The following is a 115343-nucleotide window of genomic DNA, read 5'->3' as shown; positions in this document are numbered from 1 at the left end:
TTCTGGAGCAGATTCTAAATCAGGGTAAATCGACATAAACGCTTTACTCGGTTCCGGTAACTCCTGAGTTTTCTGATAGTGATGGTGAATGCTTTGAACTTCTTCATTAATCAAGCGTTCAAAAAAGGCATCTTCAATTGAATAAATAAATAAGAAATTATGAAGACTAAATACCAGCGAAATAAATATCGCAGAAAAACTAAATCCAAAAACGATACGTTTGCGAATGCTCACAGAACTTTTTTTCATTCATCAGGCTCCAGTGAAAAACCGACGCCATGCACAGTCTTAATCATTGGTTTTTCGAAAGGTTTATCCAGGTTCTGTCGTAGTTGATAGATATGTGACCGCAACGAATCTGACTCAGTTAAATCGTCTCCCCAGATCCGTTGGCATAATTCACTGCGGCTTACCACTCGAGGATAAGCCTCGGCCAAAGTTAATAATATCGAATAAGGTATTTGATTGAGATTAATTAAATTGTCGCCACGTTTAACTTTTTGACTCTTGCGATCAATTTGCAAACTACCGATCTGAATGACGTGCTCGGTTTGCAATTGATTACGCCTGGACAACGCCAGACAACGTACTAGTAACTCTTCTAAGGCGAAAGGTTTCGTCAGGTAATCATCAGCGCCTAATTCAAAACCTTTCACTTTGTCAGTTAAACTATCACGAGCCGTTAACATTAAAATTGGAACATGACGCGAAGAAGCCTGCCGGATTTCCCGACAAACTTCCCAACCATCCATACCAGGTAACATTAAATCAAGCACAATCACGTCGTAGAAGTTCGATAAAGCCAGACTCAACCCTCGCTTACCATCGTCCGCAAAATCAAGTATATGACCCTTCGCTTCCATAAAATCAGCGATGTTTTTTGCGATAGTTGTCTGATCTTCTATCACTAGTATATTGAGTGCTAAACTTTTCATCTGTTCTCGTTTTAAAACGCTTCTATACTCTGCTTTTAAATGTCCTGTTGAAAGCTCTTAACCATGACTGACATTGTTATGTCTCAGCGTAATTTTTCAAACCAGCTTTCTACATGGCATCCAGCATTTTTTGAGCAGCATCCATTTCCGGGTGCTCTTTTAACAATGCCACTAGCTTACTCTTGGCCTTATCATTTTCGCCTAGCTTCTTATATCCTTGCGCAATCGCTAATGATAAACGTGGATTTTTCATATATGGCACAGACATTTCCATTAACTCTACCGCTTGAGATAACTCGCGATTATTTTGTGCGAATTGCAGTCGATAATAACCGTACATCGCTATCAATTCAGGTTGATACTTTTCTGCCTGCTTTGCAAACGAAGCTTTAGCGTGCTTTTTACCATCAAGTATTTCTGCAACTAGCTCGATGGTTCGATCATCTTTGAACATCTCTCGCTTAACCGGTTTGACTCCCAGTGATCGCACCAAAGCTTCTGCTGTCGCCGCGGTAGAAAACGGATTTTGTCCGGTAATTAATCGCTCATCTTCTGCAACATGTTTTAACATCATTGCTGAACTTTCAAATTTCGCGCCGCGCTCTTTTAATCGATCTTCTAATAAAAACTCAAACTTAGGCAACCACTTTTTCCCGAATGCTTTTTCTTCAACATTGGTGAAACCGTTGACGCTTTTTCCGGAAACCAGGTAAGTACCATCGGAAAGCTTAACATCGGTCAATGCAGCTGGTCCATGACAAACTGCAGAGATGCTGCCGTTGTTTTCATAAACCGTCGCAATGATTTTTTGTAATGCGCTATCTTTCGGTAAATCAAACATCGCCCCCTTTCCTCCGACAATAAATACACCATCGTAATCCGACGCTTTTACTGATTGAGTCGATAAAGTATTTGAGAGTTTTTTCATTGCAACAGAATCAACAACAACCCGGCTATTATATTCTTTTTCCGGGTTATATTTATCGGCGACTACTTTACCGCCATTGGGGCTAGCCACATCGACATCGATCCCGTTAGCCTTAAATACTAGGTAGGCTTTCGCAAATTCATCAAACTCAAAACCAGGCTGAGTTTCGCCTTCATCAACGCCATATCCTGAAACAACAACCAGAACTTTTGGCGAGGTTTGACCACCGGCATATAAGTTCATCGATAAAAAAGCCATGATGGCAAAAAATAACGCGGAAACACTTTTTGTGACTCCGCGATTAATTAAAGAATATTTTGTTTTCACAGTATTTCTCCTCTGGGGTTTTAAACAAGTGTGACAAAACCAGTGTGAAACGGCTGTGAAATGAATTTTTTTGTTCAGAATTACTTGAACATACTAAGAATAAAACAAACTGAATTTTTATCTCAATATGATTATGTATACAGAAAACACTATTCTGTATACTGACTCCGCTCAAATTTTGGCCAATGTATTTCCGAGCAAGTGATACCCATCCAATAACTAAATAGCATTGAGTATTGAGGCTTTGAACTAGCCACAAAAACTCAAATGCTATACAACAAATGGAAACACTATGAACCAATCAAGCTCAGAAATTTTATCGTTATCGCGACGAAAAAAAATCTTTAAGATTCTCATTGCAGCACTGGTAACCTTAGGCATTTTTTTCGTTATCCAACCACAAAATGAAAATACCTCAAGCAAAGCCATTAAACTGGTTGGCCCGGAAAAACCGGGTATGCACCAAGCTTTGATGAGGATGTCGGGCGGCAATTACACGCCAGAAGCCGTCAAGCAAGCCCGGCAACAGCACCGCCAACAAGTTGCCATTCAATCACGTTCATTATTGCGAAACCCAATGAATGTTCCCCAGTGGCAACTTCGTGGTCCAACCAACTTTATGGGACGAGTCACAGCGGTAGTCGCTGACCCACAAAACCCGAATAAAGTTTATGTTGGCGCCGCATTGGGCGGTGTGTGGAAAAGTACTAATGGCGGTAGTAATTTTTCGCAAGTTTTTGACGGTGCTGGTAGCCCTTCCATTGGTGCACTGGCCCTGGATCCAACAAACTCAGATATCATTTATGTCGGCACCGGCGAAGCCAATCCTGGTGGTGGATCAGTCACTCATCTGGGTGACGGTTTATGGAAAAGTTCAGACGGTGGACAAACCTGGCAACAATTAGGCCTGGAAAACAGTACCAGGATTGGCAGTATCGTTATCAACCCAAACAATACCAGCGAAATCTTTGTCGCTGCAGTGGGCAGTTTATTTGTATCCTCCAGTGAGAACCGTGGTGTCTTTAGAAGCCAGGATGGCGGCCAAACCTGGACGAAAGTGCTTGCTGGTCGAAACGGCTTCACCGGCGCAATTGACGTAAAGATGGACCCTTCTAACCCTGAGCGCTTATACGCTGTTCTATGGGAACATTATCGCGCACCGAATACCAGAGACTATGGCGGGCTGGGTAGCGGAATCTGGAAATCCACAGATGGTGGTGATAACTGGTCGCAACTCAACAATGGACTCCCCTCCACCAATAATCAGTATGGCCGAATTGCGATTGGAGTGGCACCTTCAGATCCATCGAGGTTATACGCGTCATATTCCAACGATGACGGTACTTTCAGAAGCTTCCATCGCTCTGACAATTATGGCCAAAGTTGGACGACAACAAGCGGTTCGTACAACTGCTCGACTTATTGCTGGTGGTTTGGCGTGTTAACTGTCAGCCCCACCAATAAAGATCATGTTTTCGCGAATTCCATCCAGCTCCATCGCTCTACCAATGGTGGTAACAGTTTTGGCTCGTACAACAAAGGATTCCACGTGGACCATCAGGCGATGTGGATCTCACCCAACGGAAACACGATTTATGAGGGCAATGACGGTGGCATTTATCGTTCGACTAATAGTGGAAGCACTTACACTCACTTGCCCCTACCCATCTCACAATTTTACGCCATCGAAGTAGACCCAACTAACCACAGTAAGTTGCTCGGTGGGCTTCAAGACAATGGCTCAGGTTACACTACTAACGGTTCGTCATGGAATAATTTAAACGGTGGCGATGGCTTCACAGTGCTGGTGGACAATCAAGATAGTAACTGTATCTATTCAGAATCGCAGTACGGCAATATTTATACAACTTGCGGCGGAAGCGTGAATATCAGTGGTAGAAAACCCTGGCATACACAAATGATGTTTGACGAAAGTAACAACCGGTATGTTTATTACGGATCACAATATCTCTATCGAACCTATCGCACCGGAAATAGCATCAGCTCCCCCGAGAAAGTATCGCCAATTGATTTTTCAAATGGCCCACATAGTGGCAGTTTTAATGGCAGTTACGGCACCATCAGTTCCATTCACGTACCGATTAGTGGTAACGGGAATATCATCTACCTGGGGACCGATGACGGCAATGTCTGGGTCAGTACAAACCGAGGCAGCAACTGGACACAAATTGATACTGGATTACCTGAACGCTGGGTAACTCGCGTGACCGCTGACCCACAAAATGATGCCATCGCTTACGTCAGTTTTTCTGGTTTTAGAAACGGTGAATCAGCAGCTAATCTCTACCGAACTGACAATTATGGCCAAAGCTGGACTAATATTTCAGGCAATCTGCCGAACTCCCCGGTTTCAGATATTCTGGTTGACCCAACTTACTCTTCAACCTTATACGCAGCCAATGATTACGCCGTTTATGTTTCATACGACACGGGTTCAACCTGGCAAGTTTTAGGTACAGGTCTTCCAGTGGTGCTCCATGCTGATCTAAAACTGGTTGTCGATGGCGCTGACATCGTTCTTCACTCAGGCACTTATGGACGAGCAATTTACTCTGTCAGGTTAAATGACGAGCAACGCGGTGGCGACGGAACAACACCACCCGACGTAATAGAGTTGGTTAACGGCCAAGAAACAGCAGTGCCTAACCTGGCAACCCGGGAAGCCAAAATGTTTAAACTCGAAGTGCCTGCCGAGGCTACCGATGTCGTATTTGAAATAACGGGGAATAACGGTGATGCCGATCTCTACGTCAGGTTTGGTGAACAACCCACAAATGAAGTAAATGATTGCAAATCAACTAGCTCCAATAGTAATGAAAGCTGTTCCTTATCAGCCCAGGCTGGAACTTATTATGCGCGAGTTTATGCCTATGCAGGTTTCACTAATCTTAAAATTACCGCGACCTACACAACCGGTAATTCCGGCGATACGGAGTTAGTCAAAGACGTTACGCAAAATGTACCCAACCTGGCAAAAAATGATTCGACTTATTATCAATTTACCGTTCCAGAAGGCGTATCAAATGTCAAAGTAAGCACCAATGGAAGTAACGGCGACCTTGACCTTTATGTCAAAAAAGGAGCCAGACCTGACAATAATGATTACGACTGCCGCTCAATCTCGTCCAACAGCATTGAAAGTTGTAGTCCGGGTGATACGGCTGGCGTTTATTACGTCAAAGTGTTTGCTTACTCAGCATTTACTAACGCAACGATTGTGATGACATACAATGAAGGCGGTAACGATAATGAACTGGTTAACCACCAGTGGAAAAGTGTCCCTGCTAGCCCAAGAAATGCGCTGTTGGAATACTTCTATGATGTATCCGCTGGAACCAGCTCATTGTCATTTTCTACACAGGGAGTCAGCGGTGATGCAGATCTTTATGTCAAATTTGGTTCCGTTGCCGATACCAACAATTATGATTGCAAGTCAACCTCCTCCAACAGTAGCGAAACTTGCACCATCAATAATATTCAAGCGGGGCGTTATCATGTCACAGTTCATGCCTGGAACAGCATTTCGGGAACTGAGGTTAAAGCTGATTCGAATTAATTTTCATTCCTTTTGACCTCGTTAATATCGCTAGAGTCGCTCTGATTTCAACTTTTCGGAGCGACTTTAATTGAGTCATTGCGTGTTTATTTCCTTCTTCTTATTTCTATGGCTATCTCTTTTTTTCCGTGGCACATCACATTGAAAAAATCTCTAAATCATAATGTTTTTTTATTTCTCACCTGGTGACTGTCTGGACTCGAAAGCCAAGTTTTTGCAACAAAAAAAGCTCGATAAAAAAGTCCTAAATCAAGTGTAAAAATACCACAAAATTTTCACAGCATTTAATTGCCAAGCAGGGTGTAAAATTGATAAAATTGCCTACGCAAAAACAAGGAAAAAATAGCTCAATTTATTTTGCTATTAGCGTTAAGTTAGTTCGGTATTTTTTGATATTAATGTTTTATTGTACTTATTAATAACTTTAAAATTTCCGTTACTAATACTCTAAATTTTCAAATCACTTTTATGTCGAGGGATCGCTAGTGAATTCAAATTACCTGCTTAATATTTGTACTTACTTTCAATTTCCGATAACGATTAAGTTTAGTCGCGCCTGATTAAAAATCAGGTTATCTGGAATAGCCTTTGTTCCGGCTACCTGTTTTTTAATATTTTTTGCAAAACAAAATAAAGTTAATAAAACAAGGAGAAATCTAACAGTGTCATTTTTTAAATATTTAACCCAAGCTTCGCTTTTACTTTGTTGTTCAATAGCGAATGCCGAGATTACACCAATCACCAGCGAAAACCGAGTTAATCCAGATACCGCTGGGCACCAGAACTTTCCGATTGTCGCCAGCGACAACCAGGGAAATTATGTGATTGCTTATAATGAGTCGGTCAACAAAACCTATAGCACCTATGTTAACTTTTACCGTCAAGATGGATCTCTAATCAGGTCTAATCGATATAATGGAGGCTCTACAAAAATTACCCAACAACAAGTAGCAATGAATGAGTTCGGCGTTTCAGCAGCGGTATTCACTGCCAACTCTAACTCCTACCTGCAAATTTATGATGCTCAAGGTCTGCCAAAATTTTCGGGATTTGTTCGATTAAACAGTAACCAGAACCTGAGTTACTCTTCTCAAGGTATCGCGATTAATAGTAACGGTGAAATAGCTATTACCTGGCTTGGTTGTGGCTCGTCACCTTATCGTTGCGATGTGTACACTCGTCAATTGCATGCAGATGGATACTGGTTAAGTAACGAGATAAAAATTAGCAGCGGTTCTTCAAGTACTTCGTCAACTTACGGCTCAAGTATTGGTATTGATCCTTGGGGCGATTTTGTTGTGGCCTGGATTGAAAGCAAGAGTCGTCGGGCTTACAGTAAACACTTCTATAAAGGAGGCAATGTTAAGCGCAATACAGCCAGTGTATTTACCACAATACTTAGAAACCAGGGATATCCAAAAGTGGCGGTGAATCAGTCGAATGGCGAACATATGATCTATTGGTCGAGCATGCCGAAAAATTATGGTGCCGGAAATTACTGGAATGTTTACGCCCGAAAGTACGATTCTAACGGTAGAAAAGATGGTGCGGTATTTCAAATTAATCAGCAGTCGAGTATGTGGGAACCTACCGCTCGTGCAATCTTCGACGACTATGGTTTTTTAGTGGCATGGAATCGAGATGAAGGCGACGATCGCGAAGTCTATGCGGCAAGTTTTTCGGCCGATGGAACAAACCAGTCAGCTAAAACTCGCTTGAATGCTTACACTACTGGACAACAAAAAAGCGTGTCAATTTCTCGCTTAACTGGTGGAGAATTTATCGCAGCCTGGACGAGCTATCAACAAGATGGTGATGGATTAGGCATTTATTCTCGGAAATTCACTGAATAGAAATTCACTGAATAATAATCAACAGTTTTCGAAGCATTAAAAATTAACCTCCCCGTACTGCTCTCTTCTTTACAAAAGAAGGGCTGGGGAGGATTTATTTCTCTCCAGAGATCAAGCTCGCAAAACCAAACTACTTAATTTAACCTGAGGTTCGGATAAGGGAATTCAACATACTTCCCAAAAGACTATTATTTCAATCATTTAAAATAATTTTTGATGAATTGATTAACTCAATGTTGGCCAGTGCCACTATTTTTGTGGCTATCAAGGCAAGGCTGTGAAGCAATAGCAAGCTATTGAAAACAGACTTAACATAGAGAGCCGCAAAAATAGGGGCGCACGGGAATTTCCTTATCCGAATCTCAGGTTAATTAACACGCTCACGCCTTAGGAAAAAATTTTCAATCAAACCAAACAAACCAATGCCTTACACAGATTTAGCTTTTGTTTTTCGTTGGAAATTAAAACTTTATTGATAACCTTTCACATCCATCAATCGGTTCTTACTTCTGACAAAAATTCCGTTTCCTCTGCCAATTTCTTGTCCTTTACCATTGTAAACAACTGATTCAGCAATAAACTGAGTTCGATTTTTATTAACCACTCTACCAACCGCACGCATCTTCCCACTAGAAACAGGTTTGGTTAGATAAGTCGTAAACGATGTGGTTAAAACAAACACTTCAGTTTCTAGTGAATTGGCAGCAAAAAAAGCGGCGTCATCCAGCATTTTGAAATAAACCGAACCATGTACAGCCATTCCTGCATGAAAATACTTCTCTTCAATATCGATAGAAATTTCTGCCTGTCCCTCACTAACCTGCATTACTGGCGTGTAGAAATCATTGAGTGGTGCCGCCTGGTACATACTTTCCAGCCGGCGATAGTGCAGCTCATTAGTCATCGTAATCAGTGTTCACTAACAAAATCTGGGCTTAACCACCCAGATTTAATAATCAAAATTAAAAGATCTAGTATAATTTCTGTTAATCAAAAAAAGCTGTTCTAGCTTCTACAGAAATTTCATTGCCACTTAAATTAGCTCGTTGAAGTAGCTGCCAGTAATATCGATAAGTCGCCCGGTCATGCAACTCACCTTTATACTGGATAGGTCCCCAGTCAGCCGCTTGTGCTGCTAATAAAATCCCTTGTGCATCTTCTACTTCTGAATAATCAGGTTTCATTGCGTCAACGATGGCTCGTATTTGAGTTGGGTAAATGCTCCACATGCGAAGAAAACCAAATTCATTTCGCGCGCGCGACGCATCACTTTGAGTTTGTTCTGAATTTTTTAGATCAAGAGTTACATTGTGTGCAGGAACAACACCGTTGGCCAAGGCTGCCGCCACCATTTCAGTTTTGGCTCTTGCCAACAAAGGATGCTCGAATTGACCAGGGCTGCGCATGCAAGCCGCAGGGATTGCACCGTTATGACCACTCACAAAATCCATCATGCCGAAATCTAGTACTTGAATCCAATCAACTTCCGCTATTTTCCATACGTCTCTCAACGCGCCATGAGTTTCAATTAAAACGTGAATAGGTATTTCGCGAGTAATACCATTTTCTTCTGAAACTTTCTTGATATAAGCAACCATCTCTTCGATTTGCGCAGCGTTGGTTGATTTTGGCAAAGTCACATAAGCCACTTTATCGCCTATTTTAGGAATAAGAATATCAACATCAGCGCGCCAATGAGGGTGGGTATAGTCGTGAATTCTTACCCCCATCATGTGATGAATATTGTTATCACTACCAATAACTCTAGCGACCATTTCCGCGTGCTCTGCTTCTTTTCCAGCAGCGGCGCCATCTTCGCAATCACAGGTAATATCAAATACAGGCCCCATTTTTTGCTGTAACTCAAGGGCTTTAAGAATGAGCTTTTCACTACCCGCAAAGTGTTCACAACTGGGAACGACTGGAAAAGGTTTTTCCTCGTCAAAGAGTGCCTCATTTGGATGAACGCTAACCGACATGTCTTACTCCTTTAGTTATTTACAATTTGTGTTTTATTGGGTGACTAGCACTATTTCAAATAGCACGACACCGTTTGTATTTAGTATGAATTTAATAGTAGCGCTAAACTGACACGCAAAACCCTTTAATAATTATGAATAACGCGTTCAGATAGCATACTACCTTCCAAGCCGCAAATGCTCGCCTATACTTTAGTCGTAACTTCAGTCTTAACAACCGGTTGGCCTTAGCCATGAGTAACAAGTTTATGTATATTAACCTTGGCTTGTTGGCCCTTTCCAGATTTATTTAAACAATTGTTTGAAATCTAGATTTAAATCGGTATGATTGAAGCACAGCTTAAGTCATCCGACCAGTTGTCGTAAAGTAAAAAATTCGAATAAGCGACAATTTTGGGGTCAATGACAAACACGACTAAAAAACTTTAAGGACTGACGATAATGATTTATCACAACGAATTCTTAGAGCAGGTCAATGAACAGGATGTTCTCGGTGGTTATTGGCCAGGTATTCAACTTTATTATCCTCCGGTTAAGTATTCTCCAGCGCAAGGAGAATATGAGACCATGGAACAAGCAGTCGACAGACTAAGGCGGCACGCTCATAACTGCCCTGCCCATACCCTACTCTTTGACCTTGAAGATGGATGCCGGCAAAAGGAAATGAGCAGAGAATTGTTGCGAAAAGAGCTTCCACAGTTTCCTGAACGTCAATTTCAAATTGCCGTGAGAATTAACCCTTTCAGAACCGACGAATATGAAAAAGACCTGGAAATGATCCAGGAGGTCGCCCAATATATCGATGTCATCATATTAGCTAAAGCAGGCGAAATGTACGGTCCGGCAGAGATTCGGGATTTATCAGCCTGGCTAGTTGGCGTCAATCCAAACATAGAAATTCAGCCTATTATCGAGCATCCTCGCTCATTGAAAATTGCACCTGACTTAATGCAGTTTTCAACGGTGAAACACGTCGTATTCGGTATTCATGATTTTTCTAAAGCCATGGCTATCCATCTGACCCCCGAAGGCTGGATTGATGAATTAAAAACCTACTTACGTAACCTCTTACTAGAAGCCCGAATATCTGGCACAGGTGTCATTGGTGGGGTTGAAGTGCTAATAAATGACACCCCGATGCCTGAGAAAAACATCGAGCCTCATGACGTAAGACGCTGGCTGGACTTACACGGTGACCATGAAAGCCATGTGGTCCATCGACACGCGACCGTTGAAGCTCAGATGGGATTAACCGGAAAACAAGTCATTCATCCCTATCATATCCATCTGTGCAAGGTCGCTTTTACGCCTTCTCCACTTATCATTCAGCGCAACGTCAGTATTCTGAAAGCTGCGATTGACGCCGATGCACTGCTTGGCGGCGCAATTAAGTTTGAAGGTGAAATGCTGGATCCCCCCATGTTCGGAAAGGCACTACAAACATTGCTCAGAGCCTATGCGCTAAAATCACTAGAGCCTAAAGATAAGGAGTTCGCCATGGATGTACTCAAAAAACTCCCTATTCACGTTATTCGAGAAAACTGGCCTTACGGAAGAATCTAAGATGAAATTCCAATTTGAAGATTTTTTAACCCGCGAAAATGATCAATGGCATTGGCAGTTGCCGGAAAAGTTTAATATTGCCCACGCTTGCGTCACCCAACACGTAGAGAGTGGCAATGGAGAAAATATTGCACTAATTGTTGAAGATCATCTGCTCGGCACCAAGCAATTAAGTTACCATGCGCTGGAAGAACAGAGCGCCCGGTTAGCCAGTGTGTTTTCTAGCCAGAAAATTGACGAAGGTGATCGCGTTCTAATTCGACTACCTAACTCAACAGATTATCCGGTCAGCTTCTTTGGCTGCTTGCGATATGGCGCTATCGCGGTTCCAACTTCAACCTTACTCGCTGCCAGTGAGGTTGCCTATCTGGCGAAAGACTCTGGTGCCAAAGTGCTGATTACGGCGAAAAGCATGTGGCAGGAACTACACTCATTAATTCATGAGCAAACGCAATTAAAAGCCGTTTATCTAGCCGGGCCGGGAGAGATGCCCGAACAACCGGAAAATAGCGACATTCGGTTGCTAGATTTTGACTCGCTGCTAAACGAAGCAGAACCTTCTACAGAGATAAACCCAAGTTCACCAAATGATCCGGCCTACCTGGTATACACATCTGGTACCACCGGGTATCCCAAAGGCGTTTTACATGGCCACAGGGCCTTAATTGGTCGTCTACCTGCCAGTCGCTATTGGTTTGACTTTAAACCCGGCGACCGCATTATGCACTCTGGAAAGTTTAACTGGACTTATGTTTTAGGCTCAGCTTTGATGGACCCTCTGTTTCATGGACATACAGTTATCGTGCATGAAGGCCCAAATGATGCCAGCACCTGGCCTAAATTAATTAAAAAACACGACTGCACCGTTTTTATCGGTGTACCGACCATTTATCGTCAAATCATTCAAAAAACAGAATTTAGTGCGAGCGATGTCCCTTCTCTTCGCCATTGTATGAGCGCTGGAGAGCATTTGTCCGATGAAATGCTAATCGCCTGGCGTAATCGATTTGCTATGGATGTGTATGAAGCAATCGGAATGTCTGAATTTTCCTATTACATTTCTCAGCATAAAGAAGCTGCGATTAAGCCAGGCGCCGCAGGCTTTCCGCAGCCCGGTCATAATGTACAGCTACTCGACGGTGAGGGAAATCCTGCCGCAGTAAACGATGAAGGTATGATCGCGATACCAGAAAATGACCCCGGCCTATTTCTGAGCTATTGGCAATTGCCGGAAGAAACCGAAAAAGCCCGTCACAGTGGCTACTTTTTTACCGGTGACTATGCCCGAGTCGATGAACAAGGCTACATCTGGTTTCTTGGAAGAAAAGACGACATTATTAATACCTTCGGTTACCGCGTTTCTCCACACGAAATTGAACGAGTCATTAAAACTCACCCCGCGGTCGCAGACTGCGTTGCTTTGGGTGAAGACATCGGCAAAGATAAAACGCTAGTCAGTATTTGTATTATCCTGGCAGCTAATCAAAAGGCGACGGAACAAGAACTGCTCGACTTTGGCGTCGCCAACCTGGCCAAATACAAAGCGCCGAAAATCGTCCACTTTTACTCTGATTTTCCCCGTACCAAAAATGGCAAGGTGTTAAGAAAGCAGCTTGTCGCAGAACTTGAACAAAAAAGACTTAGTCAAAAACTACATGGAGAAGCCTCATGAGTTTTCAATACCGACCTCGTCGTAGCGTATTATATACACCGGCTCACGAACCTCGGCATATCGAAAAAGCTCGTCACCTGCCAGTCGATACAATTGTTTTTGATTTACAAGAGTCAGTGCCGCCGCAACATAAACCGGACGGTCGCGCACTCTTGCTGAAAGCACTCGAAAACAATGATTTTGGCTACTCAGAAAAAGTCATTCGTATTAACTCCCTCGACTCTGAGTGGGGTATGGACGATCTCAGGGCCGCGGTTAGTCTGGATATTGATGCAATTCTTTTTCCCAATGTAGAAAGTGGCGGCCAACTAAAAGCATCTATTGCGACGCTAGACGAAGCTGGCGGCTCTCATCTCGCGGTAATGGCTAATATTGAAAGCCCAAAAGGCGTTTTGAGGAGCGAAGAAATTGCTGCAACGAGCGACCGGCTGACAGCAATGGTGCTTGGTACTACCGATCTGGCAAACGCATTACGAATCAACTTAACCGCTGATCGATTAGGTTTACTAACCAGCCTTTCGATGACCATTCTCGCCGCGCGTGCGCATAATAAGTGCATCATTGATGGACCTCACTTTGATTTGAAAAATATTGAAGCCTGTGAATTTTCCTGCCGTCAGGCACGAGATTTGGGTTTTGACGGAAAAGCCGTCATTCACCCAGTTCAGCTTGCCTACACTAACGATGCTTTCACGCCAAAAGGTGAAGACGTGAAGCGGGCGAAAAAAATTATCGATGCTATTGCAGAAGCCCATGAAATTGGTCGCAGTATTGCCGTCATTAATGACAGACTAATCGAGCCTTCGCTAGAGCTTTGGGCGAGGCGAGTTATTGCACTTTACAACCAGGTTCATGAGTTAGGTCAGACCGAGTTAATCGGTCCTGAAAAATAAACGGCAACTGAATTGGCTTACATCAGTGTTTTAGTTCGACAAAACGGTAGTCCGTTTAAGCCGACAGTCCGATTAAGCCGGAAGTCCGATAAAAATAAAACCTATTGGAAAAAGAGACGTATCAGATAATGCGACAACTTGAGACACCACAAGGTAACTATTTCGAAGATTTTTCTCTCGGCCAGGTATTTCATCATGGGGTGCCAAGAACCATTACTGAAGCAGACGCGACGCTTTATACAGCACTCACCGGCAGTCGCTATGTTTTACATTGCGCCGACACGATTGCAAAAGAATGTGGCTTTCAGTCAATGCCTCTGGACAATTTCCTGGTATTTCACATTGCATTTGGTAAAACAGTTAATGATATTTCTCTAAATGCAGTAGCCAATCTGGGTTATGCTGAAGTCGACTTTAAACAGGCGTGTTTCGCGGGAGACACCCTCGCCGTCACAAGTGAGGTCATCGGCCTCAAAGAAAACTCCAACGGCAAAAACGGCGTTGTCTTTGTCCGTTCTACTGCAGTCAATCAAAAGGATTTAACCGTGGTAAGTTGGATCCGCTGGGTCATGGTTGAGAAAAAAATACCTCATCCACCCAGCATGACGCCCGTTATTCCTGATTACCTCGGAAATCTTAATGCCGAAAATCTGGCGATTCCACCGAATGCTCACTTTAGTGATTGGCGTGATCATTACAGCGATAATCAATACCGATTTGACGATATCGAAATCGGTGACAATATTTTTCACCGCGATGGACTCACTATTAATCAATCAGATCATTCGCTTGCCACCCGACTTTACCAAAACAACGCCCGCGTTCATTTTGACCAGCATGCAATGAACACCAGTCGTCATGGAAAGCGGCTGGTTTATGGTGGACATATTATTTCATTGTGTCGTGCACTCAGCTACAACGGTCTTGGAAACGCTGTTTGGTTATGTGCCATTAACGGCGGCACCCATGCCAACCCGAGTTTTGCCGGTGACACGATTTATTGTCAAAGTGAAATTATTGATAAGCGAGTCATACCATCGCGTGATGACGTCGCGATGGTTCGGGTTAGAATGTTAGGGGTCAAGAATGACTCACCTGACAATATGGAATTTCTCTACCGACAAGATGCTGGGCGAACAACTTATCATACTAACCTGGTTTTAGATCTGGACTACTGGGTTATGATGTTGCGGTAAACCAGGCCAGACGAAACACGCCCTAAACTTGCCGGTTTCCCTGCAAGCCTCCGGTGTGAATTAACAACACTCGGCTACCTGACGGAAAGTACCCTTTCTCAATCAGATCCAAGGTAGCAAAAAAGGATTTACCATTATAAACATGATCCAGGGGAATAGCGTGGCTGTCCTCAAACTGTTGGATAAAACTCATTAGTTCATCAGTTTTTTTGGCGTAACCCCCAAATTCGTAACCTCTGACAATCTCAATTTGTGTCCGTGCCTGGATAAGCTGCTCAACATTCGCAGCGATCTCGTTACCGTTATTTAACACAGCAACACCCAGCACTTTGGTCTTAGAATCAAAAGTCTGAAAACCTAGCTGAATGACACCTCGACAGTATCCAGCAAGACTGGTCCCCGTTGCTGCGGCAGTGACCAGGTAATCATAAGTTCGAGGCACTTCCATTAATGATTCGACGGAACCTTTTAATGCAAGCTGATCATAACCACCTTCACTGATCCAGAATACATCGTCGCTTAATTCTGGAGGATTATGACGCAGCTTCCTGAAACCTTCCCTTGTCACATAGGTAATATTAGCGCCCCATTTTGCGGCATCGTGCAACATAGGCGTCTTTTGTTGTTCAGGGTGACCTCGAACATACAGCTCAAGTTCCCAGTTAAGAAGCTTGCAGATATAGCTGAGTGAGTGGAGAAAATTTGAATATTGCCCTCCCATAGTCGCGACACGGCAATAGCCACGCGACTCAATTTCAAGCAGCACATGTTTAAGTTTACGCCATTTATTACCCGATATAATCGGGTGAAGAAGATCATCTCTTTTTATATCAAGCTGAATATTACAAGCACGAAGTTGTTGATTTGAAATGTTTTGAATAGGCGCATTATTAATTAATGCAAACAGATGAGATACTTTTTTAACACGCATAAAAAATCGACCATAAACATCAGGTCGATATTATGATAAATCTAGATTCAGATAGCCAGCTGGATAACTGGGCACCCACTCGACGAATCGCTATTGATTAACAACTCGCTTCGAAGTAAGTAACCACGATGTATCCTTTCTTCGTCGGTCAACTCTTAGTCTTCTATCAAGACCAAAATTACGAAGAAGGGTTTCTATCCTTTCATTTTGCTTTCGACGGCGCCTTTCAGCTCTGCGCTCAGGGCCAACGTAGATTCGCTCGCCGTCGATAACCGTAAAATTCACATCACTTGATGAATTTTTATCCATTACTGGATCCTCGTTTTCAAGTTTACGTCCAAGTCTCGGTACTTCGGTAATGCAGGCCAATCCTTATAAAGCTTGAGCACATCCAACCGGTCTCACCCCAGACAGTCTCCCTATTTTAGTAAGAATTGGTCAAAATTCAAACTCTGAGCGGATAATTGGATCGTATTCACCGATTAAACGGCTAATTTTCACCTGATTTTCTCTCTATGAGATTAATTATTTAGTTAACGTATTCAATTCATTGTCACAATTGTCATGTAAAAACCGGTAAATTTCTCACTTTTCGGCTATATTGCCCCCTAACTAGGTATTTTTGTCATATTTCTGTCAAATTCAGGCAATAGAATGCCCTGCGTTAACATTTGTAATATTTATTCTATCGGAGAAATAAAAATGAAAATCAAGACTTTTGCCCTATCTAGTCTAGCTTTAGCTTGTTTCGCGGCAACTAGCCCTGCAGTTGCAGATGATGAATGGGTCGACGTATACGGCAAAATTATCCTGACATTGGATAAAATTGATGAAGACAATGGCGATGACCAATGGGAAGTAAACAGCAACGCATCTCGTTTTGGTATCAAAGGTAAAGGCTCTGCCGGCGAAGGATTAGAAGCTTTCTATCAACTCGAGTGGGAAGTCGACATCGCAGATAGTTCTAAAAGCTCTTCTGATCACATTAAAGCGCGTAACCAGATTGTTGGTGTTCGCGGTGGATTCGGTGAAGTTTTTGCGGGTCGTCATGATACTCCGACTAAAAAGCTACAAAAGAAAATCGATTTATTCAGTGACTTATCAGGTGATATTAAATATACATTTAATGGAGAAAAACGCGCTGATAATATCGCACAGTACTCTACGCCTAAAATGGGCGGTTTCAAGGCGAAGCTTGCTGTTATCCCTGGTGAAGACACGCCTACAAACGACGGTTTAGCTGACGGTACCTCTATCGCCCTTGAGTACAAAACAGGCAAATTAAACTTAGGTGCATCATTCGATGCAGACGTTGATGGCGACGGCATCGATACAACGCGTTTAATGGCTCAATACAAACTTGATAGCTGGCAGTTCGGTTTCATGTATCAAGATACAGACAACAATGGTGTTGACGGTGACGGCATCATGGCTAGTGCGAAATACTCTAGCGGTGACAACGCTTTTAAAATTCAGGTTATAGAGTCTGATTCTTGGGAAGCCGGCGTTAGCACAAAAGTTAAGTACACTTCTCAAACTTCTTTGGGTTGGGACCGTAAATTAGGTAAGAAAACGACTTTCTTCACTTATGTTACGCTAAGCGAAGAAGGGTTAACCGGAGATGAAGACAGCATTTTCGGGCTTGGTCTGGTACAAAAATTCTAATTTGAAATCAAATTAGAGTTTTGCAAAAAAGGCACATTACGTGCCTTTTTTTATACTACTTTCAAGTATTTCTCTATTCGCTTAAGCCGCTTAGGTTCGCAATAAAAATAACCTTGCGCACCACATATTTCCAACTCACTTAAATAATTAGCATCATCTTCTTTTTCAACCCCTTCAACAAATATATCAATCTTCTTTGATTTCAAGCTAATCACCAGCGCTTTAAGCAGTAATTGTTGATCTCTATCTTGGTGAATATTGTTGATTATTCTTCTATCGACCTTAACCATCGCAATCGGCAGCAGTTCAAGATAGCCCAGGTTTTCTTCGGGAGAACCAAATTTTTCTACACACCACTTGACGCCAAGTTCAGCCAGTTGTCTCATAACTAATCGAAGAGTCGAAAGATTCTGATTAATATGGGCTTCTTTAATCTCAAAAATAAATTGCTGACATAGCTCGGGGTAACTGGAAAGTTTCCCAACCAACCAACCGACAAATCGTTCATCCATCAAACTGGAAATAAATAAGTTAATGGAAAAAACCTTTTGTTGCTTGTTTTGTTCACGATACAAACAATGTTTTATTACGCCGTCAACCACCTGACGATCAAACTCTGCAGCTAATCCACATTGGTTAGCCATCGGCAAAAATGTATCTGCAGTCAGTAACTCTTTACCATCTTCAATTCGAACAAAAATTTCCTGATGGAAAAATTCGCGCTCCGAATAATAATGGATTGGCTGGCCAAACAGTTGGATATTTCTCTTATCTAAAACGCGCTGCAAAAAACTCCGCCATCTTAAGTGTCCTCTGACTTTATCAGCCGCTAATGCCTCGCCGAACATAAACCAATTATTGCCGCCCTGTAATTGAGAGTTTCTCAATGCCATATCCGCTTCTGAGAGCACTTTGTAGTAATCAAATCCCTGCTTATAGGCAGAAATTCCAATGTCGATAAAGTGTTCTTTAATTTGCGTTCTATCGAATACCGCTTTATCTAACTGCTCTATAATTGTTTTGCAAAGTTTATCAGTATTCGTTCTGGTTTGATTAGGAAGCAACAACACAAAGTCATTATCCTTGAGCCGAGCGACCAATGCATTTGGAATGTCATGGATAAAGTTTCTTAAAAAATTTGCGATATTTTTTAATTTCCGTTCTGTGAGCACCAATTCATCGTCATAGTCGAACTCAACAAAACTCAATATCATCAATAAGCCACTCTCTGCTTCATCATGATTGTGAAGCCTTACTTCAAATTCTGCTTTAAAAAACAGTTGGTTACCCAGCTCCGTCACTTCATCAACATACGATATTTTTCGAATCTGCTCTATCAACTCAAGCCGTTCCTTCATTAATTTACTATTATTCAGGATTAACTGATTGATCGACTGGCTAATAGGATTTGACTGTCGTCTTAGCTCCGTCTCACGTACCTGCTCACTATTGGTCAGCAAATATTGTGAGTATTTCTCAATATCATAAAGCCATTTAAATCGGTAAAAACCTAAGACGCTGATAATTCCGATTAATACCAGGGCTGCGATTAATTCGGTGAAGCTGAGCATGGCAGCGTTTTCTCTAACCTGATTAATATTTAACTTCAAAGTCAACAGTTTCTCGCCAGCCGACTTAAAGTAAAGGTTATGTTCAAAAGTGTTGCCGTTTTGTCGACTCTGTTTTTCGCTTAACACCTGGTTATTGCCATCAATGAGTTGCCAGGAAATCACTTCAGCAATGTTGTCTATTTGCTGAAGAAAATCCGAAAGTCCCTGTCTTGAACTGATATCAGTGTTATTCAATAAGAGGCTGACCCGTGACAGTGTAATTGATTGGTGTGTAGATTCATTATTGAGATGAAGAGTGTGTTCAGCACCACCCAGCTGCTTTAATACCCAAGCAAAAACCAGCACTAACGCTGTTATCAGGAAAGTAAACTGCTTGACATTTTTTTTAATCATAATGAACGTCCAGCTAGTACTCTGCATTTTGCCAATTTCCGGTTAATTGTGCCGGACTTATTGACATTCTCAACAAACAAAAATGACGGCTATTCCGTTGACGAAAATACAGCTTCGGGAGATATTTATTATCTTCGATACAGCAGGTTGATGTTCTTATTTCAACTAGCCATTTTAACTCAAACCTACTCTAATATTAGTACAGATGGCAAGGAATTGGCTCCAATATTCCCCCACTTAAAACAAAGATTATTAACAATTAACAAGCCGCCAAACCTACCAGTCCGTCGCCTGGCTAATCAAAATAGATGGTTTGCGAGAGGAAATGCAAAGGCCTTTTATTAACATTCGTTTTATCAGTATTTTTTTTTAGCTTTTTTAAGGATATAACCCGAACAATTTAAAATCGACTGCGCTGGCCGCCGATACCCCACGCTTTTATTGCCTTAATTCTCGTATTTTTTCCTAATAGCATCAGGAATATTGCAACCGATTAATCTAAGTGTTTAAATGCAATTCAATGCCCATTAACTGGAATAGTCAAATGTCTAAAAAATCAACAACACGATTCTTGACATCGACCTTATTGTTAACATCTTTCTTTTTGAGTTTTAGCGCGAGTGCTAATTCGAATGTTTGGGAAGGAACACCTTTTCTATCTTTTAGCCTGGCCGATCAAACAGGCAAGATACGCACTAATCAAGAGTTCTCAGGTAAATGGTTGGTGGTCTATTTTTATCCCAAAGATAAAACCCCCGGTTGTACAATAGAAGCGCAAAACTTCACCGATGATTATGCCAAATATCAAGCGCTAGGTGTTGAAATCGTTGGCGTAAGCTATGACGACATAGCCGCCCACAAAGACTTCGCAGAAACTTATGAACTTCCTTTTACATTGCTCGCCGATACCGAAGCACAGTTGAGCAAAGCAATGAAGGTCGACAGACTATTGCCATGGCCTCATGCTAGTCGACAAACATTTTTGGTTAACCCTCAGGGGATAATTGTTCAGCATTTTAAGAAAGTAAAACCCAAAGAACACTCGGCAGAACTATTAAAATCAATTCGCCGCCATCAGGAAAATAAGAGTTAAAAAGCGAACCAATATTGCATCACTCTTAATCATCAAAAGGGTTATTCAACTTCAAATAACGGCGTCGGCTTTTCGATGCCGTAACCTTGTGCAAAATCAACACCGATGCTCGTTAACTTATTAATGATATCATCGTTTTCGACAAACTCCGCAATGCATTTTAATCCCATCATTCGACCAAGATAGTTAATTGAACTCACCATCGCGAAATCGGTTTCATTGCCGACAATTTCTTTGACAAACTGACCATCGATTTTAATATAATCAATCGGTAAATTTTTAAGGTAACCAAATGAAGACATTCCACTGCCAAAATCATCTAACGCAAAGCAAAAGCCAAGCTCTTTAAAGTGCTCAATAAATTTTTTCGCTCTGCCCAAATTTGAAATTGCGGCAGTTTCAGTAATCTCAAAATGCATTTGACTGGGCAATACTCCTTCAGTCTGAATTAAGTCATCCAGAAACTTAAGAAACATCTCGTCGATAATTGATGCACCAGATAAATTGATCGCGAACGAAAAAGATTGCTCTCGATTTTTGTTCATATCAATGTATTTTGCCACCTTAGAAATCACATAACGATCCACCGCCTGCATTAATCCGAACTGTTCTGCTGCAGGAATAAACTCATTGGGTGGAATGATAGCGCCTTCATCACCAAGCATACGAATGAGTATTTCATAATGATGCAATTTTCGCTGCTTGTTAGAGATCTCTACGATGGGTTGTTTATAGAGAACAAAGCGCTCATTTGAAATAGCCTCACTGATTTTGCTAGCTCGATTAATATTTGCCTGGTACTCTGTTTCCTCTTCGCTTTCACCAAAAACATGAACGCGGCTTCTACCAGATTTTTTCGCGGAATAGCAGGCTGCATCAGCTCGCTCAATAACTTTCGAAGGTGACTTATCATCACGATGAATGAGTGTTAAACCAATACTCACGCCGACCGTAAAGACCCTGTCTTGCCAGGGGAATGGACAATGTTCAATGGCAATACATAAATTTCGCGCCAGTTCGCGCGCTTTTTCGAAAGGACAATCAGTAAGCAAAATCGCAAACTCATCGCCTCCAAGCCTCGCGACCAGGTCATCGTCACGAAAATGTTCAGTAAATACTTCTGCCACGCGTTTTAGCAACTCGTCACCCACAGCATGACCCGCGGTATCATTCACCAGCTTAAAACGATCGAGATCTAAAAATAGCAATACTGCATTACGAGAGTTTTTGATGACAGACTCTAATTCTTCATTAAATGCTTTTCGATTTGATAACCCGGTTAGTGTGTCATGGGATGCTTCCCACGATAACTTAGTCGATAACCTTCGGGATTCTTTGACATCTCGAAATACCAGAACCGCACCGGTCACTTTGTTTCGCTCATCAAAAATAGGCGAAGCCGTCGCCATGATTGGCAACAAACTTTTGTTCCGCCCTGCGCGTAATACCGAATTACCAGGAGCAGAAATAGTAATTGCCTGTTTAATACATCTTATAACCAGGTCATCTTGCACTTCCAAAGTATCGTCGTAAAGTAACTCAAACACACCGGCAATCGGTAGTCCTTTCAACTGGGCTCGCCTTCTCTTTAGAAGACTCGCAGCAATGGGATTTGCTGACTCAATAATTCCTTCACGATTAGTTGTTACGACACCATCGGCAATCGACTCTAATGCAGTTTGCGCCAATCGTTCACTGCGAAAAAACGCTTCCCGCATCGCCTGTTGCTCACTAATATCTCTCAAGGTAACGACAAATATTTGTTCGTTGTCGGCGAGTTTGTTACTGGTTATTTCAAGAAGCAAATCGTGATCGCTCGCCGTTTTAGCGGCAAAGAGTTGCTGGGCAAAATAATCGTCAATTTTCTTAATGTTATACTCGGGTACAAAACTTGAGATAGATTTGCCTTTTAGAAGCTCGCTTTCTGCCTGAAAAATTTTGCTAGCAGAATAGTTATTGTCCAAAATCATCCCTTCGAGTGAAAGCGTTAAAATCGCGTCAGTCGAGCTATTAAGAATATTCTGTAAATGTTTTTTCTGGTTGATATTTTGATCATAAAGAACCTTCATATCATGGGTTCTTTGTTTTAATATCTTTTCTTTTTCCACCGAAGCCGTAACATTCTTAATCTCAATTAACGCAAAACGCTCACCGTCACATTCAAATGGCTTGATATTGATCTGTTGACGCATTCGCCGACCTAATTCGCGCGAACTGAAATCAGCAAATAGTGGTAATGGATGTTTATTAAACATCTGAGAAAGGACAGCAGACATACCTTTTTCCAATGCGTTGCTCAGAGCATTGGAAAGCCTTGGGCTATCGAGTTCAGGAAAAATGTCCTCTAATGTTTTTCCCAACGCAGATTGATCACTAATACCAGAGTAATTAGCCAGCCAGTCGTTCCAAAGGAAAACCCTGTAGGCAGAATCGATAACAATAATACCTAAATCTTGCAGCTTAAAAGCTTTTAAAGCAATTTCGTAAGACTGTAGCATGTCAGGTTTTTTAATAGATGCTTCGACAATTGAAGCGTCTAATACGAGATTATTTTCATGAGTAGTCTGCATAACACTTGTGTATCAATGCCTCGTGGGCCTTAAACCTTTTCTGGCCGATAATTTTTAACAATAGTCCTAACCAAAATCTCAAACAAAACTTTACTCATCTAGTTAAATAATTAACTAAATATATTAGCTAAATAGGAATCAACTTTCGCCTTAAATGTTTCCATCGATGCCACATCCATAGCAAAAACAACGAAACCTTTTGTCTTGCTTGAAGCCAGAGAAAAATCAACCTGAAGCAACATTACCTGTACTGTTTCATCATTAATTTCGTTGATATTTTGTTCTAGTATTTTTTCGGCATTCGCTCTGATATATGTCGGCAAATCACCATCAAGCTGGGTTGATAACAATTCAGCTAACAGACCAAAACAAGCATTCAGAATGATATTGCCAATTTCCGCAAGCGCTTCTTCCTCCAGATCACTTATCTGATCATCAGAAACGGTATCACGTAACATCAAATTGACTAAAGTGGCGCCACTTTTTCGCGGAAAGATAAGTAAGGCGTTCCCGCTAAAATCACCGCTAAATCGTTGGGCAACAACTGACGGTTCACAATCATCTATCTCTCTTAGATGTTCTACTAAGTTTTTGTACTGAATAAATTTTACACTGGGAACTGCAACATGAACTTCTTCAGACACTATCTGCGCCAATGCATCTGCAGCTCTGCCAATTCCCAGATTAATCAGCTCAATAATCGAGTCTCTCTGCAGTTCGTTAAACTCAACTCCATTCATTCACTCATATCCTACAAAATCGAGCACCCCTTCCTCTGTAACAGGCTTAGCAACAAAAGCTAATCCTATGTCGGTGGCTTTTTGTTTAGTGGCCGATTGAATGTTGGCAGTCAGTAATGCAATTTTCGCGTCTTTCTGAGTGGCGATTATCTCAGGAGCGGCATCCAATCCATTTTTTCCAGGCATATTTAAGTCTAACGTAATAAAGTCGAACTGCTTTACTTGGCAAGCCTCTAACGCTTTATCTGCCGAGGCGGCCTGGCTGCACTCCCAGTCTGGATGCCTGGACATTACGATTTCTTTGATCATCATTCGTGAAACCAGGCTATCGTCAACGATGAGTATTTTTTTTGACATGCAAAAACCTTCCCTAATACAACAAAATTTAGAAACATTACTAAGTATAGGCCGCTATTTTTAAAATATTACGAATTATTCAATATTCACATATTAGAAATTTTCAATAAAATTTAGTAACTGATTGGTGACAAGAAAAAAATATATAAAAACAATGTATTAGCCGGTTCTCACATTTAATTATCTCAAATAGTTAAGCAGCCAACGCTAAATCGTTAGTATTCTGAGTTCCCATAACAACACAACATTATCAACTACAAATGAATAAGTAAGCTTTTACCAAGTTAGTAAAAGGTCCAAATACACAAACTTGTGTAAGGCTGAATTATCATCGAATAATTGAGTTAGGATATTTCTATTTTTATTGATTTTAAGTTTTTCATAGGATTTTGTTACGCTTGTCTGGCATTGTTTCTTTTTGAGTAACAATACAAAAGTGAATTCCGGAGAACGACAAATGAAACGCAGAACCCTGATAAAGAATTCGGTACTTGGTACGGTGGCGACGATTATTGCCACCAACTCTCACGCCCAGATGAGCACTCCAAGGGAAGTCGAAGGTCCCTTCTACCCGATAACCCCACAGAAAGATCAGGATGCCGATCTAACTCAGGTTAAAGGTAAAACAGGACGTGCTCGCGGCCAGATAATCGAAGTCACAGGTCAGGTATTCGACCAGAACATGAATCCTGTTGAAGATGTGACAATTGATTTATGGCAGGCCAACAGTTATGGAAAATATCATCATCCTCACGATAATAGTGAAGCACCAATCGATGAAAACTTTCAAGCCTGGGCGATTATCCAGAGCGGAGTCAAAGGTCGGTTCAAATTTAAAACAGTCATTCCCGGTGCTTATCCCCTCAATAGTAGCCAGCAAAGAACGCCTCACATTCATTTCAAGATCAGCAAACTCGGCTATGACTCTCTGTTAACCCAAATGTATTTTCCTGATCACCCACTGAATAAAAAAGATGGTCTTTTCAAACGAAAATCCAAAGAAGAGCAAGTAATGATGACAGCTAAAAAGCTGGGCGATAACAATCAGTATCGGTACGATATTATTATCGAGAAAGTTTAACGTTCAATAACGATAGACTTTCTGCAACAAGAAGGATGCTTTCCACCTCTCCCTTATCTGCAAACTGGGATCGCTCTTTCCAAGGGTATTTAGCCCCTTCTTCCTCTGGGCGATAAAGCATTCCGGGAGAGGGAAAACTGTTTAGAATTTGTATTCAATATCGAGTATGTTTTCCCTCCCTCTAGCTCCCTCCCATAGGGAGGGAGAACACAATCCTTATTTTGTTCCTACCTTATCTTCATCTGACCCACATTCTTATTTATCCAACCTAAACAATATCATTTTCAAAAAAACATAATAAAAACAATAATCTACACCACCAAGCAAGCACTTATTTTTTCTATAATTTTTCTATTTGAATCGAAATAAGCAAGAAAAATAGAATTATTGTAAGACGCAACAAGCACAATTTTTTTATCGTGGCGTTTTTTCAACACAAGGAAATTCTATGAGAGATTTTACTTCAAAATTATTAGTCTCAGTATTCGCCAGCACGATAGTAACGACTTTTTCAATAAACGCTGCACAGCCAGAATTTATCGAGCCACCAACTGTCAGTATTCCCGCAGGAGAGTTTTACATGGGAAGCGATAGAGGAGAAAAGAATGAACAGCCTGTTCGCAAAGTCTCGATTTCTGCTTTTCAAATGGGCAAGTATGAAGTCACTGTGGCGGAATTTAAAAAGTTTATTGAAGCTACCGGTTATAAAATGCCCGACAATTGTTATCAATATGTGCTCGGTGGACCCAGAACAGAACTAGCCAGTTGGGACAGCACTGTCTATAAATTTAGTGATTACCATCCTGTCGTATGTTTACCCCAACAAGCAGCTGTCGATTACGCAAAATGGCTATCCAAAGAAACCGGCAAAAACTATCGGCTACCTACCGAAGCTGAATGGGAATATACACTTCGCGCCGGAACAAACTCCAGGCATTTTTTCGGCGAAGAACAAGACTCATCAAAGGCGTGTCAGTTCGCCAATATTTCCGATTGGTACGCTGCGGATATGTCTGCAAAAATATTCCCTGGCGCCCACGTGCGTGACATTGAGCAATGTAGTGATAATGAAGCCACACTGGCGATAGTCGGTCTATATGAACCCAACCCCTTTGGTGTTTATGACATGGTAGGCAACATCATGGAATATTTGGCCGATTGCTATGTCGATAACTATGAAAATGCACCAGTAGACGGCAGTGCAGTCAGTAAAGAAAATTGTGACACTTATGTGGTTCGTGGCGGAAGTTGGCACTGGTTCCCCTGGCACTCGAGTGAACGTGGTCGTATATCGAATGACTTTTTAGGGGCGCTGGAGGGATTCAGGCTAGTCCTGGATACCGATGGTAAATCATTACCTCCACAAAAAGGCAGCGCCGCATTTTCGAAAAACTTAGCGATAGCTCAACAAAAAGCGAAAAAGAAACATAAAGAAAATCCAGCTTATCCGAACAAACCTCAAGGACTCAAAGTGATTGAGTCGAGTCCTGCAAAAGTCGTTTTGAGTTGGCAGAAAAATCACCAACCATTCTTATCTGGCTATAAAGTATATCGACAAGATCTTTTAACTAATCAAAAAGTCTCAATCTCTAAGCTGATTAAAGAATCCTATTTTGTCGATACTTCACCGCTCGCTCATAATGCAAGATATTCTGTTGTCGCACTTAATGGAAAAACAGAAAGTGTTTACAGTGACCCGGTTGATAGTGGGCAGACAACTATTCATACCTTGCCAACAAAAATTCAAGGTGAAGCCTTTAGTTATTCTGTCGGTAATGAAGTTAAGTTCTCTGTACTGGAGCCTGAAAACGACAAGATCATCAACTCAATGGATGACAAACCTTCGACCTATTTAATTAAAGTCGCTCGCGGCGGCAAGTTTAAAATTGATGCTCGCGTATTTTATCCAGGTCGTGGTGAAAATTTTGAAATTTGGCTGGGCGATATGAAAATTGCAGCGCCAAAACTAGACGGTGAAAGAGGCTGGAAAACAATTAACAATATCAATATTGACTTACCCAAAGGCACTTTTGCCCTGACCATAAAAGGTGGGGAGACAATGTTTGCCGTTAACTGGCTCGATATCAAAAAGATTTAATCGCTATCAAAGATTGAGTGTAGCCAATTTTGACTCATTAACACGCCGCCAGTTCTTGGTGGCGTTTTCTTTGATAAATTGCGAATAAATAGCATCATCTAACTGTTTATTGGGTGTACTACATATCAGCAAAGCGACATCCAGGCTCATGTCCTTCACGCCTGCCAATTGCGCTTGCTCGAATGTTCGTTGTGCATGATGTACAAATGCGTCTATATCTTGTTCGGCTTTTGCCAATAGCGTTTTAAGATAAGAATTTTCCGCATTATCACTAGTCGCTCGCTCCAGCAATGCCCGGGCATCAGTAAGCCGGTTTTGCGCGATATAATAATTCATTAGCTGGCTGCGGCTAGATTGTGCAACCCAATGGTCGGGCGTTAAAGCGGTATACTCCAGAACCCGAATTAAATGAGGTTCTTTCGCCGAAGGCGTTTTCGCGTAAATAGCATGATGAAAAGGAATTTTTGCAAACCGGTACGTCGGCAACTCATAGGCTCTCATTTTATTCTCAGCCTGAATTAAATAGCGATATTTGTCTTCTTCTTGCTTTCCTTTATGTGCCAATACAGATAAATAAGTCAACGCATGTAACTCTCTCTCGATATCATTAGCCTCAAGCGCTAACTGCGCCGACTTAAGTAAACTCGCCTTAACACCAGCATAGTCATTTTTGACATAAGCCAACCAGGACTTCTGACTCAAAGCATCGGCGTGGCGTTTTAAATCACCCGCTATCTGAAACTGCTCTATCGCTAAATCTAACTTTTGTGTACTCAATTCAATAAGATCTTTTCGGTTCGCGATTATACCTTGCGTTAAAAAAGCATTACCGAGCTGCTGAGCATTATTTTCACCTTGTGCCGTCTGTGCAAGTTTTTCAGCCATAACCATGGCTTTATCAAACTCACCAACCGAATAGTAACTTTGAGTAAGTTCGCCCAGAATAATCAAATCACCAGGTGCATTTTGATGGGCAATAGTCAATTTAGCCTGTTTAACCTCCGGCCCTTGAACGTTATTTAGCAGGTCAAAAATAATTGGTTGTTTCAAATGGGTTTGCAGTTGATTAATAACCACTTCATTTGACTTGCCTGAGAGTTGCCCTTGCCAATCACCATAAGGACCTTTTAATAAGAAATCTAATCGTACTTTTTGATTGTAGGTGCGGATTTCTCCGACTAAAACGAGCGGGGATTCTGCCGCCAACTTAGGGTATTCAAGTTCAGCCGACGCCATAAACTGCGCATAACTCAAGTGACTTATTTGATTAAACTTAAACTCAGTACTGTCTTCTAGCAAAATAGTTTGCTGCTCTGCTCTATGCTTGATAGGGATATAAGCAATTTCAATCGACGAACTTTCACTTTCTTGAGCTGATTCATTTTGATTGAGAAAGACAGCCAATAACGTCACAACCATAATTGTAAACACGGCAATCAGCGGAAACTTTCGATTTTTTGGCAGGTTGGCAGATGACTGTATAATTGGCTGTTTGGATAAACCAGATTCATCTTGCGGCGTCTGTTTATTCAAAACCGCCTGCTCAGTTTCAAGTTGCCACTGATAGCCTCGCTTAGGAAAAGTCTTGATAGCGTCATTTCCAAATAGATTTCTTAGATGGCTAATGTTCTGGAAGACAGCTTGCTCAGAGACCACTTTATCCTGCCAAATGTGAGACAAAATATCCTCTTTGCTTAACACCTTATCCGCACGTTCTAGTAATAACGCTAACACTTTCGCTTCATTGTGACGAATAGCCAAAGCGTCACCATTTTTGGTCAATACTAAACTAGCACTATCAAATTCAAAATCTTTAAATCTATAAAGCATGTTTTCGTTGCATTAATTAGGAAGCTAAACCGCGTCGCTTGTATTTTCGTTTAAGGGTACAAAAAGCCCGCAAATTCTGCATTTTAATTTGCGGGCTTTTAAGTAGGAGATTGTATAATTAACTCAAACAAATTAAAACATGCTGGAGATTTACCGAGCTAAATAACGACAAAGGTACCCACATTGTGGGAGCTGCAATCATATATCGGAATTTTTCGTTTTGTGTTTCGGCTATTTCTGCAGTCCTAACGAATAGTTGTCCATAGTCTTTTTTCTGCTTAACTATTTGTCAAAGTTCAGATAAATCAGCAAAAACCAGATAGTCTGTAATCATGTTACCCTCAAAAACTAAGAACGTAGAAAAATAGGCAGAGTATTGGCTACCGTCGAGTCTGACATAATTCACCTCGCCGTGGCAGATGATTGTGTCCCCTATATTCCACGCGCCTGTGATGGTGTGATGCATCGATGTGATACTGACAAAGAAACCAGCGTTGGCTGCGAGAACGGCGTCTTTGCCAACAATACCTTCACCATTACCGAGCCTGAATCTAACATTTTCACCAAGTGTTTTATCTAGAAAATTAATGTTTTTTTGATCAATATTTTTATAGAGATCGGCAATAAACTGATTTGCGTTTTGAATAGTCATGTTTTTATCCTCTGCTGTTAGTCATGCTGTAGCGTTGCCAGCACTATTAAAATGATGGTTTGATTGAAATTAAAAACGGAGCAATTCGCCAGACTCACCTCCATACATATTCCGTTCTGATGGGATATTGCTGAAGTATTGAATAAACTCAAACTGAATACCGGCAGGGTCAAGGAAGTAAACGGTTTTACGATATGGATGCGCCCTACCGATAATATCGATGGGGTATCCTGCTTTAACGAGCCGAGCAACCAGTTGGTCAAGATCGTCTACTTCGAAGCCCAAGTGAGCCAAGCCACATTCATCACTTTGCAGATCACGGATAGTACCGTCACCATTATCGTTTAAAGTGATGTAATAATTGTCATCTCCAACGTGAAGCCAATTCCGCGTTCCATCTTTCCAGGGCATTTTCCCTCGCCCTCTTATTTGCCATCCGGGGAAAGCGGTTAAAATAAAATTCAACGTAGGTTCCAGGGCATTAACCACCAAATTGCTGTGTTCAAGTCGAACCATTTCTCTTTGCCTCTTCAATTAACCATGAACTCAGTTTATTATGTTTCCATAAAGTTGATAATAAGCAATTTGATAAACATATAGTTTCCAAATAATCAACAGTGACTAGCTAAGAGACTTCACACATAAGGCATAAACCATGAAAAGCCTCAATGATCTCCCTATCTTCGTCGCCGTCGCTGAAAGCGGTGGTTTTTCTTCAGCGGCCAGAGTTCTGGACTTAAGCAAATCAGCCGTAAGTAAGAGAATTACCCAATTGGAACAACATCTAGGTGCCCGGTTATTTCATCGAACAACGCGGCATTTGTCTCTCACAGAGGCAGGAGTGAGTTTCTATGATTCCGCGGCTGCCGCAGTACGTTGCGCTCAAGATGCTGAAGATGCGGTCAGCGCGCTCCTGGGTGAGCCGCGAGGACATCTAAAGATCGCAGTACCCTTGTCATTCGGGCAGTTGCATGTATCGCGAATGATTCCCGAGTTTTTAAACCGTTATCCACTGATTACAATCGATTTGGTTATGGAAGACGGGCCAATCAATCTGTTAGATTCTCATGTGGACGTGGCTTTGCTTACGGGAAAATTACCTGACTCAAGCCTCATCGCCAGGAGACTTCTACCTCTAAGAAGCATTACCGTTGTGTCTCCAACCTACACGGCGAAGACCTCGCTGAGTTGTCCAAAGGATCTACTAGAAGAAAATTGTATTACACGTAGCACTTCTTCCAATAAAAATGTCTGGTCGTTCATTTCAAAGCAGCACAGCTATGAATTGAACGTGACAGGTAACTATTCAGTCAACAATAGCGAAGCACTTAAGGAGGCAGCGCTAAATGGTGTCGGGATTGCGAGATTGCCAACATTTGTCGTTGGCGAATACATTGCCAATAAGAAGTTGGTACACTTGTTTCCGGACTTTGCGATGCCTGAGTTAGATTTACACCTTGTCTATCCCGAACGAAATTATCTGCCTCAAAAAGTAAAGGTGTTTAACGACTTTGCCAGAGAGTTTTTCGGCGGCGACACGCCCTATTGGGAGAAAGGTTTATTGTCGTAGTGAATGCAAAACTCACTACGTGCCAAACAGAAACCCTGAAATGAGCCTTTTTAATTTAAATAGTTAATATTCAAATCTAAAAACCAACACCGCTACCGCTACATTGCCAATTTACTTTGTTCCCAAGCATTAGAATGAACCACAATTTTTGGAGTGTCCGATTTTACTTACTCATAATCATATCTGCAATTTGACAATTCCAAAACAAGCTGAATCTACTATTTGGTTTTATGGTCTCTCATGCAAAAACCATAAGTCTCTTTTCATTAATGCAAAAGTTAGATCTCTAAGCGAAGCACCAGGTAGCGCAGTAGTACAAGGCGCAAATGATTCTTGTTCTTTGGCCAGATTAAATGCATCAAGAATTGAGCTTGGCCTGTTCCTTGTTTTTAAGTGAAGCATGGTTCCATAATGAGCCACCAGTTCGGCGCCATAAGCCTCATTCCAATGACGCAACATAGCAATGGACGCCTCAGTAGATAAGTTTTCCGCGCCAAACCAGTGGATGTATGCCAAAACATCATATGAAAACTGTATCGGTAATAAAATTAGAGCCTCGACCTGCCCTTCAGGATTAAACCAGTCCAAATATGAATCATTATCTTCATTTTGTTTTAGACCACGCTCTTCTTTTATTTGCCACTTTAGAATCCACCCCTCAAACTCGAAATAACTTTTAATGTCACCCTTTGACATAAGCTCTAAAATTTCTTTTTCCGAAGGCGACTTACCGAATGTTTCTTGCAGAGAATCAAGCACAAATTCCATGTGATCAACGAGGTCTTCCGAATAGATCGCATTATGTTCATCAAGCAAGGCAGAATAGCTTGAGGTCTTAGATCTTTCGATGATAGCTTTAGGCGAAATATCTAAAGTGTCGTCTTCCCCCTCATATGGGAACCGCATGAACAAATCTTCTTCTTTCAATGCATCCAGCCAACTACCCGAAGAAGCTCCCCAAAATGTCGTTACTACAGGCGTAAATCCCGTTTTCGACTTTATGTGATTAAAATGCTCCCATAACTCATACTTGTTCGACTTATCCACTTCAATAGCATAGGCCGACTCTTTCGACTCCTCTATAGGTAACTCAACGAGTTGAGATCCTTTAAGGCCAAACTCAATTAATTCTTTTCGAATAACATCCATAGACTCTCTGTAATTAAATACATAGTCGACTCAAACTAATGCTTCCGCAAGCTAAAACGAAGAAAGCCGCTAATCTAGCGGCTTTCAGACAATATCTTAACATTTAACTCTAAGGCATTTGTCTAAAACGGAATATCATCATCAAACGAATCATTAAAACCACTATCCATCGGCGCAGACTGCTGCGGTGCTTGTTGTTGTGGTTGATATTGCTGATTTTGTTGTTGATAGTTTTGCTGCTGACCGGATTGTTGCATTGGTGCTGACTGTCGCTGCCCGCCGCCCATTGATGAACCTTCATTTCGGCCACCCAACATCTGCATCACACCGTTAAATCCATCTACGACAACCTCAGTGGTGTAGCGATCCTGGCCTTGCTTATCTTGCCATTTTCTAGTTTGCAATTTACCTTCAATATAAACTTGAGAACCTTTACGCAGGTACTCACCGGCAATTTCAGCCAACTTCCCAAACAATGAGATTCGATGCCACTCAGTTTTTTCCTGCATTTGACCCGTGTTTTTATCTTTCCAGCTCTCACTGGTCGCCAGGCTAATTGATGTGACTGCGCTGCCGTTTGGGGTATAACGAACTTCGGGGTCCTGTCCTAGATTCCCGACCAAAATAACTTTATTGATGCCACGACTGGCCATTAACTGTTACTCCTGATTAAAAAAATCAAAACTGATACCCTAACGACTCGGGTACATTACTCACTGCTTACTATATTTCTCAAGGCTTCTGGGATCAAGCGTCTTTTTATCAACCTTAAGGTATACTGCGCCTGCTTCTGGCAAGGCAACGGCCTCTGAAACGCCCTCAATCGCCTTAATCTCCTCAACTAAAGACGGAAACGAATCGGCAGACACACTAGGCATGGTTAAGGTGTAAGCGGTTACCGCAGAAGGATTTTTCAGCCCTAACAACAAAACCGCCCAAATTAATGCCATCACCGAACCGAGAATATAAACACCATCCATCCCGTTATATTGCATGATGATACCGGCGATTGGGCCGCCCAGAAAAGCACCGGCAAATTGGCTGGTGGAATACACGCCTAACGCGGTGCCTTTTCCCGAAAGTGGCGCTATTCTCGATATCATTGACGGCAACAAAGCCTCCAACAGATTAAAACCGGCGAAATAAACGACCATGGCTAACGCCACCACCACCAAAGAGAATTGGAACAGACCGAAAAATAGTTGAACCAGCGCAATTAAACAAACGCCAAGCAGCATGACCTGTGCGTGCCTGCGATTTTTCTCAGCAAAAATAATCATCGGTAACATCACTATTACCGCACCAACCATAGTTGCCAGATAAACCCAGCTATGCTGTGCTAAATCAACGTTCAACTGGCTGAGACGAATTGGAAACACCACAAAAAATGACGTCAGCAAAAAATGTAAGATAAATATGCCAATATTCAATCGCATCAATTGAGCATTTTTTAAAATATCAACAAACTGACCGCGGCTGGCAATGGCGTCTCTTTGAACAAACTGGTTTTGCGGATTCGGTGTGAGAAAATAAATAACTGCCATAGCAACAATGGCTAACCCAGAAATACCGAGAAAAATACCGCTGAGTCCAAGCCATTGGGTCAGCGTCGGACCTAATATCATGGCTAGCGCAAAAGCCGCCCCGATACTCATACCGATACTCGCCATAATTTTAGTACGTTGTTCATCTCGGGACAGGTCAGCGGCCAACGCCATGATCGCACTCGCTATGGCACCACAGCCCTGTAAAAGTCGACCAACGATCACACCATAAATATGGTCACTAAGCGCAGCCACCACACTGCCGATAGCAAATAATAATAAACCGACTAAAATCACAGGCTTACGTCCGAAACGATCCGATAGCCAGCCAAAAGGTATTTGAAAAATTGCCTGAGTTAAACCATAAGCACCAATGGCAAAACCAATTAAAGCTGGTGTATAGCCCTGCAATTGTTGGCCGGCAATGCTGAATACCGGCAACAACATAAACAGCCCCAACATACGCAACGCAAAAACGCTACTTAATGTGAGTGCGGCTTTTTTTTCTGTTGAATTCATCCCCGAATGATTATTCATTTTGCTCTTAACTACTTGATTAGTTATTATGCCGAGTTCAATTTTTAAAGGCGGCATTATACAAGATAGCTCATGGATCACATAGAAGTTCGCGGCGCAAAAACTCACAATCTGAAGAATATTGATGTCACACTGCCACGTGACAAGTTAATTGTCATTACCGGTCTTTCCGGTTCAGGTAAATCTTCACTAGCATTCGATACATTATACGCCGAAGGTCAAAGGCGTTATGTTGAGTCACTATCAGCTTATGCGCGTCAATTTTTGTCCTTAATGGAAAAACCCGACGTGGAGCACATCGAAGGTCTTTCGCCTGCAATATCCATTGAACAAAAGTCAACTTCACACAATCCTCGCTCAACAGTCGGGACCATCACTGAAATTTACGATTACCTTCGACTGTTATTCGCCCGAGTCGGCACACCTTACTGCCCTGAACATCAGCTTGCATTAGAAGCGCAAACCGTTAGTCAGATGGTCGATCACACTTTATCCTTGCCTGCCGGTACCAAGCTTTTGCTGCTCGCTCCTGTAGTGAGAAATCGTAAAGGTGAACATGTTCAGCTATTTGAAGAACTCCAGGCAAAGGGTTTTATCCGCGCCCGCATCAATGGAAAAACTTACGAATTGAGCGAAGCGCCAAAACTCGAACTACACAAAAAACACACCATTGAAGTGGTTGTTGATCGCTTTAAAGTTCGTAAAGATCTGAAACAACGTCTCGCTGAATCATTTGAAACTGCCATAGAACTCACCGATGGGCTAGCAACGATTGCACCAATGGATGATGATTCCGATCTGGAAGAAATTCTTTTTTCAGCTAAATTCGCTTGCCCTGAATGTGGCCATAGCCTTTCCGAATTAGAACCACGACTCTTTTCGTTTAATAACCCTGCTGGTGCCTGCACAACTTGTGATGGATTGGGTGTCGATCAGTTCTTTGACCCAGACCGAATTATTGTTAATCCAGAGCTGTCGTTAGCCGGTGGTGCCATTCGCGGCTGGGATCGTCGCAATATTTATTACTTTCATATGCTGAATTCCCTGGCTGATCACTATGACTTTGATATTGAAAAGCCTTACCAGAAACTCTCTAAGAAACACAAAAACATTATCTTAAACGGCAGTGGTAAAACCAAAGTCGAATTTACCTACGCCAACGACCGTGGTGATGTGATGACGCGCTATCATAAGTTTGAAGGTGTTATCCCTAACATGCAAAGACGCTATCGCGAGACTGAGTCGATGGCGGTGCGCGAAGAACTGCAAAAATATATGACCACTCAAGCCTGTCCTTCGTGTGATGGCAGCCGGTTAAGAGTCGAAGCGCGTAATGTTCTAATAAAAAAGAATAACCTGCCTAGTATTGCCACCATGCCAATCGATGAGGCGTTAACCTTTTTTAAAAAACTAAAACTCCCTGGTAAACGCGGGAAAATAGCCGAAAAAATACTGAGAGAAATTTGTTCACGTCTGGAGTTTCTGGTGAACGTAGGGCTGGAGTATCTGTCAATGGAACGAAGTGCAGATACACTTTCCGGCGGAGAAGCACAACGTATTCGACTAGCCAGTCAAATCGGTGCAGGTCTTGTCGGTGTTATGTATGTTTTGGATGAACCTTCCATTGGATTACATCAAAGAGATAATGAGCGATTGCTCAAGACCCTCACCCATTTACGAGACCTGGGCAACACGGTTGTCGTGGTCGAACACGATGAAGATGCCATTCGCACTGCAGACCATGTGTTAGATATTGGACCCGGCGCAGGTGTTCACGGTGGTGAAGTGGTTGCAGAAGGAAAACTCAAAGATATTTTAAAAAACAAAAAGTCTTTGACTGGACAATACCTTGCCGGCAAACAGAAAATCGAAATACCTAAAAAGAGACGACCGGCCGTTGACGATCAACATTTGGTTCTGAGTGGTGCAACGGGTAATAACCTGCAAAGCGTTGCGCTTAAATTACCTGTCGGCGTTTTTACTTGTGTCACAGGTGTTTCCGGTTCGGGTAAGTCAACACTGGTTAACGACACTTTATACCCAATTGCCGCAACCGAATTAAACAAAGCATCAACCTTAACCGCTTCACCCTATGAAAGCTGTGAGGGCATGGATTTTTTCGACAAAGTCGTCGATATCGATCAAAGTCCGATCGGGCGAACGCCTCGTTCTAACCCAGCCACTTATACTGGTATTTTTACCCCCATTCGTGAACTATTTTCCGGTACTCAAGAGGCGCGTTCTCGCGGTTATAAACCCGGCCGATTTAGTTTTAATGTTAAAGGTGGTCGCTGCGAAGCTTGTCAGGGCGATGGCGTAATTAAAGTAGAAATGCACTTCTTACCAGACATATACGTTCCCTGCGACGTTTGTAAAAGTAAACGCTATAACCGTGAAACGCTGGAAATAACTTACAAAGGAAAAAATATTCACGAAGTACTGGAAATGACCGTCGAAGATGCCCGCCAGTTCTTCGACGCAATTCCAGTTATCTCGAGAAAACTACAGACGCTGATTGACGTGGGGCTCTCTTACATTCGGCTAGGACAGGCCGCAACCACCCTTTCAGGTGGTGAAGCGCAGCGAGTTAAATTGTCGCGAGAATTAAGCAAGAGAGATACCGGGAAAACGCTTTACATTCTGGATGAACCAACAACCGGGCTGCATTTCCACGATGTAAAACAGCTACTCGCAGTTCTCCACAGATTGCGCGACCATGGTAATACTATCTTAGTGATTGAACACAACCTTGATGTCATTAAAACCGCGGACTGGATTATTGATTTAGGTCCGGAAGGCGGTAACAAAGGTGGGCAAATCATTGCAGAAGGCACACCGGAGCAAGTGGCTAAAGTTAAAAAATCTTATACAGGGAAGTTTCTTAAAGATTTGCTTTTACCAAAACAGAAAACTTAGACCTTGCAATCATCAAAACAGCCAATATAATGACTATTTAAGGATAAACTAGCAAAATAAGTCAATATAATGACCGTTTACTTGGATGATTTAGGTAAAAACCTGGCTCAGATCAGAAAGAAAAAGTTTCCATTTGATACGATGGCAGCTTTCGCAACGCGGTGTGAAATTGGATTATCAACTTATAAAAAAATGGAAAAAGGCGATCTTTCAGTTGGTATGTACCAATACTACAAAGCCTCAAGTGTATTAGGAATTGAATCCGAGTTTGATAACTTATTTAAGATAGAAGACGACTGGTTTAATGACTAGACGAAGCGAAAAATACACGGTCACTCTCAATACACCTGCAACCGGAAAGATAAATTGTGGGACTTTAGTTGTCAGAGAATTCGGCGGAAATACCGATGGTGTAGGATTTAAATACAGTGCAGAATATTTAAACCATCCGGCTGCATTTTCTATCGACCCCATCGCACTCAAACTCACTGATTCAGCCTACCAATTTTCAATTAATAACAATCTTCCTGGTTTTCTAGATGACTATCTGCCGGATCGCTGGGGAAGAAAAGTGATCACTCGCGCCGCGACTATTTCAAAAAAGGAAAACTTTAACGCTAACAGCGTCATTGATATTTTGTCCCTGGTAAGTAAAAGTAATATTGGCGCAATCTCTATTGACTCTGAAAGTGAGAAGCCTACTTTTGATCTTGGACTTGAATTTCAAGAACTGATTAATGCCGAAAATGCCGCTCAGCTGATCGACAATCCTAAATTAAAAATTCAATTGGAAGCTGCAAAATTAATTCATTTGTGGCGAGACGGATCTGGTGGTGTTGGTGGTGCTCGCCCCAAAAGCCTAATTCACAAAAACAACATTGGATATCTGGCAAAATTTAACAGTCGGAGAGATGAATTTAATTATGCTAAAGTCGAACTAGCTTGTTTGTTGATGGCGAAAGACGCAGGTATTCATATTAACGGCGGTTTCATTCAGACCGACGTCAACGGAAGAGACGTTTTATTACTACAAAGATTCGATCTTTTACCTAACGATACCAGGTTGCATTTACTCACAATTAATTCGATGTTAAAAGATCCGGTTAGTTTTATAGATTTTGGAAACATGTTTAAGTACGACAACATTTTGCAAATTCTAAAAACCTATTCAAGCAAAATTCAGGATGACGTGAAACAACTCTTAAGGCTAATGTTATTTAACAGAGCCATTAATAACATAGATGATCACGAGAGAAACTTCAGCCTGTCGAATAGTGGAAATGGATATCAGTTATCTCCAGCCTATGATCTAGTTCCTTCTTTAAACCGCGGAGAATACCATGCTGCAGGCTTTAACTACTCAAATTATCCGCCAAAACCCTCCGAGATAGATGGCACTAAGCGTATTTTAGGTGTTCCCAAAGTTGAAGCGAAAGCTTGCGCAGAACAAGTTATTAACGCAGTTGAAAAGTGGACATACTTTGCAGAACTTGCTGGGGTTTCAGAAAAAGACAGTAAAAAAATTAGCGCAATACTAAATTTATAAAAATATGCAGAATCTCGAAAAAAACAGTGTAATTTTAGTGATAGGCTACGTCTGGCCCGAACCGAAATCTTCGGCGGCGGGCTCGCATATGTTGTCATTGTTAAGATTATTTAAAAAGCAAAATTGGACCGTCGTATTTTCTACACCGGCGCAGAAAACCGAGCATATGATTAATCTTGCTGATGAGGATATCGAGAGCGTTGAGATTTTGTTGAATGACTCTAGTTTCGATAAATTTGTGAGCGAGCTGAATCCCGATTTAGTTTTATTCGATCGTTTTATGATGGAAGAACAATTCGGTTGGCGCGTTGAACAGGCTTGCCCAAATGCCATGCGGATCCTTGATACTGAAGACCTGCAGTGCCTGAGAGGTGCGAGACAGCATGCTCATAAAAATAACCGAACTATGGCGAAGGAAGATCTATTCAGCGATCTGGCCAAGCGAGAAATTGCGGCTATTTTGAGAAGCGATCTTTCACTGATTATTTCTGATTTCGAAATGGAGCTACTAAGCGAAACTTTTAAAGTCGATCGCGAGCTAATTCATCACTTGCCATTTATGTTAGATACCAGGCAAGACACTCCCAGCAGCAAATCATTTTCCGAACGAAAAAACTTTGTCACTATCGGGAACTTTCGTCATGCCCCCAACTGGGATTCTGTTTTATTCCTGCAGGAAATCTGGCCCTTAATTCGAAAAGAAATCCCCGAGGCAGAGCTGCATATTTTCGGTTCATATCCGCCGAAAAAAGCAACAGCCCTTAACAATACAAAAACCGGTTTTTTAGTCAAAGGTTGGGCGGAAGATGCGTTCGAGGTTTTAGCGAATGCGAGAGTCTGCCTGGCGCCTTTACGATTTGGCGCGGGTATCAAAGGAAAGTTGATTGACTCCATGGTTGTCGGTACGCCGAGTGTTACTACAGCAATCGGCGCAGAAGGAATGACGGGGCATTTTTCGTGGCCGGGTATAGTCGCAAATACACCGCAGGAAATTGCCCAAGCGGCTATCAGGCTATATCAAAATGAGGAACAATGGGTTGACAGTCAAACCACGGCGAAGGATATTTTAGCCAGTCGCTACAATGGAGATATTCTTGGTGAAAGTCTGCTCAATCGAATCACTAAAATTCAAGAGAATCTGGATCAACACCGGAAAAATAATTTTACTGGTGCAATGCTCAGACACCATACAATGAAAAGCACTCAGTTTATGTCCAGGTGGATTGAAACAAAGACACAACTAAAACAACTCAGTGATAAACACTGATGATATTTTCTCTAAATGAAATTTAAAAACTCACGCACTCTTCAATTATTTTTCTTCACTACTTAAAGCGGTAGTAGCCTCAATGATCGGCTCAAATTCAAATTGACCAATGATCGCATTCAGTTGCCCGGCCAGTGCCGAATTAGTTTGACCAATTTCATCACTCAATTGCTCCAACTGATCAATATCGCCGCTGATGGCTGCCTCATGTAAGGAAATCAGCTGAGTATGTGAAAGCCCTGATAAATCTTCCTTCGATAAAGGTTTTGACGCCTGCTCAGGCAATGTTGAAGGCACTTCATATATAAACTTCACCCCAAGATGCCCCGCCATCACCTCATACAAATCATCAACCCGAAAAGGTTTTCGCATAAAATCATCACACCCGGCACCAAGTACCATGGAACGGTCTTCCTCAAACGCACTAGCGGTCAAAGCGATTATGACTGTTTCCTGACCCTTCTGCGTTTCTTTAATTTCCGCTGTGGCACCATAACCATCCATGACTGGCATCTGCATATCCATCCAAATTAAATCCGGACTCCACTTTTTCCAAAGAACTATCGCTTCCTGACCATCAGATGCTTCACGGACTTCAAATCCTACTTCAGACATCAACTTACTCAGTACCGCACGACTATCAGGACTATCATCAACCACTAAAATTCGATAACGCCGCTCTCCTTCAGCTAAACCGATAACACGGCGTCTGTTAACATGATCTTCCAGATCATCCAGCTTGGCTAGTTCAATATCGATCTCAAACGCAAAACAGCTCCCCTTGCCCACCTCGCTAGTGACCTTAAATTTCCCGCCCATTAACTCTACAAACTCTTTGCTGATTGCCAACCCCAAGCCACTTCCTTCACTGGCTTTTCGACCGACTCCAGTTTGGCCGAAAGGTTTAAACAACAGGTCCTTTTCTTTTTCCGGAATCCCTGGCCCTGTATCTTTCACTTCAAAACTGATTCGTTCAGATTGTTCGTGACTGTAACAGACAGTTAATGTGACGCCTCCTTTGACCGTAAATTTCACTGCATTCGACAACAAATTAATCAATACCTGACGTAATTTTCGCTCGTCTGTTTTAATTGCCCTGGGGCTGCTCTCAACGCACTCAAAATTGAGTGCAATTCCTTTAGTCTCAGTGCGAAGACGAAACATGTCCTGTATGGTATGAAGCATTGAGTGCAGGTCAAATGACGATGCATCAAAAGTGGTTCGTCCTGCTTCAATTTTCGCCATATCCAACACACCATTGATTAAATCGAGCAAATGTTCGCCGCTACGACGAATGGTCCCCAGGTAATCACAAATATGTTCAGGAACGGCAGGGTCCCGCCCGGAAAGCTCGGAAAACCCGAGAATAGCGTTGAGCGGAGTGCGTAATTCATGACTCATGTTGGCTAGAAATATGCTTTTCGTGCGATTGGCGGCTTCGGCCTCATCCCTGGCACGAACCAATTCAATGGTACGACGTTTGACCTCCCCAGACAGCCGTTTATTATTTAATTGCAGACTACGCATACGCAAATAAAAAGCGGCCCAGATTAGTCCGACAATCAAAAGAATATATACGCTCCACGCCCACCAACTGCGATACCAAGGTGGGAGAATCTCAAAAGAAAAGGTATGTTCATCGCTTATCCTGTCATACACATCTTTGGCTTGAACATGGAAAGTATATTCACCTTCACTCAAGTTGGTGTAGTCCTTTTGTGTTTCCTCACTCCAATTGGACCACTTATCAAAATTTTCCAACCAAGTTCGATATTGAACGAGTTCTGATGCTTCATAAATGGGAGCAGCAAAGGCAAAGCGTAATGCATTGTTCTCGTATGAAAAGGCTAAGTTATCATTAGTCGTGTTGTAATTCCCTCCAACTAGAGTTTTATTGGATGAGTTTGATACTCTGCGGATCCAGACTGGGTATTTGGGCTGGCTATCAGTTGTGACATCATTTATTATTTTAGGTAGAGTTAATCGAACTACTCCCTTATTTCTTCCCAATGCCCAGGCGGTCCCATTCGGCTCAGCGTATATCATCCCGTAAATTCTATTCTGAAAATATCGGAGTTGCGTAGGAATCCAGGTATACCCGCCATTTTTTTTTGGTACCGCTATGCCAGATTTTCTCTTCGCCGCAACCCAGACTCTTCCAGCCGTATCCTCTGTCACTTTGTTAGCGCCACCTTGAAGCCACTTACTAAAAGTAGTATCGAGTGTGATACTCACTGGATAAATGGGATTATTTGAGATGTCATAAATTCGCTGGTTAGCGTAGATTTGGACTCGGCCCGCTATCTCAACAACTTTAGACCACTTATTGCCAAACCCCTCGGCAGTACCAAAATGTTGTATTTTACTCTGACCATGCTGAGCAGCATTTGGGTCAAACATGTGCACACCGTGAGCCGAAGTCCCCATCCATACACGATTGTGAAGATCCTCAGCTAAAGAACGTACTGGTGAACCTATCCCTTTAATTTGCTTTTGAAACGTCCAGCGATCTTTCAGGCGTAATAAACCTAACCCATTTTCAAGCCCCATATAAATAAGAGCAGGATTGTTCTTAGAGCGAAGTAATCGATATACCAAACGCCCCTTCCCCCTGATCACTCGCTGTGTGTCCAGATTGACAACCCTCCTGTTACAACTTGCAATTAAACCCTGCTCAGTCGATAACAACGCCCAACAGTTCCCCGGAATATCCGTGTATCTTTCAAAGCGAGAGGCTTCTCCATTAACGCCAGATTTTAATAAATAGACTCCGGTCGAGGTCCCAACAAACAGACGTCCTTTATGCCGAGCAATAGAATTGGCGCTGCCAATCAACCCGTTCTTTTTATCAAAATGCGAATTAGTACCCGAAATATCGACACGAGAGACCCCATTATTTGTTCCCAGCCAAAGTCCATTTTGCCTATCAACAAAAATGGCAAATACCCGGTTATCTAGTAACCCTTCGGCTTCATTAATAACCCTCAGCAACTGCCCAGTAGGACTAAGTAGTAAGACTCCTCCTTTTCTTGTGCTAATGGCCATTATTCCACTGGGAAGAGTTTTTGATTTGTATGGTTCTAACTTTTTAAATAATTGAGTAAGATGCGAGGCAAAAGGTACACAAGGGCTTTCTGGAGGAGCCGTGCTTTGACAGCGAAAAATTCCCTGTTTTTCACTAATAACCAGGTAAGCATCTTTTGCTGCTTTTAACATTCCATAGATAGTGTATTTTGAATACTCCGGCGATTCACCACTTGCAACTTCGAAAAATTGATCATTCTCCAACTTGAAAAGAGCACGCCCATCCTGTAAATACAGCTTATCTTCAATAACAAAAGGGTCAGAAAAAATTTTCTCGGTTTTCCATAACTTCATTGTTCCTTTATGCCACCGGATCAAATACTTATCGCAACCAAAATAAACGCCATGTGTTAAGACTTCAATTTTCCATACGACATTTATATTCCTGTCATCAGGCGGCAAATATTCCATCATTGAAACATAATGTAGCTCGCCAAGTGAATTCGGTTCAAGATAACCAAGTTCATTTTCAGCACCTACATAAATACGATCTTCTGAGTCAATCGCCAGTGAAAAAACAGAACTTAAATTAGAAACTTTAATGAGGCGCCATGAAACCCCATCATATTCGAGCACGCCACTGCCATTAGCTACATAAATCAATCCCTTCGAGTTCTGGATGATGTTCCAGTTTTGATCGTGACTACTAACCTTATAGTCTTCCGGACTAAAATTTTGAATAGGCAGGCGACCCACTTCGGCAAAATGAGGGAGACTTTTAACTTGCGTAGTTACCGATAAGCTAACCAAAACAAATAAAAATGCTCGGCAAAAAAAAGCTAGCTCTTGATGATTTACCATAATCCGAAACGACCAAGTCTTACATTATTTTTGAAAGGCTCTATCGGCAATAACGTCCTATTTGACGATGAGATTAATACCACTAATAAACATAGTAACAATTAGCCCGATCCGCAAATATCGAAAGTTACTTTTTCGCGTTTTAAAGTTGAACCATTTTATCTTATATCAATGGTTATCAGTATTCGTTTCGCATTTCACTGCACTTCCAACAAATAGCAAATTGTCTTTCGTTTACTTCATTGCAATTATTACATCGCCATTCTTCTGTAGAGCTGTTTCGCTCACGAGTAGCTTCATTAATTAACAACTCTGCTTTTTCGAATTGTGCAGAATCATTCACCCATATTTCAGGCCACGCCAATATTGGGGGTACTTCCCCCGCGGTAGCATGGAGGCTTTCATTTCTAATAAGACAGGAGATTCCGTTATTTTCAAGAATGTTTTTTAAGTGACGTGCGGTTAATGGATTCTCACAGCAATATAGTTTTTGCATAACATGTTTCCTATGTTTAATTTTCCTTTTTATTCGAATCGCTTCTACAGAAACTATAACTGAATCATGTCTCTAATACCAAACAACTTCCTGATAATTGAAGCAAACTCTGCGAAGGGTCATCAACCAACTTAGATTATCCTTGTCTGAAAACGGTGAAATACCTGGCTTTTATCTTTACCACTTATTCAATATTGATACCTCATAGCTTGTTATTAGAGCACCAGTATCTATAATGAATGAACTAAGCAACTCATAAAATGAGGATTGACTCTCATTTTAGCTCGACAGGAGAATAGCTTTGAAAAGAATCGCAAAAATACTCACAGGCGCTCTACTTACTTTCTGCTTCGCTTCACAATCGGTTTTGAGTGCTGAAAAAGCCCCAGCGAAGGCTGCACTTTGCCAAGCTTGTCACGGACCCGCAGGCGCTAAGCCTATTATGGATGTTTACCCAAAACTCAATGGGCAAAACAAGGCTTACCTGGTTACCATATTGAAATCTTATCGTTCTGGTGAACGCTCAGGCGGACAATCGGCAGTAATGACAGCACAAGCCAAAATGCTAACCGATGAAGATATCGAAGCCCTATCAAGTTATTACGCTAGTCAGCCATAAATTGGCTGACTAATTCATACTTTATTTCTTCACACTGTTTCCTCACTCCAAATCCACTCTGCCCATGCTGCCGGTGGCAATTAAGCTCACCTTTTGACACATACTTTCAAGCTCTTAAATCAACAAACCCTGATATTAATCGACTGATCCAAAATCATTAATTTAACGTATCAACCAATTAATAAAGCTGAAATTGAGAAATATCACGCCCAATGAAACGAATTGATAAAGTACTAATGCTCACATTAATACTACTTTCAACGACCGTTTGGTCCACCCCTACTCCCCCCGAAAACCTTAAATTAGTCGGCAAGGCGAATTTAACTATCTGGTTTTGGGATATTTACGATGCAGAATTATATAGTTCATCCGGTCAATACCAATCCAACTCAGGCCCAGTATTTAATAGCCCGTTGTTAATAAAAATATCTTACAACCGGGAAATTAGTCGTGATGACTTAATAGAAGAAACAGCTTCCCAGTGGGAGCGGTTTAACATCGACGACGACAAGAAACTACGTTGGCTAAAATCATTAGGCGATATCTGGCCCGACGTTGATGATGGAGACAAAATAATGTTTCATATCGACAATCAAGGTCATTGCCATTTCTTCTACAATGAAAAATTTATTGGTTCAGTTAACAACAAGGAGTTTAGTTTTCACTTCGCTAATATCTGGCTGAAAGAAAATGGCCCCTATCCCAAAATGACAAAACGGTTAACAGGAAAAAAATCAAACTAAATACTGAGAAGTTGGTTATTTTAAAAAGTGAAGCACTTAAACACAGAGTTGTAACTGGTTATCACTTTATCAAAAATCAATATTCCCTCTCCACTTTTCATTCGTCAACTCAATAACATTGCTGTAACTTAAATTTGAAACTAACAAACAAAAACAATTTGGCTAATTTTTTTTAAGTCCATTTTTAAAAATTAATGTGAACTAGTTAGATAAACAAAAATTAGTTTTTGAAAAAATTTTAGAATTTGAGACACAGTTATATTCTTGTTTTTTTTGGCGGAACTTTTTTTGCTGACAGATTAATTTTTTGCATATAAAAAAATAAAACACTGTGAATTTTAACTGTCACTTACCGATAACTTATGAAGTTTTTGTGACCATCTCGACGGTTTTTCATTTCCCACACCTTTAAACTCTCCGCCGTCACAAGATGCATCTCAGATAAATCCTGTGTACTTTAAAAATTTAATCAATAACTTAACGTTGTTATTAATTTAAAAATGTTCAACGAATGGTTGTCAACATTATCAGCAGTTGTTGCGTTCAGGGAAGTTAACAGGAAATTTATTTCCACGAAAATAAATAACGACAAACAACAATAAATTTTTATCAAGGAGCTGGTAATGAACTACAAAACCAACATAAAAACGCTGCCGATGCTCATCGGCGCAACATTTACCGCGTTGTCGTTTGGCGTTTCTGCTAATAACGTCGACTCGCTGCAAATAAAAAACCAAACCAATAGCGGTTCACCGTCATTCGTTACAGGAAATCTCGGTGATATTAATTCAGCGAAGGCAGTCCAATCTCTCAAAAACATCCTGTCTGCAAATGCTGACTATGGCTATACCGGTAACGAAGATTTTCAGATAAAAAGACAATGGGTCGATTCTCTGGGAAAAAGTCATACGCACTTTAGCCAAACCATTAATGGCCTAAAAGTTTATGGCAGCAGTTTAATTATTCACTCAGAAACTAGCGTTAGCTCGATCAACAGCTCGAACACAACAGGTAATGTTTACGCCATCAGCGGAACACTTGCAGTCGATTCATCTCCTTCAATCACTACTGCATTGGCCTCAAGTAATGATGGCGGCCAGTCTGCGATAAACGCTGCAAGTTTACTCGGAGATGTAGATGGTCAGCCAGAACTGGCTTATGTTTACTTACCAGAGTCCGGCACTGCAAAATTAGCCTGGAAGCTCGACGTAAAATATCAGTCAGCTAATGGTTTCGAACACGATATTGTTTTTATTGACGCGCACACTAACCAGGAACTCACACGACACCCTCAAGTTCATCGCGCAAAAGTTTATAAAACTTATACGATGGACAACCAGGCATACAATAGCGGCGCGGCACCTGGTCGATTACTGTGTTCAACTGGGCAAAGTTGCTCTGACGCATCAGCGCAAAGAGCTCACTCAGGTGCTTCAACGGTTTATGATTACTATCAGTCCCGACATGGTCGAGATGGGATCAACAACAACGGTATGACAATGACTTCCAGTGTTCATACTGGCAGTCGATGGAACAACGCGGTTTGGTATCAAAATCAAATGTTTTACGGTGATGGAGACGGTAACACCTTTGGCGACTTAACCGGCGACTTTGACATCATTGCTCACGAACTGACTCATGGAGTCACCCAGTTCACGGCAGGGCTGATCTATCGAAATGAATCAGGTGCACTCAATGAAGCAATGTCCGATATTATCGGCGTTTCCGCTGAAGCTTATAAAAACGGAACATCATCTCCAGCCTGGCTTTTAGGTGACGGCGCGTACACGCCAAATACGCCCGGCGATGCATTGCGTTATATGGATGATCCAACAAAAGATGGTCGCTCCAGAGACTACTACCCTGATCGCTATCAAGGCTCTCAAGATAACGGCGGCGTTCACTGGAATTCAGGAATAGCGAATTTAGCTTATTCATTACTAGTCGACGGTGGAACTCATCCAAAAGGAAAAACAACCGCCCAAGTTCCATCAATTGGCGTTGCTAAAGCTGAAAAAATCTTTTATCGCGCTTTAACAACCTATTTCAATCAGAGCACTAATTTTGCCGCAGCCAGAACCGGAACAGCACAGGCGGCTCAAGACCTTTATGGCGCTACGGAAAAAGCGGCAGTTGAAACAGCCTGGTGCGCAGTGGGCGTTGGAGAATGCCCCGGAACGCCTCCACCTCCCGGTGGTAATGAGTTGGAAAACGGTGTCGCAAAAACCGGTTTATCAGCTACCACCGGTAACGATTTGAAATTCACCATGGATGTTCCAGCTGGTGCGACCGATATCAAATTTGAAATGAGCGGTGGATCGGGAGATGCTGACATTTACGTGAAGTTCGGTTCAGAACCAACAGACTCTAGTTATGATTGTCGTCCGTACAAAAATGGTAACAGCGAGTCTTGCACCGGTACTCAAACCGGCGGTACTTATTATGTCAGAGTTAAAGCCTACAGCTCTTTCTCAGGCGTGAGTTTAACCGGAAGTTTCAACGACGGCGGCAACCCTCCAGGCAACGAGCCAATTAACGATACCGTTAACAACATTTCAGTTAATCAAGGTCAATGGAGCCGCTATACCCAGGTATTGCCTACCGGATATTCAACTATGACAGTGACTATTTCTGGTGGCAGTGGCGATGCTGATCTTTATGTTCGGCACGGCGCTCAGTCAACAACGTCTCAATATGACTGCCGCCCCTACAGAAATGGCAACAATGAAACCTGTAGCTTCAATTCGCCTGCAGCGGGTACCTGGTATATCGATATTCGTGGGTATAGTAACGCTTCCGGCGTGACTTTAAACCTTCAGGCAAATCCTTAAACAGAAAGTAAAACGATAACGAGGGGTTTCGGCTCCTCGTTACCTGTCGCACTTCAATATTTTCAAAAATTAAAATTTCGTCTGACAAATTCAATTTATAGAAAAGCAATTTTCTGAAATAAATTAATTTTCTTTCGACTAGTCAACAGGTGATCCATGAAACATTTATTTGTTACTTTTATCACCATTGGCAGTGTTGTCTTTTTAAGTACTGCCAATGGCAAAAACGAAACTCAAACTTTAAACTCGTCAACCGTATCTGAGCACTCCATTCAACCAGCCGAAAAAGCCTGGATTTCAATTGGCTCAGACGCGGCGAGCTTAATCAACAAACAACCTGAATCAAGAATTAATTTGCAATATGCGAATGTTCATAATACCAGTGATGATAGTATTGTTGTGGCGCAAATTCCTGTGTCACAGATCGATCAACTGAGCGAATTGATGCACCATGAATTTAATCGTTGCGGTGGATTCTTTTTCCATGAATCCTTCGAGCAAGCGCAAGCATTTGTCGCTTCCTCGGCTCAATTGCAGCCTGCCGTTGCAGTTAACTACACGATTGATAACCCACAGGGCGTTAACGCACTGACTTCAGAACTCAGTCAATCAAACCTGTCTTCAACCGTTAACGCTTTAAGTAACTACCACAACCGTTACTACACCCAACAAACTGGAACTGACGCAGCAAACTGGATAAAAAATACCTGGAGTAATATCGGTAATTCACGCAGTGACATCAGCGTGGAACTTTACAATCACAGTTGGCAACAACCTTCAGTGATTGCAACCATTACCGGCACGACCAATCCCAATGAAATCGTCGTCATTGGTGGCCATCTCGATTCAATTAACCAATCGAACCCTTCTGGTGGCCGCGCTCCGGGGGCCGATGATAATGCTTCAGGAATTTCGGTACTGACAGAAACTTTACGAGCCATTGTCGCTTCAGGTTTCAAACCACAAAAAACGATTAAACTGATGGGCTATGCGGCTGAAGAAGTTGGATTACGTGGCTCAAATGCAATTGCACAAAGTTTCAAATCAAACGGGCAAAATGTTATCGGCGTTGTGCAATTTGATATGACCGGCAAAAAAGGAACAGCCAATAAAGATATCGTTTTTATGACCGATTACACCAACAATGGACAAAACCAATTTATGGCTCAACTAATTGATACTTATATTTCAGGTGTCAGTTATGGTTTTGACCAATGTGGTTACGCTTGTTCTGATCATGCTTCGTGGCACAATCAGGGTTTTGCTGCGTCAATGCCATTCGAGTCGGCTATGAATGATAGCAATCGTCAGATTCACACTAGCAACGATACTAGTTTCGACCCAAGCCATGGGATCAAGTTCGCCAAATTGTCCGTGGCTTATGTTGCCGAACTTGCCAAAGGTAGCACTGACGGAAACCCGCCACCGCCACCACCGGGTGATAACGTGTTAGAAAATGGTGTCGCAAAAACGAATTTATCCGCAAGCACAGGAAACGATCTTACATTCACCATGGATGTTCCTACTGGCGCAACCGATGTAAAATTTGAAATCACCGGCGGCAGCGGCGATGCCGATCTTTATGTTAAGTTCGCCTCGGCCCCAACTGATTCGAGCTACGATTGTCGCCCCTATAAAAATGGCAATAGCGAAACTTGTACAGGTAACCAAACCGGTGGCACCTACTATGTTCGAGTAAAGGCTTACAATACCTTCTCTGGTGTCAGTCTTACCGGTAGTTTCACTGACGGAGGTAACCCCCCGGGAAATGATCCTATTGATAAAACGATCAATAATATATCGGTTAACCGGGCACAGTGGCAACATTACACCCAAGCGCTATCTGCTGGATATAGCAAGATGACAGTAACCATTTCCGGTGGCAGCGGAGATGCCGATCTTTATGTTCGTCATGGCGCACAATCAACATTATCACAATATGATTGTCGCCCTTATAAAAATGGAAATAGCGAAGTTTGTACGTTTAATTCACCGGCAGCGGGAACCTGGTATATTGACCTCTATGGGTATTCCAGTGTGTCAGGTGTTACTTTAAGTATTAAAGCAACACCTTAACTGATATACCACTCAAACTTTGCAAATCGAAAGTAAAACTGGGCAGCTTTTGCTGCCCAGTTTTTTGCTGAAAATTAAGAGAAGTCGTAATAAATTCGTTGGCTGGTTAACCACAATGGATAATCCAAATCTAAATGATAGCCAATGTATCGAGCAGGATCATCGCCCAAAATTTCAAACACCTGCGACATCAAAGCATCAATATGAGGAATATTTGATTTTGTACCGATGCCTTCTTCCGTTGGTTTAAATAATTTGATTTCAGCAGAATCAGAAAACCGCTCGCTCCATAAATCTTCAGGATTATGACCAATTTCGTGAGCTTTGATACTCGAAGGATAACAACCAGACTGAATGGTACTGGCTCGATCAAGTTCCTTTTCGATCAGCGACAGCATAAAAATTCGTTTTGCCGGGCTTCTTTGCATCAGACTTTGACAAAAGATCTTATGCTCATGTTGGATTGGATTACGCTGAGTTTTGTAATCTAAAAAGACAACTGAAATATCAAACTTTTTACTATCTACCGGTGCCAAAGTGTGATTATAGATCAAACTATTTTTAAGGCTGCCGACGCCCGAAAAACAACTCTCAATATCCATCGTTGAAAAATCTTCGAGTAGATATTCGCCACTTTCATTGGTCACTTTTTCGTGAATGTTTGTGCTGTTAACCGAAACAGGTTTGGTGACGGTAATTGCTTTCTGGTTTCCACTAAATGCTTGAACAAAAGGTCGTGCATTACGAGACAACTCGACACCTACCCGATTGGCAACCACCAACTCATCCAGATAAGAATCATCATCTTTATTAACTCTTAAAACATGGATTGCAACATAGAGATCCACTGTCTCACCGCTAATTTCGCGATTTGTTTCATAGGCCACTTTGCGAAGCTTGCGAGTGTAAGAGTCTTTCGTTCCCGCTCCCTGTGCTTGCGATTGTAAAAGTATGCGCTTAAGTTCCGATTGACTGGTGGCATAATCGAAAATTAAATTTTCATACTCACCAACCATTTGCGCAAAATTACTCAGAGATTCCTGATCGTTGATTAATTTTTTGAACTTGGAATTTATCTGATTGAGTCCACCAGGGCCTGGCAGTGTGATAATGACATCAATTCCATCAACACTTTTCGTCAACGCTTGAACCAACCTTTGACAAGTTGATTTATTGACACCTGTCCAGCGGGCTAATCCTGCTATTGAGTGTGCGGTACGCGGGATATGCTCAAATATCTCTCTGAGAGTTTTTTTGAAATGCTCTCCACTTCTCCGAACCTGAACTAGATCGATTTCCCTTAAAGCCATGTAAGTTCAATCCTTAATACAAATTGAAAGTTTTCGTTGTTAGCGGGTAATCATAACATATTGAATCAATAGATATTAAACCGATAATTTATTGGAACTAAATCATTTAGATCTGGTTGAGTGTACACCATCTCCAGAATGAATATGTAAATATTTCACAGTAAATTTAGAGATATTCTAGCACCTTCCCTCTTGTATTTCAGAAAATAATATAATAACCTCAAGCCGCATCTCAGATACACTTAAGATGCGAATTAATTGTTGCGAGCTGTCACAAATTTAGGAGGCTCCTGGTTCTCAATTAAAATAACGGAGTAAAAATAAAGAAAGGAAAAAGTAGCAAAATCTCGACGTAACAAGAAGTAAAAAAACAATCAAAACTTAAAGTTGTAGTTTTGTCCAACTGACTTTCAATAACAAAATATTCCCAACTCAAAAATTGGGTACCCAATAAGGAGAAGCACAAATGAGACTATCAAAAGTAGCTCTAGCTATCGGCATGCTGAGCATCCCTCTAGTTCACGCACCGCTAACTCACGCTGGCGAACTGAAATCCCCTTCCAACCCAGACAATGTTATTCAAGATCAATATATCGTTGTATTTAAAAGTGATGCATTAAGCCAAAGTGCGCAAACACTTAACAGTGGCAGTGTCTCCGCTGTCATTGATCGCACGGTCGCTTCATTTAGTGAAAACTTAAATGCACTTCCTACCCGTACATTTAAAACAGCGTTACAGGGTGCTGTTTTTCAAATGGACGAAGCAACCGCTAAAAAAATGGCAGAAAATCCCTTAGTTGATTTCATTGAACCCGATGAAATTGTTTCGATCAACGACACCCAACACAATCCAACCTGGGGTCTGGATCGGGTTGACCAAAGAAGCAGTTCTTTAGATAGCAAATACGTTTATGACACTTCCGCTTCCAACGTGAATGTCTATGTCATTGACACCGGCGTTAACAACCATTCTGATTTCGGCGGTCGTGTTTATAACGGTTATGATTTTATTGACAACGATAGCAATTCCAGCGACTGTCAGGGTCACGGCACGCACGTTGCCGGTACTGTCGCCAGCGCTACCTGGGGAGTCGCAAAAGGCGCGAAAGTTTACGGCGTCAGAGTGCTTGATTGCCAAGGCTCAGGATCATATTCAGCGATTATTTCCGGAATCGAATGGGTTGCCAACAACCACAGTAAGCCCGCCGTGGCAAACATGAGTCTTGGTGGCAGCGCGTCTAGTTCAGTCGATAACGCAACCAGTAGTCTGGTTGACGCAGGAGTTGTAACCGTGGTTGCCGCAGGTAACGACAATAGGAGTGCCTGTAATTACTCACCGGCCAGAGCACCAAAAGCAATTACCGTTGCATCAACCGCCAACGGTGACTCGCGTTCTTCTTTCTCAAACTACGGCAACTGTGTCGATATTTTTGCGCCGGGCTCTAATATCACCTCAACCTCTCAATCGGGCGGTTCAACCACGATGAGCGGAACTTCAATGGCAAGCCCACATGTGGCAGGAATTGCCGCGCTTTATCTCGCAGGCAGTCCTAATGCTAGCCCCAGCCAGGTAGAACAGGCAATCAAAGACGCTGCAACCACAAACGCCGTTAGTAATCCGCAAGGATCGCCGAATTTGCTCGCATACTCGCGCTTCGGTGACACGCCACCGCCACCACCGCCTGGAGATAACATCCTTAAAAATGGCGTGCCTGTGTCTAACCTGAGTAAAAATCAGGGAGAGGATGTAGTCTACACCATGGAAGTTCCATCAGGCGCAACCAATATTAAATTTGAAATCAGTGGTGGAAGTGGTGACGCAGACCTTTATGTTAAGTTTGGTTCGACACCAACCGACAGCTCGTATGATTGTCGCCCCTATCGCAATGGTAACAACGAATCATGCACCGGCACACAAACAGGCGGCACCTATTACGTTCGCTTAAAAGCTTACAGCAGCTTTTCTGGTGTAACACTCAAAGGAAGTTATGATGATGACAACAACCCCCCGGGTAATGACCCGATTGACGAAACCGTCTCAAATATTTCTGTTTCTCAAGGTCAATGGACACGTTACACCTACGACCTGCCAGCCGGCTATTCGACCATGACTATCTCAACATCAGGTGGCTCAGGAGACGTTGATTTATACGTTCGTTTCGGCGCTGAGTCAACGCTCAGTCAGTATGATTGCCGTCCATATCGTTGGGGTAATAGCGAGACCTGCACCTTCAACACACCTTCGGCAGGAACCTGGCATATTGATCTATACGGATATAGTACGTCATCCGGAGTGACTTTGAATTTAAAAGCCAATCCATAAAATTGTGTTAAAGGGAAGATGTTGTTAAAGAGAAGATGTTATTAAAGAAGTCCTTTAAAAAAGAAATTCTTTAATAAGGAAGCCAAAGGGGGAAGTTCAAACTTCCCCCCTTTTTTTCGACCAGTTCAATTATAATTTCACCCAGCTCACTTATTGTTTCAACCAGATAGTTTTTTGTTTCAACCACATCATTTGCTATCTCAACAAGACTGAGTAGCAATGTCTTCCTTTGAATCGATTTCACTTTCTTCATTGCTCGCTAACTGATGAACCATGGTGCGATTGAAAATCAGAAAAGCGACCGCCGTCAACAGTCCCAATCCGCCGAAAACAGACCAGAACAAATTTGGACTTCCCGCTTGAATTACCAAACTATCGTATAACGAACCACTTAATATTCCTGCAAATAAATTCCCTAGCGCAATCGAAACAAAATAATACCCCATGTACATCCCGACATTTTCCCGCGGCGCAAATGACGCAACATATTCCTGGCTTTTCGGAGACGTGACAATTTCTCCAAGCGCAAAAATAATTACCGATGTCGCGGCGAAAAAGCCGCCGAATACTAACATGTGACTAAATCCTCCCACCCACAATCCAAAAGAAAGAATCGCAGTCCCTACAACCAATATTGGTAAAGGCTGCCAGCGAGAAATAAAATGACTAATCAAAACTTGGAAAAAGACAATCGCAAGAAACTCTAACACCAGGATAGTTTGTGGATCGACTTGTTTGTATAACTGTTCCCACTTAACGGCGTATTTTGAGGCAGTGTCAGTCGCATTTTTTATGGCTCTCAGGATTTCAACAACCTGGCTCTGAGGAATATTGATATCCAGTTCTCGAAGCTTTTCACCGGCACGAGCCTGTATCGATAAATCACTCACATTGTCGGTAACCAGTTCGTTCGACAAGGCCACCAATACGCTACGAAACTCAGCAAATCGATAACCAGACGAACCTTTAAAAAGAACTTCAAGTTGCTCTCTCACTTTTTTATCGGCTTGCTCAACTTCCGCTAACGCAGGCAAAATTTCTTCCTTAGGAACTTTTATTTGTAGTTCGCTCAGCAGAATATAAGCACGCTGCACTTTTTCTTCCGCATCATTTGTTGAATCAGAACTTTCTACCTGTTCTGCAACCGCAATGATATCCTGAGTAAGCGTTTCAGTTTTTATTCCCGTTAGATAATTAACGAAAGATTTATTGCCGGTTGATTCAGCAGTTCGAATTAAATCTGAACTATCAACATAATGCTGAACGTATAAAGGAAATGAGTAAAAAATCTGGTTATAAACGGTCCAAAAACCCGAAAGAATCAGCAGATAAATCACAAATGGTTTATTTCCCAAACGTATTTTCTGTAAATACCAGGGCGCATCTGTTTTTTTACTCGCCAGCAAATTCCACACAATACTTACCGCAATTAATATACCAAACGAAATCAAAAGTTCGTTAGTGTTAAACACCTTACCCGCTTTCAAAGCACACAAAGTCAACGCAGGAACAACAAATAATGCAAGACGTGCATTGCCCAACACCTGCTGCATCTCAACCAAAACCTGAGATATTGTTTTAGTATTTTTTTCTTTAGATTCTTTCACCGGGTCCTGGTAAAAAAAGATGGCCGGAATAAAGTTAATAGCAATCCATATTGCAGCCATGCTGAATGCCCAGGACCACCCAAGATTCCCTTTAATCCACTGTGCAACGATAGGTCCGAGCGCTCCACCAATATTAACCATCATATAAAAAATTCCGAAGCCTAAGCCGCGGTTGGTCTCATCGGTTGAGCGACCAACAGTTCCGGTCACTACCGGCTTAAACATACCGCCGCCGATGGCAACCATCAGGAAAAATATGAAGAAACTGAGAAATGATTCAGCCTGCCCTAATAAATAATATCCGGGAACCAAAATAAGAAAGGCCGCAATAAACATAGTCTTGTAGCCAAATCGATCGGCCAATGCACCGGCAAAAACAGGGACAATATATACCAGGAATGTGCCGATCCCCATAATCAAGCTTTGTTGTTGCGGCTCAAGACCGAGACCTTTGCTACTAGTTAAGTAAACGGCGAGAAAGGTATAAATACCGTACCAGGAAAGACGTTCAAATATTTCCATGGTATTGGCTACGTAAAACGCTTTGGGAAACGGGGTTCTCTGGCTTTTTATTACTTGAGGTGTATTAGACTGGGTCATTACTTTCAACGCTCCTACATAAAAACATTTCTGTTTTCCAGATAAATGATGTTTGTTTTATAATTGTTTATTGTACACAATAATACACTTACTGTGACGAATAGCAATTCATTCCCAGATTTCACTCGCGCTGTTAGCGAATACCAAGTCATTTGACGTAACTCCAAACACCTGTGGGTAGATCGATAAAAGCAAATTTTTTACCCTCATCAAAAATTTGTCCTATAGTCTAAGTAACCAATTTAATTAGTTTTTTGAGTTATACCTCCTCAAATATTCGCACCAGACAACACTAAAAATAAGAGGAACTTATGGTAGAAGAAAAGCGCCGGGGACAAGTGAGCGAGTCAGCGCTCTCCATGGCAGGGTTGTCTTTAAAACTTCTAGGCCCGGGATTAGCAATTGCCATCATTAGTATGGTTAGCCTGATAACGCTAACAGAGCTTTCAACAGAACAGCTATTGATTATAGGGCTGGCTTTCATCGTTGTTTTTGTCACGTGCATTTTTCAACTTTACCGAGCGTTTTATCGCGCTATCCAAAAATTATCCAGCCATGCCCATGCTATTAATCAAAGCAAAGAAATTGATGTTAAAATTCGACTCGGCGGCACAAGTTCAAGCTTATTTAAACCAATTTTCCACGCAGTCGATAATCAGATACAAAAAATTGATGACCTACTGACTCAATTATACGCCTCGACAGCTCGTCTTACGCCAATGGCTGAAGAGCTAAACGCCACCTATCACACCATGCAACAAAAGGCGATGATGCAAGAGCAACTCGGTAATAACCTCAACGGTGCATTTGGTCAGGTGTATGAAGCCAGCATGGCGCTGCATGAAGACTTAGCCCAGGTTTCCGACGAACTCACCCAATCAAACCAAACTATTAAAGAAGCCCATCAAGGCGCGTCACATGCGGGAAAAAGTATTACCAAATTGACTCAACATATCGCTGAAGCGACCACACATATTGAGCAGCTCCAGAAGGATAGTAATCAGATCAACGATATTATTGACGTGATCACCAATATCGCCGATCAAACCAATCTGCTCGCTCTCAATGCCGCAATTGAGGCCGCCAGAGCCGGTGAGCAAGGCCGAGGCTTTGCAGTGGTTGCAGACGAGGTCAGAACCTTAGCAGAAAAAACCGGCGCTTCTACTCAGGAAGTCCGCGATATGGTTGCCCGAATTCAAGAAGGCACGTCCGCTGTCAGCCACTCCATGGAGATCGGTGCAAAAGCCTCAACTGAGACAGAGCAACTTTCAAACCAGGCCTCCGCGCAACTCAATACCGTGCTCAAGTCGATTGAATTGATCAACACTCATTCTAATAATTTAATCGTCGCGTCAAACCGACAAAAAGAAATTTCCACCGAAGCACAACACGAAATTGATTCAATGGTGCAACTCAACAAAGATGTCATCGAAAGTGGTAGCGAACACGCGTTAACTTCGGAAGATATGATTAAACTAGCTAAAAAACTACGCTCATTTCTGGATAGCTTTACTTTTAACGACGCCGTTTGGGACGATAAAATCAGGCCTAAAAAAAGTAAATCAAAAACTCAAAGTGAAGAATCTTCATCAGTCGAGCTTTTTTAGAACGAGTGAAACCAGCGTTCAGATAGAAAGAATCAGTGTCAAACAACCCGAATTCTGGATAAGCCATCAGTTGCGGAAACTTTTCTATATCGGTGAGAAAAAACAAATTAACGAATAAATTGATTGATTTTTACTTAAGAAAAAACACTTAGCGAATATTCCAAACGCAATCAACTAATTCCATTCTAACCTACTATTTTTATTCAATTTTTTAAAAATAGTCGCAATAAAAACGACTCTCAGCAGATAATTTCAATACTTTTTAAATAAAAACAATTCTCATTTTCTAGGATTTTTGCTTGATATATTCAACGACCTCCTTATAATGACGAATCGTCACGTGACGGTTCGTCACTTATAAAGCGATTGTCGCTGTGGCATGAAATTACGGCTTTTCCGAAAAAGTAACACGTCCGAAAAACATCGTGTTACAAAGAGAATCAATTTTAGCTAACGCGTTTAATAAAAGTGTATTAACAGCAAGATAGAATGACCGCCCATGAGTCCAAGAACTATTAGTGAAAGCGAATTTACCCAAAGAGAACAGGAGTTAATTGAAATTGCTCGTTCACTCGTGGAAAAGGAGTGTTTGACAACCTTAACCATCGACAAGCTGGTTAGCGCTTCTCCCTATTCTAAGGGAACTATCTACAAGCACTTCATCAGTAAAGAAGACTTACTCATGGCGATTTGTAATACCTGCATTCAAGAAGTCCAGGAGCTTTTTGTCCGTGCGCTGAAGTTTAAAGGTAATAGTCGTGAACGCATTCAATCAGTCATGGTTTCCTACATCCTTTGGGCCAAGTTACACCCTTCTGAACTTTTTGCTGTGTTATCAGCTCATTCTCCGAGCGTTGCCGCTTGCAGTTCGGACGATAGAAATGAAACCCATCATGAATGTGAATCCAACTTAATGGGAATAATGAATGTCGAAATTGGCAAAGCCATTGATGCAGGCGATCTGGTGTTGCCTGAAGATATGGCTTTTGAACAGGTCACTTTTGCGATGTGGTCGGCTTCGTGGGGAGCGATGGCATTGATTATGAGCAAAGGCCATTCGGAAAAATTAAGACCTATGGTTTTAGAAAGAGAATCTCTCACAAACGCCAGATTAGTACTCGATGGCTTTAACTGGAAGCCACTGTCAAAAGATTGGGATTACAGCGAGACAATCAAAAGGATAACGCAAGAGATTTTTCAGCCGGAAATAGAACAACTTGAGAAAAATGGAACGCCATTTATTTTTATCTGATTTCCATTGAGTCGAGTGAATTGATTTTTAACCCGATTTTTTAAATCGAACTTGTATTAATTTAGTTTTTTAATTGAGCCATTTTTACTTAGTCATATTAATCTAGTCATATTAACTATACAGCAGAGTAAACCGTCATGGAAAAGTATTCTGATTTTATTTTACGCAATAGGTTGCTTGTTATCGCAGCTGTTTTGATTTTTGTTGGCATCGCATTTTCCGGCGCCTTTAAAGACGGCCAATGGAACATACCATTCAAAAGTGATTACAAAACATTTTTTAAAGATAATAATAAGCAACTGAACGATTTTTTAAGTTTGCAGAAAATTTATAGTAAAAGTGATAACGTTGCTTTTATTGTCGCTCCAAAGGACGGCAATGTTTTCACCAAAGAAACCCTGACCGCTATTTGGGAACTCACGAATGAAGCGTGGCAGGTCACTTACAATTCGCGAGTTGATTCTATCACCAACTTCCAATATAGCTTTGCCGAAGGCGACGATCTAATGATTGAAGACCTGGTGCTGGAAGCTGATATGTTAGACGATGAGCTCATTGCCAGAGCAAAGCGTGTTTCACTAAGTGAACCAATTCTAAAGAAAAAACTGATTTCAGAAAATTCCGATGCCGCTGTGGTGAATGTCACTATTCGCTTACCGGCAATAGATATGACTGCCGAAGTTCCTGAAGTGGCAGCTTCAGTACGCGCAATTAGAGACGACTTTGCCAAACGATACCCAGATATCCAATTTATGTTATCTGGCATGATCATGATGAACACCAGTTTTCCCGAGGCATCAAAAGCCGATAGCTCAGTTAAAATTCCACTAATGCTATTGGTTGTTATTCTAGCTGTAGGTCTTTTACTAAGAACCATTACCGGTACTTTTGCAACGCTACTGATTATCTTAACCAGTGTGCTTGGCACCATGGGTATCTGGGGTTGGTTAGGTGGATATTTGACCGGTCCTTCTGCCGGCTCACCCACCGTCATTTTAACTTTAGCCGTCGCCGACTGTGTCCATGTACTCTCGACATTTTATTATAATATGCGCCATGGTATGGACAAAAATGAAGCCATCAAAGATAGTTTACGCGTTAATATGCAACCGGTGTTTTTGACCAGCATTACAACCGCAATTGGTTTCCTTACCATGAACTTTTCCGACGCACCGCCTTTTGCTCACCTGGGTAATATGGTCGCAATTGGTGTGATGTTGGCCTTTGCATTCTCAGTAACAATCTTTCCAGCCATGTTATCCCTGTTGCCGATCAAGGTTAAACAAACAGCTGAGCATAAAGTGGATATGATGGATAAGCTGGCAAATTTTGTTATCGGCAACCGTAAATGGCTGCTACCCGTTTCGACTGTTGTTATCATCGGATTTGCTTCTTTCGTACCTTCAAACCAACTTAACGATGATTTCGTTAAATATTTTGACGAACGAGTTCCGTTCAGAAATGCGACTGATTTTATGCAAGAACACTTGTCCGGCATGACAACTCTTGAACTGTCCTTTGACTCAAACAAAAGCAGCGGTATTAACGATCCCAAATTTCTTAAGTTTGTTGCAGATTTTTCCGACTGGCTAAGGGAAATGGAGAAAACAGACAATGTGAATACCATTACTGATACGCTGAAACGATTGAATCGAAATATGCATGGCGATGATCCGGCCTGGTACATTTTACCTGATCAACAAGAACTCGCCGCACAATACTTGTTATTGTACGAGCTATCGTTACCACAAGGTTTGGATGTTAACAATCAGCTCAATGTTGATAAGTCTTCGACTCGTGTGATTGCGACTTTCCAGAACTTGACCTCAAATGAGATTCTTGAACTAGAACAGAAAGTACTGCGTCATTTTAATGAACAAAATTCAGAGTATGGTCTGTCGCTGGCAAGTCCATCGCTAATGTTTGCCCACATCGGTTCAACGAACATCGTAAGCATGTTAAAAGGCTCATCTCTCGCTTTAATATTGATTTCGATATTGTTAGGCTTCGCCCTTCGTTCTGTTAAGTTTGGCCTGATAAGTTTGATCCCTAACCTGACACCTGCAGCGGTAGGATTCGGTGTTTGGGGATTGTTTGTCGGTGAAGTAGGCCTTGGACTTTCAGTAGTAATGGGGGTCACTCTCGGTATTATCGTCGACGACACAGTACACTTTTTAAGTAAATATATCCGCGCAAGACGAGAAAAAGGACTGAGTTCAGAAGATGCTGTCCGCTATAGTTTTGCGAGTGTCGGAAGAGCATTATGGATTACGACCATGGTACTCATCGCTGGCTTTGGCGTCATGGCGACTTCAAGTTTCAAGGTTAATGCCGACATGGGTCTGTTGACTGCAGTGACCATTTTAATCGCCCTGATTATCGACTTCTTATTCTTACCGCCGCTATTGATGTTACTAAAAAGCAAAAAAGATAAAGAAGCCGAACGGGAAGCAAAACTAAAAAATCCCGAATTGGCACGAGCGACTCGCGAATAACGAATAACAGAGCTCGCCTCGGATTAATCAGAGAACAACCGAGGCAAGCTGGAAAAATTTAAAATTAAATTCCACTATGGAGACTTCAATGAAACTTTTACAAGTAGGCCTGTTAACCCTATCTTCGATGCTCGCTTTTTCAAGCCCGGTCTTTGCAGGTGAAGCAGAAGATAAAGGATTAGCTATTTCAAAAGAATCGAAAAATCGTGACCTTGGCTGGAGAGACAGTCAGGCAGAAATGGAAATGCTACTTAAAAATCAACATGGCGAAACTTCAACTCGTCAGATGAAAATTAAAAGCATGGAACAGGAAAATGACGGCGATAAAAGCTTAACAATTTTTAACTCGCCTAACGACGTTAAGGGAACCGCTTTCTTAAGTTTTTCACACCCGACTACGAATGATGAGCAATGGCTTTATTTACCAGCGTTAAAACGAGTCAAGCGCATTTCTTCTCGCAACAAGTCAGGCTCTTTTATGGGAAGTGAGTTTTCATTTGAAGACTTAACGTCTTTCGAAATCGAAAAATATGACTATAAATATATTAAAGATGAGACGATTAATGGTGTAGATTGCTGGGTTGTAGAACAATATCCTAGAGATAAATACTCTGGTTACAAACGTCGCGTAGTCTGGATTGATAAAGCAGAATACCGCACTCAAAAAACAGACTTTTATGATCGCAAAAATACTTTACTCAAAACGCTAACTTTCTCTCAATATAACCAATACGTGAATAAATACTGGCGTGCTTCTCAATTGGAAATGGTTAATCACCAGTCAGGAAAAAGCACTTTGTTAACCTGGAAAAATTATCAATTCCAAAAAGGTCTTGACGAAAAAGACTTTAACAAAAATGCATTAAAGAGAGCACGATAAGTCTACCATCGTTTTCCTTTATCAATACGCTTGTGCCTTTTCTCTTTTTGAGAAAAGGCACAAGCAGGTTACTAATCAACTGGTTGAGCGTCGAAATGGCTTTAAGTCAACGCTGAGCTTACGAACGAATAAATAAGTAATCGATACTATTTAGCTATGTATAAATTAATGAAAAAATCAATGAACCAAAAACTAATCTTGTCTGCAGTGTCCTGCCTCACGGCAGGTTTCTTCAACTCGGCAGCGGCTAATGAATTTGAAGTTCGTGGCAACATTGAGTTACAAGGGCGTTTCTTTGTTGAAGACGCGCTCTTTCCCACTCAACACGACACTTATTTTTCATTAGCAGCTGCGCCAGAGTTTTTCTGGAGCTGGAACGATGGCAACGACTCTTTTGAGTTTGTACCATCAGCTCGTATTGATCAACACGACGATGAAAGAACCCATTCTGATATTAGAGAACTCAGCTGGATTCACGTTGGTGACGACTGGGAAAGCCGTATCGGTGTAAGGCGTGTTTTCTGGGGCGTGACAGAATTTCAGCACCTCGTTGATATTATCAACCAGAGTGACTCTGTTGAAGATGTCGATAACGAAGATAAGCTTGGCCAACCGATGGTCAACCTCTCTCTGGTTAATGACTGGGGAATCATCGACTTTTACGTTTTACCCTACTTTCGTGAACGAACCTTTGCCGGCGATGAGGGAAGACCCGGACTTCCTATCATTAATGCCGATACCGCCTTTTATGAGTCCAGCGACGAAGAAGATCATGTGGACTGGGCAGTTCGTTGGGCCCATAGCATTGGTGATTACGAAATCGGCGTTTCATGGTTTGAAGGCACCAGTCGAGATCCCTTGTTAATTCAGTCTCCACTGCAGAATGTTGTTCCTGAACTGGTTCCTTTCTACCAACAGATTAGCCAACTTGGTTTCGAATTACAGGCTAATATTGAAGATGCTTTATGGAAGTTAGAGATTATTCATAATGACAATAATCGCGAAGATTTTTGGGCGCTACAGGGTGGCATAGAATACAGTCAGTATGGTGTCATGGACTCTAACGCTGACCTTGGATGGCTAGTTGAAATAGCGTGGGATGAGCGCGGCGACGATGGCCCTTCAACTTTCCAGAATGATGTTTTCTTTGGTAGCCGACTAGCACTCAATGATGTTGACTCTACCGAAGTTTTGGCGGGGCTGAGTTATGATCTGGATTTCAAATCGACCAGCTTTTTGGTCGAGGCCAGTCGCCGATTTGGTGATAGTTTGAAGGTTTCGTTAGATGTCAGATTGTTTGAGTCTGACGAGCCGCAAGACCCAGCTTATTTAATCAGAAGAGATGATCACATTCAGTTAACTGCGCAGTATTATTATTAGTGGCAACGAATTGACTTGAGGAGAGCGGCACGCCGCTCTCTATAGTTAAACTCAAAAATATTAGTAAACTCGTTCAACTACCACCTTAGCAACAGGCCCATCCCACTGGTAATCTAAAGTCGACAAATCACCATGCCCATGAATGCCCGGACTGGGATAAACATAACCCTCGCCATCATCATCTGGAGAAAATGGAATTCCACCACACTGTGGCCCAGGAATGTTTGCGCAATATTCATCATTAGTTTCGCTACCACCATCATAAGCTTTCATAAAATAAGTCACTTTGCCACGTCTTGGCAACTTAGCACCACGAAGCGCTACCATGGTATCGTTGGTGGGCAATAACATTGAAATAAGACTAAGCTTTCTAAAGTTTTTACTGCCTTTAATTTTCAGCATGACAGATTGTCCGGGCGCCAATAAACCCGCACTACTTTCAGTTGCCAGAACATTATCCGATTGGTCTAGAACAGCATTAAGCCCGGAAATATCTCCACCTTCTGCTACCCGGGAAACTTCGAAAGATGCGACTTCTCCGATGGTAAACAGATTAATTTTACGATTGTGAGTTGCAGCAAGAAAAGGTGTAAAGCTAATACCTTTAGTGACGTTAGTAATCGTTACCTTATAATTTGCGGCGTGATATTTGTGTTTATATTGACTACTGGCGAATACGTTAAAAGACATTAGTGTGGCCAACACAATGAATACTACTGAGGTTCTTGTCTTCATAATTGGATTCCTTTTATGAATGGGTTCAGTATTTTTAATGCGGAATAATGATTATTCGAAGCATCAAAAGTATTCTATTGAGGAATGATCACGCGTGAATAACATGAAGTTAACGATTTTCTCACGAGTTTGTGATATTTATGGTGGAGGAAATTATTGTCTGATGTGCCGCTTTTCTAGCTTTTTTCCTTTGATTTTAATAAATAGTAAGCTTTAGGCGAAAGTCCAAATTGCGCTTTAAAACAAACGCCAAAGTAACTTTGCGAAGAGAAACCAACTTCAACAGAGGTATATTGTACGCTTTTACCTTTCGCTATCAAAGCTTTAGACTTTTCCAACCGAAAGCGACGTAAATAAGCGACTGGCTGCAGATCAAGAATACTCTTTAATTTCCTTTGTAATTGACGATCACTCATTGCCATTTTGTCTGCAATTTCGGTAATTGAGACAGATTGTTCTTGATAGAGAGTGTCTAAAACACCATTAAGCTTTTCGATGAATAGTTGTTGCATATGACTGACGTTATCTTGAACGTCGGATTCGTCTTCTACAACTGATTTTACAATTCCCTTTTGTTGATCGACCGAATCAAATGCTGTTTCACTAAAACGTTTTTTCAGTATTTCTCTAATTTCAAGTAGGTTGTCCAGGCGAATTAACAACTCTTCGACATCAAACGGCTTAGTCAGGTATTCGTCTGCCTTTTCTTGCCAGCCCTTTAAGCGACTTTCTCTATCACTACGCGCAGTCAATAATACGATTGGAATATGGTTAGTTGACTCCTGGCAACGCAATTGTTTTGTGACCTCATAGCCATCCATTTTGGGCATCATAATGTCACTGATAATCAGATCAGGGATCTCCTCGGTTGCGACCTTAACGCCCTCTTCTCCATTGGCCGCAATAAAAACCTTAAACCTTGAATTGATATTTTCTTTAATATAATTTCGCATGTCCACATTGTCTTCAATGAGGAGAACACTGTTTTTTTGCTCAGTTATTTCTTCTAGGTCTTGTGTTGTTTTTTCAATGTTTGGCTGCTGAGTTAGTCCCATAATTTCCATTGCGACAATTTCGTCACTAGCCGCAATGTTAACCTGGTCTATTTTAACTTCATTGATGATAGGTAACGTAACCACAATTGTGGTGCCCTTGCCTAGTTCACTTTCAAGCACAATAGAACCCAGATGCGCTTTAACAAGTTCTTTGACGAGCGCTAATCCAATACCAGAACCTGTTATCTGCTCACTACTATCGTCGAGCACTCTGGCATACCGTTCGAAGACAGTGTCGACTTTAGACTCAGGAATGCCAATTCCAGTATCAGTTATGGTTAATTTAAATTCATTATTGTTAGTGCGCTCACAATTAACATCTATTTTTCCGCCTGGTTTCGAGTACTTAATCGCATTTGAAAGCAGGTTAACAACGATTTTTTCGAACGCATCTGGAATGAACTCAAAATTGATATCGATTGGTTCAGGAACATTAAACAATATCTGTTTTTCCGTTGCTAAATCTTTAAAAGCCTCTGCTAGAAGGTGCAAACTGTTACCAATGGCTTGTGGAGATTTTTGAGCTATCGATTTAATCCTGAATGTTTCAAGATTTAATAACTGTTCCACCATCCTGAGTAATCGGTAACCATTTCTTTGAACGACATTTAAACGTCTTTTCTGCTCGTTATTTAATTTCGATTGTAAGACTTGAGAAAGCGGCCCCAGTATCAAAGTTAAAGGTGTGCGGAACTCATGGGATACATTAGCAAACTCCTCATTTTTACGTGAAAGAAGCAGCTCAACCTTAGTTTTTTCTTCAGCTAATTCTTTAGTACGTTTCACAACTGATTTTTCTAGTTCTTTAGAGCGTTTAACTAATGCTTTTGTCCGGAAAGAAACGAACAAATATATCGACAACACGATTAGAAAGAGGTATGAGAAATAAGCAAAATTCGTTTTCCACCAAGGAGGATTTACGATGATATTCAAGCTGGTCGCAGCTCTCCCCCAATTGCCATTATTCGATGCTTTAACCTTAAAAACGTACTCGCCTGGGTCAACATTCGTATAAACTGCACGTTGTTGGGTCGAGTCAACGTAATTCCACTCATCGTAACCTTCTAACATAAAAGCATACTTTACACGATCTGGATTTTCGAACTCTAAAGCAGAATAACGAAGAGAAAATACATTTTGATCGTAATTAAACTCTAACTGTTCGGTACTTATGATCGAAGTTTTTAGGGGCGAATCTGGATCAATGTTACCAATTGGTACTGGTTTATAAAACAGCTCCAGGTTCGTTATCAGAGCTGGATTATAAAGGCGTCTGTCAGAAAGTTTACTAAGTGATATTATGTTGAACCCGTTTACGCCGGCAACCCACAGAGAATCGTCTTTTGGATTATAAAAGCCAGCGCCAGTGGTCGAATTAGACTGCATTCCATCTTCTTGAAAATAGGTATACAAAGATTGATCTGAAGATGAAAGACGCGAAAGGCCATTGTCAGTATAAATCCATTGATTTCCCAAAGAGTCTGTTTTTACTCCCATGACGACATTACTGAATAACCCATTTTCTACCGAGTAATCTTTAGATGATTCAGTTCGCGGATCAAACTTAACCGCCCCATACCCTCTTGTTCCAATCCAGAGCATTCCTGTAGGATCTTCATCAACTGACAATAATGTCGGAGGTAACCCGCTTTTGTTTGTATCGCTACGCAAATATCGAGTAAATGTTTCATTGGCGATATCAAATTTTACTAAACCATTATACTGCGTAGCTAGCCAGACTATTCCTTGTTTATCAGCGTAGATGTTGTTTACTGTCGTCAATGTAGAACTATTTTCACCCTCAAATTCCGGTGAATAGCTCGATGTTGTATTATTGCTGGAATCAATTTTCGCAAGCCCTGCGCCAGAAGTTGCGATCCAGATATTACCATTTGCATCACTTGAAACAGCGTTTACTGTGTCTGATGGCAGTGCTTGCGAAACGGAGCTGTTAGAGTTGTATAAATTGAACTTGTTAGCGCCTTTAGAATATTTTATTAGTCCATTATCGAAAGTACTAATCCATAAATTTTTGCGATTATCCTCATGTAGCGAAACCACATTAGCTAAAATATTTTTGTTTTCATACCCGGGAATTGTTCTAAATATTTCGCATTGATTTTTTTGTAAATCGATTTTGTGTAAACCATGTCCCCATGACGCGACCCAGATAAATTCATCTGAATCCATTAACATGGCATATATCGTGTTGCCTGATAAGCAAGCCGAAGATTCATCGTTCGCAAGAATATGTCCAAAATACTCGCCACTTAAGTTGACAATATTGACGCCCAAGTTAGTGCCTAGCCAAAGGAGATTATCATTCGACTGAAAAATTGCGAGAATCTGATTATCAATAATACTATATGGCTCAGATGGAGAGTTGGTAAATCGTTTGTTCTTTGAAGTTGCAAGCTCAAATTTGATTAATCCAGAATAACGAGTGCCTACAAATAGTTGATTGTCTGTGGTTAAAAGTAACTTTGTGATGTATTGTCCGTTTAAAACATCAGAATAAATTTCCTTGTAAGTATTCGAAGCTGAGTCGAACGAATATAGCCCTTTCTTGGTGCCGACAAGCAAACGCTTGTCAGATAGCTTAAAAAGCGTGGTTTCCCTGATAGCTCTTTTTTTACCAAGTTTAGGTAGCGATGCTTTAATTTTATTGAGCTCGACTTTGTTCTCGTCAAATTGATAAAGGCCATGTCTGGAAGCCACTAAGATTTTACTGTCAAACTCGATAATATCCTGTGCATAAAACTTATATTCAGTTAAATTATTTATATGGATAGGAGTGATTGATTTTCTGTCTCTCGAAATGAGAAATACACCATTTTTTCTGGTGCCAATCCACAATCGATGAGACGAATCTTCGTATATTTTACTGACAGCAACTTTATCAAGTGAAACTTCTCGGTTCAGTTTGTCTTGAGCGATCTCGAAATTGTCGAGTTCAGCATTATATTGATTGAGTCCTTTTTCAGTTCCAACCCAAAGAGCACCTCTATTATCAACAATCAGGTTACTGATATAAAAATGACTGATAGAATTAGTACGTTGCTGCGAAGGCCGATAGGTTTTATTTGAATTTCCATCATAGCGGTTAAGCCCATCGCTTGTCGCTATCCATATGAATCCTTTTTTATCCTGGATAATATCCCTAATGACAATGTGAGATAGGCTGTCCGAATGCGGTAATTTCTGAAAACGAAAATCGTTTTTTAGACTGTCTAGCTCGTAAGCAAACAGAGACAAATGGAAAAGACTTATTAGAAAGGCAAAGCAAAAACGATTCATTTTTTTGATTGACTTAATACCTACAAACTTTTAATCGATTTGCCATTTATCGTGCCCGTATACAGGAATAGACGCCTTCAAATTAAGGCATCTACAATACGAAATGGGTAGACTTATATGCAATCATCATCTGGCCGAGGACAACCAGCTCCTGGTTGAGGACAGCCCGACCTACCCGACTTTTCAGGACAACCTGCATTTGATTCGTAGGTTACTCGCCAATGTGGAGGTTCCGTTGGTAAAGGTCGTACTTCGATGATACTTGTACAAGTATTCTCCTCGGAGTTACAAAAGTCGGTCATAATTTCTTTAATAAAAAAGATTCTGAGTTCCGCGGTTCTAGCTTCACTCACATATCCAGCTAAGAGTATAACTGTCGTAAGTAATAGATACTTTAATATTCTCATTTAATATCCCCCGGTTGAATGTAAATTATTTGCCAATTATTTAATTTGTTGATATTCAATCATGAGATATTAACAACAGGATAATTTTAATACAACCTGATGGTGTTAATTCAAAACAAAATGTGAATTGTTCTCAATTTTTGAGCAAACGTTAACATTTGGAAAATACCTATATCGTATTCTCCTTGCTCCTCTTACCTTCTAAAATGCGGTGCAAAGTTGGTCTCAACGGCTAAGAAAACTAATTCCTAACATCGATACCTGGCATTGTCGAAAGTTTAATGCCCTTGTCGAATTTTTAAGAAATAGATTTTTGCTAATTATTATATTTCACTCATTAAAGAGTTTTAGCGGGCTTCAGCTTTGGAATATCGAGTTTTTTCGCAACATTTCAGATACGAAACTGGCCAGGTATGAGAGTTAGTTTTAGCTTACTCTTGAAGCCTGCAAGCGTAACTATTGAAAATTAAAATGAAGAAATTATTATTTATTCTCGCATTAATTTGATTCAACGCCTCAGCTAATGCTGAACAAGACGCTATTCATAAATCGCTAGCAACTCACTAGCATTACCACGTTTATTACCATCACAACTGATAAAGCGCCTCACTGGAAAGGCTTCAATTTTTGCGTCTTCATAAATCTGCCTGGTGATTGCATTGTCATGATTGGAAATGATCACTTTAACACCACGCTCAGAAAGGTGCTTGGCTCGATAAGCTAGTTCGACTTGCTGGTCATAAGAAAAACCCTGCGCAGCATAACTGGTAAAACTCGCTGTCGGTGACAAAGGTACGTAAGGTGGATCACAATAAACCACATCGCCACGGCGAGATCGATTCATTAACGCAACAAAATCACCGCAGACAAATTTTGCCTGTTTCGCCTTAACTAGAAAATGATACATTTCTTTTTCTGGAAAGTAAGGTTTAACGTATCGCCCAAATGGCACATTAAATCCACCAGACTTGTTGTAACGACAAAGACCATTGAAACCATGTCGATTCAGATACACGAACAAGGCCGCTCGTCTTCGCCCTTTTAAGCCATTATTAAATTCTTCTCGAAATTGAAGGTAAGCTTTTTGAGAATTGTTTTCTTGATTGAAAAAAGATCTGGCGTAATTAATAAACTTGCGCTTTTCTTGCTTCAGGCATTGATAGAGATTGATGAGGTCTGGGTTGATATCTCCCAATAGATAGCGTTCAAAATCCTGGTTGAGAAAAACGGCACCCGAGCCAACGAAAGGCTCAATTAATTTTCGACCTTTTAAATGAGGTGCGAGTTTGTCTAGTAGTCGGTACTTTCCACCGGCCCACTTCAAAAAGGGTCGAGAGCGCAATTGCTGCATTAATAGTAGTTCTTATTAGAGACAAAAATTAACCTTACACGATTCTGATCGCAAGTTTACGGAATTCCGGATCAATTGGGAAATAGTTTGTGAGTTATTTTAAGAGAAGTCGCTCTTTATCGATGTAGAGCAAAGCTGCGGAGGTTAAGCGGTTTGCGAAAGCAACGGCTCTTCATTAATATCATCAAGCGCGCCGCTATCGACGATTTTCTGATTCAAAAGTAACGACGAGCGCTTAGCTGCAACAGGGTTAGTAAATTGAACTGAGCTGCGAATATTAAGATTAGGGTTTTCCCTGCCCTCTTCTTCACTTGCCTGGGCCTGGCTAGCTTCTTCATTGCGCAAGATGTTCAGCTCCACTCTCGCCTGATTAGCGATCTGACTGGAGAGTGCTGCCACTTTCAAGTCCTGAGGCGAAGGATTTGCAGGAGCCAGTGCAGCTCGCCTGACTTGTGACATCTTGTCAATTGTCGCCTGAGGATCACCAGGCACTTTACTGGTATCAATAGAAACTTCCCCACCTACAGCGTAGCGTCTTCCATCAGGGCCAATGGTGAATGTCAATTGTGGCGCACCAGCTAATTGGCCACCGGCACTTGCATGAGCGGTTTCATGGGCTCTGACTTCACGATCAACGCGTTTTAACTGCTCAATCTCACGCCTTTCCTGCGCTTCCTGCTGTTCATTGTTACTATCACTATTCTGTTCGTTTCTACTCTGGCTCTGATTATCACGATTTTGGCTGTTTTGTTCCCCATTATCTTGTTTAGCGTCTCCCGAAGAATCTCGTTGGGAATTGTCTCGATTGAGTTCAGCCGGATTTCTGGGTTGTTGCTCGCTGGTTTCGGTACTATTTTTCGTGGCGGAGCTATCGGTGGGAGGTGCAGGCTCCCGAATGGGTGTTCTTTGCGCAGCTTCACTCGCTACCGCTTCGGTAGGAGGATTTGCTGTCGAAACCGGTATGGCTACCGGTGCGGATGAAATAAGCATTGATTTCACTCACTGCCAATCAATTGAACTTCTAAAATTTCGAAAATATTAATAACCTGTTGATAATTAACGATTATATTGCCAGTTATTAAGCGCTAGGCCGTAACATCTAACAAGGTACCGACTAAATCCGAAGCGGTCGCAATCACTTTTGCATTCGCCTGGGCGTCAAGTTCAGCTACTTTTAAATCCACCAGGGAAGTTGTGAGATCGTTCTGATTGATGCTTTCAGTACTAGCGTCTTTCACTGATTGAGAGGCGATCTCCTGGGCTGCCTGATTAGCACGCGAAGTCGCTTGCTGGAACCCTTGAACACCTGTGTTGAGTAAATTATTTATCTCCACTTAAAACCTCGAATACAAATGGTTAACGAAAAAACAGCTTTAAAATCAATTAACTTGAGGAAGCTATTCGTAACTGTATTGATGTTATCGGCAGAAATGAGCAGGAATTGAGCAATGTTGCCAATTTTCTTGAATATTTTGGTCAATTAGAGCGGAATCAATATAAAATGATATAAGGAAAATCGAGAGATTTTGGTGGCTGATTAGGCGCTCATTGCAGCGCATAGTCAACCTATGGGCAAAATGAGCAACGACATCAGACATCAAAATAGCCGATTTTATATTGATTCAGCTCTATAACGACTTGGCCACGGATAATTTCAAAGAAATTGATGGTTCTGTTGGTAATCTGATGGGAAATTGTGAGAAAAAGCCGGTAAGAAACGAATTTCCTGCCGGCTTTACCTTCTAAAAAATCTCTGTCTACCTTAGCTCAAATGGTAGTCAATCAATCGATTAGTCAGTTAGATTTCGTAATTGATAACTTTGTAACCTAAAGCTTCCAGTTGTGGTTTAAGCACCTTTGAGTTGCCCACAACAACCATGATCATCTCTTCAAGTTTTAAGTGCTTTTTCGCCAAGGCATTAATTTCTTCGGCAGTGATGCTGTCGACGATATCTGCACGTTGTTTAACAAATGCAGGCGTCAGGTCATACTCAAGAATCTGCGCCAGGAACCCAAGTTTTGCACCGGGTGTTTCATACTTCAGCGCGTCTTTCTGGTTAATCGCATTGCGCATAAATGCCAATTCTTCGGCAGTAATTCCTTTTTCTGCATAGTTTTTAATTTCATTAATAAACTCAACAATTGACTTATCCGTTGCATCAGCTCTCACTTCTGCGCTGGCGGTGTAACTACCAGATAATCGGTCACCGCTAAAGTAAGAGCGTGCGCCGTAGGTGTAACCTTTATCTTCACGTAAATTCAAGTTAATCCGACTGTTGAAAGCGCCGCCCAGAGGAAAGTTCATTAGATATGATTTGTAAAATTCACCAGTGATATCACGAGTTAAAGAACGCTTACCAATTCTAATCGCCGACTGCGCAGAATTATCTTTATGTACCAGGTAAATTACACCAGTTTCTGATTTTGGTTGCGGTAATTCCAACGCTAACTTAGGTCCTTTTCCTTGCCAATCACTTAGCATAGAAATGCCTTTCTTTACTGCGCCTTGCCCCAAATCTGAAACAACGATTAATTGTCCACCCGATGGCTTAAAGTGTTTCTCATAAAATGATTTAACATCTTGCAAAGTTAAATTCGCTAATGAAGCTTCTGTACCGCCGCCGGGTAACGCACCGATATTATCTGCGTGCAATAATTGACGGTAAGCTGTCGATGCGAGATAGCCTGCATTTTTCTTGCTATTTTTAACGCCTTGAATGGCAATATTTCTCACCCGGTCAAAATCGCTCTGCTCAAACGCTGGCTGCAGCAGTTTTTCTTTCACTAAAACCATGGTTGCGTCAAAGTTTTTGGTCAGTGCATTAACATTGATTGTCAGATAATGATCGTGTGATGAAATGTTGACATAGCTGCCGAGCTTTTCTAGTTCTTTTGTCATCTCTTCAGCACTGCGCTGTTTTGTCGACTCATTTAACATGCTGCTTAAAATGGAAGACAAACCAGCTTTTTCAGGCGTCTCATAATAGTGGCCGGCCGAGACTTTAAGTAATACTGATGTCGTTGGCGTTTCAATACTCTGAGCACCTAGAATTTTAATGCCGTTAGCCAGTTCATCTTGCCACATTTGTGGCACATCAACCGGCTTGTTCGCGCCAGCAACAGGAATTTTACTACGATCAAAATCGTCCTTCGCTTTTCTGAGTTGAAGTTCGTCTTCAGAGGTTTGAGACGCTTCAGCCAACTTGCGCTCCGGTGCATTAAAGTTATTTTTGGCGGCAATCATCTCAGGCTTGCCGTTTGGTACAACACTCATAATGACGGCATGTTTACCTTGAATGTATTGTTTATAAACTCTTAATACATCTTCTTTAGTCACGTTAGCATAACGCGCAATATCTTCTTCAATATAATTCGGGTTCCCGGTAAAGGTTTGGTTAGCGGCCAATTGACTAACTTTGCCGGACACACTTTGCAAACCAAATACAAAAGCTGATTCCATTTGCGCTTTTGCTTTGAGCAAATCGTCATCTTCAACGCCACGTTTTTCAAACTCTTTTAGCGTATCCCGAATAATTTTTTCAATGTCCGCCAATGATTTTCCAGATGCAGGATGCGGTAGTGCGTACATGTTGAATGTGCACGCTAATTCAGCACAAGGATGAGTAACCGCAGCTTGAACCGCAATTTGGTTTTTCACCAGATTTTTATAAAGCAATGAAGTTTTTCCGCCACCAAGAATAGTCGACAGCAAATCAAGTGGCGCTTCGTCAGCATGCCTCACACTAACCGTTGGAAACGACATATAGAGCAATGGCAAATGAACATTGTCTTCCATAGAAATATATCGATCGCTATCAAGTGTAACCGCTGTTTTCTCAGGCATTGAGACTTCCGGTCCTTTGGGAATCGATCCAAAGTACTTGGTCACCAACTTAAGCGTGTTGTTAACGTCGAAATCGCCACCAATAGTAATGGTTGCATTGTTAGGACCATACCAGCGAAGGAAAAAGGCTTTCAAATCATTAACATTCACCCGGTTTAGATCTTCCATGTAACCGATAACCGGCCACGAGTACGGGTGTCCTGCTGGGTAAAGTGCTTCAGAAACTCGCTCGCTCAGTCGACCATAGGGGCGATTATCAACGCGCTGGCCACGTTCATTTTTGACTGTTTCTCGTTGCACCTCAAACTTTTCCTGAGTGACCGCATCAACCAGAAATCCCATGCGATCAGCTTCAAGCCATAACATTTTTTCTAGCTGATTGGCCGGCACCGTTTGAAAATAATTAGTTCTATCGGTGTTGGTAGTACCATTCATTGTACCGCCCGCTTCAGTCACCAATTTGAAGTGTTGTTCATCAGCAACATTTTCAGATCCCTGAAACATCATGTGTTCAAAGAAATGAGCAAAGCCAGATTTGCCAAGCTCTTCTCGTCCTGAACCAACATGATAAGTCACGTCAACATGAACCAGCGGATCAGAATTATCTTTGTGCAAAATTAAAGTGAGCCCGTTATCAAGGACATACTTTTCATAAGGAATAACCGTTTTTCCAGGTTGTGCTTTCACAGTTTCAACTAAAGTTACACCTGCGACTTTAGTGCTTTGTTCTACTTTTTGTTGCTCCGGCTGTGATTCTGGTTGCGACTCTTGTTGCTGTGCTCCCTGATCACACGCCGCCAATAAACTAACCAACAGCGGAATAGTCCAATTCTTCAAATCGATTTCTCCTCAAAAATAAAAACTACGATAGGACACGCTTTAACTCAGGTATCCATTAATTATTAATATACAAACTATTAAAATACAGATGATTAAAATAAACAACTTTGTTGATTTTAACAATGGCTCATATTTACATTGATTAAGCCATATTTAAATCTCTTTGCTATCTATCGTCTTGCTCTAACGGAGCAAAATAACACTCCAAACAACGGCTAATAACAATAGGCAAACAAACACTAAAGCCGAACCAATATCTTTGGCCCGACCTGAAAGTTCGTGATGTTCATCGCTAATTCGATCAACCGCGGCTTCAATCGCAGAGTTTGTTAACTCCGCGGCAACCACTAAAAATAGAGGTAAAATTAACCACAATAAATCATACTTGGTTTCTGCCAACCAAAACGCCAGCGGAATACCCACCGCAGCCAACATAACTTCCTGACGAAAAGCTGCCTCGTTTTTCCAGGCAGCTTCAAGACCTTTGATAGAATAGCCCGTTGCATCAAAAATTCTTTTTAACCCTGTCTTACCCGGCTTAGCCATTGTTTGCTTTTTCCTTTTCTTGCTTCACTATTTGCTTAACATCATCTAGTAGCTTTTTTGCATCATAGATGATCCCGTCTTTGATGGTGTATTTGACACCACCAACTGTGACAGGTTTATTACTCTCGTCTAATTTGATGTGTCCAGTTCCATAAAGCGTTTTGAAATTGCGCAACGGATTTTCCTCGACTATCACTAAATCTGCCAACTTGCCGACAGCAACTGAACCAATTTGACTGCTCATTCCCAGCGCTTCAGCACCATTAATGGTTGCCGACTTAATCACTTCCAACGGGTGAAAGCCTGCCTCTTGTAACAACTCCAATTCGCGGATAAATCCAAAACCATAAATTTTATAGATGTATCCCGAATCACTTCCTGTGGTTACTCGGCCGCCATGATTTTTATAATCATTTAAAAAAGTCATCCAGCGTTGATAGTTTTTCTTCCAGTTAATTTCGTCTTGTGTGGTCCAGTCAAACCAATAGGAACCATGGGCGTAACGACTCGCCTGAAAAAATTCCCACAGACCGGGTAACGTATATTCAGTGTGCCAGTCTGCATTGCGTTCACGCATTAAATCTCGGCTTGCATCATAAATAGTCATTGTGGGATTTATGGTTAAATCCAGTTCAATTAATTCGTCCCTGACGGCATTCCATTTTGGACTGCCCGGCTCAGCCGCCTGCAACCACAATTTACCGGCTTCACCGAAACGGTGTTGCTCGTTATTGTAGTTATAGTCAAGGGGATAATTCTGAATAACTTGATCAGTAAACATCGCTTCCGGCAATCCATACCAGTGCTCCATGGTGTTTAATCCCATACGCGCACTATCAACTGCATTTAAATGCACAACATCGAGTTGTGCGTGATGCATCATTGTTTTTAGTCCACGTTTTTTTGCTTCGTCAACCGCCGCCTTAAATATTTCTGGTTTAGTTCCAAAAAACTTAATACCGCGAGCACCTTGTTTCGCAATTTTTTTCACCCAGCTTTTTGCTTCACTGGGCGTATTAATTCCCTTTTTATTGCCCAGGCCAAACCAAAAGTAAGGCACAATTCTTGGTGCAGCAATACTATTTTTTTGGCTTTTCTTCATATGGCTCAAAACGAATTCATCGCCATTAAAACTTCCCGGTTCACGTATGGTAGTAATACCATGGGCTAACCAGAGTTTGAAAGTATATTCCGCTTGAGTAATTTGATGAGAACCACCGATATGAGCATGCATATCAACAAATCCCGGTAAAATATAGTGGCCTTCGACATCAATTACTTTATCGTTCGCTGTGGCTTCCGGTCGCTTCGCCACGATAGGAACGCCAGGATTTCCGACGCTTTTGATCTGAACAATTCGATTATCTTCGATCACAATATCAACCGGCCCCCTCGGCGGAGCGCCCTCACCATTGATAAGAATTCCACCTCTCAGTATCAGTCTTTCAAACGGCCCTTCTCCCTCAACTCGCTCGGGTGCATCTAAAGGGGCCGATGAGACTTGAAATGCAGGTAACGAAAATCCTGCCAAAGCCAAAAGAACGCCGTAAATTGCTTTAGCGCGACGGCGAGGATTTTTGTGATTTGATTTTGTTATTCTTTTTCTTATCATTTTTCTGCCTGTTGTTTCAGCCTGGAAAACTGTTCGCCAATCACACCATGCACGGGTTTAGCCCAGTTTTTTAAACCAACCCCGACACCGCTAACTTTATAAGTAACAGTTAGCAGCGAAGATTCTGCGGACTGACTTTTTATTGAAAAATCTAATACTCCGTCAACAGGAAGAGACTGCAACGGACCTAATCCACCGAGTAATCGAAGCATTTTTTCCGGTTGAAAATAACCAATATCCATGTGACGAACAAAGCCGCCGCCGTCAAACTTTTCACAAAAACAATGCAGTTTTGTTAAGTCGAGAGTGAGGTTTTCGCTTTTTCCAGCGTAGGAGTGTTCAGGATTCCACCACTTGGCAATATCAACCAGGGTCGAATTTAATTTCTCGACGGGCGCCTTAACCGTCGATGAAAACTTTACTTCAAAATAGTTTTCGTTAGCCGCAATGATTTCAGCTTGAGAAAATTGACTAGCGAAAAGAAAAGTACAAAAAAATAAAGCTTGAGTCAGTGATTTTTTCATCAGTGATCTTGTCATCAGTGCTCTTGTCATCAGTAATTCCTCATAAAATATCGTATGAAACCAATTAAAATTAAACAGCGCTTTCACATGAAAAGCCCGCTGTATTCGGTATTCAAAGAAACTTAGAGATTTTCTTTTTTACTTGTTCTTACTGCTTTTTACTGCTTACTACTTTTTACTACCTAGTGTTTGTCCGTGTTGGCAAAACGAATGCCATCTTTACCAATTAATATTTTTCGCTGTTTATAAAGTGCGCCTAATTCGGCCTTAAATACTTTCTTGCTCACACCAAACTCTTGATAAATTAACTCAGGCGGACTTTTATCGTTAATAGCAGAAAAGCCATTGCCTGACTCAATTTTTGCCAGTATTTTACTTGCCAATGACTTATCACCTGAAACCCCAGGTTGTTTGAGAGTGATATCAATGCGTTTGTCAGCGCGTAGTTTTTTAATAAAACCTTTCAGCTTTTGCCCATATTTGATTTCGCGAAAAATATCATCGTGATGCAATAATCCCCAATAGGCTTGATTAACAATCATTTTGTAGCCGAGATCAGTTTGATCACCGACAATTAAATTAACCGAGTCACCAGCTTTCAATCCTGATGTTTCTGCTTTAATAAACTTGTTAAGTTTACTAGAAGCGCACAATCGCCCGGTGTTATCTTCGTAAGCATGGACTATGTGAAATTCACCGACTTCCATTTTTTTACTTTGCTCACCAAAGGGTGCCAATAAATCCTTCGGTAGACCCCAATCTAAAAATGCTCCGACACGACTCACCGACAATACCTTAAGGCACGTGGTTCCGCCGATTTCAATACGAGGCTTTTTGGTGGTTGCGACAACTTCATCGTGCGAATCTCGATACAAAAAAACCTGAATTTTGTCGCCGACTTCACAATGAGAAGGGGTTTGCGCGACAGGCAAAAAAACCTGGCCGAGGTTTCCAGCTTCTAGAAAAGTACCTCTCGCTGTTTTACGAAAGATCTTCAAGAAATTAAACTGCCCGATTTTAACCATAGATTTTAACCATAGAGATTAACCACAAGCTTTAACGAAAGAGTTTCGCCATGTTCCACCATATGAAGCATGGTGATTTTTGTGCTGAACGCCATAATTTAAGCCCCAAATCATATTTTTCTATTGTTTATCAGCAAGTTATGAAAAGGCGATAAATTATCAGCTATCGACCAAGTGCTCGATTCTAACACATCTACTAGCGAGTTCGACGGAATTATCTTCAGTGAAAAAAGGCAGCTCCGCTAGCATAGGACAGTCTAATAGAGAGTTTAAGGTCTCGATATTCTGCTGTTGATTGAGCATTTCCGGATCGATGTGATTGGCGACCCAGCCGACCAGTTCTAACCCTGCAGCCTTAATTGATTCCTGAGTCAGCAATGCATGATTTATACATCCTAATTTTAAACCAACGACTAAAACAACGGCGAGATTTTCAGCAGCCACATAATCAGCGAAAGTTTGCTGCTCATTTAAAGGGACTAACCAGCCACCAGCCCCTTCAACTAGTATGAAAGACTCGTCGATACTCGCTAACGGCACAAGCTGTTGCAACTGCTCGACAGAAAGCGCCATACCTTCCATTTTCGCTGCGATATGGGGAGCAATCGGTCGCTGTAGCGCTATCGGGTTAACCTGCTCATAAACGGTCGGCAAGGTCATTGCCTGCATTAACGCTAACGCATCTTCATTTTTGAATTGCCCATTTTCTAACTCACACCCGGCTGCGATGGGTTTAAAAGCCCTCACCGAGTGTTGCGCATTTTGCAGCGCATGGATGAGCGATGCCGTGAAAAAAGTTTTTCCCACTTCGGTATCTGTACCGGTAATGAAGATTTTTTTCTGTTGCTTCACTTTTCCCTCACTCAGGCTTTTGAATATCAACTTTATAAGTGTGGTAGTCCGCTTTAGGTTGTCCCTGTTTTTTCCATGCGTGTCCATAAATAACTTCGTAGGTGGCAGGCAAATTACCATCAGACCAGCGATACTTTTCATACGCCTGATTGAGCTGGTTAAATTTACCTTTTCCCAGCAAGCCTCGTTGGCGCTCGCTATCAATATTATGCGCACCGATAGCTTTCAAGTCGCGCATTAAACCAATAAGCGTTTTATAGGTTAATGTAATCACATCTCGATCCATCACGGTATTTTCGAAGTGAGCGTTAAAAACCTGATCGCCTACAATGTGCATATCAATAAATTCGTTCACATGTACCGATTTATCAACTTGCCGCCAGCTTTCTTTTAATTCGATTAAAGTGTCAGGACCTAACGTGGAAAAAATCAGCAGGCCACCGGGCTTTAAAACTCGGTTTAGCTCACTAAAAGTCTTTTTTAGATCTGGCATCCATTGAATCGTGAGGTTGGAAAAGATCAGGTCGAATTGGTTATCATCAAACGGCAATTCATCAGCATCGGCGACCTGGTAATTAATTTTTCTAAAAAGACTCTGATTCTTTTTAGCCTCTTCAATCATACCCGGCGCTAAATCAATCGCGCTGACTTTTGAGCGGCCGAAAGTCTCGCGTAATTGTCGACTGCAGTAGCCGGTTCCGCAACCAACATCGAGAATATTTTTGGGATTTATTCGCATATACGAAAGGCGTTCAAACACTCTGCTGGCCACTTCCTGTTGCAGCAACGCAAACTCTTCGTAGCGCTCAGCAGCCTGGCTGAAGGACTGCGCAATCAAGTTTTTATCGAGACTCATCGAGCACTCTCTCCGGCGGCGTTTTCCCCAACAGAGACTTCCGATAAATGTGCACCTGGCAATAAAAATTCGAGAACATCATCAACAAATTCATTACTAGCTGACAAAAATGGGGCGTGAGCCGACTTTCGATAAATAATTGCTTTACTGCCTGGAATATGATCTTCCACATCAGCCGCAACCTTGGCTGGCACTAAAGAATCGAGCCTGCCATACATCCTTAATACTGGCATTGCCAACTGTGATAACAGAGGCACAAGATTAATATCATGCAGTATTTTTAAACCACCTCTTAGTGCTTTTTTAGAAGGCTGGCCATGAATAAATACAGTCTCTTTCAGTCGTTTTACATCTTCTTTTTGAGTTGCGCTCCCCATCGTCTGGATCCCTAAAAATCGAATTAAGGTGCCTTCATAATCTTCTTCCAGGTAAGCCATAAAAGATTCGAGTAGCTGCGCCTGCATGCCGTGCCATTCTTCATTAGCGACAAAACTGGGATTGGATGCCACGGTAATCAGCTTACTAATTCGGTCAGGACATTTCAGCGCCAACGCCGTCGCTACCAAGCCGCCAAGGGACCAGCCAATAATATCGCAACGCTCTGGTAATACGGATTCGATTGAATTCACCAGATAATCAAGATTATATTCACCGTTGTGTACAGAACTATAACCAAAGCCCGGCATATCAATATTGTGAACGGTAAAGTGTTTTTCCAACTCGGGCAGCACGGTTTCCCAAATGCCTCCATGTAACCCCCAACCATGGATTAAAACTAATGCAGGACCTGTTCCTGAAATATTGACAAATGGTTTTAAATTCATTGATTAACTTCTTTCTGCTGCAATGCGAATGCATTGGTTAGTGACTGGATTAATTGATCGATTTGTCGATGACTATGTGAAGCCGACAAAGTAATTCTTAATCTGGCGGAATTAGCCGGTACTGTCGGCGGGCGTATTGCACCGACTAAAAAACCTTGTTCAAGGATCCGATGATTGATGGCTAACAACGACTCATTATCACCGACAATAATTGGCTGGATAGCTGTTTCAGATGGCAAAATGGTTACTGGAAAACCAGCAGACTTAAATGTCTCACATTGTTGACGAAAGTAGCTAATATTGCTTTTCAATTGCGCGAGAATTTTCGGATTTTGTTTAAGGTGGTTTAGATTGGCTAAATTTGCCGACGCGATTGAAGCAGGCATTGCAGTAGTATAAATATAACTCCGTGCTTGCTGAACCAGATAATCGACGAAGGGCTTTTCGCCGGAAACAAACGCGCCAAAGCCGCCTAATGCTTTCCCTAAAGTTGCCATCAGAACGGGAAGCTGTTTCTGATTCAACCCAAAGTGTTCCGCACTTCCTTTGCCATTTTCACCGATGACACCAAAACCATGGGCATCATCAACGATTAAAATAGCGTCGTATTTATCACACATTGCAACCATTTCTGTTAGTGGTGCAATATCGCCGTCCATGCTAAAAACACTATCGGTGACAACAAATTTGTTTTGCGAACTTTTTTTCAGTCGCTTTTCCAGTATCGCAAGGTCGCAGTGGGGAAAACGCGTTGAATCGGCATCGCTTAACCTCACGCCGTCAATCAACGAAGCATGATTCAATTTATCCGCAATGATTAAATCTCCCTTTTTCGCCAGGCATTGCAAAATAGCGAGATTCGCCATGTAACCGGAAGAAAAAGTAATCGCAGCCTCTCGACCGACAAAACTTGCAAGTGCCTCTTCTAAATCCTGGTGAGGCTTTTGATGGCCGCAAACCAGATGTGAGGCGCCTGCCCCAACACCATATCTATCAGCTGCGCTCGTTAACGCTTGAACCGCCTGAGGCTGATTGGCTAATCCGAGGTAATCGTTACTGGCAAAGTTAATCAACTGCTTTCCATCAACAGACACGATTGTCTGTTGCGGCGACGTTAAAGTTTGACGCTGACGCAACAGTCCAGATTCGGCTCGTTGCTCAAGTAACTGTTGAAAATTAAGAAATTTCATCATCGATATTCCGGCAAAAGCAGGCTGATAAACCAACCGCCCGCTTTTGTGGATTGATTAGCAAATACTTAACCGAAATTAACTGGCAGCGTTGTAAAACAACGGCTTTTCGGTTTGCGAACTTGCTTTGGCCGCAGCTTCAAGTTGCGCTTGCTCTTCAGCGAGTTTTCTCGGACAGGGTTTGGTTTCTGGCGTTCCGCCTTCAGGCTCAATCCCAAGACGTTTAAACAGGTCAAGATCGTGATTCATATCTGGGTTCTCTGTGGTTAATAATTTCTCACCATAGAAAATAGAGTTTGCACCGGCAAAGAAACACATTGCCTGCATTTCATCTGACATGTTTTCTCGACCAGCGGATAAACGCACATAAGATTGAGGCATCACAATACGCGCAACCGCAATCATTCGAATAAATTCGAACGGATCTAAATCTCTGGCGTCTTCCAGTGGCGTACCTTTTACCGCAATTAACTGGTTAATCGGCACACTCTGTGGGTGTTCCGGTAAATTGGCCAGCTCTCGAATTAAGTTAAGGCGATCGGATAAAGTTTCTCCCATTCCCAAAATTCCACCGGCACAAACATTAATACCAGCATCTCTGACTCGCTGTAGCGTATCTAACCTGTCCTGGTATGTTCGAGTGGTAATAATTTCGCTGTAATACTCTGCCGAAGTATCCAGATTATGATTGTAGTAATCTAAACCGGCATGCTTTAACTGAGTGGCCTGCTCTTCATTCAGCATTCCCAAGGTTACGCAAGTCTCCATTTCCAGTTTTTTGACGGCTTTTACCATTTCTAAAACAACCGGAAAATCTTTTGCGCGCGGGCTTCGCCATGCTGCTCCCATGCAAAATCGTGTTGCACCGGTGCGTTTGGCATTTTTCGCAGCAGTGACAACCTCTTCTAATGCCACTAATTGTTCTTTCGACAAACCCGTGTTGTAGTGCCCGCTTTGTGGACAATAAGCACAGTCTTCTGGACAGGCGCCAGTTTTAATACTCATTAGCGTCGATGCTTGAACCTGGTTAGGTTCAAAATTCTGCCGGTGCACTGCCTGGGCGCGAAAAATGAGGTCATTAAAGGGTAATTCATATAACGCTTTTACTTCTGACAGCTGCCAGTCGTGACGAATATCTGCGTTTACAGTTAAATGAGATAAAGAATTTGGCTGGTGCATAAGCGCTCTTATTTTTGATCAACTATTTTGTTCGACTATCGATTTAACTATCGGTATATTTAAACCCAATGGAATATCAATGGATTTAAGGTCAGGCGAAGATCTTAAGAGAAGCGGATTCACTGTCAAGGTATGACAAACATGAAAGTTAACATCTGGTCATTATTTAACCTTAAAATAATTTCTAAATTTATTCCCGTTAGTGACTGTTTGCTCTGCCGCGGACCAGTAGTTCAAGCCGTGAATAGCGACTACTGGAGTAATGAATGCTCTGATATTGCCTGTTCCGTCTTTAATCGACTTGACTTAAATTTGGCTCCAGGGGGCGGGCTTGATCGCCTGGAAGCAGCAGCAAAGATTTCAGACAACAAAATTCAACCACCAAATTCCAGGCTAATTTGCCACTATTGCCACCAGCGTTTACCGCTACTCCGTCAGAGTTGTCGGGTTTGTGCAATGCCGGTAACCGGGGTACTAACCGACAACCAGGAACAGGTTTGCGGTCAATGTTTACGGCATTCCCCCATGTTCAAAAAAACGATTACTGCATTTCACTATGAGCCACCAATCAGCGACTTTATCACCAGCATGAAATTTAACGGTATCTATTACCTCAGTTCTTTACTCACCGATTACCTTGAACAACAGATTCGCCTTTCTTATCAACCAGAAAACTTTCCCCAGGGGCTGGTTGCTGTACCGCTGCATCCTAAAAAACTCAGAAAAAGAGGATTTAATCAGGCCCAGCTTATCGCCAAAACATTAGCCAAAAGCTTCTCTATTCCATTGCTATCTCATCTAGTCAAAAGAAATCGCGATACCCAGGCACAAACCAGTCTGGATGCACTTAAACGACAACAAAACTTGCGTGGCGCATTTAATGTCATCTCAAAACCACCCAATTTTGTAGCGGTGGTAGACGATGTCATGACCACCGGCACCACTGCCAATGAGTTAGCGACACAACTAATCAAGCAAGGAGCCGAACGAGTTGATGTTTGGTGTATTGCCAGGGCCTACACTAATAACTAGGGCGTGTATTCAGGTTAACGAATTACAAACCGAGAGATTGCTATCCGCATAAGCAACTCGAATTCAGGCTTATAAAATTGGACATAATAAAATGCTGTAACAATATCAGGATCTGTTTCCACTCATTGTTATGGGTCATATAGTGATACACTTCGCTTTTTGCTATTGACTGTCTGCAATTTTAGCTCTGCAATTCTGAGTAGATTGATGATGGCACCACACGATAATTAACTGGGAGCGCCATTTGGTTTCTCGCGAACGTTCTTCTCAGATTTTTCACATTGCATTACCCATTATTGGCGGGATGATTTCCCAAAATATTCTCAACCTGGTTGATGCAGCTATGGTCGGCCAACTTGGCTCGACCCCCCTCGCAGCTGTTGGTATTGCCAGTTTTGTTAACTTTGTAGCCGCTGCGCTTTTCATGGGTATGGCATCCGGCGTTCAAGCGATGGTGGCTCGGCGAATTGGTGAAGGTCGAGAGAGTGAAGCAGCGAATCCGCTCAACGGCGCATTGGTCGCAATATTTGTAGCAGCGATCCCGCTCACTTTACTGCTGACTTATTTCAGCCAACCTATTATGTCGTTTGTCAACGACGATCCCAACGTGGTTGAACACGGCGTCGCTTATCTTGATGCCCGTTTAATCGGCATCATGGCCGTGGGCATGAATTTCAGTTTTCGAGGTTATTTAAGCGCGATAAAAATGACCCAGTTTTACTTTAAAACGCTCATAGTCATGCACTCAATGAATATATTATTAAACTATGTGCTGATTTTCGGACACTGGGGATTTCCAGAAATGGGGACTGCCGGTGCGGGACTTGGAACAACTCTCTCAATGTTTGGCGGTACTCTTTTGTATTTTTTCTTAACCATCCGTTACACCAAGCGCTATGGTTTTGGTTTACATCTGCCACAAAAAGAAACCTTTTACCAGGTGCTAAAAATATCGATTCCCTCTTCGCTTCAACAACTCTTTTTTGCATTAGGTTTTACCACTTTGTTCTGGATAGTCGGAAAAATTGGTACCGAAGAGCTCGCCGCAGCCAACGTGTTAACCACCCTGACTTTGGTGGCGATCTTGCCGTCTATTGCCTTTGGCATGAGTTCAGCCACCCTCGTGGGACAAGCGCTTGGGCGTAAAGATGTCGACGACGCCTATCAGTGGGCCTGGGATACTTCAAAGATTGCCGCTGTTGCAGTTTCCCTGATCAGTATTCCTATGCTGCTCATTCCAGATTTGTTATTAGGTATTTTTCTACACGAACAACAGGTGATTGACATTGCCAGAATACCACTTCAATTAGTTGGTATCGCAATCATCATTGACGCAGTTAACCTGGTGTTAATGTCATCTTTGCAAGGCGCCGGCGCCACTAAAATAACGATGGTCGTTGGTGTGGTGTGCCAGTGGTTTGTATTTTTACCGCTTGCCTGGTTTATCGGTCCTTATATGGGAATGGGGTTAACTGCTATCTGGTTAATTCAGGGGTTATATCGATTGTTTCAAACGTTCTGGTTTGCACAATTGTGGTACAAAAAAGATTGGGCGCATATTAAGCTCAGTTAACAAACCTGGCATCTTTTTGTTGACAAAAAACGGATGTTGAATCAACGTCAAATTAATTTGACGTAGTTTTTCTTCAATCTATACTGACGTCTATCGATGGCTCTCAAACCATGTAAAACGACTAAAGTTGGTAACGAATTCACTATGCATGAGTCGCAACAAGCACAAGACTTTTTTCAACTGACACCGGATCAAGTGTTAGATGCACTGGAGTCAATCGGCCTAGAACCACAAGCAGCATTATTGGCATTAAATAGTTATGAAAATAGAGTTTACCAGTTTAGAGATTATGACGAGAAACGCTATGTCGTAAAGTTTTACCGACCTGCTCGGTGGAGCGATCAGCAAATTCTGGAAGAACATGATTTTTGCCTGCAACTGGTTGAACATGAAATCCCCGTTGTTCCCCCGATGAAAATTGAGCAGCAGACATTGTTTCAACACAATCAATTTCGTTTTGCTGTCTTTGAAAGTAAAGGTGGTCGTAATCCTAATCTGGATGACAAAGATACCTTGATTTGGCTGGGTCGTTTCATCGGTCGAATTCACTTGTTGGGAGAAGCACAAAATTACCAACACCGACCCACATTAACACTCGACAGTTTTGGTTATCAAAGCGTTGATTATCTATTAAAGACTGAATTTATCCCCGCACATATTTTAGCTGCTTACAAGGCAATCACAGAACAGCTACTGACTTTATGCGCGCAATCTTTTGAACGCTTTGGTCAACTTAACACGTTAAGGTTGCACGGCGATTGCCATCCCAGCAATGTGATGTGGACCGATTCTGGACCGCATTTTGTCGACTTTGACGATAGCCGAATGGGACCGGCTATTCAAGATTTATGGATGTTGGTCACCGATAATAGTGACCGTCAACAATGGAACCACCTACTCGACGGTTACGAAGATTTTCGCGAATTTGATGACCGAGAAATGGCCCTCGTTGAACCGCTCAGGGCGATGAGAATGTTGCACTATAGTGCGTGGCTTGGCCGTCGCTGGAGCGACCCCAGTTTTAAACACAATTTCCCCTGGTTCAATGGTGTCCGATACTGGGAAGAACAGGTTTTAGCACTAAAAGAACAGTATGCCCTCATTCAACAATCGGTTAGCCCTTAATCGGGCATCTCCACCAATCAAGTCAATTTATTAACCCTTATCATTGCCGGCAGCCTCTTGAGTATTAAAAGTTTGATGCTGAGGGCTGCTCGTGCAATTCATGAGTTTCATTGGTGTCTTGCGTTATTCTCACTATCTTAATTTCTGGTTTAATAGCAACAGCCAATTAAAAATATCACTTTTAAAAACCTTTTCTATTATAACGCAACTCAGTGGTCTATGACTTTCAATCATACTCTATGCTTATAGTTAACCTGATGATCTGATAGTAGCAATTGTAAGGACGACAATGGATTTCTGGGCCAGCTCTGTCAAATGGAAATTAATTTTGCCGATAACAATATCCTTTATTATCGGACTAGTCGCTCTTTGGATATTCATTCCCCAGAGAGTTCAACAAAACGCGCAGTTTCAGGCGATTGAAATCGCTAAACAAAAAGCGCTTGAATTTAAAGTTTTACGTGGTTATTACGCCAAAAATGTGATCAGTAAAATTGTTAAAGATGGTAATCTGAAACCTTCATTCAACCATGCTAATAACGCCAATGAAGTACCTCTGCCCGCTTCGATGATTCATGATCTTAGTGAACTACTACAAGATAAAGGAACCTCCATTAAACTTTATTCTCCTTATCCTTTTCCCAATCGCAGTTCTCGCGTTCTTGATCAATTTGCAACCGATGCCTGGAACGCCTTATCAGAAAACGTGGATACTCCCTTCGTAAAAATAACTGAAGGTACTAACCCAATTGTTCGAGTTGGTATTTCCGATACAATGTCGGCACAAAGCTGCGTTGATTGTCACAATAGCCGAGCAGATACGCCAAAAAACGACTGGCGCTTAGGACAACTGCGCGGCGTTCTGGAAATTGATATTCCTCTCGGTGAAATTTTGGCGAAGGGAACCAGTTTAAGTCAACAGATATTACTTATTATCTTTTTAGTCACGGCCATTGCGACAACATTGACGCTGATAATTTTTCGTAAACTCGTCGGTAGGAGAATTAGTCACGCAGCCAAAGATATCAAGGCTTTTACTTCATCAGATGTTGACTTGTCATTGAGGTTAAACCCGGAAGGTAGCGATGAAATTTCACAAATATCTCAGGCAACTAATCAACTATTAGAAAAAGTCCAACAAACTTTTCGCGGCGTTGTTGATGTAACCCGTGACCTGGTCAATGTCGCAACGACCTTGCAAACGGCCAGAAGAACCGCCAATGACGCCTCCGCCGATCAATTTAACCAACTCGACCGAGTTGTGGCCACAGTCACTCAGTTATCAGCTACTTCTCAACAAATTTCGGCAACCACTAACGACGCAGCAAGTGTCGCTCGCGAAATATCAGAAACCAATCAGCAAAGCCAAACCTCCGTTACTCAAAGTATCGAGGCAGCACAAGAACTATCCAGCAATTTACAAACTGCCAATTCAAATCTGGAGGAGCTCACAACCGATAGCAAAAATATTGGTACTGTCCTTGATGTCATTAGAGGGATTGCGGAACAAACTAATTTATTAGCACTCAATGCCGCCATTGAAGCTGCCCGTGCAGGAGAACAAGGTAGAGGCTTCGCGGTGGTCGCTGACGAAGTTCGTTCATTAGCTAGCAGAACCCAGGAGTCAACCGAGGAAATTCAGTCGATGATCGAACAACTCCAGAACAATACGCTGAAGGTGGTCGATATTATTAGAAAATCCGATAACAACGCGAAAACATCTTTAGAATTCGCCAGTGAAGTCGGCAAACAACTATCACAAACGACAACTTCTCTGGACAAAATTAAACAATTCAGTCAACAAATTGCAATAGCGGTTAACCAACATAGCGAAGCAGTTGATGAAGTTAACCAAAATTTACATCATATCAACCAGGCGACCGAAGCCTCAAACCAGACCAGTCAATCGTTATCCAGCGATGTTGACACCATTAATGAATTAGTCGAAAAACTGGAACAATTGCCTAAACAGTTTAAAACCTGAACAGTCTAAGCGCGAGCGACTAACACGCAGACAACTGCAATTCCACCGTTCAGGTTCAATTCAGCCGGACATTCTTATCCTCAATCAATCAATTTTATTAAGTAGATTTAAGTAATGCCTGGCAACGATAACAAAACAGAACAGTTTAAATACGCGTTATATTTATTGCTATTTTTTGTGTGCTTTGTTGCTTCTCAAAATATTCCCTAAGGTGGCCGACACCTCATACTCCTCTACAGGTCATCTTTTTTACAACCGGTAGATCGTTGTTTTTTCTACCGGCTATTTTTCATCCGACCATCAATTGTTATGCAAAACAACCTAATAGCAACTATTCTTAAGCAACAATGAGATAGTTACAATTGATACTGAGGTCATGCTCTGATGAATAGCCTTCTCGAAAATTTTTCAATCAAACAAAAATTAATTGCAATGTCGATGGTTGCGCTGGCCGGCGTGCTATTAATGGTAGGACTTAAGATATCGTTTAATAACGACTTAGATTTAATGAAAAAAACGCTGATTACAACCTTAGAAATGAATAATAAAATGTTGCAGCTTCGTCGTAATGAAAAAGACTTTCTGGCGAGAAACGATCTGAAATACGAAACAAAATACGAAGCCAATTATCAACAGCTCTTAGCGCTCACGCAGCAATTGAACACCTTACTCGATGATATTGACTTTTCTGATCCAAACGCCACTAATCAACTGAATAGCGTTTTTAAAAATTACCGAGATAGCTTTAAAAATGTTGTGAACATCAAACAAGAATTGGGCTTGACCCCTAAAACAGGCCTTTATGGTAGCCTGAGAGAAGCGGTTCATGTCGCAGAAGATATCGTCAAAGCACAAAATAGTTGGGAGTTACTGGCAGATATTTTGATGTTAAGACGCCGCGAAAAAGATTTTATGCTGCGTTGGGATACAAAGTACCTGGACAAATTTGAAGAAGATTTTGTGAAATTCGAGCAGGCGCTCAATCGCACAAATATTAGCCCAACAGTAAAGTCCAATATTACCGGTGCAATGCAAAAATATGCGGCTGAGTTTCGACTGTTTGCTACTAAATCCAAACAGCTCGGCCTTGATTCGAAATCGGGCGAAATGGGAAGAATGCGAGAAACAATTCATCAAAGTGAAGGGCTTCTCGAATCTAAATCTAACCAGCTCAACGAGTTTATCGCCCAACAAATTAAAAGCGCTAACCAATGGTATATCGCTCTGGCTGCCTTTGTTGTGACCATAATGATGTCGTTAATCTATCTGGCTTACAGAAGTGTAAACGAGCCGCTACAAAAACTCACCAATACGATGAACAGGGCTAACCAGGAACGAGACCTTAGCATACGCTCAAACATGCCAGGTAAACATGAAATCGCGCAACTGAGTGGTGTTTTTGACCGGATGATGGAGAGCTTTTCTGAAGTACTTGAGCGCATTGACCAGGCATCAGAACAGGTCTCTTCTGCATCAAATGAGCTCTCCCATATCAATCGAACTTCAGCGGAAAATCTGCGCGAACAACAAAACTTGATTGAACAGGTGGCAACAGCAATGAATGAGATGACTGTCTCGGTACAGGAAGTTGCTCGCAATATTTCAGACACCTCCACCAGTGCAGACGATGCTTTCCAGGAAACCAATATCGGCAAAGAAACCGTTGCCAATGCGGTGAATTCCGTTGAAGCCCTGGTGGAAAAGATGTTAAAAGCCAAGCAGGTGCTTGATGAACTAGACAAAGATAGTGATGACGTCAGTAAAGTGCTTGAGGTCATTCGCGGCGTCGCAGAACAAACTAACTTACTCGCGCTCAATGCTGCCATTGAAGCGGCTCGCGCAGGTGAACAAGGTCGCGGCTTTGCGGTTGTCGCAGACGAAGTACGCACTCTGGCAGGAAGAACGCAGCAATCGACGGAAGAAATCAATCAGATTATTGAAAGACTGCAGTCAAACTCTAAGTTAGCGGTCGATGTGATGGAACAGAGCCAGATACAAGTTACCGAAACCGTCGATCAGGCACAAACTGCCGGCTCAGCGTTAAATAACGTGACCGAAAAAGTGAACCAGATAAATAACATGAGTACTCAAATCGCGACGGCGGCGGAACAACAAAACTCGGTGGCCGAAGAGATTAACGAAAAAATCGTTAATATTAATGACAGAGCGATTCAAAATACGTCTAACTCAGAGCAAACCTCGGAAGCATCCAACGAGCAAGCGAGGTTAGCGAATGAATTAAAACAATTGGTGAACCAGTTTAAACACTAGATTGTTTACTCATAGTTGGTCTGCCCATAGCTGGTCTGCCTAAAGCTGAATCAACATAAACAACCAGCCGAACGCAGGGACGGCAACACGCCCTATGGCTGTGCCCCCTGCTCTGTCAAAATCATTTCGAGAGATGATAAAAAGAAGTCGGCATCCTGCTTTGAAAAAGCTAATGGTGGTTTAATTTTCAGTACATTATGGAAAGGTCCTTCAGTTGTTAGCAAAATCCCTTCACTTTTAAGCCGTTCAATAACGTAGTCAATTTGCTCAACCGCCGGTTCCAGCGTATCGCGATCTTTTACAAACTCAGCGCCGATAAACATGCCTAATCCGCGCACATCACCAATGACGGGAAATTTTGACTGAAGTTGGCGCAGCCCTTGTTGTAAGTATTCCCCGAGCTGCAAGGCATGCGCCATCAACCCACCTTGCTCAACCGCATCAATCACCGCGCAGCCAATGGCACAAGATACCGGGTTACCACCAAAGGTATTAAAATATTCCATTCCGGTAACAAATGAGTCGGCTATTTCCTGGGTAGTCACAACAGCCGCTAGCGGGTGCCCGTTCCCCAATGGCTTACCGATAGTAACAATATCGGGGACAACGTCTTGTGTTTGAAACGCCCACCAGTGAGTGCCGACTCTTCCCATTCCTACCTGAACTTCATCGGCGATACAAACACCGCCGGCGTCTCTAACGTGTGCATAAGCCGATTTTAAGTAACCAGGAGGGTGAATGACCTGACCACCGACGCCCTGAATCGATTCACAAATGAAAGCACATAACGGCTGATCTTCCTGTGCGAGCGCTTCAATAGCTCGCTTAACGTCCTTTCCGTATTGCAGACCAGTCTCTTCATTGCGCCCACGGTATTTACCACGATAAGGATCTGGCACTAAAGTTTGCTTAATCCAATCGGGAGCACCGTCTCCGCCAGGTCCGTCAAATTTGTATGGGCTTATATCAATACAAGCATTTGCGTTGCCGTGGTAGGCACCTTCAACCACGACCATTGCTTTACGATTGGTATATTTTCTTGCCAATCTTAACGCCAGTTCATTCGCTTCGCTTCCCGAATTCACAAACATACAAACCGATAATTCTTTGGGCATCGTAGACAGTAACTTTTCCGCAAAACGCACGATGTTGTCGTGTAAATATCGCGTATTGGTGTTAAGCGTCGACATTTGGCGCTGGCCGGCGGCAACCACACCTGGATGACAGTGGCCCACATGACAAACATTGTTAACCATATCCAGATAACGTGTACCTTTTTCGTTATATAAATACGCACCGCGCCCTGCGACAATTTTTAGCGGTTCGTCATAAGCAAGGCTTAAATTTTCGCTTAAATGTTTTTTGCGATAGTCGATAATGTCCTGTGGCTGTTCCAATTCCTGCTTGCTATTCAGCTCAGTTAACCACATTAGTTTAAGCTCAAAGCTAATCGCATCAATTTGATCTAGTTGACTCAACGCTTTCCAGGCACCTTGTTGCGATATCAGTAAATAGTCATTCTCCGGCGATTGGGAATACTGGTAACTCGACAGGCTTAAGCTGACCGCCAGGCGCATTTTGATCATTGGTAACAACACTTTAATCTCAACGGGTTTAAGCGGGTTAACCTGGTGATAAGCCTGAACCATCGCACCAATAATTTCTTCGGCATTGGTTTTGTTCATAATGGCATAAGCCGAGGCAATCGCTATTTCGGCAATGCGAAAACTTGACACCATGTCACCAAAATCAAATAAGCCACAAACCTGTTGTTTTTCCTCATTAACCAGAAGATTGTAATCATTGGCATCGTTATAAATAATTTGCGACGGTAATTCTTCGTATAAAGGTAAAACCTGCGCCTCGTAAGATTGCAAAGCCTGGTTAATTAAATTTATTTTGGTGCCACCGGTCTGGTTTTCTTCCGTATTATCAAGAACTTCGTTTTGGATATAACTTTTATATTTCCTGACGATAATATTTGAGTGTCGTATGTCCCACTTCAAATAACGATGCGCCGCAGGGTGTTCTATGGTTGCTAGTGTTTTATCGATTTGCGCTAACGACTCCCCTAGACTTTCCACAAAACTTAATTGACTGGTATCAGTTTCCGCCCAGATTTTTCCATCAAGAAATGCAATCACCCGCATTAAACAACTTTGATTTTGCTCGTCTTTTATTTCAATTAGATCATCACCACTTTTTGCAGAAATAAGTGATGGTACTTGAAGCTCAATACTCGATTCTTGTGACAATCGATTAATCACCAGATTTTCGAAAGCTAAATCGTCAGCACTTTGGTGAATATTGGCAATCTTAACAACCAGTTGCTTGCCGTCGGCGGTGGTCAACTTTCGGTTAAGATCGATATAACTGGGCAAATCGCTCAACTCGCCGACCAAACCATATTGCTCGTTGAGAATATTTAAAAGTTGTCCATGGGATAACTGAGGAGTAACGCTGATAGAGGTCATGGTTTCAGTTCACGTAGATAAAATGATTAGGTTGGCGACCGTTAAATTCAGACACCCTGGGTTTTAGCGGCTCAAATTGCAATTACCGACACTTCAATTATTACCATTTTTACGATTAACAGTATAAAAAACCAATAACAAAAATGACTAATATTTACAGGGGCGATATTTCTGCGATTGACATTCCTGCCGCCGAAAAAAATCACTATTGTATGCAAAAAAACAAATATTTCAATGCTAGATACCAGACCTGAACATACTTTATTGAAATAATGGCAATCAGCATGTGAGAACACCACGGTGAAAACCTTCAACTTTATAATCTGGTAAGCCCCTGTTATTATCTCATGGGTGAAACAAAGGTATCAGGCAATATTCACCCCACCCACTCAATTATTTAAAGTATTAGCGACCACTAATGGCAAAACTCCTATTCAAGTTAAATAGCGTCCCTGAAGATGAAGCAGACGAAATCAGACTGTTGTTGGACGAATCAGAAATTAATTATTATGAAACCTCTTCCGGTAACTGGGGATTATCATTCGCTGCGATTTGGTTGAATGATGAACAGCAATATGAACAAGCCAAGCAGCTTATTGATCAGTATCAAAAAGAAAGATATCAACGCGTCAGTGAACAACGGCAAGCACAACGTGACGCAGGTGAACACACAACGCTCTGGCAAGCCTTAAAACAATCGCCCATTCGATTTAGTGCTGTGATTGTTTTTGTTAGCGTCGTCCTTTATTTTTCTATCATTCCCTTTTTCCCTAATTGATCCCACTACCGAAATATCTGCCATGCAAACCGACCCTAAAAAACTAATCAAGCAACATGAAAAGCTCACTCACTCTGACGAAATGAAAGTCATCAGTCATACCCAAAGAGAAAAGGACGGCTGGTTTATCAACAGCATCATGGTAGAAAATTGTGAAGTTCCATTTAAGTACAAACGCAAGAAGCAGTATAAAACACTCCAAAAAGGCCAACGAGTCAACTTAACTTACTACCCGGAACAGGAAAATGTGGCGGGGTTAGAATTTGAGTATATGAAAGTGGTGAGGATAAAAATTAGTTAGTTTCAACTTTAAATTAGATAAGAGCCAACTACTAAAAATAAGAATTGAAAAACCTGATTTTAGCGTGTAAATTTCGACTTCGATTTGAAATCACTTTCAATCATAAGCATAAAAATTAATCAGCATTTAATTTTTATGTGTTCTTCTACATTCTTTAATAATTAAAGGGATATTAATCTATGAAAAAATTAATGGTGGCAATAAGCTTCTTTATCAGCGCCTCAGCTATCGCGGGACCACACTATGTCTCGGGAAAAATTCAAAAAGTATCTGGCAGCGTAGATCCAGCGATTCAAATGACCAATGCTATTTCTCCTGAAAAGTGTAATGCAGGTAACTATGGCTGGTTAAGGTTTAAAGGAACAACTTCTGAAGAACGCCACCGAGTTTATGCAACGGCTTTATCTGCAGCAATCGCTAACAAACAGGTCACTGTTTATACAAATTCTGACGATGCTGAGTGCAGAATTTATGCAATTGAAGTTAATATGTAACTGAAATCAATACGTAATTCTACGACGGAACCGGTTAACTATTGGCAAAACAATAGATTTATACCAACCAACCAGAAATTACATAAAATCTTAAAAGGGTGTCTGAAATATTTCTTCTAAATTCATGAACCTTAATTAGCTCCCTCTCCCTCCGGGAGAGGGGAAAAGGAGAATAACCCCCCTATGCATCTTCTAAATTCACGAACCTTCAACCTCTCCCTAGCCCTCTCCTTCTAGGAGAGGGGAAAAAGATATGTGCAAACTGAAGATGTTGTTTACTAATTAACTTGCTCAGCTTAATGCCAATACAAATCAATTTTGATAAAACGACACCAGGCTATTTCAGCTATTGACAATCCTCTTTAAGTAAAGTTTGCGAGCTACGCCGAAGCACTAATCGGTGTAACATTTTCCTTATCTTCTTCACTCTGTATTAACAATTCTGGCTTGCCTTTCAACGCCTTTAACAGGGTTTCTTTATTTTCAGCTAACAACATTCCGATAGACTCTACTTGCTCTTCATTTAAGCCCGGAATTTCTTTTTCCATCCATAGACTCACGTTTTCTGCCAACTCAAGCATTTTGTCGTAGTTATCGGCTTCTTTCTTATCGGTAAATGTTTTATTTTGATCACGATCTGACATATATAAGGTCACCACTGCCATGGGAATTACTCCGTTGTTAAAAACTATTCGAGAAGATACTACTTAAACGAGTAGTTAAAATCAAGCGCTAAATTTTAAACAAGCACCAGATTTTTAAATAGTCATCGATTAATTACATCCTGCTAATTCCTAAAACCAACCCTCTCCTAATCATTCAACTGCAGCTTCTAATACCAGGCTCCAGAATGCGGCAATTAGTGGCGTTGCCATTCTTTTGCGCAAACAGACCATTCCAAGGTCAAATGGCTTTGGAGAAAAAGGCACCGGCAGTATTTGAACCTTTTCTTTTACCGGACTCAAATCTAAAACCGGTTGCGGTACAGCACTGACGCCGCACCCTAACGCGGTCATACTGACGATCGCTTCATGTCCGGATACGTGTGCATAAATACTGGGTTTGATACCCATTTTTTCTAACCATTCTGTTAATCGCTGTGCAGCAGGTCCCGACTCTGGCATTACAAAGGGCAGTTGGTGCCAATCTATCGCATCAGCTCGAATAAACCGGGAAAATTTAGCCCCTTGCTTTGGCGCGATTATTTTAAAAGGAATATGATAAAGGTGCTGAAACAAGTACTTATCGGGCAATTTTTCTTCAGCAACAGCAAAGGCGAAATCAACTTTCCGTTCCGACACTTTTTGATAAGCAATTGCGACATCACCAGTCTCCAGAATAATTTCGACTTTTGGATATTGGTTGCGAAATTGCTCGATTAATTTCGGTAAATATAAATGGGCAGCGGTAACCGTGCAATAGATACTAATTTCACCACTCAATTGTTGTTGGGTGGACTCAAAGTCATGTTTCAAATGGCGCCACTCGGCAATCACCGATTCCGCAAACTCAACAAATCGCTTGCCCGCCGGAGTCAGCTTTACACTACGATTATCCCGCTCAAAAAAAACCTGGTCGAATTCAGACTCCAGTCGCTGGATCATACGACTTAATGTCGACGCGCTGGTGTGAACTTCTTGCGCGGTGTTATTGAAATGCAAGCTTTGACTTAAGTGTAAAAATGCCTGTAAGTCTCGGATGTTCATAATGAAGCCTTTTTAACAACTCTCTAGCGGTTAGCATTAATCACCAATATTTCACATATTGCAACATACTATCCCATATATATCAATTTACGCAACATTTAGACTCGATTAAACTCCAGAGTAAATATTCAAACAACTTATTCTCGAACAACTAGTTTTCAAACAACGTATTTTCAGACAACTATCTAACCTGTTTTTGGAGCAAATCATGTCAAATTACTTTAATAGCCTGAACCTTAGGCAACAATTGGCGCAGCTAGGCGTTTGCCGTTTTATGTCAAAAGACGAATTTTCTAATGGCTGCGATTTTTTAAAAGGAAAGAAAATCGTTATTTTAGGCTGTGGTGCTCAAGGTTTTAATCAAGGGCTCAACATGCGCGACTCTGGTCTTGACGTCAGTTATGCGCTTCGACAGGCTGCCATCGACGAAAAGCGTGCCTCCTGGCAAAAAGCAACCGGCGAAGGATTTACCGTTGGTAATTTTGAAGAGCTTATCCCACAAGCTGATCTGGTTTACAACTTAACGCCAGATAAGCAGCACTCAAACGCCGTTGAAACTGTCATGCCGCTAATGAAACAGGGAGCGACTCTTTCTTATTCCCATGGATTTAACATCGTGGAAGAAGGTCAGCAAATTCGCTCTGATATCACAGTTGTGATGTGTGCACCTAAATGCCCAGGTACGGAAGTTCGCGAAGAATATAAACGTGGTTTCGGCGTTCCTACTTTGATCGCTGTTCATCCGGAAAATGATCCACAGGGCGAAGGTTTCGAAATCGCTAAAGCACTCGCTTCTGCGACCGGCGGTGATCGTGCCGGTGTTTTAGCTTCTTCTTTTGTTGCAGAAGTTAAATCTGACTTGATGGGCGAGCAAACTATTTTGTGCGGCATGTTGCAAACCGCTTCAATCCTGGCTTTTGATAAAATGACCGAAGAAGGCATTGATGCTGCGTACGCCGGTAAACTTATCCAGCAAGGTATGGAGACCATTACCGAAGCGCTTAAAATTGGTGGTATCACTCATATGATGGATCGCCTGTCTAATCCAGCCAAATTAAAGGCGCATCAATTAGCGGCAGAGATCAAGCAATTGACTCGTCCTCTGTTTGAAAAACACATGGATGATATCATCTCTGGCGAGTTTTCTAGCGGCATGATGGAAGACTGGGCCAATGGCGATAAAAATTTACTTCGGTGGCGTGAAGAAACCGGTCAAACTGGTTTTGAGCAATCACCGGCAAGTGACAGCGAAATTGATGAGCAAACTTATTTTGATCAAGGGATCTTCTTAGTTGCGATGATCAAAGCAGGTGTAGAGTTAGCGTTCGAAGTGATGGTAGAAGCCGGTATTTTACCAGAGTCAGCTTATTACGAGTCTTTACACGAAACGCCGCTAATTGCGAATACAATTGCACGTAAACGGCTTTACGAAATGAACGTCGTTATTTCTGACACTGCTGAATATGGAAACTACTTGTTTGCGAACAGTGCGGTTCCTCTACTGAGAGAAAAACTAATGCCTCAGATTTCAACCCAGGAAATTGGTGCCGGGCTTGAGCTTAAGTCACTTTCTACAGACAATCAAAACCTGGTCTCGGTTAACGAAGAAATTCGAAATCACCCGGTTGAAATCATCGGTAAGGAACTGAGAGCTTATATGACAGCATTGAAGAAAATCATCTAGTTTTTCGTTTGATTAAAAATGTTTAATTAGTGAATTGAATTAAACAGAATTCTTGAAAGACTATTTAATATTTCGTAGGTTGGGTTAGCCGCGTTTTTTGCGGCATAACCCAACAACAGTGTTTGACGTTAAATCTAACTTAAATTATTTTGGTTTTGTGAAAACTTTGAGAATATTGTTGGGTTTCCTTCGTCTACCCAACCTACCTATATTTTTGCTTTCTTCTTTTTATTTATCACAGTTGGTGTCTAACCGGCTTTTTTATTCAACAGATTGATAACTCGCTTTCTTTCGAAACTACTACCTATGCTGTCGGTCGCATCCCTGATAGCTTTTTCAACATCTGCGTCAATCGAATGCTTGTCGATCAACTCAATAAGCAAACTGGCGAGTTCAAAATCTGAACTAATTTCGTCACTCGCCGCTTGCACAACCTTCATGTAATGTTCTTTATCTAATTCGCTGTCAAGCAGTGCGCTAAATGCACGGCGCATTTCAAAGTCAGAACTAATCGAATCAGCGAGCTCAAGGTAGGCATCAAACACACTATGAGACGTACCTAGTTTATCCTTGGCTTCTATCAATAAAGAGGCTAGCTCAAAATCAGAATCAATGGCTTTCGCAGCGCTAAACATCGCGATCATCCCATTGACGTCAGTATGATGTTTTTTCAAAAAACTCGAAAAAACTCGGCGCATTTCAAAGTCGGAGCTAATATTGGTAGACACTTTGAAGAACGCTTGCTGAATGTCACTATCATCAGGAATTAAACCAAGAAAGCTCTTTAGCACATTGGCCTGCTCGAAATCTGAATCAATAGTTTTAGTCGCCTTTAACACAGCGAACCAATGTTCTTGTTGTGTAATATTTTGAAGTTTGGCCAGCGCTTTTAATACTTTCGCTTGTTCAAAATCAGAGTTAATTTTAGTCGTTAATTTTATCGCACGATAAAGATCTCTGTCTGATAGTTTCGACTGTTCAAAAAGGTAGTGCATGTAAAGACCTTTTACATAATCGCTGTGAATCAGCTCAACTTCATCGAGGACTGCACCATCTCCATTCTTATGTCGAATTCTCGCAACACGCGCTTCCGCATCAATTCCTGTTGTACGTAAAATATAAGGAATGACCGATGCAAACCACTTTTGTGCCTTACTATCGTAAGCGCGTTTATCACCGTCTTGGTAGAAAGTATATTCGACTTCGTCACTTCCTCTTTCGATTCGCAACCGATTTTCATCACCATCGTTGCCAATGGTAATATCTAGCTCGCTATTCTGAGGAAAATCTATCAACGCAGTTTCTTCTTGATTAAACTTCAACTTACCTCGCAATTTCGCTTCTACTTTAATTTTCTTGCCATCATCCTCATGGGTCGACGACATATAGATCACATCATTATCTTCCAAAACAATTTCAGTATTATCAGAGTCACCAAAAGGTTTAGCGTGAACCTTGTTAATGAGGGAAACAGAATTGATCGAAAAACCAGGAGATGCCAATAAAACAAAAAGACTTAAAACTATACCTATCACTAAAGAAATACGCTTTGACTGAACATTTGATTTTTTCATAAGATTTTCTACTCGAGTTAATAAGTTGCCTTTATTCGATTTCATCGCCAATACTAATTGAGACTGGCTGGATAAAAGGTTGATTTCAGCAGAGACCGACAGTGCCTCTGCAAGCGCTTTAGGATTACCTGTCCAACGGGCAGCCATTTCATCACTGCGCTGCTCAGCAAACTGATAAAGAACTTGAGTTAATAGCTTGTTGAGTGGTTGAAAGAAAAATAAGCACGCTTTTAGCTGGTAGATAGCTAACCAGAAATTATCTTTTCTTTTTAAATGTGCCAGTTCGTGAGCCAGTGCTGCTTTGATCTGCTCCCGCTGAAAATATTGTGTTATCCCCAAGGGCAAAACCACTTCGTTACTCGCCAATGCAATCGGAGAATTAATATTTTCACATTGGGAAATTTTTACTTGTTTGTTGATGCCCGACTGAGCAATCAATTGGTTGAATATGTGAAGTACCAGGGGATCTTCTATCGGAGTTCGATCATTGAGAAGTCGTCGCAAGTAATAGAGCTGATAACTTTTTATACCTGCAATAAAGAGTATGCTAAACAGCCAGAAATAAGACATCCAAAGCGGTAACTGCTCAATACCAAACAAACTATTTGTATTATTCAGGCCTAATTTCTGATCGGGCGAAGCACCGTTGGTTTCCACTGAATTTACAATGGCTGGTTCTGTTTTTGACTGCTTACTCTGACTAAAGCTCGAGCTAGCAGCAGTCGATTGGCCGACCTGGAAATTAACAGGCGAAGAAGGATTCGTGCCTACATTTTTATGACTCGATTGTACATCAGAATTAATACCTGACTTACCGACAGCGTTACTCATTTCAGGCTGTTCAATCGTCCATTGATAATTCAATAATTGTTCATCGCGTGCTAGCAATTGAAAATCAACGGTTAGTAAAAAACTGGTTATCACACCACCCAACAAGGCCGATTTTAGCAACCATTCTCCTCTAGCATCAGCGGAAAATAATCTAGCCTTAAAAGCCAACAGTGCAGCGCCAACAAACAAACTACTATGGATCCAGTAGTTGATAATGAACTCGCTTATTAAAATATCCCAGTTTTCACTCATTGCCTTTTCCTCCCTCTTTTGTTGCGCCTTCACTAGAAAGGATCGCTTTAATTTTCCCGAGTTCTTCCTCATCAACTTCGCTTTGTCCAACTAAGTGATGAACGAGTTCGGTGGGATTTCCGTCAAAAAGATTAGCAAGAATGTTCGATAGCATTGATGTCTTAACTTCTTCCTCCGAAACCAGTGGAAAATATAAATGCTGTCTACCCGCTTTTTCGAAATCAACAACCCCTTTCTCGTGCATTCGTTTAAGCAGAGTGGCAACAGTTGTTAATGCAAGTTCTTTTTGCTCATTGAGCAACCGATGAACCTCGCTCACACTCAACTTGCCCTGCTCCCAAAGCACTTTCATCACCATTAACTGGAGATCGCTCAGTTTTACTTGACGGTTAAACATTGGAATAATCACCATAAACTACATTTGTAGTTAAAGATAATACTACAGTTGTAGTTTGTCAATGTTTTTATCGAGAGGTGTCTTATGGACAAAACCAGAAAATGCTAAAACACTGTTGATTCAGCTCTCACTACTAACGACGAAAAAACGGCCGATAAAGTCGAGACAGACCTCCCTGTCATTTATCGAGATAACAGAAACAAGTTTGAGATCAGGGTGCTTAACCTGAGTTTGGGATAAGAGCTCGGATTACTGACCTTTACCCTGTTTAAAAAGCTCAGCGCTTCCTGCACCACAAGCAATAATGCTTTTCATCATTTGTTCTACAGTCGCTTCAGGGTAAAACTCAACTAGTTTTTCAGGCACATGGTAAATATTTCCAGACGTTGGGTTAGGTCCCGTAGGCATAAAGATGGTCACCGTATTATCTGCGTGTCGGGCGGTAACAATCGCCGTCACTTTAGTTGCACAAGCTTCGCCGAATAATTGAACTCTGACAACTTCTCCCTTTGCAAACGGCGAAGCCTCTGAGCCGCCGAAAACCTGCGATACGATTTCTTTTACGATGCGATAACCCGGCGCTAAGCGCACAAGGTATTTATCAAAATGACCATGTAACCATTTACCGATACTAGTTGAGACAATAGTACCAATGGCAAAACAAGCGGCGAGGATTAATGCGATAACCATGATATCAGCCATTAACTCTGGTAAATGGTAGTGACTGGTCATATAGTCGGTTAAAGGTTGTATCAGGTCGGTGACGAAATAAAACACCCACCGAAAAACAGCGCCTAAAATCACAACAGGCAGTAAAACTAAAATTCCACCGAGCAACGCTTTACGTACAAAAACTTTCAATCGACTCATACAAGATCTCTTTCAATAAAATTAAGATTAATCAGGTTAATAACTATCGAAATCAAGCGGTACTCATTTTTGGTTACATTTTTTGTCGATAATTAACTATCCCGGGTTCAGATTAACTAACCTGAACTCGGGTTAACTAAGTAGCTTCTGACACAGTTACGACCTTGTTCTTTCGCCAGGTACAAAGCCTTATCCGCGTTATCGACGAGCTGGATTGAATTAATACCTGCAGAAGGAATAAAACTGGCAACGCCAATACTAACGGTAACAACCAGTTCAATACCGTCAAAAACAAATGGTTTGCTTTCAATTTCAACCCGGATAGTCTCAGCAAGCTGATGGGCTTCATCAAGGGAAGTATCGCTCAACAAAACCGCAAACTCTTCTCCTCCAAAGCGGGCAATCAAATCTGTTTTTCTTTTCGCCGCGCTGCTAATCGAGTTAGCGACATAAATCAGGCATTCATCTCCAAATAAATGCCCATGCTGATCGTTAATCAATTTAAAATTGTCGACATCGATCATCAATAAAGATTGCTCCTGTTGACTTCTGATGCCTGCATTCCATTGAAATTCAAACGCTGTATTAAAGTGGCCCCGATTAAAAATTGACGTCAGCGGATCAATTTTATTTATCCGCTCTAACTCCTTCCTTTGAGACTCAAGTTGACTCTCAATTCTAAAAGCACGCAAATACTCTTTATTTGAGCGACGGCTCAACATAACCAAATAAGCAAGATAAATGGTAATCAAAATTCCCTGGGAATAGTTCTCAACGAGAAAGAAGCTGGCATAAATGCCTGGACTTAAGATCAAACAAACATTAGTAACGCTCACCCAGAGTCTTGGGTTAAGCGCACTCATAGCCCCACTCGCCATACCGCCAATAGCGAGCACTATCACAAATCGAATGGGTTCAAATCGGGGGTCATGGATGGCCAGAATGAACAAACTCCCCCACAACAGCGCCTGCACAAATGAACTGGTTGCAAAAAATATCAACCAACTTCTTCGATGATAGGGATACCACAACTGAGTCAATTGCCTTTGCACCCAACGGAGAAAACTGACTCCTGCTAAAGCAATCATAAAACGCCAGCTTATATCCCAGTGCTCCAGATGAAATCCAACGGGAAAGATGATAATGGGCCAAAGTATCGCGTAGATTACAATTCCCGGAATTGATCGGTTCAACAGATCCATATCAATCCGTCTTTGTATCAATTGATTTCGATATTGAAAATTGGTCTCGATAGGCATAAAACCGAAAGGTTATAGTTAGTATTTGGTATTTTTTTAACGCTAAACAGAAATTAATCTCAATCTGCGAGGCGCATTTGTTTTAATTAAGAATAGACTATTTGTGGTGGTTTGGGAGGAAATCAGTCGACAAATAAAATACTAGTCATCGTGAATATCAAATTGATTTTTCAACTCTTTTCTCAATCGAAATAACTGCTTAAAGTGCCTTCCGGAATTGTTGGTCATTTCCAGAACCAGTGACTTGATTCGAGCGTTTGCGTCACAATTGTCAAACGTAATTTGCACTTGATTAGTGGCCGAAACTTCGCACGAACACCATACCGAGCAGCATTCGGAGAAGTTGTAATATTGCCAAATGCCTTCGTTTTCTTCCAACCTGAGGCTCGTGGCGATGAGTTCAAGCAGCTCATCGCATTGATTAAAATTTTCCCAACCGGTTGCGGGTTTTATGAACATCTGCGTTCCTGGTTAATGTTTTTCTATCCAGCGGCAAAATAAAAGTACGCTTAATCCAAAGCGTGTTTAAAGACTATCGTACAAATAAGAATAGGATATTACCAGAATGAGATACTTGTAAATTGTTAACTTATACGCAATTTCGCTATATTCAGCTATTTTTATAACTAGTGTTTATTTAGTCTAAATTCAGGAATGAACTAAACCTAATAGAGTCGCTCGGTTCACAGTTTTACTAATTGCCGTGATACATGGACTAATATTTTGATGTAAACTATCGAATTGTATTCGATTTCCAATACTTTAGAATTATATTAATTGGACAATATTCTAACTGGACAATATTTCAACTGGAAAATCCCACTATGGCGCAAGTTAGTACACTCCAGTCTCTGGACTTAATTCTGGAAGATGTTTCTGCCGAAATAAACCTGTCTATTAACGCTCTGGAACAATACTCTCGCTCATTTAAAAACACCAAAGCTTTAAAAAAGTCGCTAGGGCACTTACAGAAGTTAAAAGGTGTGTTTACGTTACTGGAAATGTCCGGTGCGCAGCGACTCGTGGTGGATACCAGCGCTTTGCTAAAAAAACTGCCTAAGCGAAAACCTGAAACCCGCACTCGTTTGCTTGAAGTGGCTTCAGTTGCACACGCTCGCCTGATGCGATATGTCGAGCATATCAACCAGAAACCCTATGATTTACCCCAATTATTATTGCCATCAATCAACGATTTGAGAACCAGCATCAATGCACCATTACTGGAGGAGTCAGCCTTTTTCCACGATGATGGAAATAAAACCCGCGGCGGCAAGAAGCTCGTTTTAGTCACTAGCGAAGAAAGCGCCACTAAATCAAGACACTTTCGCCAGATGTACCAGGTTGGTCTGATTGAGGTATTACGCCAGACAAATTTAAACGGCGGATTAAGGATGATGCAAAAAGCCCTGAGGAAGCTCGATTTAGAATGCCCTCGCCCCAATAGCCCAAATCTTTGGTGGATAGCTGAAGTTATGTTGGATGGCTATATTGAAGAAAAACTGGCGCTCACACGTTCACGCTTAAAACTGTTTTCTCGCCTGGACCGCCAAATTAGAAAAGTGGAAAATAAAGCCGAAAATTTACTAGATGATAATAAAGCGGAAATGGCAGCGTTAACCAGAGAAATGCTTTACTTAACCTCAATTAGCGGTGCAACCAGTAAACGGGCGGAACGCCTGTTCGATCACTTTCAATTCAAATTCGACGATACAATCACAGACGAACTCCTTCGAAAGGAATCCGAGGAACTTCGTGGTCCTAGCGATCAGGACTACAAATCCATCGCTCAATCGCTTCACGAAGAAATCCTACGCATTGAAAAAACACTTACTCACAGTCAGGAAAACGATCACGACATTGACGACTTAAAACATGTCAGAAAGCAGATGAGTAATCTGAATAACCTGTTGCAAATTTTGCAGGTTGATGATCAATCGGTGAGACTGACAGTTGCCATTGACCTGATCAACAAAGCCGTTGAAAACAATCAAATACTGAATGACAAAGATACCAATATACTCTTTATCGTACTTGATAGTATTCGCAAAGCGGTCAATCAATCTGAACTAGCCAAATATTCAGGACGAACTTCACCCAGACGTCAACGACTCAGCAAAACCGAAAAAGATATCTGGAAAAAAACTTCCGCAGACGTCAATCAACTGATAAAAACCCTCACACAGTTTGTGGATAAAAATCGCAAAGTACTTTTACTGAAAGATTGTCCTGAACTAATCAAACAAATAAGCGTCGGCTTTTCAAAACTCAAGGTAAAACAGGCGGAACCAATATTGTCAGGCTGCAGCTTGTTTCTGGAACACTACCTGGTTAAAAACCCTCACACCACTAGCGACGATGCGTTAAATCTATTTGCGGATATTATCGGTAGCCTGGAGTTCTATCTAGAAACGCTGAATTTTACTGCAAAACCCAGTTCAAGAATTTTAACCTTCGCAGAAAATAGCTTGTTACATCTAAATAGACTGAACAAGAATTCGTAATTAACCTGAGGTTTGGATAAGGGAATTCAACAGACTTCTCAATAGATTGCTATTTCAATCAGTTGAAACGATTTTGATGAATTAATAAACTCAATATTGGCCAGTGCCACTATTTTTGTGGCTATCAAGGCAAGGCTGTGAAGCAATAGCAAGCTATTGAAAGCAGACTTAACGCGGAGAGCCGCAAAAATAGGGGCGCGGGGGAATTTCCTTATCCGAATCTCAGGTTAATTAGTTACGCTTTTACGGCTTGGGTGTCAGCGTGAAAGCAAAAATACCGCAAATTGACAGCAAAGCAGATTCAATTGGACTTATTATTGTAAATTTGGTGAAATAACTTTCTGGCTGATAAAACGCAATATTACTGTTGACGCTTTTTAGTGGTTTATTCGAGAGCTTCAGTTTAGTGCGCCTATCAGATGTTTTCCTAAAATAACCAATAATCAAATTAACGGTTCGATGATACGAAAAATAAAACTATTTTTTGAAAGCTATATGGTGACGGAAGAGCCTTCGGAAGAAGAGCGTCAGCGGTCTCTGAATATGGCCGTTGCTGCAATATTCATTGAAATGGTCGGTATCGATAATAAAATCGATGTTAGCGAAGAAAGTAAGCTCAAATCTCTACTGAAACAACAGCTAAAAATCAGTGAAATAGAACTCAATCAACTTGTTTCGCTGGCACAGCAGGAACTGAAAGAGTCTGTTGATTACTATCAGTTCACTTCCCTGATTAATCAAAACTTCGATATGCCTGAAAAAATTCAGGTAATAGAAAATCTATGGAAAATCGCTTACGCCGATGGAAAGGTCGACAGTTATGAGGAGCATTACCTGAGAAAAATATGTGACCTGTTATTTGTGCCCCACAGCGAATTTATTAAAGCAAAACTTCGGGTAGTAAAAGAATAATTAAGCACTCATAAAATAAGTGCCCAGGAAAAACATCAAAAATGTTTCGTGACCGAAAACATTAACTCATAATCTTTATACTGTTTTCCCTTTACTCGATTAAGTCCCCAAGCTTCTATTTTATTATTTGAACGCTCGTATAGCGAATAACCCTTCAAAGTCAGCCGATAGATTGCCGGTATGCTGTTTTTATACCGATCAGAACGGTGCCTGGTTTGTAACTGGCTTGTGGTATTTGCAGGGTGCAGTTTTAGCCTGGCGGAACTGAACAATGATATTTGCGGTGAAAAAGAACTTAAGCCATTGTCAAAATTGATATTTGAACTGGTCACACTCAACTCTAAACCGGCACCGGACGAAAATTGGTGTCGAAAACCCAGGGTAAAATTTTCATCAGCGCTAAACCGATGGGTTTGTTGTACGCCTGGAATATAGTCAGAACCAGCTAAAACATCATTCTCCCAGGCAAAATCAACATTATCATTATATTCAACGTCAGTATTTTTTTCGTTCGCCAAAACCGGGCAAACCGGTGCGGCGGCCATAACAATACTTGCAACAACAGAGCGTAACCAGCATTGGCGCCTGAGCACTTTTTTAAGTTGTCTGGTCGTTATCATTTCCATTTCAACTAACACTTCTCCCAAACGCTTTTCACTGCTCTGCTGGCACTCTAGTGCTCGCTTAAGCTGCTTCTCGGTTATCCAACCTTTATCAATTAACAACAGACCCAATTTAGAAGAGTCTTGTTTTGCCCCCATCGAAAACACTCCCGACCTCCGCGAACCTATATGAATCAGCCAGTTAAGCCTTTAACCTGGCAAAATACTATCCGTTAAAATATCTTTTTCATTCAATAATTATAGGTGAAGCTGTCAAATAATTATTCTCAGATAAGTGATTTAAAAGCGTATAAGTTGAAATTGTCTAAATCACTTCGTGTTTATGACATTTTGCGTTGAATAACTAGTGCTCCTTATCAATATTTACACCAATCTCTTCTGCAATAACGTCCGAACTCTACTAGGATTAAGCTAAGCGTTTGATTCCAGTAAAAATTACGAGATGTTTAAATTATTTCTCCGGCTATTAGCATTATTGCTATTTTGCGGTGCGGCTCGTGCGACCGAAAAAGTCGTTCTGCAACTGAAATGGGAGCACGAATTTCAGTTTGCTGGATATTATGCGGCAAAGTGGCAAGGCTTTTACCAAGACGCCGGGCTCGATGTTGAAATCCGCTCTGCCGCACGTGCAAATGGGACAATGGCTAACCCCATTGAAGAAATCAAATCCGGTAATGCTGATTTTGCCGTAGGTGGACTGGACATACTGATTGGCAAGGATCAAGGCGTCGAACTTGTCGTATTAGCTTCAATTTTTCAGCGTAGTCCCAGCGCTGTATTTTCGCTGCCCGAGGTTCCACTCAATAATTTGTCGCAACTGGCAAAACTACGTATTGCCGTCATCGACAGCGATTCAACAAAAATGGAAATTGAAGCGCTTTTTAAGGCACGCGGATACGATATCGATACCATTCAATTTGTTGATGAGCCGGTAACCGTCGAAACATTAATTAATCGCAAAGCTGACGCCATCGTCACCTATGAAGTCTCTGCATTGATACAATCAAAAGAAAAAAAAATAACATTAAATAAACTTCTTCCCGGCGACTTCGGCCTAAGTTTTTACGGCGACACCTTGTACACTTCTCAGCGACTGTCACAAAATCGACCAGACCTGGTGGAAAAATTTATTTCCGCAACACAACAAGGCTGGTTGTACGCACTCAACAACAAGCAACAAATCGCGCAACAAATTTCCACCCAGTTACCTCGTTATATCTATCAATATGACAATGTCCTTGATTATAATCTGGCATTCTCCGACCTGATTGATAACTTAATTCAATACCCTCAAAAACCGATTGGTTATATTAATCAGGACCGCTGGTTTACCATGAATGAAAGAATACGGTCCCTTGGTTTAGTGCGATCTCATCTGGACAAATCAAGCTTTTTCTTTAGTACAGAAACAAAAGCAGATAATTATCTGGATAAAATTATTTTTATCCTGGCACTTGTTGCGCTCACTCCCGCCATTTTTATATTCTGGTACAAGCGATATCTGTTATTAACGATTACCGGTATTCTGGCTATAACACTCATCATTGAATTAGAACTTGAGGCCAATCTTGAAAAAGATGATGCCCAGGCGGTAAAACTCAACCTGCTGCAGCAATTGAGTTCCGTTAGCGCTAAGTTAGAAGGAAACCTTCAAACCAATTTGTCTATGTTGAGCGGTTTTGCCGCTTATATTTCGGCCACGCCAGACCTGACTTATGACGAATACGCAAACTATGCGAGCGAAATTTTTAAGAAAGAACCCATGCTCATTAATTTTGCGGCAGCTAAAGACCTTGTCGTCAATTATGTTTATCCACTGAAAAATAATGAAAAAGCTATCGGTTTAGACTACCGAAAAAATGACGCACAAAGAGAAATGGTCATGCAAGTTGCCAATAGCGGACAACTATTAGTTGCAGGGCCAGTCAACCTGGTCCAGGGCGGGGTCGCTTTTATCGGTAGAGCGCCGATTTACACCGGGGACGGTTCTGACAGGCGATTATGGGGCATTATTTCAGCACCACTTGATGCAGAATCACTATACCAACACTCAGACGTCAGAACTCTCGCAAAAGAAACCAAACTGGCCATAAAAAGTTATGATTCGCTAGGTAGAGAAGGCCCTGTTTTCTTCGGTGAAAAGCGTGTATTTGAAGATCCTGAGAGAGTCCAGTTCATTATCAGCGTTGGCGGCGGCACCTGGCATCTGGCCGCCTCTCCAATAGGCCACAACGAAAACTTCTCAACCAACATTCTTTTCGTCAGGCTAGCCTCACTGATAATCGTTCTTATTATCTGTTCATTTACTTCATTCAGGTTTAAACAGGAGCGAGAAAAACAAAAATTAGAAACATTAATCAGAAACAATCAGAAACTACTCGAAAAAGTGGGAAGCGTTGCCAGAATTGGTGGCTGGAAAGTTGACGAGCAACTCAACTTTGCTCAATGGTCACAACAGTCTTCACTTTTATTAAAAAAGCCCGCGCAATATAAGCCTGAAAATATCAATGAAATCGCTGAGCTTTTTGAAAAAGATGGCTTACTTGTGTGGAAGTCGAATATAGATTTGGCTATAAAAACCGGTAGTCCGTTCGATATTGAGTTAGAACTGAACTCCAAGGACGATCAAAAAAGCTGGCTAAGAATTATCGCGAGTTCGTCGAGAGAGAACGAGCAAACTTTTGTCACAGGTACACTCCAAGATGTTACTGACAAAGTGCTTAGCGCAAAATTAATAGAACACCAGGCAACTTACGATTCTTTAACAGACCTGCCTAACCGAATATTATTTAATGATAGACTTAACAAAGCGATTGATAGTGCTCGCCGAAACAAAAATAAAATTGCGGTTCTTTTTATCGACCTGGACCGGTTTAAACCCGTTAATGACAATCATGGCCACCAAATCGGTGACAGACTTTTGATTGAGTCAGCTAAACGAATTCAGAGTTGCGTTCGAGAATCGGATACAGTTTCCAGATTGAGCGGTGACGAATTCGGCGTGATTATCGCCAATGTTCCTCACTACAATACAGCACTAAAAATTACCGAAATTATTCTGGAAAATATGCAACAAGCTTACCACTTCGATGAGATTGTTTTACATTGCAGCGCGAGTATCGGTATCGCGCTATATCCTGATGACGGAGAGAATGCACAGAGTCTGCTGAGGAAAGCAGACCAGGCTATGTACACGGTAAAAGGCAGTGGTAGAAATGGCTGGCAATTTTATACGCGCGAGATGCAACAAAATTCAGAGTATCGGCATGCCCTTCTTAACCACTTAATCATCGCAGTAAAAAATAGAAAATTGGCAACCTATTATCAGCCAATTCTCGATTTAAAAACTAACCGGGTAACCAAATGTGAAGCGCTGGCAAGATGGCAAAAAGCCGATGGGCAATTTATCCCTCCAGTTGAATTTATCAGTCTTGCGGAAGAATCTGGACTCATTAACAAGATCGATCTTTTGATGCTTGAAAACGCGGTACAGGCGCTTATAAAAATCAATCAGAAAGGTAGAAATGTCGGACTTTCAATTAACGTGTCCCCGAGATTATTCCATACGCGAGATAAAGCGCTTGAAACCTGGATGGAATGCATCAAGACCCTCAGCCAGAAAATAAATATTACAGTAGAAATCACAGAAAGACTGTTAACCGATGATTCGGAAAAAGCACTCAGTGTATTAGAAAAACTAAAAACTTATAATGTAAAAATTGCAATCGATGATTTTGGCACCGGTTATTCATCGCTTAGCTACCTGGTAAAGTTTCCCGTCGACATTATCAAAATAGATCGGGAATTTGTCGAAAAAATAGAAAAGGAAAGTTCGGCCGAGACACTTATTGAAACAATATTAGTCATGGCCAAACGCTTAAAAATTAAAGTTGTCGCTGAAGGAATAGAAACTCAGCAACAACTCAACTTTTTGGTTAACAACCATTGTGATTTTGGTCAGGGCTATTACCTCGGGAAACCAATGAGCGAAAATAATTTTCGTGAGTTTATTTTCAGCGACAGTTTGATTGCCGACAAAAGCTAATTCTGTGGGGCGAGCCTAAAACGACGAGTTTCAACAAACAGTATCATCCTATCCCGAGCTCGATTTATTCGGCCAGTTATCGGGAACAACAAAAACCAGTTGTTCACTAGCATAGCACGGTGCAAATGCCTCTGATCCGGAAAAGCCAGAAATTAATATAGGGTGCTGTTTATCTTCAATCAACAACGTCAGCCTTTCAACAACCTCCTTACTGGATAAAAGAGCCGACGATTCTCTTACGATTGGCGCTAGCCAATGTGGTTTCTCTAGCACCGACCAATAGTCTGATCGGTGGACAAAACTGGCTAAATCACTGATTCTCAACCAGCGTCCTCGATGATGATTAGCTTGCGAATTTAATGGCGAGTCGAGAGGATAATGTTCAGGATAAAACAGGTATCCAAGTAAGCAGATTTCGCTTTTAATGTCTTTAACACCTAGCTTTAGTAATGCTTCGCGCCCCGCCGCCGTTTGCGAGAGTTTCGATTGATGCATTACTAGCTTATTAAATTTCCTATCCAATCTGTCGTTCGTATTAGGTCCAATCCAGGTACTCATTGAAGTTGTATCATGAGAGCTGGTTTCATAAGAGTCGCTTTCATGAGAGTCGGTTTCAGTCATACCCGTGGAGCCCAGATAGTATTTTATTGCAACTTCAAGGTGTCGGTACTGTTGCGTCAATTCGTCAAAATAAATAAAATCAAATTCGCCAAGGGTCTTATTATCGCCAAAAACCTGAACATTTTTTGCCAACAATTTTTTACCTGGATAAAAGCGGAGATAAAACTCCCACAAGCCTTCAAAGTATGGTCCTAGCATTCTCAGGTTTTTATTTTTTAAATGCGCTTCCAGCATCTCAGGATTGCTATCCAGCTCTTTCAGCCACGCATCATCGGAGAAGTCCTTTTCGAAACTCATGTGTTCAGAGCTTATCAAGGGCGTCGACTGAAATATCCACGCCAAGTCACGGACAAACTGGTTGTTTATGAATAACTGCTCATTTGAAAGTTCCATCAAATAGTGACCCTTGCTTTACAACCCAGGCAATCTTAAAGCGCCGGCGGCGCGATGTTTTGTATTAACTATTGGTTATCGTACATGCCAACTAAGTTAAAGTATACCAATTGTCAAAGATGCTATTTGGACTGCTGCCACATTGTTCAATACATTTGCTGTGAAGAGGATCGAAGAAGTTTACATTCCCCTCTTTGAAAAGAAGGGCCAGGGGAGATTTGAGCTTTTGTTTTTACTCAACCTTTAAATCCTTTGTCTTGGTAAAATATCATTCAAAACCCTAGGCGGCGGCACGACGCTAACCAAAACACTAAGGTTAAACTTTCCTCGACTTATAGTAATTAATCAATCCATCGGTAGAACTGTCATGTCCACAAACCACTTCAGGATTATTAATATCTTGCATGATTTTATTTGCCAGGTGTTTCCCTAATTCAACGCCCCACTGATCAAACGAATTAATGTTCCAGATAATGCCCTGCACAAATATCTTATGTTCGTATAACGCAATCAACGAGCCCAGAGTTTTTGGGTTAAGGGTTTCAAACAAAAAGGTATTACTTGGTCGATTACCAGGGAAAACTTTGTGAGGTAACAACTTTTCAATTTCTGCTTCAGATAATCCCTGGATCGAGAGCTCATCCAAAACTTCTTGCTCTGTTTTTCCTTTCATTAACGCTTCAGTCTGCGCGAAGACGTTCGACATCAATGCATTATGATGCTTTGAAGCGCCTTGAAAGTTAAATATCGGCGCAAGAATGTCAACCGGCACCAACTTGGTTCCCTGATGCAACAATTGGTAAAACGCATGCTGGCTGGGAATACCGATTTCACCAAATAGTATCGGTCCGGTCGAGTAGTCTATTTGATTACCCGCGCGGTCAATAAACTTACCATTACTTTCCATATCCGCTTGCTGCAAATAAGCAGGAAATCGATGCATATGTTGCGCATAAGGCAATACGGCGG

The 115343-nt window shown here is 41.6% G+C and carries 85 protein-coding genes (2 of these 85 cut by a window edge); 38 read left to right on the top strand and 47 right to left on the bottom strand.

The features are described 5' to 3' along the window. The 3 genes from FLL46_RS02495 to FLL46_RS02485 all read right to left on the bottom strand — a co-directional run. A protein-coding gene (locus FLL46_RS02495; RefSeq protein ID WP_142891833.1) for an ATP-binding protein crosses the window boundary here: on the bottom strand, nt 1-249 show its start. It extends 1023 nt beyond the left edge of the window; only the first 249 of its 1272 coding nucleotides appear in the window; its start codon is at nt 247-249; its stop codon lies beyond the left edge, outside the window. After that, nucleotides 246-935, bottom strand: coding sequence for a response regulator transcription factor (locus tag FLL46_RS02490; protein WP_142891832.1), 690 nt, complete (start codon nt 933-935; stop codon nt 246-248). Before FLL46_RS02490 ends, FLL46_RS02495 begins: the two co-directional genes overlap by 4 nt. A 109-nt stretch (nt 936-1044) precedes the next feature. Beyond that, nucleotides 1045-2190: a type 1 glutamine amidotransferase domain-containing protein gene (locus FLL46_RS02485; protein ID WP_142891831.1), complete on the bottom strand. Its 1146-nt coding sequence runs from the start codon at nt 2188-2190 to the stop codon at nt 1045-1047. A gap of 292 nt (nt 2191-2482) precedes the next feature. Between FLL46_RS02485 and FLL46_RS02480 the strand changes: the two genes are divergently transcribed. After that, entirely contained in the window at nt 2483-5767 is a 3285-nt protein-coding gene (locus FLL46_RS02480; RefSeq protein ID WP_142891830.1) for a pre-peptidase C-terminal domain-containing protein, read from the top strand. 662 nt (nt 5768-6429) lie between these two features. Beyond that, nucleotides 6430-7620 (top strand): hypothetical protein, encoded by a 1191-nt coding sequence (locus FLL46_RS02475; RefSeq protein WP_142891829.1) that lies wholly within the window; start codon nt 6430-6432, stop codon nt 7618-7620. A gap of 469 nt (nt 7621-8089) precedes the next feature. Here the strand turns inward: FLL46_RS02475 and FLL46_RS02470 are convergent, their stop codons facing one another. After that, complete coding sequence (locus FLL46_RS02470; RefSeq protein WP_142891828.1) at nt 8090-8524, bottom strand: PaaI family thioesterase; 435 nt, start codon at nt 8522-8524, stop codon at nt 8090-8092. Between the two features lie 82 nt (nt 8525-8606). Further along, nucleotides 8607-9599 (bottom strand): HpcH/HpaI aldolase/citrate lyase family protein, encoded by a 993-nt coding sequence (locus FLL46_RS02465; protein ID WP_142891827.1) that lies wholly within the window; start codon nt 9597-9599, stop codon nt 8607-8609. A gap of 441 nt (nt 9600-10040) precedes the next feature. Between FLL46_RS02465 and FLL46_RS02460 the strand changes: the two genes are divergently transcribed. The 4 genes from FLL46_RS02460 to FLL46_RS02450 all read left to right on the top strand — a co-directional run bounded on the left by FLL46_RS02460 (nt 10041) and on the right by FLL46_RS02450 (nt 14923). After that, entirely contained in the window at nt 10041-11162 is a 1122-nt protein-coding gene (locus FLL46_RS02460) for an HpcH/HpaI aldolase/citrate lyase family protein (RefSeq protein WP_142891826.1), read from the top strand. Between the two features lies 1 nt (nt 11163). Next, nucleotides 11164-12834 carry an acetate--CoA ligase gene (locus FLL46_RS02455; protein WP_168204011.1) on the top strand — a complete coding sequence of 557 codons (1671 nt, stop codon included), beginning with the start codon at nt 11164-11166 and terminating at the stop codon, nt 12832-12834. Beyond that, complete coding sequence (locus FLL46_RS26900; RefSeq protein ID WP_168204010.1) at nt 12831-13727, top strand: HpcH/HpaI aldolase/citrate lyase family protein; 897 nt, start codon at nt 12831-12833, stop codon at nt 13725-13727. Before FLL46_RS02455 ends, FLL46_RS26900 begins: the two co-directional genes overlap by 4 nt. Nucleotides 13728-13855: 128 nt before the next feature. Further along, nucleotides 13856-14923, top strand: a complete 1068-nt coding sequence (locus FLL46_RS02450; protein ID WP_142891825.1) for a MaoC family dehydratase — start codon at nt 13856-13858, stop codon at nt 14921-14923. 22 nt (nt 14924-14945) lie between these two features. On the opposite strand, the gene FLL46_RS02445 is transcribed toward FLL46_RS02450, so the two are convergent. Further along, nucleotides 14946-15854 (bottom strand): 1-aminocyclopropane-1-carboxylate deaminase/D-cysteine desulfhydrase, encoded by a 909-nt coding sequence (locus FLL46_RS02445; protein ID WP_142891824.1) that lies wholly within the window; start codon nt 15852-15854, stop codon nt 14946-14948. A 90-nt stretch (nt 15855-15944) separates the two neighbouring features. Continuing rightward, on the bottom strand, nt 15945-16163 hold the full coding sequence (locus FLL46_RS02440) for a hypothetical protein (protein ID WP_142891823.1): 219 nt from the start codon (nt 16161-16163) through the stop codon (nt 15945-15947). A gap of 393 nt (nt 16164-16556) precedes the next feature. Between FLL46_RS02440 and FLL46_RS02435 the strand changes: the two genes are divergently transcribed. Next, a complete protein-coding gene (locus FLL46_RS02435) occupies nt 16557-17519 on the top strand; it encodes a porin (protein ID WP_168204009.1) in 963 nt (320 codons plus the stop codon). A 50-nt stretch (nt 17520-17569) separates the two neighbouring features. Here FLL46_RS02435 and FLL46_RS02430 read toward each other — a convergent pair whose 3' ends face one another. Then, complete coding sequence (locus FLL46_RS02430; protein WP_168204008.1) at nt 17570-19483, bottom strand: EAL domain-containing protein; 1914 nt, start codon at nt 19481-19483, stop codon at nt 17570-17572. Nucleotides 19484-20027: 544 nt separating this feature from the next. On the opposite strand from FLL46_RS02430, the gene FLL46_RS02425 reads away from it, so the two are divergent. Then, nucleotides 20028-20576, top strand: coding sequence for a peroxiredoxin (locus FLL46_RS02425; protein WP_168204007.1), 549 nt, complete (start codon nt 20028-20030; stop codon nt 20574-20576). A 41-nt stretch (nt 20577-20617) separates the two neighbouring features. On the opposite strand, the gene FLL46_RS02420 is transcribed toward FLL46_RS02425, so the two are convergent. The 3 genes from FLL46_RS02420 to FLL46_RS02410 form a co-directional block, all read right to left on the bottom strand. Beyond that, nucleotides 20618-23146 (bottom strand): EAL domain-containing protein, encoded by a 2529-nt coding sequence (locus FLL46_RS02420; protein ID WP_142891819.1) that lies wholly within the window; start codon nt 23144-23146, stop codon nt 20618-20620. Between the two features lie 110 nt (nt 23147-23256). Further along, on the bottom strand, nt 23257-23886 hold the full coding sequence (locus FLL46_RS02415; RefSeq protein WP_142891818.1) for a chemotaxis protein CheC: 630 nt from the start codon (nt 23884-23886) through the stop codon (nt 23257-23259). Further along, complete coding sequence (locus FLL46_RS02410; RefSeq protein WP_142891817.1) at nt 23887-24243, bottom strand: response regulator transcription factor; 357 nt, start codon at nt 24241-24243, stop codon at nt 23887-23889. A 457-nt stretch (nt 24244-24700) separates the two neighbouring features. On the opposite strand from FLL46_RS02410, the gene FLL46_RS02405 reads away from it, so the two are divergent. Both FLL46_RS02405 and FLL46_RS02400 read left to right on the top strand, forming a co-directional pair. Next, nucleotides 24701-25324, top strand: a complete 624-nt coding sequence (locus tag FLL46_RS02405) for a dioxygenase family protein (protein WP_142891816.1) — start codon at nt 24701-24703, stop codon at nt 25322-25324. Nucleotides 25325-25772: 448 nt separating this feature from the next. After that, nucleotides 25773-27422, top strand: coding sequence for a formylglycine-generating enzyme family protein (locus FLL46_RS02400; RefSeq protein ID WP_142891815.1), 1650 nt, complete (start codon nt 25773-25775; stop codon nt 27420-27422). A gap of 6 nt (nt 27423-27428) precedes the next feature. On the opposite strand, the gene FLL46_RS02395 is transcribed toward FLL46_RS02400, so the two are convergent. The 3 genes from FLL46_RS02395 to FLL46_RS02385 form a co-directional block, all read right to left on the bottom strand. Then, nucleotides 27429-29252, bottom strand: a complete 1824-nt coding sequence (locus tag FLL46_RS02395) for a winged helix-turn-helix domain-containing protein (protein ID WP_142891814.1) — start codon at nt 29250-29252, stop codon at nt 27429-27431. 289 nt (nt 29253-29541) lie between these two features. Beyond that, nucleotides 29542-29904, bottom strand: coding sequence for a nuclear transport factor 2 family protein (locus FLL46_RS02390; RefSeq protein WP_142891813.1), 363 nt, complete (start codon nt 29902-29904; stop codon nt 29542-29544). 69 nt (nt 29905-29973) lie between these two features. Further along, complete coding sequence (locus FLL46_RS02385; RefSeq protein WP_142891812.1) at nt 29974-30420, bottom strand: VOC family protein; 447 nt, start codon at nt 30418-30420, stop codon at nt 29974-29976. Between the two features lie 139 nt (nt 30421-30559). Here FLL46_RS02385 and FLL46_RS02380 point away from each other — a divergent pair, with 139 nt between their 5' ends. Further along, nucleotides 30560-31474, top strand: coding sequence for a LysR family transcriptional regulator (locus tag FLL46_RS02380; RefSeq protein ID WP_142891811.1), 915 nt, complete (start codon nt 30560-30562; stop codon nt 31472-31474). Nucleotides 31475-31702: 228 nt separating this feature from the next. On the opposite strand, the gene FLL46_RS02375 is transcribed toward FLL46_RS02380, so the two are convergent. The 3 genes from FLL46_RS02375 to FLL46_RS02365 form a co-directional block, all read right to left on the bottom strand. After that, nucleotides 31703-32623 carry a DUF4253 domain-containing protein gene (locus tag FLL46_RS02375; protein WP_142891810.1) on the bottom strand — a complete coding sequence of 307 codons (921 nt, stop codon included), beginning with the start codon at nt 32621-32623 and terminating at the stop codon, nt 31703-31705. A 122-nt stretch (nt 32624-32745) separates the two neighbouring features. Beyond that, nucleotides 32746-33276 (bottom strand): single-stranded DNA-binding protein, encoded by a 531-nt coding sequence (locus FLL46_RS02370; protein ID WP_142891809.1) that lies wholly within the window; start codon nt 33274-33276, stop codon nt 32746-32748. 60 nt (nt 33277-33336) lie between these two features. Next, nucleotides 33337-34704 carry an MFS transporter gene (locus FLL46_RS02365; RefSeq protein ID WP_168204006.1) on the bottom strand — a complete coding sequence of 456 codons (1368 nt, stop codon included), beginning with the start codon at nt 34702-34704 and terminating at the stop codon, nt 33337-33339. Between the two features lie 72 nt (nt 34705-34776). On the opposite strand from FLL46_RS02365, the gene uvrA reads away from it, so the two are divergent. The 4 genes from uvrA (at nt 34777) to FLL46_RS02345 (ending at nt 40433) form a co-directional block, all read left to right on the top strand. Then, nucleotides 34777-37620, top strand: coding sequence for an excinuclease ABC subunit UvrA (gene uvrA, locus FLL46_RS02360; protein WP_142891807.1), 2844 nt, complete (start codon nt 34777-34779; stop codon nt 37618-37620). A 69-nt stretch (nt 37621-37689) separates the two neighbouring features. After that, the gene (locus FLL46_RS02355; RefSeq protein WP_142891806.1) at nt 37690-37932 is read left to right on the top strand and encodes a helix-turn-helix domain-containing protein; all 243 of its coding nucleotides are present in this window, start codon (nt 37690-37692) and stop codon (nt 37930-37932) included. After that, nucleotides 37925-39166, top strand: a complete 1242-nt coding sequence (locus tag FLL46_RS02350) for a type II toxin-antitoxin system HipA family toxin (RefSeq protein ID WP_142891805.1) — start codon at nt 37925-37927, stop codon at nt 39164-39166. The genes FLL46_RS02355 and FLL46_RS02350 overlap by 8 nt, the downstream gene beginning before the upstream one ends. 37 nt (nt 39167-39203) lie before the next feature. After that, nucleotides 39204-40433, top strand: coding sequence for a glycosyltransferase (locus tag FLL46_RS02345; RefSeq protein WP_246119251.1), 1230 nt, complete (start codon nt 39204-39206; stop codon nt 40431-40433). A 45-nt stretch (nt 40434-40478) separates the two neighbouring features. On the opposite strand, the gene FLL46_RS02340 is transcribed toward FLL46_RS02345, so the two are convergent. After that, nucleotides 40479-44318, bottom strand: a complete 3840-nt coding sequence (locus FLL46_RS02340) for a hybrid sensor histidine kinase/response regulator (protein WP_142891803.1) — start codon at nt 44316-44318, stop codon at nt 40479-40481. 178 nt (nt 44319-44496) lie between these two features. After that, nucleotides 44497-44814, bottom strand: coding sequence for a putative signal transducing protein (locus FLL46_RS02335; RefSeq protein WP_142891802.1), 318 nt, complete (start codon nt 44812-44814; stop codon nt 44497-44499). A gap of 301 nt (nt 44815-45115) precedes the next feature. Between FLL46_RS02335 and FLL46_RS02330 the strand changes: the two genes are divergently transcribed. From FLL46_RS02330 to FLL46_RS02315, 4 genes are all read left to right on the top strand, one after another. After that, nucleotides 45116-45433 (top strand): c-type cytochrome, encoded by a 318-nt coding sequence (locus FLL46_RS02330; protein ID WP_210418576.1) that lies wholly within the window; start codon nt 45116-45118, stop codon nt 45431-45433. Between the two features lie 212 nt (nt 45434-45645). Continuing rightward, complete coding sequence (locus tag FLL46_RS02325; RefSeq protein WP_142891801.1) at nt 45646-46176, top strand: chalcone isomerase family protein; 531 nt, start codon at nt 45646-45648, stop codon at nt 46174-46176. A 623-nt stretch (nt 46177-46799) separates the two neighbouring features. After that, nucleotides 46800-49007 (top strand): M4 family metallopeptidase, encoded by a 2208-nt coding sequence (locus FLL46_RS02320; RefSeq protein ID WP_142891800.1) that lies wholly within the window; start codon nt 46800-46802, stop codon nt 49005-49007. A 156-nt stretch (nt 49008-49163) separates the two neighbouring features. Further along, nucleotides 49164-51083 carry a M28 family metallopeptidase gene (locus tag FLL46_RS02315; RefSeq protein WP_142891799.1) on the top strand — a complete coding sequence of 640 codons (1920 nt, stop codon included), beginning with the start codon at nt 49164-49166 and terminating at the stop codon, nt 51081-51083. 74 nt (nt 51084-51157) lie between these two features. Here the strand turns inward: FLL46_RS02315 and FLL46_RS02310 are convergent, their stop codons facing one another. After that, nucleotides 51158-52393, bottom strand: a complete 1236-nt coding sequence (locus tag FLL46_RS02310; protein ID WP_142891798.1) for a hypothetical protein — start codon at nt 52391-52393, stop codon at nt 51158-51160. A 466-nt stretch (nt 52394-52859) separates the two neighbouring features. Between FLL46_RS02310 and FLL46_RS02305 the strand changes: the two genes are divergently transcribed. Continuing rightward, the gene (locus FLL46_RS02305; RefSeq protein WP_142891797.1) at nt 52860-54716 is read left to right on the top strand and encodes a S8 family peptidase; all 1857 of its coding nucleotides are present in this window, start codon (nt 52860-52862) and stop codon (nt 54714-54716) included. Between the two features lie 200 nt (nt 54717-54916). On the opposite strand, the gene FLL46_RS02300 is transcribed toward FLL46_RS02305, so the two are convergent. Next, nucleotides 54917-56923, bottom strand: a complete 2007-nt coding sequence (locus tag FLL46_RS02300; RefSeq protein WP_142891796.1) for an MFS transporter — start codon at nt 56921-56923, stop codon at nt 54917-54919. Between the two features lie 311 nt (nt 56924-57234). Between FLL46_RS02300 and FLL46_RS02295 the strand changes: the two genes are divergently transcribed. From FLL46_RS02295 to FLL46_RS02275, 5 genes are all read left to right on the top strand, one after another. Then, nucleotides 57235-58530, top strand: a complete 1296-nt coding sequence (locus FLL46_RS02295; RefSeq protein WP_142891795.1) for a methyl-accepting chemotaxis protein — start codon at nt 57235-57237, stop codon at nt 58528-58530. A 499-nt stretch (nt 58531-59029) separates the two neighbouring features. Then, nucleotides 59030-59782 carry a TetR/AcrR family transcriptional regulator gene (locus FLL46_RS02290; RefSeq protein ID WP_142891794.1) on the top strand — a complete coding sequence of 251 codons (753 nt, stop codon included), beginning with the start codon at nt 59030-59032 and terminating at the stop codon, nt 59780-59782. A 137-nt stretch (nt 59783-59919) separates the two neighbouring features. Then, nucleotides 59920-62277: an efflux RND transporter permease subunit gene (locus FLL46_RS02285; RefSeq protein WP_142891793.1), complete on the top strand. Its 2358-nt coding sequence runs from the start codon at nt 59920-59922 to the stop codon at nt 62275-62277. Nucleotides 62278-62365: 88 nt separating this feature from the next. After that, a complete protein-coding gene (locus tag FLL46_RS02280; protein ID WP_210418575.1) occupies nt 62366-63157 on the top strand; it encodes an outer membrane lipoprotein-sorting protein in 792 nt (263 codons plus the stop codon). A 180-nt stretch (nt 63158-63337) separates the two neighbouring features. Continuing rightward, a complete protein-coding gene (locus FLL46_RS02275) occupies nt 63338-64537 on the top strand; it encodes a hypothetical protein (protein WP_142891791.1) in 1200 nt (399 codons plus the stop codon). A 60-nt stretch (nt 64538-64597) separates the two neighbouring features. On the opposite strand, the gene FLL46_RS02270 is transcribed toward FLL46_RS02275, so the two are convergent. Further along, entirely contained in the window at nt 64598-65272 is a 675-nt protein-coding gene (locus FLL46_RS02270) for a spondin domain-containing protein (RefSeq protein WP_142891790.1), read from the bottom strand. A gap of 176 nt (nt 65273-65448) precedes the next feature. Then, nucleotides 65449-69624 (bottom strand): hybrid sensor histidine kinase/response regulator transcription factor, encoded by a 4176-nt coding sequence (locus tag FLL46_RS02265; RefSeq protein WP_142891789.1) that lies wholly within the window; start codon nt 69622-69624, stop codon nt 65449-65451. Nucleotides 69625-69727: 103 nt separating this feature from the next. Between FLL46_RS02265 and FLL46_RS26895 the strand changes: the two genes are divergently transcribed. Continuing rightward, nucleotides 69728-69883 (top strand): hypothetical protein, encoded by a 156-nt coding sequence (locus FLL46_RS26895; protein WP_168204005.1) that lies wholly within the window; start codon nt 69728-69730, stop codon nt 69881-69883. 686 nt (nt 69884-70569) lie between these two features. Here the strand turns inward: FLL46_RS26895 and FLL46_RS02260 are convergent. The 13 genes from FLL46_RS02260 to bioB form a co-directional block, all read right to left on the bottom strand. Then, on the bottom strand, nt 70570-71382 hold the full coding sequence (locus FLL46_RS02260) for a Dam family site-specific DNA-(adenine-N6)-methyltransferase (protein WP_142891788.1): 813 nt from the start codon (nt 71380-71382) through the stop codon (nt 70570-70572). A 144-nt stretch (nt 71383-71526) separates the two neighbouring features. Continuing rightward, the gene (locus FLL46_RS02255; RefSeq protein ID WP_142891787.1) at nt 71527-72372 is read right to left on the bottom strand and encodes a putative metalloprotease CJM1_0395 family protein; all 846 of its coding nucleotides are present in this window, start codon (nt 72370-72372) and stop codon (nt 71527-71529) included. Nucleotides 72373-72467: 95 nt separating this feature from the next. Beyond that, nucleotides 72468-72716, bottom strand: a complete 249-nt coding sequence (locus tag FLL46_RS02250; RefSeq protein WP_142891786.1) for a flagellar biosynthesis protein FlgE — start codon at nt 72714-72716, stop codon at nt 72468-72470. A gap of 464 nt (nt 72717-73180) precedes the next feature. Next, the gene (locus tag FLL46_RS02245; RefSeq protein WP_210418574.1) at nt 73181-76063 is read right to left on the bottom strand and encodes a M16 family metallopeptidase; all 2883 of its coding nucleotides are present in this window, start codon (nt 76061-76063) and stop codon (nt 73181-73183) included. A gap of 186 nt (nt 76064-76249) precedes the next feature. Further along, a complete protein-coding gene (locus tag FLL46_RS02240; RefSeq protein ID WP_142891785.1) occupies nt 76250-76612 on the bottom strand; it encodes a diacylglycerol kinase in 363 nt (120 codons plus the stop codon). Further along, nucleotides 76605-78224, bottom strand: a complete 1620-nt coding sequence (locus tag FLL46_RS02235) for an amidohydrolase family protein (RefSeq protein WP_142891784.1) — start codon at nt 78222-78224, stop codon at nt 76605-76607. The genes FLL46_RS02240 and FLL46_RS02235 overlap by 8 nt, the downstream gene beginning before the upstream one ends. Beyond that, nucleotides 78221-78778: an ATPase gene (locus FLL46_RS02230; RefSeq protein WP_142891783.1), complete on the bottom strand. Its 558-nt coding sequence runs from the start codon at nt 78776-78778 to the stop codon at nt 78221-78223. Before FLL46_RS02230 ends, FLL46_RS02235 begins: the two co-directional genes overlap by 4 nt. Nucleotides 78779-78930: 152 nt before the next feature. Next, nucleotides 78931-79773: a CvfB family protein gene (locus FLL46_RS02225; RefSeq protein WP_142891782.1), complete on the bottom strand. Its 843-nt coding sequence runs from the start codon at nt 79771-79773 to the stop codon at nt 78931-78933. A 159-nt stretch (nt 79774-79932) separates the two neighbouring features. Then, on the bottom strand, nt 79933-80625 hold the full coding sequence (bioD, locus tag FLL46_RS02220; protein WP_210418573.1) for a dethiobiotin synthase: 693 nt from the start codon (nt 80623-80625) through the stop codon (nt 79933-79935). Between the two features lie 7 nt (nt 80626-80632). Continuing rightward, nucleotides 80633-81481, bottom strand: a complete 849-nt coding sequence (bioC, locus tag FLL46_RS02215; RefSeq protein ID WP_142891781.1) for a malonyl-ACP O-methyltransferase BioC — start codon at nt 81479-81481, stop codon at nt 80633-80635. Further along, nucleotides 81478-82305, bottom strand: coding sequence for a pimeloyl-ACP methyl ester esterase BioH (gene bioH / locus FLL46_RS02210; protein WP_142891780.1), 828 nt, complete (start codon nt 82303-82305; stop codon nt 81478-81480). Before bioH ends, bioC begins: the two co-directional genes overlap by 4 nt. Then, the gene (gene bioF / locus FLL46_RS02205) at nt 82302-83498 is read right to left on the bottom strand and encodes an 8-amino-7-oxononanoate synthase (RefSeq protein WP_246119250.1); all 1197 of its coding nucleotides are present in this window, start codon (nt 83496-83498) and stop codon (nt 82302-82304) included. Before bioF ends, bioH begins: the two co-directional genes overlap by 4 nt. Before the next feature lie 75 nt (nt 83499-83573). After that, nucleotides 83574-84674 carry a biotin synthase BioB gene (gene bioB, locus FLL46_RS02200; protein WP_142891779.1) on the bottom strand — a complete coding sequence of 367 codons (1101 nt, stop codon included), beginning with the start codon at nt 84672-84674 and terminating at the stop codon, nt 83574-83576. 141 nt (nt 84675-84815) lie between these two features. Here bioB and FLL46_RS02195 point away from each other — a divergent pair, with 141 nt between their 5' ends. The 5 genes from FLL46_RS02195 (at nt 84816) to FLL46_RS02175 (ending at nt 92659) form a co-directional block, all read left to right on the top strand. Next, nucleotides 84816-85706, top strand: a complete 891-nt coding sequence (locus FLL46_RS02195; protein ID WP_142891778.1) for a ComF family protein — start codon at nt 84816-84818, stop codon at nt 85704-85706. A 244-nt stretch (nt 85707-85950) separates the two neighbouring features. Continuing rightward, entirely contained in the window at nt 85951-87279 is a 1329-nt protein-coding gene (locus FLL46_RS02190) for an MATE family efflux transporter (protein WP_142891777.1), read from the top strand. Nucleotides 87280-87375: 96 nt separating this feature from the next. Then, on the top strand, nt 87376-88404 hold the full coding sequence (locus FLL46_RS02185; protein ID WP_246119249.1) for a serine/threonine protein kinase: 1029 nt from the start codon (nt 87376-87378) through the stop codon (nt 88402-88404). 289 nt (nt 88405-88693) lie between these two features. After that, nucleotides 88694-90388, top strand: a complete 1695-nt coding sequence (locus FLL46_RS02180; RefSeq protein ID WP_142891776.1) for a methyl-accepting chemotaxis protein — start codon at nt 88694-88696, stop codon at nt 90386-90388. A gap of 384 nt (nt 90389-90772) precedes the next feature. Further along, a complete protein-coding gene (locus tag FLL46_RS02175; protein ID WP_142891775.1) occupies nt 90773-92659 on the top strand; it encodes a methyl-accepting chemotaxis protein in 1887 nt (628 codons plus the stop codon). 92 nt (nt 92660-92751) lie between these two features. Here FLL46_RS02175 and FLL46_RS02170 read toward each other — a convergent pair whose 3' ends face one another. Next, nucleotides 92752-95133, bottom strand: a complete 2382-nt coding sequence (locus FLL46_RS02170) for an aminotransferase class III-fold pyridoxal phosphate-dependent enzyme (RefSeq protein ID WP_142891774.1) — start codon at nt 95131-95133, stop codon at nt 92752-92754. Nucleotides 95134-95551: 418 nt separating this feature from the next. On the opposite strand from FLL46_RS02170, the gene FLL46_RS02165 reads away from it, so the two are divergent. From FLL46_RS02165 to FLL46_RS02155, 3 genes are all read left to right on the top strand, one after another. After that, nucleotides 95552-95911, top strand: a complete 360-nt coding sequence (locus tag FLL46_RS02165) for a DUF6164 family protein (protein WP_142891773.1) — start codon at nt 95552-95554, stop codon at nt 95909-95911. Nucleotides 95912-95933: 22 nt separating this feature from the next. Continuing rightward, nucleotides 95934-96212 carry a hypothetical protein gene (locus FLL46_RS02160; RefSeq protein ID WP_142891772.1) on the top strand — a complete coding sequence of 93 codons (279 nt, stop codon included), beginning with the start codon at nt 95934-95936 and terminating at the stop codon, nt 96210-96212. A 179-nt stretch (nt 96213-96391) separates the two neighbouring features. Then, complete coding sequence (locus FLL46_RS02155) at nt 96392-96706, top strand: hypothetical protein (protein ID WP_142891771.1); 315 nt, start codon at nt 96392-96394, stop codon at nt 96704-96706. A 380-nt stretch (nt 96707-97086) separates the two neighbouring features. Here FLL46_RS02155 and FLL46_RS02150 read toward each other — a convergent pair whose 3' ends face one another. Continuing rightward, a complete protein-coding gene (locus tag FLL46_RS02150; protein WP_142891770.1) occupies nt 97087-97371 on the bottom strand; it encodes a YebG family protein in 285 nt (94 codons plus the stop codon). A gap of 150 nt (nt 97372-97521) precedes the next feature. Next, complete coding sequence (gene ilvY, locus FLL46_RS02145; protein ID WP_142891769.1) at nt 97522-98412, bottom strand: HTH-type transcriptional activator IlvY; 891 nt, start codon at nt 98410-98412, stop codon at nt 97522-97524. A 208-nt stretch (nt 98413-98620) separates the two neighbouring features. On the opposite strand from ilvY, the gene ilvC reads away from it, so the two are divergent. Further along, on the top strand, nt 98621-100096 hold the full coding sequence (ilvC, locus tag FLL46_RS02140; protein ID WP_142891768.1) for a ketol-acid reductoisomerase: 1476 nt from the start codon (nt 98621-98623) through the stop codon (nt 100094-100096). A 248-nt stretch (nt 100097-100344) separates the two neighbouring features. Here the strand turns inward: ilvC and FLL46_RS02135 are convergent, their stop codons facing one another. The 5 genes from FLL46_RS02135 to FLL46_RS02115 form a co-directional block, all read right to left on the bottom strand. After that, nucleotides 100345-102753, bottom strand: a complete 2409-nt coding sequence (locus tag FLL46_RS02135; RefSeq protein WP_168204004.1) for a M56 family metallopeptidase — start codon at nt 102751-102753, stop codon at nt 100345-100347. Next, nucleotides 102746-103150 carry a BlaI/MecI/CopY family transcriptional regulator gene (locus FLL46_RS02130; protein ID WP_168204003.1) on the bottom strand — a complete coding sequence of 135 codons (405 nt, stop codon included), beginning with the start codon at nt 103148-103150 and terminating at the stop codon, nt 102746-102748. Before FLL46_RS02130 ends, FLL46_RS02135 begins: the two co-directional genes overlap by 8 nt. Before the next feature lie 249 nt (nt 103151-103399). Next, complete coding sequence (locus tag FLL46_RS02125; RefSeq protein WP_142891765.1) at nt 103400-104020, bottom strand: DUF502 domain-containing protein; 621 nt, start codon at nt 104018-104020, stop codon at nt 103400-103402. 116 nt (nt 104021-104136) lie between these two features. Next, on the bottom strand, nt 104137-105222 hold the full coding sequence (locus FLL46_RS02120) for a GGDEF domain-containing protein (protein ID WP_168204002.1): 1086 nt from the start codon (nt 105220-105222) through the stop codon (nt 104137-104139). Nucleotides 105223-105420: 198 nt separating this feature from the next. Continuing rightward, nucleotides 105421-105738, bottom strand: a complete 318-nt coding sequence (locus tag FLL46_RS02115; protein WP_142891763.1) for a hypothetical protein — start codon at nt 105736-105738, stop codon at nt 105421-105423. 365 nt (nt 105739-106103) lie between these two features. Here FLL46_RS02115 and FLL46_RS02110 point away from each other — a divergent pair, with 365 nt between their 5' ends. After that, nucleotides 106104-107780: a FimL-related protein gene (locus FLL46_RS02110; protein WP_142891762.1), complete on the top strand. Its 1677-nt coding sequence runs from the start codon at nt 106104-106106 to the stop codon at nt 107778-107780. A gap of 459 nt (nt 107781-108239) precedes the next feature. Further along, nucleotides 108240-108692 (top strand): tellurite resistance TerB family protein, encoded by a 453-nt coding sequence (locus FLL46_RS02105; protein WP_142891761.1) that lies wholly within the window; start codon nt 108240-108242, stop codon nt 108690-108692. A gap of 35 nt (nt 108693-108727) precedes the next feature. Here FLL46_RS02105 and FLL46_RS02100 read toward each other — a convergent pair whose 3' ends face one another. Then, nucleotides 108728-109453: a cyclic di-GMP-binding domain-containing protein, MshE-related gene (locus FLL46_RS02100; protein WP_142891760.1), complete on the bottom strand. Its 726-nt coding sequence runs from the start codon at nt 109451-109453 to the stop codon at nt 108728-108730. 304 nt (nt 109454-109757) lie between these two features. Between FLL46_RS02100 and FLL46_RS02095 the strand changes: the two genes are divergently transcribed. Further along, complete coding sequence (locus FLL46_RS02095; RefSeq protein WP_142891759.1) at nt 109758-113360, top strand: EAL domain-containing protein; 3603 nt, start codon at nt 109758-109760, stop codon at nt 113358-113360. A gap of 48 nt (nt 113361-113408) precedes the next feature. Here FLL46_RS02095 and FLL46_RS02090 read toward each other — a convergent pair whose 3' ends face one another. Further along, on the bottom strand, nt 113409-114374 hold the full coding sequence (locus tag FLL46_RS02090) for a DUF1853 family protein (RefSeq protein ID WP_142891758.1): 966 nt from the start codon (nt 114372-114374) through the stop codon (nt 113409-113411). A gap of 316 nt (nt 114375-114690) precedes the next feature. Then, nucleotides 114691-115343, bottom strand: the 3' end of a protein-coding gene (pgi, locus tag FLL46_RS02085) for a glucose-6-phosphate isomerase (RefSeq protein ID WP_142891757.1). 991 nt of this gene lie beyond the right edge of the window; the window shows 653 of its 1644 coding nt (coding positions 992-1644); its start codon lies off the right edge, out of view — the gene reads right to left on this strand; it ends in the stop codon at nt 114691-114693.

It is taken from the genome of Aliikangiella coralliicola (assembly GCF_007004725.1).
Lineage (GTDB): Bacteria > Pseudomonadota > Gammaproteobacteria > Enterobacterales > Kangiellaceae > Aliikangiella > Aliikangiella coralliicola.
The sequence above is the reverse complement of the archived record's forward strand: the minus strand, read 5'-3'. Positions and strand labels throughout refer to the sequence as shown.

What these genes read in the sequence shown, in the direction of transcription:
- FLL46_RS02095 (WP_142891759.1), top strand. Translation starts at nt 109,758, where the DNA reads ATGTTTAAATTATTTCTCCGGCTATTAGCATTATTGCTATTTTGCGGT.
- FLL46_RS02335 (WP_142891802.1), bottom strand. Translation starts at nt 44,814, where the DNA reads ATGCAAAAACTATATTGCTGTGAGAATCCATTAACCGCACGTCACTTA.
- FLL46_RS26900 (WP_168204010.1), top strand. Translation starts at nt 12,831, where the DNA reads ATGAGTTTTCAATACCGACCTCGTCGTAGCGTATTATATACACCGGCT.
- FLL46_RS02160 (WP_142891772.1), top strand. Translation starts at nt 95,934, where the DNA reads ATGCAAACCGACCCTAAAAAACTAATCAAGCAACATGAAAAGCTCACT.
- bioF (WP_246119250.1), bottom strand. Translation starts at nt 83,498, where the DNA reads ATGATGAAATTTCTTAATTTTCAACAGTTACTTGAGCAACGAGCCGAA.
- ilvY (WP_142891769.1), bottom strand. Translation starts at nt 98,412, where the DNA reads ATGAACATCCGAGACTTACAGGCATTTTTACACTTAAGTCAAAGCTTG.
- FLL46_RS02295 (WP_142891795.1), top strand. Translation starts at nt 57,235, where the DNA reads ATGGTAGAAGAAAAGCGCCGGGGACAAGTGAGCGAGTCAGCGCTCTCC.
- FLL46_RS02430 (WP_168204008.1), bottom strand. Translation starts at nt 19,483, where the DNA reads ATGATTAAAAAAAATGTCAAGCAGTTTACTTTCCTGATAACAGCGTTA.
- FLL46_RS02280 (WP_210418575.1), top strand. Translation starts at nt 62,366, where the DNA reads ATGAAACTTTTACAAGTAGGCCTGTTAACCCTATCTTCGATGCTCGCT.
- FLL46_RS02315 (WP_142891799.1), top strand. Translation starts at nt 49,164, where the DNA reads ATGAAACATTTATTTGTTACTTTTATCACCATTGGCAGTGTTGTCTTT.
- FLL46_RS02410 (WP_142891817.1), bottom strand. Translation starts at nt 24,243, where the DNA reads ATGTCAAAAAAAATACTCATCGTTGACGATAGCCTGGTTTCACGAATG.
- FLL46_RS02470 (WP_142891828.1), bottom strand. Translation starts at nt 8,524, where the DNA reads ATGACTAATGAGCTGCACTATCGCCGGCTGGAAAGTATGTACCAGGCG.
- bioH (WP_142891780.1), bottom strand. Translation starts at nt 82,305, where the DNA reads ATGAATTTAAAACCATTTGTCAATATTTCAGGAACAGGTCCTGCATTA.
- FLL46_RS02165 (WP_142891773.1), top strand. Translation starts at nt 95,552, where the DNA reads ATGGCAAAACTCCTATTCAAGTTAAATAGCGTCCCTGAAGATGAAGCA.
- FLL46_RS02415 (WP_142891818.1), bottom strand. Translation starts at nt 23,886, where the DNA reads ATGAATGGAGTTGAGTTTAACGAACTGCAGAGAGACTCGATTATTGAG.
- FLL46_RS02390 (WP_142891813.1), bottom strand. Translation starts at nt 29,904, where the DNA reads ATGACTATTCAAAACGCAAATCAGTTTATTGCCGATCTCTATAAAAAT.
- uvrA (WP_142891807.1), top strand. Translation starts at nt 34,777, where the DNA reads ATGGATCACATAGAAGTTCGCGGCGCAAAAACTCACAATCTGAAGAAT.
- FLL46_RS02180 (WP_142891776.1), top strand. Translation starts at nt 88,694, where the DNA reads ATGGATTTCTGGGCCAGCTCTGTCAAATGGAAATTAATTTTGCCGATA.
- FLL46_RS02310 (WP_142891798.1), bottom strand. Translation starts at nt 52,393, where the DNA reads ATGGCTTTAAGGGAAATCGATCTAGTTCAGGTTCGGAGAAGTGGAGAG.
- FLL46_RS02380 (WP_142891811.1), top strand. Translation starts at nt 30,560, where the DNA reads ATGAAAAGCCTCAATGATCTCCCTATCTTCGTCGCCGTCGCTGAAAGC.
- FLL46_RS02115 (WP_142891763.1), bottom strand. Translation starts at nt 105,738, where the DNA reads ATGTTCATAAAACCCGCAACCGGTTGGGAAAATTTTAATCAATGCGAT.
- FLL46_RS02235 (WP_142891784.1), bottom strand. Translation starts at nt 78,224, where the DNA reads ATGATAAGAAAAAGAATAACAAAATCAAATCACAAAAATCCTCGCCGT.
- FLL46_RS02150 (WP_142891770.1), bottom strand. Translation starts at nt 97,371, where the DNA reads ATGGCAGTGGTGACCTTATATATGTCAGATCGTGATCAAAATAAAACA.
- FLL46_RS02365 (WP_168204006.1), bottom strand. Translation starts at nt 34,704, where the DNA reads ATGAATAATCATTCGGGGATGAATTCAACAGAAAAAAAAGCCGCACTC.
- FLL46_RS02385 (WP_142891812.1), bottom strand. Translation starts at nt 30,420, where the DNA reads ATGGTTCGACTTGAACACAGCAATTTGGTGGTTAATGCCCTGGAACCT.
- FLL46_RS02450 (WP_142891825.1), top strand. Translation starts at nt 13,856, where the DNA reads ATGCGACAACTTGAGACACCACAAGGTAACTATTTCGAAGATTTTTCT.
- FLL46_RS02395 (WP_142891814.1), bottom strand. Translation starts at nt 29,252, where the DNA reads ATGCTTTATAGATTTAAAGATTTTGAATTTGATAGTGCTAGTTTAGTA.
- FLL46_RS02400 (WP_142891815.1), top strand. Translation starts at nt 25,773, where the DNA reads ATGAGAGATTTTACTTCAAAATTATTAGTCTCAGTATTCGCCAGCACG.
- FLL46_RS02240 (WP_142891785.1), bottom strand. Translation starts at nt 76,612, where the DNA reads ATGGCTAAGCCGGGTAAGACAGGGTTAAAAAGAATTTTTGATGCAACG.
- FLL46_RS02480 (WP_142891830.1), top strand. Translation starts at nt 2,483, where the DNA reads ATGAACCAATCAAGCTCAGAAATTTTATCGTTATCGCGACGAAAAAAA.
- FLL46_RS02260 (WP_142891788.1), bottom strand. Translation starts at nt 71,382, where the DNA reads ATGCAGCAATTGCGCTCTCGACCCTTTTTGAAGTGGGCCGGTGGAAAG.
- FLL46_RS02290 (WP_142891794.1), top strand. Translation starts at nt 59,030, where the DNA reads ATGAGTCCAAGAACTATTAGTGAAAGCGAATTTACCCAAAGAGAACAG.
- FLL46_RS02350 (WP_142891805.1), top strand. Translation starts at nt 37,925, where the DNA reads ATGACTAGACGAAGCGAAAAATACACGGTCACTCTCAATACACCTGCA.
- FLL46_RS02460 (WP_142891826.1), top strand. Translation starts at nt 10,041, where the DNA reads ATGATTTATCACAACGAATTCTTAGAGCAGGTCAATGAACAGGATGTT.
- FLL46_RS02090 (WP_142891758.1), bottom strand. Translation starts at nt 114,374, where the DNA reads ATGGAACTTTCAAATGAGCAGTTATTCATAAACAACCAGTTTGTCCGT.
- FLL46_RS02100 (WP_142891760.1), bottom strand. Translation starts at nt 109,453, where the DNA reads ATGGGGGCAAAACAAGACTCTTCTAAATTGGGTCTGTTGTTAATTGAT.
- FLL46_RS02265 (WP_142891789.1), bottom strand. Translation starts at nt 69,624, where the DNA reads ATGAATCGTTTTTGCTTTGCCTTTCTAATAAGTCTTTTCCATTTGTCT.
- FLL46_RS02465 (WP_142891827.1), bottom strand. Translation starts at nt 9,599, where the DNA reads ATGTCGGTTAGCGTTCATCCAAATGAGGCACTCTTTGACGAGGAAAAA.
- FLL46_RS02440 (WP_142891823.1), bottom strand. Translation starts at nt 16,163, where the DNA reads ATGGATAAAAATTCATCAAGTGATGTGAATTTTACGGTTATCGACGGC.
- FLL46_RS02435 (WP_168204009.1), top strand. Translation starts at nt 16,557, where the DNA reads ATGAAAATCAAGACTTTTGCCCTATCTAGTCTAGCTTTAGCTTGTTTC.
- FLL46_RS02300 (WP_142891796.1), bottom strand. Translation starts at nt 56,923, where the DNA reads ATGACCCAGTCTAATACACCTCAAGTAATAAAAAGCCAGAGAACCCCG.
- FLL46_RS02320 (WP_142891800.1), top strand. Translation starts at nt 46,800, where the DNA reads ATGAACTACAAAACCAACATAAAAACGCTGCCGATGCTCATCGGCGCA.
- FLL46_RS02175 (WP_142891775.1), top strand. Translation starts at nt 90,773, where the DNA reads ATGAATAGCCTTCTCGAAAATTTTTCAATCAAACAAAAATTAATTGCA.
- bioB (WP_142891779.1), bottom strand. Translation starts at nt 84,674, where the DNA reads ATGCACCAGCCAAATTCTTTATCTCATTTAACTGTAAACGCAGATATT.
- FLL46_RS02305 (WP_142891797.1), top strand. Translation starts at nt 52,860, where the DNA reads ATGAGACTATCAAAAGTAGCTCTAGCTATCGGCATGCTGAGCATCCCT.
- FLL46_RS02420 (WP_142891819.1), bottom strand. Translation starts at nt 23,146, where the DNA reads ATGCAGACTACTCATGAAAATAATCTCGTATTAGACGCTTCAATTGTC.
- FLL46_RS02455 (WP_168204011.1), top strand. Translation starts at nt 11,164, where the DNA reads ATGAAATTCCAATTTGAAGATTTTTTAACCCGCGAAAATGATCAATGG.
- FLL46_RS02225 (WP_142891782.1), bottom strand. Translation starts at nt 79,773, where the DNA reads ATGGTTAAAATCGGGCAGTTTAATTTCTTGAAGATCTTTCGTAAAACA.
- FLL46_RS02405 (WP_142891816.1), top strand. Translation starts at nt 24,701, where the DNA reads ATGAAACGCAGAACCCTGATAAAGAATTCGGTACTTGGTACGGTGGCG.
- FLL46_RS02425 (WP_168204007.1), top strand. Translation starts at nt 20,028, where the DNA reads ATGTCTAAAAAATCAACAACACGATTCTTGACATCGACCTTATTGTTA.
- FLL46_RS02110 (WP_142891762.1), top strand. Translation starts at nt 106,104, where the DNA reads ATGGCGCAAGTTAGTACACTCCAGTCTCTGGACTTAATTCTGGAAGAT.
- FLL46_RS02230 (WP_142891783.1), bottom strand. Translation starts at nt 78,778, where the DNA reads ATGACAAGAGCACTGATGACAAGATCACTGATGAAAAAATCACTGACT.
- FLL46_RS02105 (WP_142891761.1), top strand. Translation starts at nt 108,240, where the DNA reads ATGATACGAAAAATAAAACTATTTTTTGAAAGCTATATGGTGACGGAA.
- bioC (WP_142891781.1), bottom strand. Translation starts at nt 81,481, where the DNA reads ATGAGTCTCGATAAAAACTTGATTGCGCAGTCCTTCAGCCAGGCTGCT.
- FLL46_RS02375 (WP_142891810.1), bottom strand. Translation starts at nt 32,623, where the DNA reads ATGGATGTTATTCGAAAAGAATTAATTGAGTTTGGCCTTAAAGGATCT.
- FLL46_RS02325 (WP_142891801.1), top strand. Translation starts at nt 45,646, where the DNA reads ATGAAACGAATTGATAAAGTACTAATGCTCACATTAATACTACTTTCA.
- ilvC (WP_142891768.1), top strand. Translation starts at nt 98,621, where the DNA reads ATGTCAAATTACTTTAATAGCCTGAACCTTAGGCAACAATTGGCGCAG.
- FLL46_RS02490 (WP_142891832.1), bottom strand. Translation starts at nt 935, where the DNA reads ATGAAAAGTTTAGCACTCAATATACTAGTGATAGAAGATCAGACAACT.
- FLL46_RS02120 (WP_168204002.1), bottom strand. Translation starts at nt 105,222, where the DNA reads ATGGATCTGTTGAACCGATCAATTCCGGGAATTGTAATCTACGCGATA.
- FLL46_RS26895 (WP_168204005.1), top strand. Translation starts at nt 69,728, where the DNA reads ATGGGTAGACTTATATGCAATCATCATCTGGCCGAGGACAACCAGCTC.
- FLL46_RS02340 (WP_142891803.1), bottom strand. Translation starts at nt 44,318, where the DNA reads ATGGTAAATCATCAAGAGCTAGCTTTTTTTTGCCGAGCATTTTTATTT.
- FLL46_RS02370 (WP_142891809.1), bottom strand. Translation starts at nt 33,276, where the DNA reads ATGGCCAGTCGTGGCATCAATAAAGTTATTTTGGTCGGGAATCTAGGA.
- FLL46_RS02275 (WP_142891791.1), top strand. Translation starts at nt 63,338, where the DNA reads ATGAACCAAAAACTAATCTTGTCTGCAGTGTCCTGCCTCACGGCAGGT.
- FLL46_RS02135 (WP_168204004.1), bottom strand. Translation starts at nt 102,753, where the DNA reads ATGAGTGAAAACTGGGATATTTTAATAAGCGAGTTCATTATCAACTAC.
- FLL46_RS02185 (WP_246119249.1), top strand. Translation starts at nt 87,376, where the DNA reads ATGGCTCTCAAACCATGTAAAACGACTAAAGTTGGTAACGAATTCACT.
- FLL46_RS02355 (WP_142891806.1), top strand. Translation starts at nt 37,690, where the DNA reads ATGACCGTTTACTTGGATGATTTAGGTAAAAACCTGGCTCAGATCAGA.
- FLL46_RS02255 (WP_142891787.1), bottom strand. Translation starts at nt 72,372, where the DNA reads ATGCTTATTTCATCCGCACCGGTAGCCATACCGGTTTCGACAGCAAAT.
- FLL46_RS02155 (WP_142891771.1), top strand. Translation starts at nt 96,392, where the DNA reads ATGAAAAAATTAATGGTGGCAATAAGCTTCTTTATCAGCGCCTCAGCT.
- FLL46_RS02285 (WP_142891793.1), top strand. Translation starts at nt 59,920, where the DNA reads ATGGAAAAGTATTCTGATTTTATTTTACGCAATAGGTTGCTTGTTATC.
- FLL46_RS02445 (WP_142891824.1), bottom strand. Translation starts at nt 15,854, where the DNA reads ATGCGTGTTAAAAAAGTATCTCATCTGTTTGCATTAATTAATAATGCG.
- FLL46_RS02270 (WP_142891790.1), bottom strand. Translation starts at nt 65,272, where the DNA reads ATGAAGACAAGAACCTCAGTAGTATTCATTGTGTTGGCCACACTAATG.
- FLL46_RS02125 (WP_142891765.1), bottom strand. Translation starts at nt 104,020, where the DNA reads ATGAGTCGATTGAAAGTTTTTGTACGTAAAGCGTTGCTCGGTGGAATT.
- FLL46_RS02170 (WP_142891774.1), bottom strand. Translation starts at nt 95,133, where the DNA reads ATGACCTCTATCAGCGTTACTCCTCAGTTATCCCATGGACAACTTTTA.
- FLL46_RS02130 (WP_168204003.1), bottom strand. Translation starts at nt 103,150, where the DNA reads ATGTTTAACCGTCAAGTAAAACTGAGCGATCTCCAGTTAATGGTGATG.
- FLL46_RS02195 (WP_142891778.1), top strand. Translation starts at nt 84,816, where the DNA reads ATGAAAGTTAACATCTGGTCATTATTTAACCTTAAAATAATTTCTAAA.